At 66.3% G+C, this 112,635-nt stretch carries 110 protein-coding genes, 4 tRNA genes and 2 pseudogenes (2 of these 116 cut by a window edge); 23 read left to right on the top strand and 93 right to left on the bottom strand.

The genetic code is table 11. From position 1 onward, the window contains the following. From rpmD to ACOGXD_RS07240, 20 genes are all read right to left on the bottom strand, one after another. Window positions 1–123, bottom strand: the 5' portion of a protein-coding gene (gene rpmD / locus ACOGXD_RS07335; RefSeq protein WP_419917200.1) for a 50S ribosomal protein L30. The gene continues 120 nt to the left of window position 1, outside the view; 123 of the gene's 243 nt are visible here — the first part of the coding sequence; it begins with the start codon at window positions 121–123; the stop codon falls past the left edge of the window. Further along, window positions 120–872, bottom strand: coding sequence for a 30S ribosomal protein S5 (gene rpsE / locus ACOGXD_RS07330; RefSeq protein ID WP_419917199.1), 753 nt, complete (start codon window positions 870–872; stop codon window positions 120–122). The genes rpmD and rpsE overlap by 4 nt, the downstream gene beginning before the upstream one ends. Then, complete coding sequence (rplR, locus tag ACOGXD_RS07325; RefSeq protein WP_419917198.1) at window positions 841–1,194, bottom strand: 50S ribosomal protein L18; 354 nt, start codon at window positions 1,192–1,194, stop codon at window positions 841–843. Before rplR ends, rpsE begins: the two co-directional genes overlap by 32 nt. After that, window positions 1,191–1,772, bottom strand: a complete 582-nt coding sequence (rplF, locus tag ACOGXD_RS07320; RefSeq protein WP_419854740.1) for a 50S ribosomal protein L6 — start codon at window positions 1,770–1,772, stop codon at window positions 1,191–1,193. The genes rplR and rplF overlap by 4 nt, the downstream gene beginning before the upstream one ends. 9 nt (window positions 1,773–1,781) lie before the next feature. Beyond that, window positions 1,782–2,186 (bottom strand): 30S ribosomal protein S8, encoded by a 405-nt coding sequence (gene rpsH, locus ACOGXD_RS07315; RefSeq protein WP_419854741.1) that lies wholly within the window; start codon window positions 2,184–2,186, stop codon window positions 1,782–1,784. Window positions 2,187–2,199: 13 nt separating this feature from the next. Further along, the gene (locus ACOGXD_RS07310) at window positions 2,200–2,385 is read right to left on the bottom strand and encodes a type Z 30S ribosomal protein S14 (protein WP_323671042.1); all 186 of its coding nucleotides are present in this window, start codon (window positions 2,383–2,385) and stop codon (window positions 2,200–2,202) included. A 45-nt stretch (window positions 2,386–2,430) separates the two neighbouring features. Continuing rightward, entirely contained in the window at window positions 2,431–3,054 is a 624-nt protein-coding gene (gene rplE, locus ACOGXD_RS07305; RefSeq protein ID WP_419917197.1) for a 50S ribosomal protein L5, read from the bottom strand. Further along, on the bottom strand, window positions 3,051–3,359 hold the full coding sequence (gene rplX, locus ACOGXD_RS07300) for a 50S ribosomal protein L24 (protein ID WP_419917371.1): 309 nt from the start codon (window positions 3,357–3,359) through the stop codon (window positions 3,051–3,053). The genes rplE and rplX overlap by 4 nt, the downstream gene beginning before the upstream one ends. A gap of 43 nt (window positions 3,360–3,402) precedes the next feature. Continuing rightward, window positions 3,403–3,771 carry a 50S ribosomal protein L14 gene (rplN, locus tag ACOGXD_RS07295; RefSeq protein WP_323671044.1) on the bottom strand — a complete coding sequence of 123 codons (369 nt, stop codon included), beginning with the start codon at window positions 3,769–3,771 and terminating at the stop codon, window positions 3,403–3,405. A gap of 18 nt (window positions 3,772–3,789) precedes the next feature. Next, entirely contained in the window at window positions 3,790–4,068 is a 279-nt protein-coding gene (gene rpsQ, locus ACOGXD_RS07290) for a 30S ribosomal protein S17 (RefSeq protein WP_419917196.1), read from the bottom strand. After that, window positions 4,065–4,376, bottom strand: a complete 312-nt coding sequence (gene rpmC, locus ACOGXD_RS07285; protein ID WP_419917195.1) for a 50S ribosomal protein L29 — start codon at window positions 4,374–4,376, stop codon at window positions 4,065–4,067. Before rpmC ends, rpsQ begins: the two co-directional genes overlap by 4 nt. Beyond that, on the bottom strand, window positions 4,376–4,792 hold the full coding sequence (gene rplP, locus ACOGXD_RS07280; protein WP_323671046.1) for a 50S ribosomal protein L16: 417 nt from the start codon (window positions 4,790–4,792) through the stop codon (window positions 4,376–4,378). The genes rpmC and rplP overlap by 1 nt, the downstream gene beginning before the upstream one ends. Further along, the gene (rpsC, locus tag ACOGXD_RS07275; RefSeq protein WP_419854745.1) at window positions 4,792–5,679 is read right to left on the bottom strand and encodes a 30S ribosomal protein S3; all 888 of its coding nucleotides are present in this window, start codon (window positions 5,677–5,679) and stop codon (window positions 4,792–4,794) included. Before rpsC ends, rplP begins: the two co-directional genes overlap by 1 nt. A 2-nt stretch (window positions 5,680–5,681) precedes the next feature. Further along, window positions 5,682–6,380: a 50S ribosomal protein L22 gene (rplV, locus tag ACOGXD_RS07270; RefSeq protein WP_419917194.1), complete on the bottom strand. Its 699-nt coding sequence runs from the start codon at window positions 6,378–6,380 to the stop codon at window positions 5,682–5,684. 61 nt (window positions 6,381–6,441) lie between these two features. Continuing rightward, complete coding sequence (rpsS, locus tag ACOGXD_RS07265) at window positions 6,442–6,720, bottom strand: 30S ribosomal protein S19 (RefSeq protein ID WP_323671047.1); 279 nt, start codon at window positions 6,718–6,720, stop codon at window positions 6,442–6,444. Between the two features lie 4 nt (window positions 6,721–6,724). Next, window positions 6,725–7,561, bottom strand: a complete 837-nt coding sequence (gene rplB, locus ACOGXD_RS07260; RefSeq protein ID WP_419917193.1) for a 50S ribosomal protein L2 — start codon at window positions 7,559–7,561, stop codon at window positions 6,725–6,727. A 10-nt stretch (window positions 7,562–7,571) separates the two neighbouring features. Next, window positions 7,572–7,862, bottom strand: a complete 291-nt coding sequence (gene rplW / locus ACOGXD_RS07255) for a 50S ribosomal protein L23 (protein ID WP_419909894.1) — start codon at window positions 7,860–7,862, stop codon at window positions 7,572–7,574. After that, a complete protein-coding gene (rplD, locus tag ACOGXD_RS07250; RefSeq protein WP_323671050.1) occupies window positions 7,859–8,521 on the bottom strand; it encodes a 50S ribosomal protein L4 in 663 nt (220 codons plus the stop codon). Before rplD ends, rplW begins: the two co-directional genes overlap by 4 nt. Beyond that, window positions 8,521–9,168, bottom strand: a complete 648-nt coding sequence (gene rplC, locus ACOGXD_RS07245) for a 50S ribosomal protein L3 (protein ID WP_419917192.1) — start codon at window positions 9,166–9,168, stop codon at window positions 8,521–8,523. Before rplC ends, rplD begins: the two co-directional genes overlap by 1 nt. A 312-nt stretch (window positions 9,169–9,480) precedes the next feature. Continuing rightward, window positions 9,481–10,506: an NADP-dependent oxidoreductase gene (locus ACOGXD_RS07240; protein WP_419917191.1), complete on the bottom strand. Its 1,026-nt coding sequence runs from the start codon at window positions 10,504–10,506 to the stop codon at window positions 9,481–9,483. Window positions 10,507–10,767: 261 nt separating this feature from the next. Here ACOGXD_RS07240 and ACOGXD_RS07235 point away from each other — a divergent pair, with 261 nt between their 5' ends. The 5 genes from ACOGXD_RS07235 to ACOGXD_RS07215 are packed head-to-tail and all read left to right on the top strand — an operon-like array spanning window position 10,768 to window position 15,652. Next, window positions 10,768–11,646: an FAD binding domain-containing protein gene (locus tag ACOGXD_RS07235; protein WP_419917190.1), complete on the top strand. Its 879-nt coding sequence runs from the start codon at window positions 10,768–10,770 to the stop codon at window positions 11,644–11,646. Then, on the top strand, window positions 11,646–12,125 hold the full coding sequence (locus tag ACOGXD_RS07230; protein ID WP_323671058.1) for a (2Fe-2S)-binding protein: 480 nt from the start codon (window positions 11,646–11,648) through the stop codon (window positions 12,123–12,125). The genes ACOGXD_RS07235 and ACOGXD_RS07230 overlap by 1 nt, the downstream gene beginning before the upstream one ends. A gap of 51 nt (window positions 12,126–12,176) precedes the next feature. After that, complete coding sequence (locus ACOGXD_RS07225) at window positions 12,177–14,450, top strand: xanthine dehydrogenase family protein molybdopterin-binding subunit (protein WP_419917189.1); 2,274 nt, start codon at window positions 12,177–12,179, stop codon at window positions 14,448–14,450. A gap of 42 nt (window positions 14,451–14,492) precedes the next feature. Beyond that, window positions 14,493–14,744 carry a MoaD/ThiS family protein gene (locus ACOGXD_RS07220; RefSeq protein WP_419917188.1) on the top strand — a complete coding sequence of 84 codons (252 nt, stop codon included), beginning with the start codon at window positions 14,493–14,495 and terminating at the stop codon, window positions 14,742–14,744. 11 nt (window positions 14,745–14,755) lie between these two features. After that, window positions 14,756–15,652, top strand: a complete 897-nt coding sequence (locus tag ACOGXD_RS07215) for an HNH endonuclease (protein ID WP_419917187.1) — start codon at window positions 14,756–14,758, stop codon at window positions 15,650–15,652. 112 nt (window positions 15,653–15,764) lie between these two features. Here ACOGXD_RS07215 and ACOGXD_RS07210 read toward each other — a convergent pair whose 3' ends face one another. Next, window positions 15,765–17,204 (bottom strand): type I restriction-modification system subunit M, encoded by a 1,440-nt coding sequence (locus ACOGXD_RS07210; protein ID WP_419917186.1) that lies wholly within the window; start codon window positions 17,202–17,204, stop codon window positions 15,765–15,767. A 259-nt stretch (window positions 17,205–17,463) separates the two neighbouring features. Between ACOGXD_RS07210 and ACOGXD_RS07205 the strand changes: the two genes are divergently transcribed. From ACOGXD_RS07205 to ACOGXD_RS07195, 3 genes are all read left to right on the top strand, one after another. Then, window positions 17,464–18,558, top strand: a complete 1,095-nt coding sequence (locus tag ACOGXD_RS07205; protein WP_419917185.1) for a DNA cytosine methyltransferase — start codon at window positions 17,464–17,466, stop codon at window positions 18,556–18,558. Continuing rightward, window positions 18,551–20,494 carry an ATP-binding protein gene (locus tag ACOGXD_RS07200; protein WP_419917184.1) on the top strand — a complete coding sequence of 648 codons (1,944 nt, stop codon included), beginning with the start codon at window positions 18,551–18,553 and terminating at the stop codon, window positions 20,492–20,494. The genes ACOGXD_RS07205 and ACOGXD_RS07200 overlap by 8 nt, the downstream gene beginning before the upstream one ends. Window positions 20,495–20,681: 187 nt before the next feature. After that, the gene (locus tag ACOGXD_RS07195) at window positions 20,682–22,409 is read left to right on the top strand and encodes a hypothetical protein (RefSeq protein ID WP_419917183.1); all 1,728 of its coding nucleotides are present in this window, start codon (window positions 20,682–20,684) and stop codon (window positions 22,407–22,409) included. 64 nt (window positions 22,410–22,473) lie between these two features. On the opposite strand, the gene ACOGXD_RS07190 is transcribed toward ACOGXD_RS07195, so the two are convergent. From ACOGXD_RS07190 to ACOGXD_RS07175, 4 genes are all read right to left on the bottom strand, one after another. Beyond that, on the bottom strand, window positions 22,474–23,412 hold the full coding sequence (locus ACOGXD_RS07190; protein WP_419917182.1) for a hypothetical protein: 939 nt from the start codon (window positions 23,410–23,412) through the stop codon (window positions 22,474–22,476). Window positions 23,413–23,626: 214 nt separating this feature from the next. Then, entirely contained in the window at window positions 23,627–24,271 is a 645-nt protein-coding gene (locus ACOGXD_RS07185; RefSeq protein ID WP_419917181.1) for a hypothetical protein, read from the bottom strand. A 99-nt stretch (window positions 24,272–24,370) separates the two neighbouring features. Beyond that, on the bottom strand, window positions 24,371–25,579 hold the full coding sequence (locus ACOGXD_RS07180) for a restriction endonuclease subunit S (RefSeq protein WP_419917180.1): 1,209 nt from the start codon (window positions 25,577–25,579) through the stop codon (window positions 24,371–24,373). A gap of 35 nt (window positions 25,580–25,614) precedes the next feature. After that, window positions 25,615–28,446: a DEAD/DEAH box helicase family protein gene (locus tag ACOGXD_RS07175; protein WP_419917179.1), complete on the bottom strand. Its 2,832-nt coding sequence runs from the start codon at window positions 28,444–28,446 to the stop codon at window positions 25,615–25,617. Between the two features lie 424 nt (window positions 28,447–28,870). Here ACOGXD_RS07175 and ACOGXD_RS07170 point away from each other — a divergent pair, with 424 nt between their 5' ends. After that, complete coding sequence (locus tag ACOGXD_RS07170; protein ID WP_419917178.1) at window positions 28,871–29,434, top strand: hypothetical protein; 564 nt, start codon at window positions 28,871–28,873, stop codon at window positions 29,432–29,434. Then, the gene (locus tag ACOGXD_RS07165) at window positions 29,434–32,352 is read left to right on the top strand and encodes a hypothetical protein (protein ID WP_419917177.1); all 2,919 of its coding nucleotides are present in this window, start codon (window positions 29,434–29,436) and stop codon (window positions 32,350–32,352) included. Before ACOGXD_RS07170 ends, ACOGXD_RS07165 begins: the two co-directional genes overlap by 1 nt. A gap of 81 nt (window positions 32,353–32,433) precedes the next feature. Here ACOGXD_RS07165 and ACOGXD_RS07160 read toward each other — a convergent pair whose 3' ends face one another. The 18 genes and pseudogenes from ACOGXD_RS07160 to ACOGXD_RS07075 form a co-directional block, all read right to left on the bottom strand. Then, window positions 32,434–32,976 (bottom strand): DUF4190 domain-containing protein, encoded by a 543-nt coding sequence (locus ACOGXD_RS07160; RefSeq protein ID WP_419917176.1) that lies wholly within the window; start codon window positions 32,974–32,976, stop codon window positions 32,434–32,436. A 488-nt stretch (window positions 32,977–33,464) separates the two neighbouring features. Next, entirely contained in the window at window positions 33,465–33,923 is a 459-nt protein-coding gene (locus ACOGXD_RS07155) for a DUF6247 family protein (RefSeq protein WP_419917175.1), read from the bottom strand. Between the two features lie 77 nt (window positions 33,924–34,000). Continuing rightward, entirely contained in the window at window positions 34,001–34,315 is a 315-nt protein-coding gene (gene rpsJ, locus ACOGXD_RS07150; protein WP_323671069.1) for a 30S ribosomal protein S10, read from the bottom strand. Between the two features lie 32 nt (window positions 34,316–34,347). After that, complete coding sequence (gene tuf / locus ACOGXD_RS07145; RefSeq protein WP_419854768.1) at window positions 34,348–35,532, bottom strand: elongation factor Tu; 1,185 nt, start codon at window positions 35,530–35,532, stop codon at window positions 34,348–34,350. Window positions 35,533–35,719: 187 nt separating this feature from the next. Next, window positions 35,720–37,804: an elongation factor G gene (gene fusA / locus ACOGXD_RS07140; protein WP_419917174.1), complete on the bottom strand. Its 2,085-nt coding sequence runs from the start codon at window positions 37,802–37,804 to the stop codon at window positions 35,720–35,722. 67 nt (window positions 37,805–37,871) lie between these two features. Continuing rightward, entirely contained in the window at window positions 37,872–38,342 is a 471-nt protein-coding gene (gene rpsG, locus ACOGXD_RS07135; protein ID WP_323671072.1) for a 30S ribosomal protein S7, read from the bottom strand. A 1-nt stretch (window position 38,343) separates the two neighbouring features. Continuing rightward, window positions 38,344–38,715 (bottom strand): 30S ribosomal protein S12, encoded by a 372-nt coding sequence (gene rpsL, locus ACOGXD_RS07130; RefSeq protein WP_419837519.1) that lies wholly within the window; start codon window positions 38,713–38,715, stop codon window positions 38,344–38,346. Between the two features lie 170 nt (window positions 38,716–38,885). Further along, window positions 38,886–42,814 (bottom strand): annotated as a pseudogene (locus ACOGXD_RS07125) (DNA-directed RNA polymerase subunit beta'). 90 nt (window positions 42,815–42,904) lie between these two features. Then, window positions 42,905–46,567 carry a DNA-directed RNA polymerase subunit beta gene (locus ACOGXD_RS07120; RefSeq protein ID WP_419917173.1) on the bottom strand — a complete coding sequence of 1,221 codons (3,663 nt, stop codon included), beginning with the start codon at window positions 46,565–46,567 and terminating at the stop codon, window positions 42,905–42,907. 253 nt (window positions 46,568–46,820) lie between these two features. Next, window positions 46,821–47,213, bottom strand: coding sequence for a 50S ribosomal protein L7/L12 (gene rplL / locus ACOGXD_RS07115; protein WP_323671076.1), 393 nt, complete (start codon window positions 47,211–47,213; stop codon window positions 46,821–46,823). Then, window positions 47,210–47,902: a 50S ribosomal protein L10 gene (gene rplJ / locus ACOGXD_RS07110; protein ID WP_419917172.1), complete on the bottom strand. Its 693-nt coding sequence runs from the start codon at window positions 47,900–47,902 to the stop codon at window positions 47,210–47,212. Before rplJ ends, rplL begins: the two co-directional genes overlap by 4 nt. 294 nt (window positions 47,903–48,196) lie before the next feature. Beyond that, the gene (gene rplA, locus ACOGXD_RS07105) at window positions 48,197–48,883 is read right to left on the bottom strand and encodes a 50S ribosomal protein L1 (RefSeq protein ID WP_419917171.1); all 687 of its coding nucleotides are present in this window, start codon (window positions 48,881–48,883) and stop codon (window positions 48,197–48,199) included. Window positions 48,884–48,910: 27 nt separating this feature from the next. Beyond that, on the bottom strand, window positions 48,911–49,366 hold the full coding sequence (gene rplK, locus ACOGXD_RS07100; protein WP_419917170.1) for a 50S ribosomal protein L11: 456 nt from the start codon (window positions 49,364–49,366) through the stop codon (window positions 48,911–48,913). Between the two features lie 42 nt (window positions 49,367–49,408). Beyond that, window positions 49,409–50,179 (bottom strand): transcription termination/antitermination protein NusG, encoded by a 771-nt coding sequence (gene nusG, locus ACOGXD_RS07095; RefSeq protein ID WP_419917169.1) that lies wholly within the window; start codon window positions 50,177–50,179, stop codon window positions 49,409–49,411. Between the two features lie 21 nt (window positions 50,180–50,200). Further along, the gene (secE, locus tag ACOGXD_RS07090; RefSeq protein ID WP_323671081.1) at window positions 50,201–50,503 is read right to left on the bottom strand and encodes a preprotein translocase subunit SecE; all 303 of its coding nucleotides are present in this window, start codon (window positions 50,501–50,503) and stop codon (window positions 50,201–50,203) included. A 101-nt stretch (window positions 50,504–50,604) separates the two neighbouring features. Continuing rightward, a tRNA-Trp gene (locus ACOGXD_RS07085) sits at window positions 50,605–50,678 on the bottom strand. A gap of 124 nt (window positions 50,679–50,802) precedes the next feature. Then, window positions 50,803–50,879 (bottom strand) — tRNA-Met (locus ACOGXD_RS07080). Window positions 50,880–50,902: 23 nt separating this feature from the next. After that, a tRNA-Thr gene (locus ACOGXD_RS07075) sits at window positions 50,903–50,975 on the bottom strand. Window positions 50,976–51,060: 85 nt separating this feature from the next. On the opposite strand from ACOGXD_RS07075, the gene ACOGXD_RS07070 reads away from it, so the two are divergent. Continuing rightward, window positions 51,061–51,573, top strand: coding sequence for an N-acetyltransferase family protein (locus ACOGXD_RS07070; protein ID WP_419917168.1), 513 nt, complete (start codon window positions 51,061–51,063; stop codon window positions 51,571–51,573). 29 nt (window positions 51,574–51,602) lie between these two features. Here the strand turns inward: ACOGXD_RS07070 and ACOGXD_RS07065 are convergent, their stop codons facing one another. Further along, window positions 51,603–52,517 (bottom strand): 1,4-dihydroxy-2-naphthoyl-CoA synthase, encoded by a 915-nt coding sequence (locus tag ACOGXD_RS07065; RefSeq protein WP_419917167.1) that lies wholly within the window; start codon window positions 52,515–52,517, stop codon window positions 51,603–51,605. 130 nt (window positions 52,518–52,647) lie between these two features. Here ACOGXD_RS07065 and ACOGXD_RS07060 point away from each other — a divergent pair, with 130 nt between their 5' ends. After that, complete coding sequence (locus tag ACOGXD_RS07060; protein ID WP_419917166.1) at window positions 52,648–53,526, top strand: LLM class F420-dependent oxidoreductase; 879 nt, start codon at window positions 52,648–52,650, stop codon at window positions 53,524–53,526. Here the strand turns inward: ACOGXD_RS07060 and ACOGXD_RS07055 are convergent. The 3 genes from ACOGXD_RS07055 to glnT are packed head-to-tail and all read right to left on the bottom strand — an operon-like array spanning window position 53,523 to window position 56,864. Then, window positions 53,523–54,779, bottom strand: coding sequence for a rhodanese-like domain-containing protein (locus ACOGXD_RS07055; RefSeq protein WP_419917165.1), 1,257 nt, complete (start codon window positions 54,777–54,779; stop codon window positions 53,523–53,525). The two genes, ACOGXD_RS07060 and ACOGXD_RS07055, sit on opposite strands and share 4 nt — an antisense overlap. A gap of 60 nt (window positions 54,780–54,839) precedes the next feature. Then, window positions 54,840–55,472, bottom strand: coding sequence for a cysteine dioxygenase (locus ACOGXD_RS07050; protein WP_419917164.1), 633 nt, complete (start codon window positions 55,470–55,472; stop codon window positions 54,840–54,842). Between the two features lie 12 nt (window positions 55,473–55,484). Beyond that, window positions 55,485–56,864 carry a type III glutamate--ammonia ligase gene (glnT, locus tag ACOGXD_RS07045; protein ID WP_419917163.1) on the bottom strand — a complete coding sequence of 460 codons (1,380 nt, stop codon included), beginning with the start codon at window positions 56,862–56,864 and terminating at the stop codon, window positions 55,485–55,487. A 184-nt stretch (window positions 56,865–57,048) separates the two neighbouring features. Here glnT and ACOGXD_RS07040 point away from each other — a divergent pair, with 184 nt between their 5' ends. From ACOGXD_RS07040 to ACOGXD_RS07025, 4 genes are all read left to right on the top strand, one after another. After that, window positions 57,049–57,948 carry a class II glutamine amidotransferase gene (locus ACOGXD_RS07040; RefSeq protein WP_419917162.1) on the top strand — a complete coding sequence of 300 codons (900 nt, stop codon included), beginning with the start codon at window positions 57,049–57,051 and terminating at the stop codon, window positions 57,946–57,948. Continuing rightward, a complete protein-coding gene (locus tag ACOGXD_RS07035) occupies window positions 57,945–58,676 on the top strand; it encodes a hypothetical protein (protein ID WP_419917161.1) in 732 nt (243 codons plus the stop codon). Before ACOGXD_RS07040 ends, ACOGXD_RS07035 begins: the two co-directional genes overlap by 4 nt. Continuing rightward, complete coding sequence (locus ACOGXD_RS07030) at window positions 58,673–60,046, top strand: FMN-binding glutamate synthase family protein (protein ID WP_419917160.1); 1,374 nt, start codon at window positions 58,673–58,675, stop codon at window positions 60,044–60,046. The genes ACOGXD_RS07035 and ACOGXD_RS07030 overlap by 4 nt, the downstream gene beginning before the upstream one ends. A gap of 146 nt (window positions 60,047–60,192) precedes the next feature. Beyond that, window positions 60,193–60,864: a ScaI family restriction endonuclease gene (locus ACOGXD_RS07025; RefSeq protein ID WP_419917159.1), complete on the top strand. Its 672-nt coding sequence runs from the start codon at window positions 60,193–60,195 to the stop codon at window positions 60,862–60,864. On the opposite strand, the gene ACOGXD_RS07020 is transcribed toward ACOGXD_RS07025, so the two are convergent. Further along, complete coding sequence (locus tag ACOGXD_RS07020) at window positions 60,861–61,706, bottom strand: DNA-methyltransferase (RefSeq protein ID WP_419917158.1); 846 nt, start codon at window positions 61,704–61,706, stop codon at window positions 60,861–60,863. The genes ACOGXD_RS07025 and ACOGXD_RS07020 overlap by 4 nt on opposite strands. A 373-nt stretch (window positions 61,707–62,079) precedes the next feature. Between ACOGXD_RS07020 and ACOGXD_RS07015 the strand changes: the two genes are divergently transcribed. Beyond that, a complete protein-coding gene (locus tag ACOGXD_RS07015; RefSeq protein WP_419917157.1) occupies window positions 62,080–62,283 on the top strand; it encodes a hypothetical protein in 204 nt (67 codons plus the stop codon). A gap of 595 nt (window positions 62,284–62,878) precedes the next feature. Here the strand turns inward: ACOGXD_RS07015 and ACOGXD_RS07010 are convergent. The 3 genes from ACOGXD_RS07010 to ACOGXD_RS07000 form a co-directional block, all read right to left on the bottom strand. Continuing rightward, on the bottom strand, window positions 62,879–64,822 hold the full coding sequence (locus tag ACOGXD_RS07010; RefSeq protein WP_419917156.1) for a hypothetical protein: 1,944 nt from the start codon (window positions 64,820–64,822) through the stop codon (window positions 62,879–62,881). Window positions 64,823–64,876: 54 nt separating this feature from the next. Continuing rightward, a complete protein-coding gene (locus ACOGXD_RS07005) occupies window positions 64,877–65,107 on the bottom strand; it encodes a hypothetical protein (RefSeq protein WP_419917155.1) in 231 nt (76 codons plus the stop codon). A 342-nt stretch (window positions 65,108–65,449) separates the two neighbouring features. After that, window positions 65,450–66,226 carry an enoyl-CoA hydratase-related protein gene (locus tag ACOGXD_RS07000; RefSeq protein ID WP_419917154.1) on the bottom strand — a complete coding sequence of 259 codons (777 nt, stop codon included), beginning with the start codon at window positions 66,224–66,226 and terminating at the stop codon, window positions 65,450–65,452. 59 nt (window positions 66,227–66,285) lie between these two features. On the opposite strand from ACOGXD_RS07000, the gene ACOGXD_RS06995 reads away from it, so the two are divergent. Beyond that, on the top strand, window positions 66,286–67,923 hold the full coding sequence (locus ACOGXD_RS06995; RefSeq protein WP_419917153.1) for a SulP family inorganic anion transporter: 1,638 nt from the start codon (window positions 66,286–66,288) through the stop codon (window positions 67,921–67,923). A gap of 51 nt (window positions 67,924–67,974) precedes the next feature. On the opposite strand, the gene ACOGXD_RS06990 is transcribed toward ACOGXD_RS06995, so the two are convergent. Next, on the bottom strand, window positions 67,975–68,559 hold the full coding sequence (locus ACOGXD_RS06990) for a hypothetical protein (protein ID WP_419917152.1): 585 nt from the start codon (window positions 68,557–68,559) through the stop codon (window positions 67,975–67,977). A 38-nt stretch (window positions 68,560–68,597) separates the two neighbouring features. Next, window positions 68,598–69,431 carry a phytanoyl-CoA dioxygenase family protein gene (locus tag ACOGXD_RS06985; protein ID WP_419917151.1) on the bottom strand — a complete coding sequence of 278 codons (834 nt, stop codon included), beginning with the start codon at window positions 69,429–69,431 and terminating at the stop codon, window positions 68,598–68,600. Between the two features lie 94 nt (window positions 69,432–69,525). Here ACOGXD_RS06985 and ACOGXD_RS06980 point away from each other — a divergent pair, with 94 nt between their 5' ends. Continuing rightward, window positions 69,526–70,038, top strand: a complete 513-nt coding sequence (locus ACOGXD_RS06980) for a MaoC family dehydratase (protein WP_419917150.1) — start codon at window positions 69,526–69,528, stop codon at window positions 70,036–70,038. A gap of 2 nt (window positions 70,039–70,040) precedes the next feature. On the opposite strand, the gene ACOGXD_RS06975 is transcribed toward ACOGXD_RS06980, so the two are convergent. Together ACOGXD_RS06975 and ACOGXD_RS06970 are read right to left on the bottom strand one after the other, a co-directional pair. Beyond that, window positions 70,041–70,445: a type II toxin-antitoxin system VapC family toxin gene (locus ACOGXD_RS06975; protein ID WP_419917149.1), complete on the bottom strand. Its 405-nt coding sequence runs from the start codon at window positions 70,443–70,445 to the stop codon at window positions 70,041–70,043. A gap of 5 nt (window positions 70,446–70,450) precedes the next feature. Beyond that, a complete protein-coding gene (locus ACOGXD_RS06970) occupies window positions 70,451–70,711 on the bottom strand; it encodes a type II toxin-antitoxin system Phd/YefM family antitoxin (RefSeq protein ID WP_419917148.1) in 261 nt (86 codons plus the stop codon). A gap of 277 nt (window positions 70,712–70,988) precedes the next feature. On the opposite strand from ACOGXD_RS06970, the gene ACOGXD_RS06965 reads away from it, so the two are divergent. Continuing rightward, window positions 70,989–71,765: an SDR family NAD(P)-dependent oxidoreductase gene (locus tag ACOGXD_RS06965; protein ID WP_419917147.1), complete on the top strand. Its 777-nt coding sequence runs from the start codon at window positions 70,989–70,991 to the stop codon at window positions 71,763–71,765. 19 nt (window positions 71,766–71,784) lie between these two features. On the opposite strand, the gene ACOGXD_RS06960 is transcribed toward ACOGXD_RS06965, so the two are convergent. After that, window positions 71,785–71,869: transfer RNA gene (locus ACOGXD_RS06960), tRNA-Tyr, on the bottom strand. A 92-nt stretch (window positions 71,870–71,961) separates the two neighbouring features. Here ACOGXD_RS06960 and ACOGXD_RS06955 point away from each other — a divergent pair. Beyond that, window positions 71,962–72,450: a YajQ family cyclic di-GMP-binding protein gene (locus ACOGXD_RS06955; protein ID WP_419917146.1), complete on the top strand. Its 489-nt coding sequence runs from the start codon at window positions 71,962–71,964 to the stop codon at window positions 72,448–72,450. 51 nt (window positions 72,451–72,501) lie between these two features. On the opposite strand, the gene ACOGXD_RS06950 is transcribed toward ACOGXD_RS06955, so the two are convergent. From ACOGXD_RS06950 to ACOGXD_RS06770, 37 genes and pseudogenes are all read right to left on the bottom strand, one after another. Then, entirely contained in the window at window positions 72,502–73,365 is an 864-nt protein-coding gene (locus ACOGXD_RS06950; protein WP_419917370.1) for a zinc metalloprotease HtpX, read from the bottom strand. Between the two features lie 119 nt (window positions 73,366–73,484). Further along, entirely contained in the window at window positions 73,485–74,594 is a 1,110-nt protein-coding gene (locus ACOGXD_RS06945) for a hypothetical protein (protein ID WP_419917145.1), read from the bottom strand. A 38-nt stretch (window positions 74,595–74,632) separates the two neighbouring features. Continuing rightward, window positions 74,633–75,169 carry a hypothetical protein gene (locus tag ACOGXD_RS06940; protein ID WP_419917144.1) on the bottom strand — a complete coding sequence of 179 codons (537 nt, stop codon included), beginning with the start codon at window positions 75,167–75,169 and terminating at the stop codon, window positions 74,633–74,635. Window positions 75,170–75,179: 10 nt separating this feature from the next. After that, window positions 75,180–77,183, bottom strand: a complete 2,004-nt coding sequence (acs, locus tag ACOGXD_RS06935) for an acetate--CoA ligase (protein WP_419917143.1) — start codon at window positions 77,181–77,183, stop codon at window positions 75,180–75,182. A gap of 157 nt (window positions 77,184–77,340) precedes the next feature. After that, entirely contained in the window at window positions 77,341–78,360 is a 1,020-nt protein-coding gene (locus ACOGXD_RS06930; RefSeq protein ID WP_419917142.1) for an SAM-dependent methyltransferase, read from the bottom strand. 109 nt (window positions 78,361–78,469) lie between these two features. Further along, window positions 78,470–80,125 carry an NADH-quinone oxidoreductase subunit N gene (locus ACOGXD_RS06925; protein WP_419917141.1) on the bottom strand — a complete coding sequence of 552 codons (1,656 nt, stop codon included), beginning with the start codon at window positions 80,123–80,125 and terminating at the stop codon, window positions 78,470–78,472. A gap of 2 nt (window positions 80,126–80,127) precedes the next feature. After that, complete coding sequence (locus ACOGXD_RS06920) at window positions 80,128–81,690, bottom strand: complex I subunit 4 family protein (protein ID WP_419917140.1); 1,563 nt, start codon at window positions 81,688–81,690, stop codon at window positions 80,128–80,130. 55 nt (window positions 81,691–81,745) lie between these two features. After that, window positions 81,746–83,989 (bottom strand): NADH-quinone oxidoreductase subunit L, encoded by a 2,244-nt coding sequence (gene nuoL / locus ACOGXD_RS06915; RefSeq protein ID WP_419917139.1) that lies wholly within the window; start codon window positions 83,987–83,989, stop codon window positions 81,746–81,748. Window positions 83,990–83,999: 10 nt separating this feature from the next. Next, the gene (gene nuoK, locus ACOGXD_RS06910; RefSeq protein WP_419854811.1) at window positions 84,000–84,299 is read right to left on the bottom strand and encodes an NADH-quinone oxidoreductase subunit NuoK; all 300 of its coding nucleotides are present in this window, start codon (window positions 84,297–84,299) and stop codon (window positions 84,000–84,002) included. Window positions 84,300–84,315: 16 nt separating this feature from the next. Further along, entirely contained in the window at window positions 84,316–84,810 is a 495-nt protein-coding gene (locus ACOGXD_RS06905; protein WP_419917138.1) for an NADH-quinone oxidoreductase subunit J, read from the bottom strand. Between the two features lie 8 nt (window positions 84,811–84,818). Next, the gene (locus ACOGXD_RS06900) at window positions 84,819–85,439 is read right to left on the bottom strand and encodes a 4Fe-4S binding protein (protein WP_419917137.1); all 621 of its coding nucleotides are present in this window, start codon (window positions 85,437–85,439) and stop codon (window positions 84,819–84,821) included. Next, on the bottom strand, window positions 85,440–86,468 hold the full coding sequence (gene nuoH, locus ACOGXD_RS06895) for an NADH-quinone oxidoreductase subunit NuoH (protein ID WP_419917136.1): 1,029 nt from the start codon (window positions 86,466–86,468) through the stop codon (window positions 85,440–85,442). Continuing rightward, entirely contained in the window at window positions 86,465–87,649 is a 1,185-nt protein-coding gene (locus tag ACOGXD_RS06890; RefSeq protein ID WP_323671381.1) for an NADH-quinone oxidoreductase subunit D 1, read from the bottom strand. The genes nuoH (ACOGXD_RS06895) and ACOGXD_RS06890 overlap by 4 nt, the downstream gene beginning before the upstream one ends. Next, entirely contained in the window at window positions 87,646–88,380 is a 735-nt protein-coding gene (locus ACOGXD_RS06885; RefSeq protein ID WP_419917135.1) for an NADH-quinone oxidoreductase subunit C, read from the bottom strand. Before ACOGXD_RS06885 ends, ACOGXD_RS06890 begins: the two co-directional genes overlap by 4 nt. 2 nt (window positions 88,381–88,382) lie before the next feature. Further along, entirely contained in the window at window positions 88,383–88,919 is a 537-nt protein-coding gene (locus ACOGXD_RS06880) for an NADH-quinone oxidoreductase subunit B (RefSeq protein WP_419917134.1), read from the bottom strand. Between the two features lie 20 nt (window positions 88,920–88,939). Then, window positions 88,940–89,305, bottom strand: a complete 366-nt coding sequence (locus tag ACOGXD_RS06875; RefSeq protein WP_419917133.1) for an NADH-quinone oxidoreductase subunit A — start codon at window positions 89,303–89,305, stop codon at window positions 88,940–88,942. A 61-nt stretch (window positions 89,306–89,366) separates the two neighbouring features. Continuing rightward, window positions 89,367–90,947, bottom strand: a complete 1,581-nt coding sequence (locus tag ACOGXD_RS06870) for an NADH-quinone oxidoreductase subunit N (RefSeq protein ID WP_419917132.1) — start codon at window positions 90,945–90,947, stop codon at window positions 89,367–89,369. Next, window positions 90,947–92,539, bottom strand: a complete 1,593-nt coding sequence (locus ACOGXD_RS06865; protein WP_419917131.1) for a complex I subunit 4 family protein — start codon at window positions 92,537–92,539, stop codon at window positions 90,947–90,949. The genes ACOGXD_RS06870 and ACOGXD_RS06865 overlap by 1 nt, the downstream gene beginning before the upstream one ends. 2 nt (window positions 92,540–92,541) lie before the next feature. Continuing rightward, window positions 92,542–94,464 carry an NADH-quinone oxidoreductase subunit L gene (gene nuoL / locus ACOGXD_RS06860; RefSeq protein ID WP_419917130.1) on the bottom strand — a complete coding sequence of 641 codons (1,923 nt, stop codon included), beginning with the start codon at window positions 94,462–94,464 and terminating at the stop codon, window positions 92,542–92,544. 18 nt (window positions 94,465–94,482) lie between these two features. After that, complete coding sequence (gene nuoK, locus ACOGXD_RS06855) at window positions 94,483–94,749, bottom strand: NADH-quinone oxidoreductase subunit NuoK (RefSeq protein ID WP_416246633.1); 267 nt, start codon at window positions 94,747–94,749, stop codon at window positions 94,483–94,485. 44 nt (window positions 94,750–94,793) lie between these two features. Then, window positions 94,794–95,432 (bottom strand): NADH-quinone oxidoreductase subunit J, encoded by a 639-nt coding sequence (locus ACOGXD_RS06850; RefSeq protein ID WP_419917129.1) that lies wholly within the window; start codon window positions 95,430–95,432, stop codon window positions 94,794–94,796. Further along, complete coding sequence (gene nuoI, locus ACOGXD_RS06845) at window positions 95,432–96,109, bottom strand: NADH-quinone oxidoreductase subunit NuoI (RefSeq protein WP_419917128.1); 678 nt, start codon at window positions 96,107–96,109, stop codon at window positions 95,432–95,434. Before nuoI ends, ACOGXD_RS06850 begins: the two co-directional genes overlap by 1 nt. Next, a complete protein-coding gene (gene nuoH, locus ACOGXD_RS06840; protein ID WP_419917127.1) occupies window positions 96,109–97,386 on the bottom strand; it encodes an NADH-quinone oxidoreductase subunit NuoH in 1,278 nt (425 codons plus the stop codon). Before nuoH (ACOGXD_RS06840) ends, nuoI begins: the two co-directional genes overlap by 1 nt. Next, window positions 97,383–99,872: an NADH-quinone oxidoreductase subunit NuoG gene (nuoG, locus tag ACOGXD_RS06835; RefSeq protein WP_419917126.1), complete on the bottom strand. Its 2,490-nt coding sequence runs from the start codon at window positions 99,870–99,872 to the stop codon at window positions 97,383–97,385. The genes nuoH (ACOGXD_RS06840) and nuoG overlap by 4 nt, the downstream gene beginning before the upstream one ends. After that, entirely contained in the window at window positions 99,865–101,301 is a 1,437-nt protein-coding gene (nuoF, locus tag ACOGXD_RS06830) for an NADH-quinone oxidoreductase subunit NuoF (RefSeq protein ID WP_419917125.1), read from the bottom strand. Before nuoF ends, nuoG begins: the two co-directional genes overlap by 8 nt. A gap of 58 nt (window positions 101,302–101,359) precedes the next feature. Further along, a complete protein-coding gene (gene nuoE, locus ACOGXD_RS06825; protein WP_419917124.1) occupies window positions 101,360–101,989 on the bottom strand; it encodes an NADH-quinone oxidoreductase subunit NuoE in 630 nt (209 codons plus the stop codon). 61 nt (window positions 101,990–102,050) lie between these two features. After that, window positions 102,051–103,340 (bottom strand): NADH-quinone oxidoreductase subunit D, encoded by a 1,290-nt coding sequence (locus ACOGXD_RS06820; protein WP_419917123.1) that lies wholly within the window; start codon window positions 103,338–103,340, stop codon window positions 102,051–102,053. Continuing rightward, entirely contained in the window at window positions 103,337–103,867 is a 531-nt protein-coding gene (locus tag ACOGXD_RS06815; RefSeq protein ID WP_419917122.1) for an NADH-quinone oxidoreductase subunit C, read from the bottom strand. The genes ACOGXD_RS06820 and ACOGXD_RS06815 overlap by 4 nt, the downstream gene beginning before the upstream one ends. Window positions 103,868–103,947: 80 nt before the next feature. Beyond that, window positions 103,948–104,487, bottom strand: a pseudogene (locus ACOGXD_RS06810) (NADH-quinone oxidoreductase subunit B); the annotation flags it as partial. Further along, entirely contained in the window at window positions 104,487–104,999 is a 513-nt protein-coding gene (locus tag ACOGXD_RS06805; protein WP_419917121.1) for an NADH-quinone oxidoreductase subunit A, read from the bottom strand. The pseudogene ACOGXD_RS06810 and the gene ACOGXD_RS06805, both read right to left, overlap by 1 nt. A 69-nt stretch (window positions 105,000–105,068) precedes the next feature. Next, the gene (locus ACOGXD_RS06800; protein ID WP_419917120.1) at window positions 105,069–105,965 is read right to left on the bottom strand and encodes a hypothetical protein; all 897 of its coding nucleotides are present in this window, start codon (window positions 105,963–105,965) and stop codon (window positions 105,069–105,071) included. Continuing rightward, complete coding sequence (locus ACOGXD_RS06795) at window positions 105,962–107,227, bottom strand: c-type cytochrome (RefSeq protein ID WP_419917119.1); 1,266 nt, start codon at window positions 107,225–107,227, stop codon at window positions 105,962–105,964. The genes ACOGXD_RS06800 and ACOGXD_RS06795 overlap by 4 nt, the downstream gene beginning before the upstream one ends. Next, window positions 107,220–108,107 carry a ubiquinol-cytochrome c reductase iron-sulfur subunit gene (locus ACOGXD_RS06790; RefSeq protein ID WP_419917118.1) on the bottom strand — a complete coding sequence of 296 codons (888 nt, stop codon included), beginning with the start codon at window positions 108,105–108,107 and terminating at the stop codon, window positions 107,220–107,222. Before ACOGXD_RS06790 ends, ACOGXD_RS06795 begins: the two co-directional genes overlap by 8 nt. 12 nt (window positions 108,108–108,119) lie before the next feature. Continuing rightward, window positions 108,120–108,887, bottom strand: coding sequence for a menaquinol-cytochrome c reductase cytochrome b subunit (locus ACOGXD_RS06785; RefSeq protein WP_419917117.1), 768 nt, complete (start codon window positions 108,885–108,887; stop codon window positions 108,120–108,122). 27 nt (window positions 108,888–108,914) lie between these two features. Beyond that, on the bottom strand, window positions 108,915–109,631 hold the full coding sequence (gene extP, locus ACOGXD_RS06780; protein ID WP_416246634.1) for a selenite/tellurite reduction operon b-type cytochrome ExtP: 717 nt from the start codon (window positions 109,629–109,631) through the stop codon (window positions 108,915–108,917). A 147-nt stretch (window positions 109,632–109,778) separates the two neighbouring features. Beyond that, a complete protein-coding gene (locus ACOGXD_RS06775; RefSeq protein ID WP_419917116.1) occupies window positions 109,779–110,195 on the bottom strand; it encodes a 4Fe-4S dicluster domain-containing protein in 417 nt (138 codons plus the stop codon). An 11-nt stretch (window positions 110,196–110,206) separates the two neighbouring features. Further along, the gene (locus ACOGXD_RS06770) at window positions 110,207–110,641 is read right to left on the bottom strand and encodes a hypothetical protein (protein WP_323671406.1); all 435 of its coding nucleotides are present in this window, start codon (window positions 110,639–110,641) and stop codon (window positions 110,207–110,209) included. Window positions 110,642–110,985: 344 nt separating this feature from the next. Between ACOGXD_RS06770 and ACOGXD_RS06765 the strand changes: the two genes are divergently transcribed. Both ACOGXD_RS06765 and ACOGXD_RS06760 read left to right on the top strand, forming a co-directional pair. After that, window positions 110,986–111,765, top strand: coding sequence for a c-type cytochrome (locus tag ACOGXD_RS06765; protein WP_419917115.1), 780 nt, complete (start codon window positions 110,986–110,988; stop codon window positions 111,763–111,765). A gap of 9 nt (window positions 111,766–111,774) precedes the next feature. Next, window positions 111,775–112,635 carry the 5' portion of a geranylgeranyl reductase family protein gene (locus ACOGXD_RS06760; protein WP_419917114.1) on the top strand. 405 nt of this gene lie beyond the right edge of the window, so the window shows 861 of its 1,266 coding nt (coding positions 1–861); it begins with the start codon at window positions 111,775–111,777; its stop codon lies beyond the right edge, outside the window.

Raw genomic sequence — 112,635 nt, 5'->3', positions numbered from 1 at the left:
GATCTTGCCCAGCCCAAGCGCCCGCAGCGCGCCGCGTGCCTTGGGCTTGGCCCCGATGGCCGATCGCACCTGGGTCACCACGATCTGGCTGGTGCCGTGCTGATTCGAAACCGGCGCGTTCATGACGGTGCCCCCGCAGATGCGTCGCTCAGCTTGCGCGTGCGCTCTGTCTCCCGGTATGCCTCGAGCAGACCGGCCGGGATGCACTCCTCGGGCGACAGCCCGCGCAGCTTGGCCACCTCGTCAGGACGCTTCAGGGCCGCCAAGCCGGCAATGGTGGCCCTGGCCACGTTGATGTGATTGGAGGAGCCGAGCGACTTGGCCAGCACGTCGCTGATTCCTGCCTCCTCAAGGATCGCCCTGGCGGCGCCGCCGGCAATGACCCCAGTGCCTGGCGCGGCCGGCTGCAGCAGCACCTTGCCGGCGCCCATGACTCCCAGCACGGGGTGGACGATGGTGGAGCCGGCCAGGGGCACCTCAAACAGGCTCTTGCGGGCCTCTTCGGTGCCCTTCTGGATCGCCAACGGCACTTCCTTGGCCTTGCCGTAGCCCAGGCCGACCCGGCCCGCGCCGTCGCCGATCACCACGAGAGCGGAAAACGAGAAGCGGCGGCCGCCCTTGACCACCTTGGCCACGCGGTTGATGTCGATGACCCGCGATTCACGCAGACCGTCGTCGCCGCTGTTGCGGGGGTTGTCAAATTGGCGATCGCGCGGGCGACGGCCACCCCGCTCGCGCTCGTTGCCGCCGCCGCGTTCACTGCCGCCGCCGGCTTCGGGGCCGCTGCGCGGTTGAGAAGGGCCGGCCTGTGAGGTTGGTGCGTCTGTCACGAGTCCTCCCTCAGAACTCCAGGCCGCCCGCACGGGCGGCATCTGCAAGGGCCGCCACGCGGCCGTGGTAGCGGTTCCCGCCCCGGTCGAAGGTGACCGTGGTGGTGCCAGCCGCCCGAGCCCGCTCGGCGATGAGCCGACCGATCTCGCCAGCGGCTGTGATGTTGCCGCCACCGGTCACGCCGGCCTCGCGCGACGACGCAGCAGCCACTGTGCGGCCGGTTTCGTCGTCGATGAGCTGGGCGCTGATATGCCGGTTGGACCGGTGCACCGCCAGGCGCGGGCGCGCTGCGGTGCCGGTGATCTTCTTGCGGACGCGACGGCGGCGCCGATCACGCCGGGCCGCCCTCGTGGGAGCACTCACTTCGCCGCCTTTCCGGCTTTGCGCAGCACGCGCTCGTCGACGTAACGGATGCCCTTGCCCTTGTAGGGCTCGGGCTTGCGCAGCGCACGGATATTGGCCGCGACCTGCCCGACGAGCTGCTTGTCGATGCCCTTCACGATGATGGACGTCTGGCTCGGCACCTCGAAGCTGATGCCGTCGGGTGCCGTCACCGGCACGGTGTGACTGAATCCCAGCGACAGCTCAAGCGCCGATGATCCGCGGGCTGCTGCGCGGTATCCCACGCCGACAATCTGCAGTTCCTTGGAGAAGCCCTGCGACACGCCCTGCACCATGTTGGCGACCAGCGCCCGGCTCAGGCCGTGCAGCGACCGCTGCGAGCGGCTGTCATCGGCGCGCTCCACGACGACCTGGCTGCCGCCTTCCCCGTCGTCGACGCGCGCACGGATGCCCGCGGCCAGCTCGCGCTGGAGCTCGCCTCCAGGACCGCTGACGGTCACCACATCGCCAGCCACGGAACCGGCGACATCGGGGGCTGGTTCGGCCGTCACCGTCACCCCGTCGGGAATCGAGATGGGCGTTTTGCCCACGCGTGACATCGCCGCCTCCTACCAGACGTAACAGAGGATCTCGCCGCCCATGCGGTTACGGCGAGCTTCGCGGTCGGTCATCAGGCCCCGGCTCGTTGACAGCACGGCAATGCCGAGGCCGCCGAGCACGCGGGGAACTTTGTCGGACTTGGTGTACACCCGCAGCCCGGGCTTGGAGATGCGCTGCAGCCCCGAGATGGTGCGGTCCCGGTCACCGGTGTACTTCAGGTTGATGGTGAGCGTCGGGGCGGGGCCGTCGGTGCCGTCGCTCACCTGGTAGTCGCTCACGTAGCCCTCGCGCTTGAGGATCGCCGCCAGGCGCTCCTTCTGCTTGGAGGACGGCATGGCCACCTCGTCTTTGAACACCATGTTGGCGTTGCGGATGCGGGTGAGCATGTCCGCGATGGGGTCGGTCATCGACATGTGCGCACCTCCCTCACCAGCTGGCCTTCGTCACGCCGGGCACCTCGCCGGCATGGACCATCTCTCGCAAACACACTCGGCACAGCCCGAACTTGCGGTATACCGACCGCGGTCGGCCGCACACGCGGCAGCGCGTGTAGGCGCGCACCTTGAATTTGGGGGTGCGCTGCTGCTTGTTGACGAGTGCCTTCTTGGCCATCGGTACTGCCTTTGCTGAATCGGGGCCTGGTGAAATAGCCGGGCGCTAGGTCGTTGGGTTTTGACGGAATGGAAAGCCGAGCGCAACCAGCAGGGCACGTCCGCCCTCGTCGTCGACGGCTGACGTCACGAGGGTGATGTCCATGCCGCGGATCTGGTTGACGCTGTCGTAGTCGATCTCGGGAAAGACCAGCTGCTCGGTGAGGCCGAACGTGTAGTTGCCGTGGCCGTCGAAGCTGCGCGGCGACAGACCCCGGAAGTCGCGGATACGAGGGATGGCCAACGACACGAGACGGTCGTAGAACTCCCACATCCGGTCACGGCGCATAGTGACGCGGGCGCCGATCGCGTTGCCCTCGCGCAGCTTGAACCCTGCGATGGACTGCTTCGCCCGGGTGATCGCCGGCCGCTGACCGCAGATGCGGCTGAGGTCGTCGATGGCGCCCTCGAGCAGGCCCCGGTTCGTCAGCGCAGCGCCGACGCCCATGTTCACGCTGATCTTCGTCAGCGTGGGCACCTGCATCACGTTCGCGAGCCCGAGCTCGTCGAGCAGTTGCGCGCGGACGGTGTCGCGGTAGAGCACCTTCATACGGGGCTCAGGCCGCTCGCTGCCGCCGGTGTCGGACGAAGCGAGGGAGGGGGCGTCGGTCTGGGCGTCGGTCACGCTCATGGCAGTTCCTCCCCCGAGACTCGGTGGTAACGCACCTTGCGGCCGCCCTCGAAGCGGAAACCGACGCGGCCTGGCTGGCCTGTGCGCGGGCACACCACTGCCACGTTCGACACGTCGATCGGCAGCAGGTAGTCGATGATCTGGCCCTCCTGGTTCTGCTGGGAGGGCTTCTGGTGCTTGTGCCCCACGTTCACGCCTTCCACCGTGAGGCGGCGGCGCGCCAGATCCACCGACACGACTTCGCCTTCCCGGCCCTTGTCAGGGCCCGAGATCACGCGCACGGTGTCGCCTTTGCGGACTCGCAGCCGCGGCAGCTGGTTGCGCTGGCGTGCCATCACGTCACCCCCATCACAGAACTTCCGGGGCGAGCGACACGATGCGCATGAAGCGCTTGTCGCGCAGCTCGCGGCCGACGGGGCCGAAGATGCGGGTGCCACGCGGCTGGCGGTTGTCGTCGACGAGCACGGCGGCGTTCTCGTCGAAGCGGATATAGCTGCCGTCCGGGCGCCTGCGCTGCTTGCGCGTGCGCACCACGACGCAGCGCACCACTTCGCCCTTGCGCACGGCTGCACCCGGGATGGCGTCCTTCACAGTGGCGATGAACACGTCGCCGATCGAGGCGTAGCGCCGACCCGTGCCGCCGAGCACGCGAATGCACAGCACCTCGCGGGCGCCGGAATTGTCGGCGACTTTGAGTCGGGACTCTTGCTGGATCATGACCTCGCTGCCTTCACCTCATCGGGCCCGTTCGATGATCTCCACCAGGCGCCAGCGCTTGGTCTTCGAGATCGGCCGGGTTTCCATGACGCGCACCCGGTCGCCCGGACGCGTGTCTCCAGCGGGGTCGTGGACGTAGAGCTTCTTGGTGCGCTGAACGGTCTTGAAGTAGCGGGGGTGGCGCACACGCTCGGTCACCGAGACGACCGCCGTGCGGTCCATCTTGGTGGAGGTGACGATGCCCTCGCGCACCTTGCGCCGGTTGCGCTCGACGGCCTCGGCAGTCTCGGTGCTCATGACGGATCTCCTGTGGAATCTGCGCTGTCCGCGGCCGAGCCCTGCGAGGCGCCGGCCAGACCAGCGGCCGAGCCCTGCACTGGGCCACCCGATGGGTCCAACAGCACATCGGCCGCTGCGATCTCACGCTCGCGCAGCACTGTGTGAATGCGGGCGATGTCGCGCTTGGTGGCAGCCACCTGCGCCGAGTTGTCGAGCTGCCCTGTCGCGAACGCGAAGCGCAGGTTGAACAGCTCCTTCTTCGCGCTGTCCAGCTCGTCGAGCAGCTGATCATCCGACAGGGTCCGGAGCGTCACGGCCTTTGCCATCAGATGGCCTCCTCTCGGGAGATCACCCGTGCCCGGATGGGCAGCTTCTGGATGGCGCGCTCCATGGCGCCACGGGCCAGCTCGGCGTTCACGCCGCCCAGTTCGAACATCACACGGCCGGGCTTCACCACGGCCACCCACTTCTCCGGATTTCCCTTGCCCGAGCCCATGCGGGTCTCCGCAGGCTTGGCGGTCACCGGCTTGTCGGGGAAGATGTTGATCCAGACCTTGCCGCCGCGCTTGACGTGTCGGGTCATGGCGATACGGGCCGCCTCGATCTGGCGGGCCGTGATCCAGCCAGGCTCCAGCGCCTGGATGCCGTAGTCGCCGAAGTGCACGGCCGTGCCGCCCTTGGTGCGGCCCTTCATGCGACCGCGATGCGCCTTGCGGTGCTTCACCTTGCGAGGCATCAGCATCAGTCGTCTCCCGGCCGGAAGTTGGGCGTCTGGGATTGGTCGCGTGTGGCCCGCTCGATCTGCTCTTCCTCTTCGAGCAGGCGCTCGAATTCGGGATCGGCCTCGCGCAGCAGCGGGACGGGCTCTTCGGGGATGTCCTCGAGATCACCTTTGCGCCCGGCCGATGACACCACGCCCCCTGGGGGTGCGCCGTCACCCGACGTCTGGCCAGTGGCCATGGCCGCCTCGCGGTGAATGCGCTCGTCGGAGGACACCTTGTAGGGAAGGATGTCGCCCTTGTAGAGCCACACCTTCACGCCGATGCGACCCGCCGTGGTGCGGGCTTCGCGGAAGCCGTAGTCGATGTCGGCGCGCAGCGTGTGCAGCGGCACCCGGCCTTCGCGGTACCACTCGGTTCGGGCCATCTCCGAGCCGCCGAGCCGGCCTGAGCACTGCACCCGGATGCCGAGCGCGCCGGCCTTCTGGGCGTTCTGCACGGCACGCTTCATGGCCCGCCGGAAGGCGACGCGGCCGGCGAGCTGATCCGCAACGCCCTGTGCGATGAGCGCTGCCTCGAGCTCGGGCTGCTTGATCTCCTGGATGTTCAGCTGGACCTTCGGGTTGCCCGAGATCTTGCCGAGCTTCGTGCGCAGCCGATCGGCCTCGCTGCCCCGGCGGCCGATGACGATGCCCGGCCGGGCCGTGTGCACGTCGACGCGCAGGCGATCCCGGGTTCGCTCCACCTCGATGCGGCTGATCGCGGCATGCGGCAGCTCCGTCCGCAGGAAGTCGCGGATCTTCCAATCCTCGATGAGATAGTCCTGGTACTCCTTGTCGGCGTACCAACGGGACTTCCAGTCGGTGGTGATTCCCAAGCGGAAACCGTACGGGTTGACCTTCTGACCCATGATCAGTTCCGTTCTTCTGGGTTGGCAGCTTCAGGGTCGGCAGCATCGTCCCCGCTGGCTTCGCCGTTCTCATCGGCTGCTTCGATCTCGTCCGTCGCAGCAGCCGTAGTCTCTCCGGTCTCGTCGGCTGGTTCGGTTGCTTCCTCTGCGCCGGCGGCCGCGGTATCGTCTGTCGCGGTCTCGTCAACTACTGCGTCGATGTCATCGGGCGCAGCCTCTTCGGCCTCGTCGGTGTCGGGAGTTGCGCGGCTGGCGGCCACGCGGGCCGCACGCGCAGCCGCGGCGGTCTGAGAGCCCGAGGCGGCCAATCGGGCCTCGCGCATCTCGAGCTCCTCGGGGCTGAGCTGCGCCACGATCACCGTGATGTGGCTGGTCTGCTTGAAGATGCGCGTGGCGCGGCCCCGTGCCCTCGGGCGCCAGCGCTTGAGCACCGGACCCTCGTCGGCCCAGCACTCGGCCACATACAGCTCGTCGGCGTCGAGCTGCTCGTTGTTGGTGGCATTGGCCACTGCACTCTCGAGCACCTTGGACACCACCTCGGCGGCGCCGCGCTCGCAGAAGCGCAGGCGGTCGCGGGCAAGCGCCAAGTCTTCGTCGCGGATGAGGTTGAGCACCACCCGCGCCTTCGACGCGGACAGGCGCGCGTACTTGTGCGTCGCCTTCGCGCCGGCGATGACGTCGAGGTCAATCAACCCGCTCATCGCCTGCTGCCTTGCTCTCGTCCGGCGCGGGGCTTGAACGTCTGCGTTGGCGTGCACCCGCTCATCGCCTGCCTCCACGTTCCTGGCCGGCGTGGAACTTGAACGTCCGCGTCGGGGCGAACTCGCCGAGCTTGTGACCCACCATCGACTCGGTCACGTACACCGGCAGGTGCTTGCGCCCATCGTGAACCGCGATGGTGTGACCGATCATCTCGGGGATGATCGTGGAGCGCCGGCTCCACGTCTTGATGACCTTGCGCTCGCCGCTCTCGTTGAGTTCGTCCACCTTCGAGAGCAGGTGGTCGTCGACGAACGGGCCCTTCTTGAGACTGCGCGGCATCGCTCTACCTCCGGGACCCGCGCGTCCGGCGGCGGCGGACAATGAGGTCGTTGGACTTGCGGTTCTTGGAGCGGGTGCGGCCTTCGGGCTTGCCCCACGGCGACACCGGGTGACGCCCGCCCGACGACTTGCCCTCACCGCCACCGAGGGGATGGTCGACCGGGTTCATGGCCACGCCACGGGTCTGGGGCCGGACGCCCTTGTAACGGTTCCGGCCGGCCTTGCCGATCTTGATGAGGTCGGCCTCGGCGTTGCCCACCGAGCCGATAGTGGCGCGGCAGTCGATCGGCACCCGGCGCATCTCGGTGGACGGCAGGCGCAAGGTGGCGTACGCACCCTCCTTGGCCACGAGCTGCACGCTGGCGCCGGCCGAACGGGCCATGCGGCCGCCGGCGCCCGGCTTGAGTTCCACGTTGTGCACGGTGGTGCCGACCGGCACGTACCGCAGCGGCATGGCGTTGCCGACACGCACCTCCGCCTGGGCTCCGTTAGCGAGCTTGTCGCCCACCTCCAGCCCCGCCGGCGCCAGGATGTAGCGCTTCTCGCCGTCGTGATAGTGCAGCAACGCGATGCGCGCGTTGCGATTGGGGTCGTACTCGATGGTGGCGACCGTGGCGGGCACACCGTCCTTGTTGCGCCGGAAGTCGATCACCCGGTAGCGCTGCTTGTGACCGCCGCCACGGTGGCGAGAGGTCTTGCGGCCGTGGTTGTTGCGGCCGCCGGTGGAGTGCTGCTTGGCGATGAGCGACCGCTCGGGCTTGGTCGCGGTGATGTCGGCAAAGTCCGAGACCGTCTGGAACCTTCGGCCGGGACTGGTCGGCTTGCGTACTCGAATGCCCATGACGCCCCGCCTAGGAATTGAAGATCTGGATCGAGTCGCCCTCGACGAGGGTGACGATGGCCCGCTTGGTGTCCGGCCGCTTGCCGATGGTGTTGTTGCGCCGATTGCGCCGCTTCTTGCCCTTGCGATTGAGCGTGTTGACCTTGGCGACCTTGACGTCGAAAATCTCCTCGACCGCTTGTCGGATCTCCGGCTTGCTTGCGGACGGGTGGACGCGGAACACGTAGATGCCCTCTTCGAGGAAGTCATACGACTTCTCCGAGATGACGGGAGCGATCAGCACATCGCGGGGATCCTTCACTGGTCATCCCCCTCGCTCGCTGCCCCGTTCGTGGCTGGCCCAGTGCTCGTGGGAAGCGTGTCGCGGGTGAAGACCAGCCAGTCCGAGCGCAGGATGTCGTAGGCGTTCAGCTCGGCCGCGCTGACCGAGTGCACCGACGGGAGGTTGCGGAAACTGCGATCGGCCGTCTGGTGTGCTGTGCTGTCGCCCAGAACCAGCAGAACCTGTCCGGAGAGGGACAGGTTCTCGAGCACTGCGATGGCGTCCTTCGTGCGCGGCTGGGCAAAGTTCCATTCGTCGATGACCATGACGCGTTCGCTGCGAGCCCGGTCGCTGAGGGCGGAGCGCAGTGCCAGTCGCACGGTCTTGCGGTTCACCTTCTGGCGGTAGTCGCGCGGCTTGGGTCCGTGCGCCACGCCACCGCCGACCCACTGCGGCGAGCGGATCGACCCGTGGCGAGCCCGACCGGTGCCCTTCTGCCGCCACGGCTTCGCGCCGCCGCCGCGTACTTCGGCCCGGGTGAGGGTGCTGTGAGAGCCGCTCCGGCGGGCAGCTCGCTGGGCCGTGACGGCCTGATGCAGCGCCGCCATGTTCGGCTCGATGCCAAAGATGGCCTCGTCGAGCTCCACGGTGCCGGCGGTGCCGCCGTCGGGGGTGCGAACGTCAAGCGTGAGCGGCATCAGACTTCAGCCGGCGCTTTGACTGCGTTGCGGACGACGACGGTGCCGCCCTTGGGCCCGGGGACCGAGCCCCGCACCAGCAGCAGGCCCCGCTCGGCATCGGCCTCGACGACTGCGAGGTTGAGCGTGGTGACCTTCTCACCGCCCATGCGCCCGGCCATGCGGGTGCCCTTGAACACCCGTGAGGGCGTAGCGCAGGCGCCAATGGCGCCGGGGGCCCGGTGCACCCGGTGCGCGCCATGGCTGGCGCGCTGGCCCGAGAAGTTGTGTCGCTTCATGGTGCCGGCGAAACCCTTGCCCTTGGAGGTGGCTGTCACATCGACGAGCTCTCCAGGACTGAAAAGGTCGGCACCCAATTCGGTGCCGACCGGTACTTCGCTCACATCGTCGAGCCGCAGCTCTACGAGCTGTACGCCGGGGTCGATCCCGGCGCGCTCGTAGTGGCCATTGATGGGCTTGTTGACCTTGCGGGCCTCGCGGTGGCCGTAGGTGACCTGCACCGCGGTGTAGCCGTCTTGCTCGTTGGTGCGCACCTGAGTGACGCGGCAGTCATCGACGCGCAGCACAGTGACCGGGACGACGCGATTGTCGTCGTCCCAGAGCTGTGTCATGCCGACCTTGGTGGCGACGAGCGCCCTGTTGGCCATGTGCGCGTCTCTCTCGTGCTTTCGCCCTGCATCTCACTGCCCGCACAGCGGGCAGTTGTCCCTTCGGCCGCCCGCTCAGCGGGCCGCTGTCTCTATGGCTGCCCGCCTAGCGGGCCGCCATGCGAACGCTCCGCACGGCTGCGCCGGCGGAGCGGTTCTGAGGTTGTGCCGACCGGTTCCGAACACCCGACCCGTAGCGGGGAGGCATCCGGCCTTGCCGGACGTCAGTTCGACGCAGGAAGTCCGCGCCGCGAATGAAGCAGGTTACCGACCCCCCACGACCGCCCCAACCTCGTGGTCAGGCCATATCGCTCAGTCGCCGAGGCGGACGATGGTGGTGCCGACGGTGCGTCCGCCGAGCAGGTCGACGAAGGCACCACCCGCAGTATCGAGCCCGTCGTAGGTGACATGGCGGGGCACGAGCGACCCGGCATCGATCCACTCGCGCATCTGGCTGCGGGCCTCGTCATAGCGATCGGCGTAGGAGAACACGATGAAGCCCTGCATGCGCACCTGGTTGTTCACCAGCAGACCCGGGATGCCTCGCGGGCTGGGATCGGGGCTCGCAGTGTCGTAGGCCGAGACCGCTCCGCAGCAGACGATGCGGCCGAACGTGGCCATGCGGAAGAGCGCGGAGCCGAGGATCTCGCCGCCCGTGTTGTCGAAGTACACGTTGATGCGGTCGGGCGTGGCCGCCCGGAATTCGGCCCGGAAGTCGGGCGAGTGCCGGTTGATCGCCACGTCGAAGCCCAGCTCGTCGACCAGCAGCGAGCACTTCTCATCCGAGCCGGCCACGCCGACCACCCGGCAACCCTGCGCCTTGGCGATCTGCCCGGCAATGTGGCCCACCGATCCCGCCGCCGCGGACACCACCACGGTCTCGCCCGCTTCTGGGCGCCCGACATCGAGCAGGCCGAAGTAGGCGGTGAGCCCGTTGGTGCCGAGCACACCGAGGTGCAGGGCGGGATCGAGTGCGCCGTCCGCGACACGCAGCTCGTCGGCGGCCATCACCGCGTGGCGGCGCCAGCCGGTCCAGCCCACGACGGTGTCGCCGACGCTGATGCCGTCGGCATTCGACGCCTCCACGATGCCGGCACCCGTGCCTCGCATGACCACACCCGCTTCCGGGGCGCCCGCGTAGCTGGCACTGCCCTGCAGGCCGGCTCGCTGTCCCGCGCCGATCGTGATCGCCTGAACCCGCACGAGCACCTCGCCCGGTCCGGGTTCGGGTACATCTTCGGGCTGCAACGCGAAGTGCTCGGCGCTGAGCGGTCCGTCGGGGACCTCGGCAAGCACCACGCAGTCCGACACCCGCGCCGTGTTCGTTTCTCCAGCCATGACCCGCTCCTCGGTTCGCCCGCGGACGCCGCCGCGGCTCCACATGATTGCCGCTCGTCAACGACGGTTCTTGGCTCGTTTGCGACAGGAAGCCACGGTGCGGGCGGTCGCCGGCGACGGTTGATGCGACGAGCACGGCTCAGCGCAACTAACGTCCGCTGCCGTGCGCGCCGTCGCCCGCAGGCGGCGCGAGCGACGCAACCGCCGGGAGACGGTGCGTCGACACATGACGCAACACCCAACGGATCGGGAGCTATCCGCATGAAATATGCCGCGCCGACCACCATTGACGAGGCGAGGACACTGCTGGCCGGCGACGCCGATGCCATCGTGTTCGCAGGCGCAACCGACGTCGTGCCGCAGATGCGCGCCGGGCGGCCTGAGCCGTCGATGGTGATCGACCTCAAGAAGATCGACCGTCTCATGTCGGTGAGCCTCGACGGCGACACCTGGCAGGTGGGTGCTGCGGCCCCCAGCTCGGCGCTGACGTCCAACGCCGCCTTTGCTGCCGACTTCCCAGGCCTGACCGAGGCTGCAGGACTCATCGGGTCCGACCAGATCCAGAACCGCTCCAGCCTCGGCGGGAACCTCTGCAACGCCTCCCCCGCTGCCGACTCCGTGCCTGCCCTAGTGGTGAACGATGCGGTGGCCGTGATCGCAGGCGCGGACGGCGAGCGGCGGGTGCCCGTCGCCGACGTGGTGACCGGGCCCGGCCAGACATCGCTGGCGCATGACGAGATCGTGGTGTGCTTCGAGCTCGCCCGGCCAGCCGGCGGCACCTCCGACGCCTACCTGCGACTCATCCCTCGCACCGAGATGGACATCGCCGTGGTGGGTGCCGGGGTGCGACTCACGCTGGACGACAGCGGCAATGTGAGCGCGGCCTCGGTCGCGCTCGGCGCGGTGGCGCCCACCGTCGTGCGGGTGCCTGCCGCAGAGGCGGCGCTCGTGGGCAGCAGCCTCGACGACGCAGCGTTGGCCGCCGCAGCCGCAGCCGCCAGCGATGCCTGCAACCCCATCGACGACAAGCGGGGCACGATCAACTACCGGCGCCAGGTCGCCGGCGTGCTCACCCGTCGAGCCGCCGGCATTGCCGCCGACCGGATTCGCACACGCAACGGACAGAACGGAGCGTCCTGATGAGCCGCACACATGTGAACTGCGAGGTCAACGGCGACGCCGTTGATTTTCTGACCGAAGACGGCGAATCGCTGCTCAATGCCCTGCGGGACGAGCTGGGATTGATCGGGGCCAAGGAAGGCTGCGGCACCGGTGACTGCGGCGCCTGCTCGGTCATCATGAACGGGCGCCTGCAGTGTGCCTGCCTGATCTTCGCCCCCGAGGCCGACGGCGCCGCCATCACTACCTGCGAAGGTCTCGCCAGCGCAGATGAACTGCACCCGCTGCAGCAGTGCTTCCTCGAAGGAGCTGCGCTGCAATGCGGCATCTGCACACCCGGGTTCCTCATCGCCGCCAAGGCGCTCCTCGACGAGAACCCCGACCCCACTGAGACCGAAGTGCGCTACGCGCTCGCCGGCAACCTGTGCCGCTGCACCGGCTACGACAAGATCGTGCGCTCGGTGCTCGAGGCCGCCGTCCAGATCCGTACCCCAGCCTGATTGACATCGGCTGGCTGAGACTCACCCGACACCGCAGAAGGACACCAGAACATGAGCACTACTGAAGCTGCTGCAAGCACCGGAACCAACGGCAACGGAGCCAGCGGCTACCGCTGGGTCGGCACCCGCCCCGTCCGCCATGACGGGCTCGACAAGGTCGCCGGCAAGGCCCGCTACGCGGCCGATCTGAACCTGCCGGGAATGCTGTACGGGCACATCCTGCGCTCGCCGCATCCCCACGCACGGATCGTCTCGATCGACACCTCAGCAGCCGAGGCGATGCCCGGCGTGAAAGCGGTGGTCACCGGGGCCGATTTCCCCGAAGCACCGCCCAAGGGCGCGACGCGCAACCTGATGTGCACGGTCATCGCCCGCGACACGGTGCTGTACAGCGGCCACGCCGTGGCTGCGGTAGCGGCGTCCACCCGGCGCGAGGCCAAGGCAGCGGCGGAGGCCATCGAGGTCACCTACGAGCTGCTCCCCCACGTGCTGAACATCTCCGACGCGATGGCCGACGACGCGCCAGTGCTGCACGACAACCTGTTCACGCGCGGTGTCGAGCCGCGGCCCACCGAGCCGTCGAACATCGCGGCCCGCACGGTGTACGAGCGCGGCGATGTCGAGCAAGGTTTCGCCGAGGCCGACATCGTGATCGAGCGGGAGTTCTCGACCCAGGCGGTGCACCAGGGCTACATCGAGCCGCACGCCTGTGTGGTCGACTGCGACCAGGAAGGCAAGGCGGTCATCTGGGCCTCCTCCCAGGGCCACTTCATGGTGCGCTCGTCGACAGCCACGGTGCTGGGCTGGGATACCTCGCGCATCAAGGTGATCCCGGCCGAGATCGGCGGCGGCTTCGGCGGCAAGACGACGATCTACATCGAGCCGGTGGCGGCGCTGCTGTCGACGAAGGCCGGCCGCCCGGTCAAGATCGTGATGAGCCGTGAGGACGTGTTCCGGGCAACCGGCCCGGCACCCGGGGCCATCATCAAGATGAAGGTCGGCGCCCGCGACGACGGCACCATCACCACGGCGAAGGCCTGGCTGGCATACGAGAACGGGGCCTTCCAGGGCATCGCGGCGATGCTCGGCTGCATGTGCGTCGTGTCGGCCTACACCCTCGATCACCTCTATGTGGAGGGCTTCGACGTGGTGCTCAACCGGCCGGTCAACGTGGCCTACCGGGCCCCCTCGGCGCCTGCAGCAGCATTCGCGATGGACTCGGTGGTCGACGAGATCGCGGCGCGTGTCGGCATGGACCCGCTCGACCTCCGCATCCAGAACTGCCCCTCGCAGGGCGACCCGACGCCGTACGGGCCCAAGTGGCCGATGATCGGCCTGCGCGAGTGCCTCGAAGCGATCCGCGACAGCGACCACTACCAGTCGGAGCTGCCCGAAGGGCAGGGCCGCGGTGTGGCCAGCGGTTTCTGGTTCAACATCGGCGAGGCGTCGAGCGCGACGGTCAACCTGAACGAGAACGGCACCGCCACGGTGATCACCGGCAGCCCCGACATCGGCGGCAGCCGGGCGTCGATGGCGCTGATGGCCGCCGAGGAGCTGGGCCTCGACGTGCACCTGATCCAGCCAGTCGTGGGCGACACCGAGGTAGTCGGCTTCACCGACGTGACCGAGGGCAGCCGCGCCACGTTCGCGACGGGCATGGCGGTCGTGGAGGCCTGCCGGGATCTCAAGGAGCAGCTGCGCAAGCGTGCGGCCAAGACCTGGGATTGCGATGTGGAAGAGGTCGAATGGGTGGACGGCTCGGCCGTGCACGGACCTGGCGAGCAGGAACCGCTGACGCTGGCCGCCATCACCGGCAACGCCAAACGCACCGGCGGCCCGCTGGGCGCCACTGCGTCGCTGAATGCCCGGGGTGCCGGCCCGGCCTTCTCGGTCCAGGTCGCCGACGTGTCAGTTGACCAGGAGACCGGGCGGGTGACCGTCGAGCGCTACACCACCGCGCAAGACGCTGGCACGGCGATCCACCCGAGCTACGTGGAAGGCCAGATGCAGGGCGGCGTGGTGCAGGGCATTGGCTGGGCGCTCAATGAGGAGTACATCTACTCCGACGACGGCAACCTCGAGAACCCGGGATTCCTCGACTACCGCATCCCGGTGGCATCGGACCTGCCGATGATCGAGACCTGCATCGTGGAGGTGCCGAACCCGTCGCATCCCTACGGCGTGCGCGGCGTCGGCGAGGTGGGCATCGTGCCGCCGCTGCCGGTGATGGCCAACGCCGTGGCCGATGCCACCGGCGTGCGCATCAGCGATCTGCCGCTCTCGCCACCGCGAGTGCTGGAAGCGCTGACGGCCGCCGAGAGCTGATCGCAGCCCGAGCTCGCTGAGCCGATTCATCGAGGCGACTCGATGGCGGTCGTTCATTTCTCGACCGACCAGCGCCAGCACACCGGCGGCACATCTGAGGTCACCATCGACGCTGCGAATGTGCGCGACCTGGTGCGTCAGCTCGCAGAGCTCTACCCGTCGCTCAACGCACACCTCGTCGAGACGTCCTCGACGGCAGTCGCCATCGACGGCGAGATCATCCCCGACCCCTGGCTCGAAGCCCTCACTCCAACGTCAGAGGTGCACTTAGTCCGCCCGCTCGCGGGCGGATAAGAGTGGTTGACGTGGCCGCGGAAGGTGGACGGTTGCGCCGAGCTAGAGCCTGGGTCGTTCGCGCCGGGGAGAATGGCGAGTACGTCGAGCACAATCTGCGAAACGGCGTTGCGACCTTTGCATGGGATCAGCTTCCGGATCTCGGCACCTACGCGAACATTGAAGAACTCAAAGATGACATCGATGTTCTCACTCCCGGACTGGAGGCCAACCGACGCAAGATTGGCAACCACGCCGGGCAACTGTGGAGGTTCCGAACCGAGATCAAGCTAGGTGACATCGTCGTTCTGCCCCTCAATGACCGCAGCGGAAATCAGCACGTCGCTATCGGGACGGTTACGGGCCTATATCAGTTCGACGCCGCCCAGGAACCGGGAACACTGCATCGAATCCCTGTCGAATGGCTCGACACCAAGATCCACATATGCGCCTTGGACGACGAGCTCCGAGAATGGATTCGGAAGAAGACCCGGGGCACCGTGCGTCAAATCGGAGCAATTGGTGCCGCGGACCGTCTGGCCGCTACGGCCGTCCCTCCGCTCTCGGGTGATGAGGCCGGGGCGCGAGCGGCCGATGGCCTAACGGTGCCGGAGGGGTCGACGAAGCGCGTGGAGGTGAACCGCTACGAGCGCAACAGCTGGGCTCGTTCGGTCTGCCTTGAGCACTACGGCCACCGCTGCCAAGTCTGTGATGTTGACTTCGAGGAACGCTACGGCGAACTCGGCCGCGGCTACATGCACGTTCACCACGTCATTCCGTTGCATCAAGTCGCGAAAATTCCCAACTATCGCGTCGACCCCATCAAAGATTTGCGGCCGGTGTGCCCCAACTGTCACGCCATGCTCCATCGACGCAAGCACCGAACCCTCACTGTGGAAGAGCTACGCGAACTCCTACCGCCGGAGTGATGGAACAACGGTTGAGGCACAAGTTGCCCATGCATCGTCTCACCGGACGCGTGCCACCCACCGTCCTTGACTCATCGATCGGGTTCGAGAAAGCAGGAGCGGAGCGCGTCGCTCACTCAGGATTGGTCGAGGTGGCGAGGCTTTCCGAGAGGGCTTGGATTTCGGCGAGGGCGGCTTCGAGGTCCTCGGCGATCTCGGCGGCGAGGACATCGGGGGGTGGCAGGTTGTCAGCGTCTTCGAGGCTCTCGTCTCGGAGCCAGAACAGGTCGAGGCTGACTTTGTCGCGGGCGATCAGCTCGTCGTATGTGTAACGCTTGAACCGTTCGGACTCGGTGCGCTTGTGGCGGGCGTCGGGTCGGTAGCAGGAGACGAAGTCATCCAGATCGGCTCTGGCGAGCGGGTTCTGCTTGAGCGTGAAGTGCTTGTTAGTGCGCAGGTCATACACCCACAGCTGACGGGTCCAAGGATCCTCCGCGCCCTCGCGGCGGCGGAAGAACAGCACGTTGGCCTTCACGCCCTGGGCATAGAAGATCCCCGTCGGCAGTCGCAGCAGCGTGTGGACCTCGCAGTCGTGCAGCAGTCGGCGGCGGATCGTCTCGCCGGCACCAGCCTCGAACAACACGTTGTCGGGCACCACCACGGCAGCGTCGCCACCGATGCGCAGCAGGCTCACGACGTGCTGGACGAAGTTGAGCTGCTTGTTGCGGGTGGTCGCCCAGAAGTCTTCCCGCTCGTAGCTGTCCGACGACGACCGGCCGAACGGCGGGTTGGTCAGCACCATGTCGAACGGCCTGCCCGGTGATTCCCGCAGCGCGTCGTCCACGACGATCGGTGAGTCCGACTCGGGGCTCTCGATGCCGTGCAGCAGCATGTTCATCGCACAGAGTCGGGCAGGCAGGTCAGCGATCTCCCAACCGGTGAACGCACCCGAGCGCAAGTGCTCGGCCTGGTCGGGCTCCAGTGGCGAGTGCCGCTCGACGATCGACCGGTACACGCCAAGAAAGAACCCGCCCGTGCCGCATGCAGGGTCGCAGATGCGGTGGCCGGGTTCGGGCTGCATCACGTCGACGATGGCGTTGATGAGCGCTCGGGGCGTGAAGTACTGGCCTGCCCCCCTGGCACCTTCCTGAGCGGTCTTCTCGATCAGGCCTTCGTACGCGTCGCCCTTGAGGTCCGCGTCGTAGCTCATCCACTCGTGCTGATCGATGAACTCTTTGATGAGCTGTTCGAGCTTCGCGGGCGTCTGGATGCGGTTCCGGGCCTTGTGGAACACCACGCCGAGCATGTCCCCGCCGGTGCCCAGCGCGGCCAGCGCATCGCTGTAATGGTCTTCGAGCTCCGAACCCGAACGGCTCAGCAACGACTGCCAGTCGTGCTCGACCGGCACGATGCGGTCGCCTCCGAGCAACACGTACTGCTCATCGGCCATCTTCAGGAACAGCAAGTACGTGAGCTGCTCCAGGTAGTCGCCGTAGGACAAGCCGTCGTCGCGCAGCACGTCGCAGAAGTCCCACAGCTTCTGCACCAACGCCCTCGGATCCTGTGCAGGCACCGGTTCACGCTACGCCGGATCACCCACGGACCCTGTGTTGGTGGAGCAGCCCAGAGACGGCGCAGACTGGCTTCGCCAACCGCGCTGGCCAAGAAGGCCACTGCCCGCCGCAAGTAACACCACGGTTCGTCCGCTCTCTCTCGTCTGGCTGGTTGTGCCGGACGTGCCAGGCCCTCTGCTGTCAGGCCCCTCCTGTGATCTGACGCAACGTTTCGAAAACCAGATGAGCGAACAAAGACCGCAGCGCTAGCTTGACGACGTGCTTGGCGAGGCGAGCATCCCTGTGGCCGAAGACGCCGAACTCACCGCCGTCGACCTATTTGCGGGAGCGGGCGGTTCGACCCAAGGGCTAGGCGATGCGGGATTCCGCGTCGTCGGCGCGATTGAGAATGACGAGACAGCGGCAAGCACATTCTCGGAGAATCACCCGTGTGTGCCGGTCTTGATCGACGACATTTCGAACGTGGACCCGGCGGAGTTTCTGAGACAGCTCCGGCTCGGTCGGTCTGAGTTGTCCCTGCTGACGGCGTGCCCGCCGTGCCAAGGGTTCTCGTCGCTGGGCTCACGTGACAGCGCTGATGAGCGGAACGATCTGATCACGGAGGTATGGCGCTTCGCGGCGGAGATGCAGCCGGCGGCGATTCTGATTGAGAACGTGCCCGGTCTCGCCCGCGATCCGCGATGGGAGGACCTCCGGGAGCAGGCGGTTGAACACGGCTACCGCTTCAGTTCTTGGATCGTTGACGCCTTGGACTTCGGTGTCCCTCAGCGACGGCGACGGCTGATCGGCATTGCGATTCGCGACCGAGCCATTGGGTTTCCCGGGACGTTGCAAGAACTACTGCCGACATCCTTCTCGCTCGACGTGCCGCACGCGAGCCAAGTCATCGCCCAGGCTGGCGATATCGCAGACACAGCAGACCCTTGGCACCGCGCTCGCACACCTACGCCGCAGGTACTCGAACGGCTTCGTGAGATTCCCGCTGGCGGCGATCATTTCGACCTGCCGGACGAACTTCAGCTGGATTGCCACAAGCGCCTCAAGTCCGCCGGACGCACGGCATCAACGGGGCCGTACAGCCGCATCCCACTGGAGGGGCCCGCTCCCACCATGACGACGCGGTGTACTACCGCTGCCTGTGGCCGCTTCGTACATCCAACCGAGGACCGTGCGCTGAGTCTCCGTGAAGCGGCGCTGCTGCAGACGTTCCCGGCCGGGTATCAGTTCTGCGGAACATATGAGTCCATGGAACGGCAGATCGGCAATGCGGTGCCTGTGAGGCTCGCTCACGCGCTCGGACTGGCCGTACGTCGACTGCTCGGACCCGCAGAGAAGGCCGCCGAGCATGACTAGTGCCGAACGAGAGCCCCTGAAGCTCCGATTCTTGGGATCGTTGGTCGAGCAGCTTGGCGCACAGCTGTACCCGGGCGCGACGGCAACCATTGCCGAACTCATCTCCAACGCCTGGGATGCGGACGCCAGCACGGTCTGGATTGAGCTGCCGCTCGGCACTGGGTGGGTCGAAGATCATCAGATCGTGGTCACGGACAATGGCGTCGGAATGTCGTACGAGGACGCCGAGAACCGCTACCTCCTAGTAGGGCGCAAGCGTCGGGCCGAGCTGGACAAGGACACCTCCGATGGCGGCAGGCCGCTTCACGGCCGAAAAGGCATCGGCAAGCTCGCAGCGTTTGGCACCGCGAAGGTGCTGGAATGCCTGACGGTCGCTCAGGATGGCGAAACCACCAGCTTCCGCCTCGACTACGACGCAATACGCAGCCTCGACCCAACGCAGGACTACGAGGTTGAGGGCGCTACAGGCAACACACTGCTCTGCGGCCCCGACGGCAATCCGCTCACAAGCGGCACACGCATCACCTTGTCGTCGCTGCGCCCGCGTCGAGCACTCAACGAGGAACAATTCCGGCAGTCTCTGGCCCGCCGCTTCGCGCTCGACACCAGCCAGATGAGGATCATCGTCAATGGCCACGACATCGGGCGCTTCGATCTCAACTTGGACATGCGCTTCCCCACCGACGGGCACCTGTTGGACGACGTCGTCGAGCGCCAAGTCGGATGGGCCGATTCAGAGGTCGACGGCAGGCCCGTGCGCTGGTGGATCGGATTCACGGCCAAGCCGCTCCAAGAAAAGGAACTCCAAGGCATCTCGGTGCTGGCCCGCGGCAAGCTCGTCCAGCGTCCGTTCTTCTTCCAGCGCACTGCAGGCACGCAGGGCCAACTCGGCCAGGAGTACCTCGTCGGCGAGGTTCAGGCGGACTGGCTCGATGAAGGTTTCGACATCGAAACCGATCTCATTCAAGCGAACCGCGATCAATTGCAGCTGGAGGACGAGCGCCTCGACGGCTTCGTCGAGTGGGGTCAGAAACTGCTGCACCAAGCACTGCGGGAATGGAGCAGCATCCGACAGCAGCGGGTCAGCGACCAACTCGACATCGAAGAATTCGACGACCTCCTAGAACGGCTCACACCTGAAGAACGCAAACGGATAACCCGTGTCGCGCGGGCGGTCGCCAAGATTCCGGCGATCGACCCCGACGAGGCACGAGCACTCGTCGAATCTGTCGTGGATGCCCACCAGGACACCATCGTCAGGCAGCTCCTCGAGCAACTCGACGCCAGCGAGCCCGACTTCCAGACCCACATCTGGGAAGTCATCAATGAATTCGGGCTCATTGACGCTCGCCGCAACCAGACGGTCATCGATGCGCGGCTCAGGGCCATTGCCGAGCTTCGTCAATTTGTGGACACGGGCGCGCTTGAAGTTCCTACGATCCATGAGCACATCAAGCGGCACCCGTGGCTCCTCGACCCGCGCTGGTACCTGCTCGACGACGAGGTCCGCCTCTCAGACATCGGTATCACTCCCGACGAGGGCGAAAGCGACGGCCGGATGGACTACCTATTCGCCCTCGGCCCTTCGGCTCCCTACACACACGACGAACTACTGGTGGTGGAGATCAAACGCGGCACAACTGCCGATGGTCGACCGAGATCCGCCAACACTGACGAGATCGCTCGATTCCACGGCTATGTACTGGCAGCTCACGAGAGCCAACGGCTGAGCAGCGAACCCCTACGAGTGACTGGCCTCATGATTGCTCAGCGATACACCCAAGACGCTGACCGCCAACGCAAGAGCCTGCAAACGGTCGGGGACGTTCGACTCGTGTTTCGGACTTGGGACCGCGTCCTCAAGGAGACCGAACGTCTGCACCAAGGCTGGCTAGCCGTGACGAATCGGCGCGCGCTCGATAACGGCAGCACCTGAGCCCGCGCCGCCTACGGCGTGGCCTGTCACCTCTGACGCAGGGGCGTTCCTGAACCTCACCACTCTTGGAACCGCCTTCGTGGTCGTCATCGTCAGTTGAGGCCGTGATCAGCGAGACTGATGTTGGACGGCCACCGTCGCGCGGGCAAGATCGTCTCGGAGGACCGAGTCGAGGAGGCACGCAGAAATGGCGACGGATTCCCGGCACGATCAGCACCCGGGCCACGACCCTGAGGTCGATGATGCTGCGTCCTTCATCATCGCCTACTACTTCTTGCCGCTGGAGCGACCGCTGTCGATCGACGACAAGTCGGTGATCCGAGCTGGCGGGAAGCCTCCAATCCATGAGCGAGGCTACGAGGACGACTACCTAGACATCGACTGGGATGACGAGCGGGGGCTGGTGGGCTGTCGTATCAGTTGCTGCCTACACCAGATTTCGTGTGCGGCCATCGACACAAGCCAAGTCGCTGCACAACGAGCTGCAAGCATCGCATTCCCGTACCGCGTACGCACCGACGAGTCGCCGCCGCCTCCCATCACCCTGACGATGGACAACGGAGAGCACGCTGTCGTCGGCAATGAAGCCAATGACCCGGCGATGCCGCCGATTACCACAGTGACGGTCGCCGAAGTCGCGGTACGCGTGCCGAGCGACGGTGTAGCTGCGGTGAATGAAGGTCTTGATGTAGCCGTGGCATTCGTCGCGGACCTTCAGCGGGTGTACGGCGCCATGGCTCGCCAGCCGATGCCGACGATGACGCGCTCTCGGCTCCCGTGGGTACTGCCGTATGCGATTCGAATCGTGGCGCCCAACGAAACCGAGCCACAGTGGCCGACCGGCGATGACCTTCGTTACGTGTTGCCACAGACGCTCGATGAGCGCCGATTCATGCCCATGCCGGGCGACGAGTACCCAGCCCGCTGGACTACTGAAGATCTCGGTCGCGCCATGACACCAGTTCTGGAGGGTCCGTTCCGCCCCGTTCACGAAACGTGGCGGAACGCGAGCGTCACTCTCCAGCAAGACGACCTCGTCGTCGCTGCCATCCTGCTCGGCGTCACCTGCGAGCAGTACATCCGCGCACTGCTGCTGTGCTTGATCTGGGAAGACGACACACCTCCCGACAGCGCCGCCGAATTGATGTACAACCAGAATGGCAATACCAAGAACGCGTCGGACCTACTGACTCAGTTGCGAGCCCGACTGTCCGTATCCCCAAGCAGCGACGAGACGGCCGCGTCCAACGCCCGGAGTGTCCTCGACTTGCGCAATCGTGTCTTGCATCGAGCCCACGAACCGGGGGCCGCCGAAGTGCCGGCAGCAGCGGACGCGTGCGACAAGTTCACCACGTGGACACGCGACGGATTGCTTGCCCGCCTTGAGCGCTACCCCGCGACCTGTGAGCTGATGCTGACTCCCGATGTCGCCGACGCATCGCAGGCAGAGCAGCTCAATACCGTGTTCACCACGACGTTGCGGCCCACACGACCCCACGAGAACCTCAGGAACTATCAAATCGAGATCGACCGCAACTTGCCAGGCAACGAGGCGATGCGCGAGCGCAAGGCACGACCCAACCAGGCGGTCGGTTGGGTGCTGCAATCCCTGACGTATCCGAATGGAGCTATTCGCTGGTTCGGATTGGATGAGTCAAACTGGCTGGCCTTCCTCGCGAAGCCACCCGACGGCCTCCGCGAACCGCACCGGCAAGCGCTTCGCGACAGCGTGGAACAGGCGCAGATCGAGAGCGACGAATTCGGTCACCAGAACACCATCGTGATCCGTTGGATCGACGTCGATCCCGAACCGCAAGCCGCCACACCACAGCTCCACTCATGGTTCAAGATCTGTCCTCTCGACCGCGCGGAACGCTACGCGAGCTGCCCCACGCCGTACATCACGCCCGGCTGACGACGAAACTGGTGTTACGTGCAGCGCCAGCCGAACGAACTGGTGCTGCTGCCGCATTGATGAGTCAGATGCGTTCGTTCCACCACCTGCGCTCCCATTGTCGCCAGCCATCTCGATCGAATTGCCATATCGGCATGGAGTAGCCATGGATCTCCATGGAGCGCGCCGTGAAGAGGTCGGTCGCGACCCAAATGCTGTCCAAGCCCTGCAGATCGACCTCGCGCGGCGCTTCAGGCCCGTCCGCTCCGGTGCGAAGGGCGAGGCTGGCAGATTCGCTGACCCCCGTGCCGGCCGGCAGCCACAGAAACAAATGAGCCTCTTGGGCACCATTCGCCTTCGCCGCCATGAGCTTGGCTCGGTTCTGCGGCAGGTGCAGGTCGATGGCGTCGGCGATCGCTTCGGGGTTTGACGAGTTCGCGGCAGACGCTTCATTGATCCAGATGGCGGCGTCCTGCGCTAGTTCGCCCCGCCACGCATAGCTGACTCCGAGGGTTCGCAGCGCGTGAATCAGCGAGTGTTCTTCGTCCGTGCCGAATCGGTAGTCGAGGGACCTCAGCTGACTAGAGATGCCCTCCTGCTCAGCTTGCTCCAAGAGCGCTGCCAAGCACTCCTTGAGTGTCTCGAACTGCCGACGCACCGCCCTTGTGTCGTGAGGATCGCTGCCTGCCAGCCGGACCCCAACGGCCCAGTTCCACTTGAGCGTGGGAGCCGTGATCGGGCAGCCGCGGTCCCGCAAGGAGTGGAAGGCCTTAGATCTGCCCGCTGTGTGGGTAGTCACCTCCACGGCAAAGCGAACTCCGTCCGGGAATTCCAGGTCGAAGTCGTGCATCCCGGCGACAGAACCGTCGTCATACACACGCCAACGTGATGCCCCGAGCATCGGCCACAGCAGTTCACCCGCCCATCGCTCGTACGGATCAGCTGACGCGCATGCCTGCTGCGCTTGCATCTCCGGCTTGACATCCGGGTGGTCCATCAAGCTGTCGCCTGTTTCATCTGACATTGCCACGCCGTTTCGTTGCTCATCTGTACACAGACTCCGACCGTTGCAACCGCTGGAATGCCTCTCTGCACCGTCAGAGGCCGAACGTCGGGGATACCTCGGCGTTCACTCAGTTTGGGTCCCCAAGATCTCACACTGAGGTAGTCGCGAACGGTGTCTTCATGGGTTCGTTCCGTGCCGCAGGCGGTGGCAGCGTCCGACGCCCAAGCGAGGCTCAGGACTCACTGTCGTCCGATGACGCAGCCAGCCCGTGAGGCAACGCGTCGATCGATCGTCGAATATTGTCGAGTTCCTTCTGCTGCGCCTTGACAGCTTTCGTCAACTCCCCGAGAGGCGTTGCCGTTTCGTCGCGAAGCGAACTCTGCGCTCCAGAGCCGCCGAAGCGCATTTGGGACCGCCGCCTTCGAAGACCCCAGGTGCTCTCGTGGGACACCTCAAATCTGATGGCGTCCAGTGCTTTTGCTGTTCGCGGCGACGGAGTTCCGACGATGACCACGTAGCGCTGGTCCGGGGCCATGTCGCCGAAATCTTCGACCGGGCCGAATTGATCTCGCTTGGTCGCGACGCCGGTCTCGCTCCACGGGATCGGCGGTTCGCACGTGATCCGTACCTGCTTCGCGACTCGGTTTCCGGTGTTCCTCAGCTCCAGATAAAGGCCACCACTATGCAACAAACGCAGAGTCACCCGCGGACGACTTCGGTAGGCCCAGTACCAGAGCGCTCCCAGTGCGGCAAGAGCTTGGACGACGGCCTCACTCCATTCGTGCCCCACGCCCCACACGAGCCACACGGCAGCTGTGACGACCAATGCCGCCACCAGCCACCACCCGATGCGTCGCGCCCTCGACTTTGTCTCCATCGGTGTCTCTTCGTCTCGTCGGCTTTGAATCACTCAGTCAAGAGTTAGCAGGCGGCACAACTGGTGCCGAGGCGACCAGGTTCGCCTCCCGCCGGAGTCTCAGTCCGTGAGGACCATCGCCGGCTCGTCATCTGTGCTCCGCGCGACGAGCTGGCCATCGAATGCTCTTGTCAGGATCGAACGGCGGAGAGCGTGCACCCGCTCATGCGCTTGACGAATCGCGGCCTCGCAGTCTGACGACTGCTGGAATTTCTCTTCGAGCCCGGTGACGATGCGTTCTTGCTCAACCTTGGGGGCGACAGGGATAGGAAATCGTGCGAGGCCTTGCTTACCGAGATGCCTGATGTTGACGCCGCGACCTGCCTCGCCGAAGCGTCCCGTCAAGGCCGCCATGTAGCAGTACCAATACAGGTATGCCGGATTGATGTCGCGGGCTTGGAGGCGCAGCAGCGTGTTCTGGAAGCAGCAGTTCTCGATCTCTCCGTTCCACAATGCCGGCTTGCCGACCTCGTTCGGGCTGCCCGATGCCTCGTTCAAAAGGAGGTCACCGGGCCAAAGGCGGTAGGTCTCGAAATCGCCCTCGTCAAAATTCATCTGCTTGACGTCGTCCAAACTGAGACCAGCCCAAGTGACATTGGCAGCACGAAGGTACGGCCGCATCTGCGGGCCGGCATGATGTTGCGGTGATCGCTGGCGGCCGAGTTGCACCTTCGCAACTTCCTCGATCTCCGTTCGTTGCCAATTGTGAGGGAGCGTTCCGTTCACCTTGAAGGCATCCGTCAAGAGCGACCGTCTGAAGGCAGCGACAGACCTCAGCCCACCCTCCAACGTCGACTGAACGGCGTCGAGGCGGGAGAAGTGCTCTTCGATGACGGCGACGATGCGGTCCTGTTCCATGGGTGGGGCCACAGGAATGGGCCAAGCCTTGAGAATCGTCTGGCTGATGTTGCGCTGCGTCGCACCCTTGCCGGCTTCCGCTAGTTGGCTGCGCTGGGCGAGCAAGAAATAGAAGAGGTACTGGCTGCTGATGCGAGGGACTGCCGAAGCAATCGCTTGATTGGTGGCCATAGGCATCCCGGCGATGCCCAACTTGCCGATTGACCCGTACATCGCGATCAAGATTGTTCCTGGGCGAACGATCTTGCAGCTGCTGTTGCTCAGCCCCTCATGGGTGATTGAACCCTTGCACTGGGAAACGACCTCATCGTTCAGGTCGCCGATGACGGCCCAAGGAATGTCTCCGCCGTAGTAGCTCTCCTCTGTGCGCCGCGGGGTTCCACCGCTGCTCCAGTCGGCAATCTCACCCAAAGTTGTCCTCACCCAGCCTGGGGGTAGGTCTGTTGTCACGCGGCGAGCACCATGGTTAGTTCGCTGAGCAGGGCGTCGAGTTCGTCGCCGAAGAGTTGGTGGGCTTTACCGAGGCCGCCTTGGGTGCTGAAGGGTGGGGCCATCAGTTCTTTGGGCTCGATGCCGAGGTTGGTGGCGATGCGGTCTTTGATCAGCTCCAGGAAGGCTGCCTGCTCTTGGGAGAACGTCCGGCCGGCGTTCGCCTGTAGCAGCAGCCACGCTTGGAAGCGATCGTCCACGAGATCGGGGTAAGCGATCAGTTCGTCGGACGCGCCGAGCGTGTAGCGGACGAGGCTCACCAGGTCGGTACTGACGCGATGGCCTGAACCGTGAACTTTGGAGGCGTCGAGTGTCTCGTAGGCCTCCCAGAGATCGGCGGGGGTCCAGCGATGGGGTGGGCGTGCGATTGCGTTTGCCAGTTCCTTGATGTCTTCGTAGCTCAGCCCCCCGCCGTAGGGCTGGCCGTAGAGGACCTGCAGGGCGGTGATCTCGTTCTTGTTGTCTTCGATGAATTGGCGCCACGACTCGACTTGGACCCTTGCCCGGTCCGCCGCCTCCTTGGAGAACTCGCCGGATATCACTTTGTCCTTCGAAGCGGTGTCGATCACCTGCTCGTAGCTGCGCCGAACATCGACCAGCTTCTCGCGCAATGCTGCATTGCCGGCCAGCGGCTGTACGGCTTCCTTGATCATCTGTGTGCCGGCTGCTTCGACCTGTTCGGTCGTGGGCTCATCGCCACCCGCTGCGGCGGCGGCTGCCTCGTATTGCCGGTCGACATCCAGCGCGTTCACCATGCTGCGGACCAGGTCGCTCAACTCGAGGCCAGCCACCTTCTCTACTTCGGCTCGGTCCTCGGCAGTCATGCGTCGGTTCAACCGGGTGAGTCGAGACGCCAGCGACGACACCACATCGGGGTTGGTCGAGCCGAGCCCGATGTCATGTAGCAGCCTGTCGAAGCTCACTGTGCGCTGGCGTTCCATCGGCACCGTGTCGTGCAGTTCGGCTTCGGTGACGCCGACGGCGTCCACGATCACGAAGCGGTCCTTGACCGTGGCATCCGGCGTGACCGCGCGCAGTTGGTCGCTGTCGATCACCCGCACACCGCGCCCCTTCATCTGCTCGAAGAAGTTGCGGCTTCGCACCATGCGCATGAACACCACGCACTCGATCGGCTTCACATCGGTGCCGGTCGCGATCATGTCCACGGTCACCGCGATACGCGTTTGGTAGCTGGTGCGGAACTGGGCCAGCAGTTCCTCGGGCTTGTTGCCCGCATCGCCGGAGCGGTAGGTGATCTTCACCGCACCTTCGTTGCCGAGCCCGAACTCCTGGCGGACAACCTGAACGATGTCGTCGGCGTGGCTGTCGTCCTTGGCGAAGATCAGCGTCTTGGGGACATGCGCGAGCAGGCCATCGTCCCGGCGCTCTCGGTCGGGGAAGATCTCAGGCAGCGAGTCACGCAGCGTGCGCACCACGGTGCGGATCTGGTCGGGTGCCACCACCCGCTTGTCCAGTTCGTTGGCGTCGTAGTCGATGTCCTCGTCAATCTTCTCGAACCGGACTTCGCGGGTATCGCGGTCGCGGAAGTCCGTGACGAAATCAGCGGGGACAGTGCCGCCGGACTCGGTGATCTCGGTGCGGATGCGGAACACGTCGAAGTCCACGTTGACCCGGTCGGCCACCGCTTGGGCGTGCCCGTACTCCATCACGAGGTTCTGGTCGAAGAACCCGAATGTCTGAATGCCGGGGGTAGCCGTCAAGCCCACCAAGAACGCGTCGAAGTACTCGAGCACCTGACGCCACACTCCATAGATGGAGCGGTGGCATTCGTCGACGATGATCACGTCGTAGGACTCGATCGGCACCGCCGGGTTGTAGGCAACCTCGACCGGCGCTGCCGGTGCCGCCTCGAAGCTGCTCAGCTCGTCGAGGCTCTCGTCGAAGTCGTCGGCCTCGTCGCCTCGCAAGATCGAATGCAGCCGCTGGATGGTGCAGATGTGCACCTTGGTGGCGGCCTCGCCGGCCATAGCCAGCCGTGACGACGTGAGGTGACGGACGTTGTACAGCTCGCTGAACTTGCGGCTGTCGTCGGGAGTGGTGAAGCCTTGGAACTCCCGGAGAGCTTGGCGACCCAGATTCGCCCGGTCGACGAGGAACAGGATTCGCTCAGCTCCAGCGTGGAGCAGCAGCCGGTAGCAGACGTTGGCGGCGGTGAAGGTCTTGCCTGAGCCTGTTGCCATCTGGATGAGTGCCCGGGGCCGGTTCTCCTGCAGGGACTGCTCAAGGTTGCGGATCGCCTCGGCCTGGGCGGGCCACAAGTGTGATGCACCTGCTGCGACGTCGAGCTCAGGCAGCAGCGGGATGCCAGTACGCAGACCGGCACCACGGCCATTGACAAAGTCCTCGTGCCACTGGGCCAAGGTCTCAGGCCGATGGAACGTGTACACCCGACGACTGACCGGCACAGGGTCCAACTCGCTCGTGAATCGCGTCTCAGCACCTGTGGACTCGTAACAGAAGGGCAGCGCCCCATCGACCTCGAACGCCGGCAGCTCGTCCGGATACGCGGAGCCGTACTTGCGAGTCTGATACTCAACCCCAGTCAGCGTGCTGCCGACCTTCTTCGCCTCAATGACGCCGACAGCTTGGCCATCCACATAGAGCACATAGTCAGCCGGACCCGCCGCGGTCTGAACCTCACGAACGGCGACACCTTGCGCCGCAGCCACCGCCGCGCCCTTGTAGTCCTGCACCACCCAGCCGCAAGCCTCCAACTGCTCATCAATGTCACGACGAGCGCGCTGCTCGGGCGTCAGACTTTCCGACACCGAGAGCCTCTACACGCCACATCAACAACCCGCACAGCCCGCGATGGTAGGGCTGGCACGCCTGCTTTCGAGGTGCTGAACGACAGCGGCGGGATGAGGCTCGATCCCGCGAGCGTCGACATGTGCAGCGCGCAAAGGCGGGGACCCTTCGGAATCACCGTCGCACGAATCCGCGCATACTGACGCCGCCGCGACGAAGCGGGTGTCCATCCGGAGAAACCGCCGTGGCGCGCTGGACTGCCGAGGGCATCATGTGAGCGTGTTCGATTGCGGACCACCCGATGACGGGCCCAGCGCCGACCATGGGCCTGCGGTGCCCCGCGGAGCGACTGAGGAGTGGTGGAACTCCGAGCGCGCAGGGCTACAAGAATGGCTGGACCGAAAGGCACGGCATCTCACCCCGCTGTACCTGGGGGCGCTGCGAATGGCGATGGATGAGGGTTTCCCAGGCAGGGTTCACTTCATCGCGCATGCGATTCGTGAGATCAGGAACCGTCTACCCGACGCGCTCGATGGAACGCTTGAGCTTCCTAAGTCGAAATATCCGAAGTACGTGGGGAAGCTGCATGAGCGATGGGTTGACGAGGGATTCCCAACAGATGGATCCGGGCCTTCGATAGAAGAACACGCGGGGGCGAACTCAGCATCGAGTGGCTGCGTGGTGTCGCATGAGTTCATCGCTGCGGTGGCAAGTCTGGTCGCACATCACACCGGACTCGAAGCGGACCGGGATGCGCTCAGGACGCCCCGTTTTGAAGCGCTCGCCGGTTCAGGTCCCCATCCGCAACACGTGTGGAAGAACTGGCGAGACGCATCTCGTTCCGCCGAGCAGTTTGCACACGCCCGAAACAAGACGCTGCCCCCGAGTGCGGACGGCGAATGGACAGCCAATTTCTTGGCGTTCGAGCGGTTCTTGATAGTGATCTCGAAGCGTGCTCAGGAGAACATCGCAGACCTCGACGAACTGCTTCGTGAGGCGAACAGCTGATGAGTGCGTGGACTCCGCCCAACGAAGACCAGCTGGACCTGCTGCAGGCACAGGCCGCTCGCCAAGAGAACCGCGCGTATTTCTTCGACCGGCTGGAGAACCCTGAGTGGGTTGCGCCTTTGGCGGACCGCGGGTACTTCGCTGCGCCGCCAGGTGCGATGCACAACCGAGAGCAGGGCACTGTTCGGTTCGTGCCGTGGCCGGAGGGGCGCTACCTCGAGCGCATGGCGCCGCTCGCTCCCGATGCTGTGCTGACGGTTCTTGAGGCGTTGCCGTCGTCGGACAATCCTGTCGCTACGCAGATCGCGCTGAGGATCGTAGGAGCTCTGCCCAACGGCCATTTCGGTCGGCTGGCCTCGAAGGTCTTGGAGTGGCTGGGAGAGCGGTTGGGCGCTCGGTTCGGGGACCAATTCGCAGATGAGGCGGCGGCGACAATCTCGCGTCTCGCGCGCATCGGCGAAATCGACATGAGCCTGCGGATCACGAAGGCGCTGTTGCGGCTTGAACCGCAGCTAGATGGGGAAGCAACCGATGACCTCGACGAAGCGGCCTCGTTGCTGCGACCAGAGCCTGTCAGTCAACTGTCCCACTGGGCATACGGCGAAGCAGTCGGGCAGGTCCTGCCCGACCTCGTGGATGCGGGGGGCCTCGATGCCGTGCGGGCGTTCTCGGCGTTGCTCAACGATGCGTTGAGGCTGAGCGCATATGTAGGCGAGTCGGCCGACGAGGCCAATCACTCCTATATCTGGCGGCCGGCGGTCGAAGACCACGCTCAGAACTCCGACCGTGACATTGCCAGCGTTCTTGTCTCGGCGGTGAGAGACGCAGCGGTTCGCTTCGCGGGCACCTCGGCGGACGCGCTCGAAGCAGCGGTGGTTCAGCTTGAGAAGGCGACGTCCCTGCACCGTCGCATTGCTCTGCACGTGCTGGCGCACGCCGACGGCGGCGAAGCACTGGTCACCGAGCGCGTTTCGGACAGGGGCTTGTTCGACGACTACCGGCTGCGCCACGAGTACGCAGCCTTGTTGCGTTGCCGCTTCGGTGACGCGTCTGACGAAGCGCGTCGGCGCTTTCTCGAATGGGTCCATAACGGACCTGACCTCGAGAGATTCCGTCAATGGCGAACTGCGTCCGATGGCACGGCCCCTGCCGAGGGAGAAGGGTCTCGCTATGTCGCTTACTGGCAGCGCGACTGGCTGAGCTATGTGGTGGATCATCTGCCCGACCGCGCAGCGGCGCTCTACCAGAGTCACGTTGAGCGCTACGGCGACGCCGAGCATCCCGACTTCCTGAGCTGGACTTCGGTTGATTCGGGCCCGGACAGCCCGGTGTCCAAAGACGAGATGGACAGCTGGCCGCCTACCAAGGTCATCGACTACCTCAGAGCCTGGCAACCAGACACCGAGCGGCCCCACTTCAGCGCCTCGATGGAGGACCTCGGACGCGTTGTCGAAGAATCGGTCGCGGAACGCGCACCCGAGTTCATCGCAGTCATCGACAGCCTCGCGACATTAGATCCCACCTACGTTCGCCACTGCCTCGGCGGCTTCCAAACCGCAATCAAAGGCGGCGCGCAGATCGACTGGGAGCCCGTGCTGCGTCTGATGTCCTCGGTCGTCGGGCATCCCTTCGAGGAGGACAGCGACGAACCTGGCTGGGACCGCGACCCGGGGTGGCGATGGGCACGGGGCAAAGCCGCCTCGCTGATCGAGACAGGCATCGGCGACGGCGGCAACCGCATCCCCTTCCGATTCCGCGAAAGGGTCTGGCACATCCTCGCGATGCTCATGCACGACCCGAACCCGTCGCCTGCACACGAAGCTCGCGACATCCGCAGCATGGGTCCCCACACCCTCTCGATGAACACCAACCGGGGCGAGGCCATGCACTCAGTGATGTCCTATGCGCTTTGGTGCCGACGCGAACTCAGCGCGAACGACGTCGGCACCAAGACCGGATTCGACGCGATGCCCGAAGTCCGGACCGTCCTTGAAGAACACTTGGACCCAGTGACAGACCCGTCGGTCGCGGTCCGGGCGGTCTATGGCGCATACCTGCCCTGGCTGGCCCTTATCGACGAAGGATGGGTCGTCGCGCATCTCGGTGACATCTTCCCCGCGGCATCCGAGCAATCCGAATTGCGAGACGCCGCATGGAACACGTACGTCTGCTGGTGCCGGCCTTATGACCCGATGTTGGACATACTGCGGACCGAGTACGAGGCCGCTATCGAGCGAGTTCCGTCCAGCGGCAGCAGGGACCTGTCGGACTCCCATGAGGTAGATCAGGACCTCGGCGAGCACCTCGTCACCTTCTACTGGCGCGGTTTAGCGCCGATGCCCATACTCGAACGTTGGTTCGAAATGGCCGACGACGAACTCGCCGCCCACAGCATGAGCTTCATCGGGCAAGCGCTTGGAAACACGAGTGGCGACGTTGCGGCCGTGGTCTTGCAGCGCATCCGAGAGCTGTGGGAATGGAGGCTTGCGGCCATCGAAGCAAACCCCCAACGACACTCACATGAGGCCAGTGCCTTCGCCCCCACGTTCTTGTCGTCGAAGCTCGACGAAGACTGGTCACTTGCCGCACTCGAGACCACCCTCGCCGCCGGAGGCCCCAGATGGCATGGCCGCGAAGTGATCGAGCGCCTCGCCGAGATATCAACATCCAAACCAGCAGCTGCAGCGAGAATCACCGAGCAAATCCTCAAGACCGCCGAAAACGATTGGGACCACGCCACGTGGAGAAACCAAGTCCGTGAACTCCTGAACGCAACCAGTGATGCCCCCGACGACGAGACGCACGAGCACCGGTCAGCGATCATCGACCACTACGTCACCCGCGGCTATTACGACTTCAAGAGCCTCGCCCAGCAACCAATCACCTCGACCTCAGAGAGCCCGCTCGCGAGCGGCTAGATGCGCGAGGGCTGGACTTTGAACTCGGTCTCTACGCCAACAGGCAGGTCAAGACGCTGGAGCGAGTCGAAATCGGAGCTATCAAGGAGTCGCTATCGCGAATGCAATGATCAGCGCTACCAGGGACGCCGAGACGATCCCACACACCAGTCCAGCCTTGCGCATCCCCTCACCGAGTCGCTGGCCACTGCGTGTCTCATCTCGGGCTGCAACGGCTAGGGCTATTCCCACAATTCCGGACACGCCCCATGTGATGAAGCCGCAGATGCCGCAGCACATTGCGGCAATCGCCTTGCCGGAATAGCGGTCTGGTTGAGCGCGACGCTGTCCTCTCGGTGGAAATCGACGTTCAGCGGCGATCCGGCGCTCAACGCTCACGATTTCTCCGAGTGTCTCGACATCCCCATCAGAGCCATGCGGTGACGTGACTTGCAAGCTTGCGAATTGCGCGGCAGCGTCCTGTTGCCCCGTATCAGCAAGCCAATCATCAAGCAGGCGAGCCGCAGCGCCTACCAAGGCCGGATGCCACGTGCTGTGGCCTCGGTTGTCGGCATCAGCGGCGAACCTTCGCTGCGCTTCAAGGATGTCGAGGGCACTCAGTTCGTCGGCATCGGCATCTTGCATGGTCGGGCATCGTACAGACGCGCAATTGCGCCTCCAGCGAATGGAGTCACGCGCGCTACTGGGTGCCGTCGACGACGTTCGCCTCCGAGCGGCTTCAGTATCGAACGCGACCCGAGAAACCCCGGCTACTCGGTGGCTTTGGGATGACCGGTGCCCGCGTGGGTCATCCAGATCGTTCGCTTGGCGTCGTCGATGCCGTACCAGATGCGGCCGCCGGAAGTGACTTCGTACTGCCACTGCTCCATCTCTACGCCGCTGACCAGACACTGCCGACGAGGTCCTCTCAGCGGATGCTGGCGCGTGTTCCGCCGACGCGGATCACTGACGATCGCGTCCCAAGCAGTCCATGCGTTGGACGGAACATCTCTGCACAACCGATCCCATCCATTTGCCGCGGCGTTGTTCGCGAACCGGAAGTCCCAGCCATCCGGGCGCGGCGGCGGCGCGACGCGTTCTCGACGCTTCGGCATGCCGTGGTGCGGAGGCCCTCAGCCTGAGGGACGCGGTACGCGGCCGCCGTGAGTGATCTCGTGCGGCCCGGCCAGCCGACGAGCCAACTCTGGATCGGCATGAACCTCGGCTGTGGCCTTCCACTCGTGCAAGAACTGGGCTACGGCCTTGAAGTCGCCGATCGATGCCGCCGCCGCAAGCTCTTGGGCGAACTCCTCAAGGAATTGCTCACGTTCGTCGTCAGGCAGATACTTCGTCCACGGGTATGCCTCACTCAAGGACTTCCCGACCGCGGCCGGGTAGTGAAGAGACAGGTGTCGAAGCACACGAGTGATGCCGCTGAACGCTTCTGACCGCGCATTCTCTCGATCAGCATGGCGCAGGTGAAGCGCCGGCGCGCTCCGGCGGCGCAGCACCACATCACTGTTGTCGAGCTCAGCCACGACCTCCTTGGGGTGGCGCAAGAACTCCGAAAAGGTCCGCTCGATCACCTGCATGGCGTCACCTTATCTGAATTAGTTCAGAAGTCAGGCGCAGCCGCGTTAACAGCGCCCGCTTGCAGGCGGATAGCGCGCTAGGGCTGGACTTTGAGCTCGATCTCGACACCGGCAGGCAGGTCGAGACGCTGGAGCGAGTCGACCGTCTTGTCGGTGGGATCGATCACGTCGATCAGGCGCTTGTGGATCCGCATCTCGAAGTGCTCGCGCGAGTCCTTGTCCTTATGGGGAGACCGCACGACCGTGTAGCGATGCTTCTCGGTGGGCAGCGGCACCGGGCCCCGCACCTTGGCATTGGTGCGCAGCACCGTCTCGGTGATCTTCTGCGCCGACTGGTCCACGATCTCGTGGTCGTAGGCCTTGAGCCGCATCCGGATCCGAGGTGCTGCCATCTGAGTGCCTGACTGTTCGCCGGAAACCCGGGTTACTGGACGATCTTGGTGACCCGGCCGGCGCCCACAGTGCGCCCGCCCTCACGGATGGCGAAGCGCAAGCCTTCGTCCATCGCGATCGGGTTGATCAGCTCGACGGTCATCTCGGTGTTGTCGCCCGGCATGCACATCTCGGTGCCCGACGGCAGCTCGACCACACCGGTGATGTCGGTGGTGCGGAAATAGAACTGCGGGCGGTAGTTCGAGAAGAACGGCTTGTGCCGCCCTCCCTCGTCCTTGGTGAGCACGTATACCTGCGCCTCGAACTTGGTGTGCGGGGTGATCGCGCCCTTGCGGGTGCAGACCTGGCCGCGCTCCACCTCGTCCTTGCCGGTGCCGCGCAGCAGCAGGCCGACGTTGTCGCCAGCCTGGCCCTGATCGAGGATCTTGCGGAACATCTCGACGCCGGTCACCGTGGTGGTCTGCGTCTCGCGGATGCCCACGATCTCGACCTCGTCACCGGAGTTGATGATGCCCTGCTCGATCTTGCCGGTCACCACGGTGCCGCGGCCAGTGATCGAGAAGACGTCCTCGATCGGCATCAGGAACGGGCGCTCGGTGTCGCGCTCGGGCTCGGGTACGTACTCGTCGACCGCGTTCATCAGCTCGACGACCTGCTCGGCGGCAGCCGCGTCGCCCTCCAGTGCGTTCAGCGCGGAGACGCGGACCACCGGCACGTCGTCGCCGGGGAACTCGTACTCGCTGAGCAGCTCGCGTACCTCGAGCTCGACCAGCTCGAGCAGCTCCTCGTCGTCGACCATGTCGACCTTGTTCAGCGCGACCACGATGTAGGGCACGCCGACCTGGCGGGCCAGCAGCACGTGCTCACGCGTCTGGGGCATCGGGCCGTCAGCGGCGGACACCACCAGGATGGCGCCGTCCACCTGGGCGGCGCCGGTGATCATGTTCTTGATGTAGTCGGCGTGACCGGGCATGTCGACGTGCGCGTAATGCCGGTTGGCCGTCTCGTACTCGACGTGCGCGATCGAGATCGTGATGCCGCGCTCACGCTCCTCGGGTGCCTTGTCGATCTCGTCGAAGGCCGTGGCCTGGCCGCCGACCTGTTCGGACAGCACGCGCGTGATGGCAGCCGTCAGTGTCGTCTTGCCATGGTCGATGTGGCCCATCGTGCCCACGTTGACGTGAGGCTTGGTCCGCTCGAAACGCTCTTTTGCCATGTCGTACCCGCCTTTCGGGGTTCTGCTCGCCTATCGGGGGTGAGTGAGGTGCAGGGATGTCGTTTTTCTTTGTTTCTTCACCGTTCTGAACGGTGTGAGGCTAGGGATGCCGTGGCCCAGTTCCAATAGGCCCCCAGCCACAAAAGTCGGCCCGGAGACGACTGCGGCCCTCCAGCAGCCAGCTAGGTCATTCGCCGCGGATGCGCTTGATGATCTCCTCGGCGATGGTGCGCGGCACCTGCTCGTAGTTGTCGAATTGCATGCTGTAGGTCGCGCGGCCCTGGGTGCGGGACCGGAGGTCGTTGGCGTAGCCGAACATCTCCGACAGCGGCACCTTGGCGTCGATCACCTGGTTCACGCCGCGCAGCTCCATCTGCCCGACCCGGCCGCGCCGTGAGTTGAGGTCGCCGATGACGTCGCCCATGTAGTGCTCGGGCGTGACGACCTCCACCGACATGACCGGCTCGAGCAGGACCGGCCGTGCCAGCCTCGCTGCATCGCGCATGGCCATCGTGCCGGCGATCTTGAATGCCATCTCCGAGGAGTCAACGTCGTGATGGTTGCCGTCGATCAGATCGACGGCCACGTCCACCAGCGGGAAGCCCGCGAGCGGGCCGTTCTCCAGCGACGACTGCAAGCCCGCATCGACCGACGAGATGTACTCGCGCGGGATCACACCGCCGCGGATGCTGTCCTCGAAGACGTACCCCTCGCCGGGCTCCGACGGGCGCAGGTTGATGACCACCACTGCGTACTGGCCTGAGCCGCCGGTCTGCTTGATGTGGCGGTACTCGAACTTGTCGACCGGCGCCGTGATCGTCTCGCGGTAGGCCACCTGCGGCTTGCCGATCGAGGCGTCCACCTTGAACTCGCGCAGCATCCGGTCGACCAGCACCTCAAGGTGCAGTTCGCCCATGCCCGAGATCACGGTCTGGCCGGTCTCGTCGTCGGTCTTGACCTGGAAGGTGGGATCTTCCTCGCTCAGCGCTGTGAGCGCCTTGCCCAGCTTGTCCTGGTCGCCCTTCGACTTGGGCTCGACGGCCACGTGCACGACCGGGTCGGGGAAGTCGAGCTGTTCGAGCACGATCGGCTTGGACGAATCGCACAGCGTGTCGCCCGTGCGAGTGTTCTTCAGGCCGATGCCCGCAACGATGTCGCCGGTGCCGATGTCGTCGCGGTCTTCGCGGTTGTTGGCGTGCATCTGCAGGATGCGCCCGATGCGCTCGCGATTGCCCGTGGTGGTGTTGAGCACCTGGCCGCCGCGCTCGAACTTGCCGCTGTACACCCGGAAATAGGTGAGCTTGCCGACGTGAGGGTCGGTCATGATCTTGAACGCCAGCGCCGAGAACGGCTCTTCGTCGCTGGGAGTGCGCTCCAGATCTTCCTTGCCGTTCGTCGAGCGGCCCGCGATTGCCGGGATGTCGACCGGCGCGGGCAGATACATCGTGACTGCGTCGAGCAGCGGCTGCACGCCCTTGTTCTTGAACGCGCTGCCGGTGAGCACCGGCACGATCTGGCCGTCGACCGTGCCCTGCCGGATCGCCCGCCGGATTGTGTCGGCATCGACCTCCTCGCCTTCGAGGTAGGCCAGCATGATGTCCTCGTCGACATCGGCGAGCCGTTCGAGCAGCTTGCTGCGGTACTCGGACGCCTGATCGGCCAGATCGGCAGGAATGTCGACGATGTCGTAGGTGGCGCCAAGATCGTCGCCTTTCCACACCACAGCGTTCATCTCGACGAGGTCCACCACGCCTTCGAAGTCGGCCTCGAGGCCGATCGGCAGCTGCAGGACAGCCGTGTTGGGGGTGAGCCGGTCCTCGATGCTGGCCAACGAGCCGAAGAACGAGGCACCCGTGCGGTCCAGCTTGTTGATGAAGCACATCCGCGGCACGCCGTACCGGTCGGCCTGCCGCCAGACGGTCTCGGTCTGCGGCTCAACGCCTGCGACGCCGTCGAACACTGCCACGGCGCCGTCGAGCACCCGCAGCGACCGCTCCACCTCGACGGTGAAGTCGACGTGGCCCGGCGTGTCGATGATGTTGATGACGTGATCGTTCCAGTGGCAGGTGGTGGCGGCGGAGGTGATGGTGATGCCCCGCTCTTGCTCCTGCTCCATCCAGTCCATCGTGGCGGCGCCATCGTGGACCTCGCCGATCTTGTAGTTGACGCCGGTGTAGTAGAGGATCCGCTCCGTCACCGTGGTCTTGCCCGCGTCGATGTGGGCCATGATCCCGATGTTGCGGACGCGGTCGAGAGGTTGCGTTCGAGCCATTTCAGCGTTGTCCCAATTGACCAGACATCTCGATCAGATCGCCAGCGAACTGCTCACCAGCGGACTGTTACCAGCGGTAATGGGCGAAGGCCTTGTTGGCCTCTGCCATGCGGTGCGTGTCTTCGCGCCGCTTGGCAGCCGAGCCGGTGCCGTTGGAGGCATCCATCAGCTCGTTCGCGAGTCGTTCCGACATGGTGCGCTCGCGGCGCTCGCGGGCGAAGCCCACGATCCAGCGAATCGCCAGCGCGGTGGCGCGGCGAGGGCGCACCTCGACGGGCACCTGGTACGTGGCACCGCCGACGCGACGGCTCTTCACTTCGACTTGCGGCCGGGTGTTGTCCACCGCCCGCTTCAGAATCTCGAGCGGCTCGCCACCTGTCCGCTCGCCGACGAGATCCATCGCTTGGTACACGATGCTCTCGGCCAGCGAGCGCTTGCCGCGCCGCAGCACCTTGTTGATGAACTGGGTGACCAGCGCGGAGTCGTAGACGGGGTCGGGAGCGATGTCGCGGCGGGGCGCTGCACCTCGGCGGGGCACGTCAGGACTCCCGCTTGGCGCCGTAGCGCGAGCGTGCCTGCTGACGGGCATTCACACCCGAAGCATCCAGCGCACCGCGGATGATCTTGTAGCGGACGCCGGGCAGGTCTTTCACCCGGCCGCCGCGCACCAGCACGATGCTGTGCTCCTGAAGGTTGTGGCCCTCGCCCGGGATGTACGCGGTCACTTCGACACCGCTGGTGAGGCGCACACGGGCAACCTTGCGCAGGGCCGAGTTCGGCTTCTTCGGCGTGTGCGTGTACACGCGGGTGCAGACCCCGCGCCGCTGCGGCGAGCCCTTCAACGCAGGCGTGCGCACCTTCGTCGGCTTGGACTTTCGGCCCTTGCGGACCAGCTGCTGGATCGTGGGCACCAGAACCTCGGTGAGTTGGGAGACCCCTGCAAGTCGGGGCTGTCAGCGGGACAGATTGCTAGCGGACAGGTCGACAGGCAGGAGTCGGGCAGATCTGCGCAATGCCCCACCCGGCAGCGCGCCGAAACCGGCTATGAAGGCTAGGCAGCGCGCCCCAGCACGACAACCGCTCAGCCGGCGTCGGTGAACGAGGCGACGCCCTCTTCGAGACCTGCCTCGTCGGCATCGGGATCGCCGCCGATCGACGCCAGCCACGCAGCCGGGTCTTGGGCATCCTCGGACGACCAGAACTCCATCGGCTCGTACTCGGGGGCAATCGTGTCGATGTTGCGGTACACGTCCTGACCGGTGCCGGCCGGAATCAGCTTGCCGATGATGATGTTCTCCTTGAGGCCCTTCAGGCTGTCGCGACGCGACTCGATGGCCGCCTCGGTCAGCACGCGGGTCGTCTCCTGGAAGGAGGCAGCCGAGAGCCACGACTCGGTCGCCAGCGATGCCTTCGTGATGCCCATGATGATCGGGCGTCCCTCGGCGGGGCGACGGCTCTGAGCCACCAGCTCGCGGTTGGCTTCGCGGTAGTTCCGCTGGTCGACCTGTTCGCCGGGCAGGAACGGCGAATCGCCCTGCTCGCCGACGAGCACCCGCCTGGTCATCTGGCGGATGATCAGCTCGATGTGCTTGTCATGGATCGACACGCCCTGCTCGCGGTACACCTTCTGCACCTCGGAGACCAGGTACTGCTGGGTCTCGCGCACGCCGCGGATCTCGATGAGCTCCTTGGGGTCGCGCGGACCGTCCACGAGCGGGTCGCCGGCGCGGATGTCCTGACCGTCGGTCACGGCGAGCCGCGACATGGACGGAACCGTGTAGGTGTCCTCGGAGCCGTCATCGCCGATGACGTCGATCTGGCGTCCCCGACCGTCGTCCTCGCCGATGCGCACCACACCTGAGCGGCGGGCCAGCACGGCCTTGCCGCGCGGGGTGCGGGCTTCGAACAGCTCGACCACCCGGGGCAGACCGCCGGCGATGTTCTCGCCGCCGATGACGCCGCCGGTGTGGAACGTCCTCATGGTCAGCTGCGTGCCCGGCTCGCCGATGGACTGGGCAGCAATCACGCCGACCGCCTCACCCACCTCGATGAGCTTGCCGGTCGCCAGCGATCCGCCGTAGGCCATCGCCGACACGCCGAATTCGGAATCGTCAGTAAGCGGGGACAGCACACGGACTCGCGTGACGTCAGGGTCGTCGCGCAGCGCGATCAACTCGTCCTCGCCGACCAGCCGTCCGGCCTCGAGCACGGTGCCGTCGCTGAGCGTCACTTCCGCCGCAAGGCAGCGGCTGAACAGCCTCGTGTCGAGATGGGTGCGCTTGTCCGGTCCGTCCGGCGCGACGTCCTCGATCCACAGCCCGTTCACCGGACCGGGCCGGTCGAAGGGATTCTCGCTGTTGATGATGAGCTCTTGGGCGACATCGACGAGCCGGCGGGTCAGGTAGCCCGAGTCGGCCGTGCGCAGCGCCGTGTCGACCAAGCCCTTGCGGGCGCCTGGCGTGGAGATGAAGTACTCCAGCGTGGCCAAGCCCTCTCGATACGACGACTTGATGGGGCGCGGGATGATGTCGCCGCGGGGGTTGGCAACCAGCCCGCGGATGGCGGCAATCTGGCGCACCTGCATCATGTTCCCGCGTGCGCCGGAGCCGACCATCATGCCGATCGGGTTGAACGTGGTGCGAGACATCTCGCCTTCAAGCGAGCGACGCACCTCGTCGGTGGCGTCGGTCCAGATCTCCACTTCCTTCTGACGCCGCTCGCCGTCGGTGATGATGCCGCGCCGGAACTGGGTCTCGACTCGCTCCGCCTCGCCCTCGTGGCGTTCGAGGATCTCGGCCTTGTCGGGAGGCGTGCTCACGTCGTCGACCGAGATCGTCAAGCCCGAGCGGCTGGCGTACTCGTAGCAGAGGTCCTTGATGTGGTCGAGGCTGACGGCAATCTCGCTCGTGGAGTAGTTGTCGGACAGGGCGCGCACGATGCGACCCATGTCGCCCTTGCGGACGGGCCGGTTCACGTACTCGAAGTCGTCCGGGAGCGTGGCGTTGAACAGCGCACGGCCTGGCGTCGTGGGCGTGTAGCTGCCGTTTCCGTCGCTGAGCTGCGCAATGCGCCACTCGATGGGCTGGTGCAGCTTGAGGTGGCCGAGGTCGAGCGCCTGCTCGATCTGGTGCAGGTGGCGGAAAACCGGCACCTCGGCACTGTCATCGCTGTCGGCGCCGGTTGCCTCCGTCAGGTAGTAGCTGCCGATGAGCATGTCCAGGTTGGGCACGGTCATCGGCCGGCCGTCGGCGGGGCTCAGGAGGTTGTTGGCCGACAGCATCAGCACCCGTGCCTCTGCCTGCGCCTCTGAGGACAGCGGCAGGTGCACAGCCATCTGGTCGCCGTCGAAGTCGGCGTTGAAGGCAGCGCACACCAGCGGGTGGATCTGGATCGCCTTGCCTTCCACCAGCAGCGGCTCGAAGGCCTGGATGCCCAGCCGGTGCAGCGTGGGCGCCCGGTTCAGCAGCACTGGGTGCTCCTTGATGACGTCCTCGAGCACGTCCCAGACGTCGGCGCGGCGCCGCTCGACCATCCGCTTGGCCGATTTGATGTTCTGCGCGATCTCCGAGTCGACGAGCCGCTTCATGACGAACGGCTTGAACAGCTCGAGCGCCATCAGCTTGGGCAGCCCGCACTGGTGCAGGCGCAGCGTGGGCCCCGCGACGATGACCGAGCGGCCCGAGTAGTCACGCGCTTGCCGAGCAGGTTCTGGCGGAAGCGACCCTGCTTGCCCTTGAGCATGTCCGACAGCGACTTCAGCGCCCGATTGCCGGGGCCTGTCACAGGACGGCCCCTTCGGCCGTTGTCGAACAGCGCATCCACCGCTTCTTGCAGCATGCGCTTCTCGTTGTTGACGATGATCTCGGGTGCCCGCAGGTCGAGCAGGCGCTTCAGCCGGTTGTTGCGGTTGATGACACGTCGGTAGAGATCATTCAGGTCAGAGGTCGCGAAGCGTCCGCCGTCGAGCTGCACCATCGGGCGCAGGTCGGGCGGGATGCACGGCACCGCGTCGAGAATCATCGCCCGCGGGTCGTTGATGCGGCGCCCGTGCTCGTCTCGCCGGTTGAACGCGCTCAGGATCTTGAGGCGCTTGATCGCCTTCTGCTTGCGCTGGGCCGACAGTGGCCGGCGCCCGTCGGACGCCTCGATGGCGGCACGCAGTTCGGCCTCCTCGACGTCGAAGTCCATGTTGGCCATGAGCTGCGCGATGGCCTCGGCGCCCATGCCGCCCTCGAAGTACTGGCCGTAGCGATCCTCCAGCTCGCGCCAGAGATCCTCGTCGTCGACGATCATCCGCTCGTGCAGGTCGCGCAGCGCCGCGAAGGCGCGCTCCACGAGGTCTTTCTCCTCGTTGGCTTCTTCGTCGATGGCCTCGAGGTCGCGCTCGGATTCGCGCTGAGCCGACCGCAGCTCGCGTTCCTTGGCGTCGTCGGCCTCCAAGGAAGCGAGTTCGCTCTCGAGCTCGGCGAGCCGCTCCGCCCGGCGCTCGGCGAGCTCCTCGTCGATGACGTCGAGCTCCTCGGCCTTCTCGGCTTCGAGCCGCGGCAGGTCGGCGTGCAGCTTCTCGCTGTCGACCTTGGTGACCAGGTTCGCAGCGAAGTAGATGACGCGCTCCAGCGCCTTGGCCTTCAGCTCCTGGCGGGGGTCGAGGCCAGTCAAGAAGTACGCCAGCCATGAGCGGGTGCCCCGCAAGTACCAGATGTGCACCACCGGGGCCGCCAGCTCGATGTGGCCCATGCGCTCGCGGCGCACCTTGGAACGGGTGACTTCCACGCCGCAGCGCTCGCAGATGATGCCCTTGAACCGGACACGCTTGTACTTGCCGCAGCCGCACTCCCAGTCCTTGGTGGGACCGAAGATCTTCTCGCAGAACAAGCCGTCCTTCTCGGGCTTGAGCGTGCGGTAGTTGATGGTCTCCGGCTTGCGGACCTCGCCGTTGGACCATGTGCGGATGGCGTCAGCGGTCGCCAAGCCGATCCGGATGTCAGAGAAGTCGTTGACGTCGATCATGCGTTATGTCCGGCCCTGTGTCTGTATCGGTGGTGCGAGTTCTTGATGTTTCGGTTGCGCTGTATCGGCTGTGCGGTGTCGCTGCGTTGATCACATGCGCTGCTGGCGGCGCAGCTCGTCTTCTTCGTCGGTGCCGCGCTCGGGCCGGCTGATGTCGATGCCCAGCGATTCCTCGGCACGGAAGACGTCTTCGTCGAGACCCTGGATGTCGATCTGCTGCCCGGCTGTCGACATGACCTCGACGTTGAGGCAGAGCGCCTGCATTTCCTTGATGAGCACCTTGAAGCTCTCAGGGATGCCGGGCTCGGGGATGTTCTCGCCCTTGACGATCGCCTCGTACACGCGCACCCGGCCCAGCACGTCGTCGGACTTGATGGTGAGCAGCTCCTGCAGGCAGTAGGCAGCGCCGTACGCCTCGAGGGCCCACACCTCCATCTCGCCGAAGCGCTGGCCGCCGAACTGCGCCTTGCCGCCCAGCGGCTGCTGGGTGATCATCGAGTACGGCCCCGTCGAGCGAGCGTGGATCTTGTCGTCGACCAGGTGTGCCAGCTTCAGGATGTAGCTGTAGCCGACCATGATCGGCTCGTCGTAGGCCTCGCCGGTGCGCCCGTTGAAGAGCACCGTCTTGCCCGAGCGGGTCATCAGGCGTTCGCCGGTCACCGATTCGGGCCGCAGGTTCTCGAGCGTCTGCTGGATGGTGGGATGCCGCCCGGCGGCCTCCTCCTCGTCCCAGCGCGCCCCGTCGAACACCGGCGTGGCAATGAATACCGACGGCTCGGTGGTGGGGCGGGTCTTGCGGGCAGTGTTGCTGACCGGCTCCTTGCCGATCATCTCTTCCTTGCCGCCCCCGTCGGTGGCCTTCCAGCCCCAGCGTGCTGCGTAGCCCAAGTGGGCTTCGAGCACCTGGCCGACGTTCATGCGGCTCGGCACCCCCAGCGGGCTCAGGATGATGTCGACCGGTGTGCCGTCGGCCAGGTACGGCATGTCCTCGGTGGGGAGGATCTTCGAGATCACGCCCTTGTTGCCGTGACGTCCGGCGAGCTTGTCGCCCACGCTGATCTTGCGCTTCTGGGCCACGTACACGCGCACGAGCTGGTTCACGCCAGGCGGCAGCTCGTCGTCGGCGTCGCGGCTGAACACCCGGATGTCGGTAACCACGCCGTTCTCGCCGTGGGGCACCTTGAGCGAGGTGTCGCGCACCTCGCGGGCCTTCTCGCCGAAGATGGCACGCAGCAGCCGTTCCTCGGGCGTGAGCTCGGTCTCGCCCTTGGGAGTGACCTTGCCCACCAGCACCGCGCCCGGCTCGACTTCGGCACCGATGCGCACGATGCCCTGCTCGTCGAGGTCGGCGAGGATGTCGTCGGCCAGGTTCGGGATGTCCCGGGTGATCTCCTCGGGACCCAGCTTGGTGTCGCGGGCGTCGATCTCGTACTCGTGAATATGGATCGACGTGAGCACGTCGTCCTTCACCAGACGCTCCGACAGGATGATGGCGTCCTCGTAGTTGTAGCCCTCCCAGGCCATATAGGCGACCAAGAGGTTCTTGCCCAGCGCCAGCTCGCCGTGATCGGTAGACGGCCCGTCTGCGATGACGGCCTGAGGCTCCACGCGATCGCCGACGCGAACGAGCGCCCGCTGGTTGATGCAGGTGTCCTGATTGGAGCGCCGGAACTTGAGCAGCGGGAATTCGTGCCGCTTGCCGTCATCTCCGTCGATGACGATGCAGTCGCCGGCAACTTCGGCGACTTCGCCGCCGACGCCCTGACGCTCGCCCTTGTCGTCTTCGATTTCCGCAAGCACCATCTCGGCAGCGTCGGCCATGGCGAGGCCTTCGATGCCGGTGCCGATGTAGGGGGCCTCGGCCCGCAGCAGCGGCACCGCCTGGCGCTGCATGTTGGCGCCCATGAGCGCCCGGTTGGCGTCGTCGTGCTCGAGGAACGGGATCAGCGCGGTGGCCACCGACACGATCTGCTTCGGCGATACGTCCATGAGCTGGACTTCCGATGCCGGCACGTAGCTGATCTCGGTGGTCGCGGCGAAGTAAGTGTCGCGCTCCATCTGCAGCCGCAGATCTTCCAGGCTGGCGCCCTGGGGGCTCTTGCGCACGAGCACGCGGGGGTTGCGGAACGATCCGTCGGGGTTGAGCGGCGCGTTGGCCTGCGCGACCACGAACTCCTCTTCCTCATCCGCCGTCAGGTAACGCACTTCGGTGGTGGCCTTGCCGTCCTTGATCACCCGGTAGGGCGACTCGATGAAGCCGAACTCGTTGACGCGGGCGAAGGTGGCCAGCGCCCCGATCAGGCCGATGTTCGGACCCTCCGGCGTCTCGATGGGGCACATGCGGCCGTAGTGGCTGAAGTGGACATCGCGCACCTCGAAGCCGGCGCGTTCCCGCGACAGGCCGCCGGGGCCGAGCGCGGACAGGCGGCGGCGGTGGGTGAGGCCCGACAGCGGGTTCACCTGATCCATGAACTGGCTGAGCTGGCTGGTGCCGAAGAACTCCTTGGTGGCCGCCACGACCGGGCGGATGTTGATCAGCGTCTGCGGCGTGATGGCCTCGACGTCCTGGGTGGTCATGCGCTCGCGCACCACCCGCTCCATGCGGCTGAGGCCGATCCGCACCTGGTTCTGGATCAGCTCGCCGACGGAGCGGATGCGGCGGTTGGCGAAGTGATCCTGGTCGTCCAGGCGGTAGCCGGGCTCGGCGTTCGCCAGATGCAGCAGGTAGCTCGCCGTGGCGAGGACTTCGCTGCGGGTGAGCACCGTGGAATCGGGGTCGGGGCGGATCAGTTCGGGGTGCTCGAGCGCGTCGGGATCATCGGCGTCGATGAAGTCGAGGCCGAACAGCTCGGACACGCGGTCGAGCTCGGGCCCCAGCTTGCGGTTCAGCTTGTAGCGACCGACCTTGGACAGCGAGTACCGGCGCTCGTCGAAGAACGCATTCTGGAAGTAGTTGGACGCGGCATCCGGGGTTGCCACCTCACCGGGGCGCACCCGCTTGTACAGCTCGAGGAGCGAATCCTGCTGGTTGGGCGCAACGTCTCGATCCTTCTCCCACTGGGGCTCCAGGAAGTCGAAGTGCTCGACGAAGCGCTCGAGCAGGCCGGGATGGCGGTCTTCGCCGTAACCCAGTGCTCGCAGCAGCGAGAAGATGCTGAGGCGGCGCTTGCGGGCCACCCGGCTGCCGGCGGTGGGATCCTTGCCCGGCTTGTGCTCGACGTCGAACTCGATCCATTCGCCGCGGTAGGGGTGAACGGTTGCCGTCACCAGCTGGTGCTTCGACATATTGCGGAGCCGGTAGCGCTCGCCGGGCTGGAAGATGACGCCGGGCGAGCGCACGAGCTGACTCACCACCACCCGCTCGGTGCCGTTGATGATGAATGTGCCCTTGGGGGTCATCATCGGGAAGTCGCCCATGAACACGGTCTGGGCCTTGACCTCGCCGGTGTGAGCGTTCTTGAACTCGGCGCGCACGAAGATCGGCGCCGAGTAGGTCATGTCGCGTTCCTTGCACTCCTCCACGGAGAACTTGGGCGGCGGGCGCAGATCCTCGTCGTAAGGGTCGAAGGAGAAGACGAGCTGGAGATGCCCGCCGAAGTCGCTGATGGGGCTGATGTCTGAGAAGGTCTCAGCGAGCCCGACATCGAGGAATCGTTGGAAGGAATCCTTCTGGATCGACACGAGGTCCGGGAGCTCCAGGACTTCGTCGAGGTTGCCGAACGAATAGCGTTCGCGGCCGACACGAGACGACAACGGACTCTCCTAGTGGTTCAGTTGTTCGGGATGGGTCACCGGCGACTGCCCGCGGCAGGCGACGGGGGGCTGGAAGCGCGCGCAGTCGCAGGCGTCCGCAGCAAACAGGGAGCCCACCGCTGGGCCTCGGTGCTGGGGACTGGTGGGTGCGCGAATGGGGAGGCCACCTGTGCCACGGCCTTGGCAACGCTATCCAGCGATGCTGGGCGCCACAACCGCGACACGCGGCGTGCGGTGAGAAATGCGCTCGCGTCTAGGACAGTTCGACGCTGGCGCCGACTGCCTCGAGGGCTTCCTTGGCCTTGTCGGCGTCGGCCTTCGGCACGCCTTCGAGCACGGGCTTCGGGGCGGCCTCCACCAGGTCCTTGGCCTCCTTGAGTCCCAGGCTGGTGAGCGAGCGCACCTCCTTGATGACCTGCACCTTCTTGTCGCCGATCGCGGTCAGCGTGACGGTGACCTCATCGGCAGCCTCCTCGGCGGCCTCGCCGTCGGTGTCACCGCCAGCAGCAGCGGCAGCCACCATCATCGGGGCGGCGGCAGCAGCGGTGACGTCGAAGCGCTCTTCAAACGCCTTCTTCAGCTCGACCAGCTCGAGCACCGTCATGTTGCCGATGGCGTCGAGGATCTCTTCGGTGGACGTGCTCATTGGTTGTTCTCCGTATTTGTTGGGTCGTTTGTTGGATCGTCAGGTGAATCGCTGTCTGGGCCGTCTGCTTCGACGTCGGCCGCGTCAAGAGCGGCATCGGCTTGGTCGGCTTGAGCCGGTGCCTCGTCGTCGGGAGCCGGGTTGTCCGGTGTCTTGTCGATCAGCGCCTGAACGAGGCCCGACACCTCCCCGATCAAGTTGTTCATCATCGAAGCCAGCGCATTGAGCGGCGCAGCGAACGCTCCCAGCATCTGCGCCATCAGCTCATCGCGCGACGGCAGGTCGGCGAGCTCGCGCACTTGGGCGTCACTGAGCAACGTGCCCGCCAGCACGCCGCCCTTGATGATCAGCGCGTCGTGCTCCGCTGCGAACGTGCGCAGCGCCTGAGCGGCCGCCGACGGATCCTTGCCGCAGAAGGCGAGCGCCGTGGGCCCCAAGAGCAGGTCAAGCGTGCCGGCCGGCGCATCAACAGACAGTGCCCGGCGGACGAGCGTGTTCTTGTAGATCTTGTAACGGCAGTCGGCATCGATGAGGCGGCCGCGCAGGTCGGCCATCTCTGCCACGTCCAAGCCCCGGTACTCGGTGAACAGCACCGCATCGGCCTCGGCGAATCGCTGGCGGACCTCGTCTACCACTGCCACCTTGTCGGCCCGCGGCACGCGCCCCTCAGCCGTAGTTGCTGTCGCCATGGTGGAGACCTCCTGTGCTGCGGGGTGTGCGGTGATCGGGCGGGTGGATCGCTCCCGGCCCCAGAACGGGCACCGGTCCGCAGACCAGACAGAACCGCATCCCGACGTACACGCGCACAGGAAGACCGTCCGCCTCATCAGGCTCGACCCGTGCGACTCACCCGAGGCGGGCGAGCCCCTGAACATGGTTCAGACGGGGCCGATTTCAGGCCGGAGCCACCGGAGTTCTACGGCGAGCAAGTTGTGAAGTGCCGAACGCTACCGGTCGCGCCCGGCCATTCAACTGCGGGAGGGCTAGTTGAACGTGGTGGGGTCGATGCGGACTCCTGGGCCCATGGTCGAGGACACCACCATCTTGCGCACGTAGCGGCCCTTGGCACCGGCCGGCTTCGCCCGTGCCAGCTCGTCCATGACCGCTGCCAGATTGGCGTTCAGGTCCTCAGCGGTGAAGCTCACCTTGCCGATCGCCAGATGCACGTTGCCGTACCGGTCGGTGCGGTACTCGACCTTGCCGCCCTTGAACTCGCCGACAGCCTTGCCCACATCGGGGGTCACCGTGCCGGACTTGGGGTTCGGCATAAGGCCACGTGGGCCGAGCACCTTGCCCAGCCGGCCCACGACGCCCATCATGTCCGGCGTCGCGATCGCCACGTCGAAATCGGTGAATCCGGCCTCGACGCGCTCGGCCAGATCGGCGCCGCCCACGACATCGGCCCCCGCTTCGGAGGCTTCGCCCGCAGCGTCACCCTGCGCGAAGACCGCAACGCGCACGTCGCCGCCGGTGCCCGACGGAAGCGCGACGGTGCCACGCACCATCTGGTCGGCCTTGCGGGGGTCCACGCCGAGCCGCACCGACAGATCGACCGATTCGTCGAACTTGGCCGGTGCCAGCGTGCGCACCATGTCGATGGCCTGGGCAGGCTCGTGCATCATCTGCCGGTCGTACCGTCGGGTCGCCTCGGCGTACTTCTTCCCTGACATCTGTGTTCTCCTGCGCTGCGCGGCGACTCAGCCGGCGACTTCGATGCCCATCGAGCGAGCGGTGCCGATCACCTGCAGCTTGGCGTTCTCAAGATCGCGTGCATTGAGATCCGGCATCTTCGTAGCAGCGATCTCGGCCACCTGGGCCTCGGTGACATGCGCCACGGTCTCGCGGCCGGGATTGTTGGCCGCCTTCTCGAGCCCCGCCGCTTGGCGCAGCAGCACCGACGTCGGCGGCGTCTTCGTGATGAATGTGAACGACCGGTCTTCGAAGATCGTGATCTCCGCTGGCACGATCGTGCCGCGCTGGCTCTCGGTCTTGGCGTTGTACTCCTTGCAGAAGTCCATGATCGCCACGCCGTGCGGGCCGAGCGCCGTGCCCACCGGCGGCGCGGGCGAGGCCTGCCCAGCGGGGATCTGGATCTTCACCACCGCGCTCACCCGCTTGCGGCCCGCCGCGGGTCGTGCCGGATTGTCTGCCATGAGGTGCTCCTTGAGTCTGTGCTTCTCGGCCCTCGCAGGGGCTCAGATCTTTGCGACTTGGACGAAGTCGAGCTCGACGGGGGTCTCACGGCCGAAGATGTTTACCAGCACCTTCACCTTCAGCTGCTCCTCATTGATCTCGATGACCTGACCCTGGAAGTCGGAGAACGGGCCCTCCTTGATGCGCACGCCCTCGTCGATCTCGAAGATCATCGACGGCTTGGTGCGGCGCGGCATCTCGGGACCGTCATCGGGCTCAGCCAGGAATGCCTCCACCTCCCTGCGGCGCAGGGGCGAGGGCTTGCCGCCCGGACCCGCATAGCCAGTGACTCCCGGCGTGCTGCGGATCATGTGGTGGGCCTCGTCGCTGGGACGGCAGCGGATCAGCAGGTAGCCCGGGAAGACCTTCTTCTTGGCGACGACTTTGCGGCCGCCCTTGAACTCGATCACGTCCTCCATCGGGATGGCGACTTCGAGAATCCGGTCCTCCATGTCGAACGTGCCGATCCGGGCTTCGAGGTTCTGCTTCACCTTCTTCTCGTAGCCCGACTGCGTGTGCACGACGAACCAGCGACCCGGCCGGTCGTACGGCGAGACCCGCTTGGTCTCCGGCTCGTCGACAGCGAGCAGCTCGTCCTCGGTGAGCACGTCGACGGCGCCGGTTTCATCGGCGGCACCTGCCGTGTCAGTCGCCTCGGCTGTCTCGGCGCCCGGACCCATCAGGGTGGTCGCCGTCTGGGAGCTCAGCAACCGGCGTGCGGTCGCCATCGGGTCGGTTTCGGGCTCTGCGGGAGTGTCGGTCAGATCGCTCATGTTCGTCAGCTCAGATGCTTGTCAGTTCACGTCGAAGAGGCGGAGGACGCCTTCACCCAGAATCCAGTCGAATCCGGCGATCATCGCCGTCAGGATCACGATGGTGATGAACACGACGACCGAGTAGTTGACGATCTCGGCGCGGGTCGGCCAGATCACCTTCTTCAGCTCGGAGCGGACCTCGCCCACGAACTGCGCCGGCCCGGCTCGCTCGGTGGTCGGGGATGCCGGAGCTGCCTGGCGCCGTTCGCGCCGTCCCGCGGGCGCGCCGTCAGCCCCCATCTCGCCCTGACGCTGCAGGTGACGGCGTGTGCGTCGGTTCATGGCCATCGGAAGTGTCTCCGGCCTCGATTACTCAGGGACTTGTTGTCAGGGGTTCGGGCATGGTCAGTCCGCCGGGCTGGCGGTCCAAACCGGCGGAATCGCAGGGCAGGAGGGACTCGAACCCGCAACCGCCGGTTTTGGAGACCGGTGCTCTACCAAATTGAGCTACTGCCCTCAGCGTCGGCGCATCGCGTGCGATACGCGGGTGACACTCAGTGCGGGCCTTCTTGGCGAATGTCCGCCGCAACAGGCTACCGGCAGCGATCTAGGTCGCGTCCAGAGGCGCCTGGAGCGGAGTCTGGTAGCGGGACTGGGACTCGAACCCAGGACCTCACGATTATGAGCCGTGCGCTCTGACCAACTGAGCTATCCCGCCTTGCGGGCCGCAGGGTAGCGGCGAGCCCCGTGCCGGAATCGAACCGGCGACACCAGCCTTACCATGGCTGTGCTCTGCCTACTGAGCTAACGGGGCGACGCTCGGGCGCCATCGCCAGCGATGTGCGCCGAACATTGTGGGGTCCGGAGTGTATCTGCGGCCCTTCGGTAGCTTCGCTGCCATGCGAACCCGGCTGGCCACGATGGCCGATGCCGATGCGATCGCGGAGATCTACAACCGCGAGGTCACCGACGGCACAGCGACATTCGACATGGTGCCGCGCACGCCGACAGAGCAGGCCGCCTGGATGGGTGACCACTCGGGCGCCTACCCGTGCATCGTGGCCGTGCCAGACAACGCTGACGCCGAGGCCAGCGGCACGGTGCTGGGCTGGGCCTGCCTGTCGCCGTACCGCACCCGGCCGGCGTACTCGACCAGCGTCGAGGACTCCATCTACGTGCATCGCGACCACCAGGGGCGCGGCGTGGGCAGCCTGTTGCTCGGCGACCTGGTGGCGCTCGCCGATGAGCACGGCTTTCACGCGGTCTTCGCCCGGATCGCCGACGCCGGTGCTGCGTCGGTGGCGCTGCACGCCAAGCACGGTTTCGAACTGGTCGGTGTGGAACGGGAAGTGGGGCGCAAGTTCGGGCGCTGGCTCGACGTGACGCTGATGCAGCGCCTGCGCCCCGCCTGAATCGCTCGGTCAGCGGCGCTGTCGGCGAGCTAGAAGTGCCAGGGGAACTGCTCGTATTCGGGATTGCGCTTTTCCAGGAACGCGTCACGGCCCTCCGCGGCCTCGTCGGTGCCGTAGGCCAGGCGGGTGGCCTCGCCCGCGAAAACCTGCTGGCCCACCAGGCCGTCGTCGATGAGGTTGAACGCGAACTTGGCCATGCGCTGTGCCGTGGGTGAACGCGACACGATCTCGGCCGCCCATTCCAGCGCCACCGACTCCAACTCGGCGTGGGGCACCACGGCGTTGACGTCGCCCATCTCGAACCGTTCCTGCGCGGTGTAGGCGCGGCCGAGGAAGAAGATCTCGCGGGCCTTCTTCTGGCCGATCTGGCGGGCCAGGTAGGCCGAGCCGAAACCGCCGTCGAAGCTGGCCACGTTGGTGTCGGTCTGGCGGAAGCGGGCGTGCTCAGCCGAGGCGATCGTCAGGTCGGACACCACATGCAGGCTGTGCCCGCCGCCTGCCGCCCAGCCGTTCGCTACGCAAACCACCACTTTGGGCATCATGCGGATCAGCCGCTGGCACTCGAGGATGTGCAGCCGCCCGGTGCGGGCCGGGTCGATGTCGGCAGCGGTCTCGCCGTCGGCGTAGCGGTAGCCGTCCTTGCCGCGGATGCGCTGGTCGCCGCCCGAGCAGAACGCCCAGCCGCCGTCGGCGGGTGCGGGGCCGTTGCCGGTCAGCAGGATGCAGCCCACGTCGGGAGTCTGGCGAGCATGGTCCAGCGCCCGGTACAGCTCGTCGACGGTGTGCGGGCGGAACGCGTTGCGCACATCAGGCCGGTCGAACGCGATGCGAACCGTTCCGTGCTCGTTGCTGCGGTGGTAGGTGATGTCGGTGAAGTCGAACCCGTCAATGTCGCTCCAGCGCGATGGATCGAAGATGTCTGAGACATGTGGCAAGAACGGCATGGATGCTCCAGGACCGGTGGCGTGAGGGCACGGTATTGGATCAAGGCACCGCACCGGTCGCTGGGTGGTGCCGCGCGCGAGACTGCGGGCTCGGCGCCAACCCACGGGGCCTCAACGAACGGACAGCGACATGAAGTTTGGGCTCAGGTATTGCAACACCGGCAAGTTCGCCATGGACACAGCGCTTGCGACCGAGTTGGTGCAGGCGGGCGAGGCGGCCGGCTTCGAGTCGGCATGGACGGTGGAGCACACGGTCATCCCGTCGGGCTACCAGTCGCAATACCCCTACAGCCCCGACGGGAAGATGGCCGGCGGCGTCGAAGACCTGCTGCTGCCCGACCCGCTGATGTGGATGGCCTATATGGCAGGCGTCACGTCCACCATCAACTTCGGCACCGGCATCCTGATCGTGCCCCAGCACAGCCCGGTGGTGTGCGCCAAGCAGATCGCCACGCTCGATCACATGTCCGGCGGCCGGGTACTGCTGGGCATCGGCGTGGGCTGGATGCGTGAGGAGTTCGAGGCCATCGGTGTCGGCGACCACTTCGACGATCGCGGTCCCCGCACCGACGAGTACGTGGCGGCGATGCGGGAGCTGTGGTCTGCCGACCGCCCGACGTTCCACGGCGAGTTCGTCAGCTTCGACGCCGCGTACTGCCGGCCCCAGCCGGTAAACGGCTCGGTGCCGATCATCGTGGGCGGCGACTCCAAGGTTGCGGCACGGCGGGCAGGTCGGCTCGGCGACGGCTACTTCCCCGCTCGCGGCGCGCCGTGGGACCTCATCGAGCTCGCTCGTCAGACTGCCGCCGAGCACGGCCGGGATCCCGACGCACTGGAGATCACCGTGCAGCTGCCCGCCGACCTCGACGAGATTCCCGAGCTGGCCCGCCGCGGCGTCAGCCGGATTGCAGTACCCGTGTCGCCGATGGCCGGGCTGCAGACCGTCATCTCCACACCGGACGATGCCAGCGCCTGGGCCGAAGCCATCGAGCGCTTCGCCGACCTCTAGCAGAACTGGAATTCGACCAGTCCGTCGCGGGCGTACTGGTCGGGTAGTGCGATCTCCCAGTCCAGATATCCCTGCATGGCAGCGCGCGCGACGTCGGCGTCTTCGGGGTCGTAAGGCAGCGGCGGCTGACGTGAGCGCAGCGCTGCTTCGGCCGCGTCATTGCCGCCAACGAGCAAGTCCGGCCCGTCTGCACTGTCGAGCCAACCCGGTTCCAGCACGCAGGCATCCCAGCCCATCTGGATGAGCCACGACGCGGTCATGGTGGCGCCGATGCCGTCGCCGTCGGCGAGCACGACCCGCGCTCCTCGCGTCGCCAGGTACTCGTCTGTGGCCTGCACCAACTGGCCGCCAGGAGCGCCGGTCGCCTCGCGCAAGTGTCCGGCGGCGAATTCTTCGGGTGTGCGCACGTCCATGAAGTAGGTGGTGCGCGTGGCGTCGGCCAGCCAGTCGTCGAGCTGGGACCGGTCGACGGTGCCAACCCCGCAGCGTTCAGCCACCTCCAGTGCGGCCGCCGTGGCCTGGGCCCTGCCGGCTTCGCTCGGTTCGGGGGCCAGCTCGTCGCGGCCGTGCTCCAGCTCGAGCCCGGCCAGCTCCCAGCCCATCGTTCCGTCTTTCAGCGCCACAACCCGGTCCAGCCCGGCCGAGCGCAGCGACTGCGCGCCCATGATGCTGCGGGTTCGCCCGGCGCAGTTGACGACCACCGTGGTGCCGTCATCGATCAGGTCGCCCACCCGCCGAACCAGCTCGCCGCCGGGGCACGACCGGCCGGTCGGGATGCTCATGCGGTTGAACTCCCGGCGGGTACGCGAGTCCACCACCAGCAGGTCCCGGCCTTCGGCCAGCCAACGCGCCAGCTCCGTCGCTGTGACATGCGGCGTGCCGAAGTGCTCCTCGACCAGTTCGCCGAACAGCTTGGACGGCACGTTGATGCCCGAGTACAGCTCGCCGCCCGCCGCTGCCCACGCGTCGATGCCGCCGTCGAGCACCGCCGTGTCGGTGTAGCCGAGCACGGTCAGCTCCAAGGCGACGGCTGCCGCCTGTCCCCCGCCGTCATCGCACACCACCACCGGCGTGCCCAACCGCGGGATGCGTGCGGCCACTTCAAGGCCCACATGACTCAGCGGCAGGTTCGCGGCATACAGCAGGTGGCGCCGGGTGAACTCGGCGGGCAAGCGGGCATCGATCAGCGCCAGCTCGCCGCCGTCGCCGCGCAGCAGCCCGCGATGCCGTTCCATCAACTCGGTCGCCGTCACGGCCCGAACCTCAGCCATCACCGGCCCTTCGAAGCCTCGACCCGGCGCACCGGTAGCGGTTCAGGCAGCGGCGGTGGTCGGATAGCCCGGGCGGGCCTCGACGACGCTGCTCGTGTCGGTGAAGACCCGCCACTCGCCTTCTTCGGCGTTCCAGTAGCGGCGACCGGTCATGTTCTCCATCGCCAACCCATAGCAGTGGAAGTTGGTCGACGCGCCCTCGATGTGGATCGAATGCACGTCGTGCCCCAGCATCGCGACGCCGGCGCCGCGCTCGACCGTCTCTTCGCGTTCGACGTGCGGCTCGCCCTCGCCGGCACAGCAGTCGTAGAAGCGGTTCAGCTCCTGGCCGCGCATGCCCACGATGACTGCCCAGGTGAGGTGCTCATGCGGCGGCGCCGAGGTGCCCTCGCTCACGCTCTGGACATAGAGCGCCAGCGTGCCGTCGTCGTTCTGGGCGAGCCGGTAGTTGTGCGAGCCGCGCTCGCCGTCGGGCGGCGGGAAGTCCTCGTTTGGGAATAGGTGCTCGTGGGTGGCGAGCTCCAGCAGCCGTTCCTTGATGCGGGCGATGCCGGCCCGGTCGATGCCGCCGTGCTCGCGGCCATGCGCGTCGATCTTCGCGATGTCGTCCATCGCGTCCGCTACCGCCGCCGCTCGCTCTGAAGCCCTCTTCTCCGCGACGTCCGATGCACTCATGGGCTCATCCTCTCAGAACAGCGTGAGGTACTGGTCGACCTCGCCGGCGGTGACGACGCTGTGGTGGGCCAGGAATTCTGCTTTCTTGGTTTGCACGAAGTAGTCGCGGTAGGGACCCTCGGCGGTGTCGCCCAGTCCCGCGCCGAGAACGTCGCACCCGGCCATTTCCTCGGCGGCGTGCAGCAGCGTGGGCGGCAGCACGGCAATCCCCTTTGCGGCCACGTCCTCGGCAGACATGGCGTGCAGGTTGTCCATGTTGGGCTCGCCCGGATCGATGTCGTTGTCGATGCCGTCGAGTCCGCAGGCCAAGTACGCAGCGAACATCAGGTACGGGTTGGCGGCCCCGTCGCCCAGGCGGACCTCGATCCGGTCGGGCTCGGGAATGCGGATCATCTGGGTGCGGTTGTTGCCGCCGTAGGCCGCATATGCCGGCGCCCAGGTGGCTCCCGAGGTGGGAGCGCCCACGCCCATGCGCTTGTAGGAGTTGACGATCGGGCACACCACCGCCACCAGCGAGCGGGCGTGGCGCAAGAGCCCGCCCACGAACTTGTACGCCATGTCGCTCAGGCCCAAGCCCTTGGTGTCGGCGCCGCCGGCGGTACCGCCGATGAACAGCGGATCGTCGGTGTCAGCAGTCCACAGGCTCAAGTGGGTGTGCAGCCCGTTGCCGGTCTTGTCGGCGAACGGCTTGGGCATGAATGTGGCGTAGCGGCCGTCGCGCTGGGCCAGCGTATGCACCATCAGCCGGAACAGGATCAGCCGGTCGGCGGTGGTCAGAGCGTCTGAGTACAGCCAGTTCTGCTCGTACTGGCCGTTGGCGTCCTCGTGATCGTTGGCGTAGTTGCCCCAACCCATGGCGTCGAGGTTCTTCGACACGGCCTCGAGGTGCGGCAGCATGCGGGTGAGCCCGCGAGCGTCGTAGCACGGCAGGGTCAGGTTGTCGCGGTCGTCCGCCACGGCCAGGGAGCCGTCCTCGTTGCGCACCACCAGCGAGTACTCGGCCTCCACGCCGCACTTGAGCACCAGGTTGCGCTCGGCCGCTGCCTCCAGCGCCCGGCGCAGGATCACCCGCGGTGCATAGGGCCACAGATCGCCCTCCACGGTGGGGTCGCACTGCATGGCAGCCACGTTCGGCTGCCACGGAAGTTGGGTGTACGAGGCGGGATCGGGCAGGGCCAGGATGTCGGGGCTGGAAGGGTCTTGACCCATCGGGCCTGCGGCGAAACCGGCAAAACCGGCCCCATCGCTCATCAAGCCCTCCAGCGCGCTGACCGGCACCAGCTTGGCGCACGGCTTTCCGTGCATCTCCACGAACATGGCGTAGATGAACTCCACGCCGTCGGCTTCAGTCTTGGCTCGGATCTCTTCGAGTGCGTCGGTCGCGCTGCTCATGATTCGCCCCCCGGCATGTTCGGATTGAGGCCGTCAGATCATCGGCCATGCCCCGCGCGCACAGTAGTCAACGAAACCGATCAGCCCGGATGGACCGCCAACGAGAACGGCCGCAGAAGGCGAAGCGCTACGGTGCGGGAGGCCCGACGGACAGACGCAAGGACTGCGGGGCTGGGGGTGCGCCATGTGCGGGATCGTGGGCCTGTTCTGCAAGACCGAGACGCACCGGCACGAACTGGGACGGCTGACCGAAGTCATGCTCGCCGAGATGGGCGACCGCGGCCCTGACAGTGCCGGGTTTGCCGTGTACGACGCCGGTGTCCCGGGCCGCACCCGCATCACCGTGCTGGCCGAGGGGCTCGAGGTGGACTGGGGGCCCGTGGCCGCAGCCCTCGAAGCGACCCTGGGCGCGGAGGTGACCGTCGCGGCGGTGCACGACCACGCTGTGTTCTCCACCGACGGCGACGGCCGGATCGCCCGCCAGTGGATCATCGACAACGTGGCGGGCGCGACCGTGTTGGCCCAGGGCAACAAGATCGAGATGTTCAAGGCCGTGGGCTACCCAGACCTCGTCGCCGAGCGCTACGACCTGGCGTCGCGCACCGGCACCCATGCGCTGGCACACACCCGCATGGCCACCGAATCGGCGGTCACCACCAACGGCTCTCACCCGTTCTCCACCGGCTCGGACACCTGCCTGGTGCACAACGGCTCGCTGTCGAATCACAACCGGCTGCGCCGCCAGCTCGAAGGCCAGGGCGAGTCGTTCCAGACCGAGAACGACTCCGAGGTGGCCGCCGGTTACCTGGCCTGGCGGATGCGCTCGGGCGACACCATCTCGGAGGCCTTGGAAGGCGCGCTCGGCGACCTCGACGGCTTCTACACCTTCGCCATCGGCGTGGCCGACGGGTTCGCCATCCTGCGCGACCCGATTGCCTGCAAGCCCGCTGTGGTGGCCGAGACCGACGACTGGGTCGCCATGTCGTCCGAGTACCGCGCCATCGCCCGCCTGCCCGGTGCGCTGGACGCCGAGGTCTGGGAACCCGAGCCGGCCCGCATCTACACTTGGAGCCTCGCGGCGTGAGCACGGCAGTGCGGACGTTCGACCTCGCCGAATCGGCCCGGCGCAAGCTCAACCAGGCACTGCACGAAGCCGCCGCCGGCGAGTCGTTCGAAGTCATCAATCCCCGCGGCGCCCACGCAGTGGCCTGCGGCATCACCGCCGACATCGATGTGGTGGTGCGGGGTTCGGTGGGCTACTACGGCGCCGGGATGCACCAGCGGGGACGGGTGCTGATCGAGGGCAACGCCAGCACCGGACTGGCCGAGAACATCATGTCGGGCGAGGTGCGCATCACCGGCAACGCCACCATGTCGGCGGGCGCCACGGGCTGCGGCGGCCTGCTGGTGGTGGGCGGCAACGCGGGTGCCCGCTGCGGCATCTCGATGAAGGGCGTCGACATCGTGGTCGGCGGCAACGTGGGCCACATGAGCGCGTTCATGGCCCAGGCGGGGAACCTGGTGGTCTGCGGCGACGCCGCGGCCGACCTGGGCGACTCGATCTACGAGGCGCAGATCTTCGTGCGGGGCGAGGTGGAGTCGCTCGGAGCCGACTGCGTCCGCAAGGAGATGCGTCCCGAGCACGTCGAGATCGTGGCGGGTCTGCTGGCCGCCGCCGGCGAAGCGGCACATGGGGCCGACCCCGGCGAATTCCGCCGGTACGGCTCGGCCCGCCGCCTCTACAACTTCACGATCGACGACGTGGACGCCGCGCAGGCAGCGGCGCAAGCCGCAGGCGGTGACGGTCGATGAGCGCGACACCGAACGGGAGGCCCGCAGGCGACCTCGACCCGCTCGCCGCCGACGACCCGCACAACTGGCACCTGCGCGAGTCCTACACGTTCGACCGCAACGTGATCGCCGAGATCCGCCGGGCCGCCAACACCGGCATCTACCGCATCCGCGGCTGGGGCGCCAAGCGCCGGATGCCCACGCTCGACGACCTGGTGTTCCTCGGCGCGTCCATGTCGCGCTATCCCCTGGAGGGATATCGAGAGGCGTGCGGCACCGATGTCGTGATCGGCGAGGATCGCGCTTCCCGGCCAGTGCGCCTGCAGATCCCGGTGACCATCGCCGGGATGAGCTTCGGCTCGCTGTCGGCGCAAGCCAAGGAAGCGCTCGGCCGGGGGGCATCGGCCGCCGGCACGTCGACCACCACCGGCGACGGCGGCATGACGATGGAGGAACGCGAGCACTCGTCGGTGCTGGTGTACCAGTACCTGCCGTCGCGCTACGGCATGAACCCCGACCATCTGCGGATGGCCGACGCCATCGAGGTGGTCGTGGGCCAGGGTGCCAAGCCCGGCGGCGGCGGGATGTTGCTGGGCCAGAAGATCACCGAGCGCGTGGCCGAGATGCGCACGCTGCCCACCGGCATCGACCAGCGCTCGGCGTGCCGCCACCCTGACTGGACCGGCCCCGACGACCTCGAGATCAAGATCGGCGAGCTGCGCGAGGTCACCGACTGGCGGGTGCCGATCTATGTGAAGGTGGGCGCTGCCCGCCCGTACTACGACACCGCGCTGGCGGTGAAGGCCGGCGCCGACGCCGTGGTGGTGGACGGCATGCAGGGCGGCACCGCAGCCACCCAGGACGTGTTCATCGAGCACGTCGGCATCCCGACGATCGCGGCGATTCCCGAAGCGGTGCGGGCGCTGCGGGAACTCGGCGTGCACCGCCGCGAGGTGAAGCTGATCGCCGCAGGCGGCATCCGCTCTGGAGCGGACGTGGCCAAAGCGCTGGCCCTCGGCGCCGACGCGGCCTCGATCGGCACCGCCGCGTTGATCGCCATCGGCGACAACGACCCCGCGTATGAGGCCGAGTACCGCGAGCTGGGCACCTCGGCCGGCTTCTGGGAGGACTTTCAAGCCGGCACCGATCCCGCCGGCATCACCACGCAAGACCCTGAGCTGTCAGCGCGGCTCGACCCCGAGCTGGCGGGCCGGCGCCTGGCCAACTACCTGCAGGTGCTCACCATCGAGACCCAGATCCTGGCCCGCGCCAACGGCAAGTCGCATGTGCTGAACCTCGAACCCGAAGACTTGGCCGCGCTCACGGTCGAGGCCGCGGCCATGGCCAAGGTGCCGCTGGCCGGCACCAACTGGGTGCCCGGCGCAGACTGATCCTTCGACCGCCCCTGCCAGGTTTCAAGGTCCGGGCCTTGGGCCGTGCTCAAGCAGCCGGTTTTCTCTACGCTCTCGGCGCATCGGGCGAAGCTGGACTGCGTACCTGATCGGAGCCCGCTGAAGCGAACCCTTAGGAGGTCAGATTGGAGTCGCAACCACAGCCGGGCCAACGGAGAGTTACCAGGCAGTCGCGCCAACCCCGTACGAAGCCACGTGCCTCCCCCTACTTCGGGCTTGATCAGAACGCGTGGGCTGCGAAGACTCTGGAGTTGATTGAACATCATCCGGCGAACCTCGATGACTTAGTCGCTGTCGTGCTCAGCTCGTGGGCCTCGATTTTTCAATCCTCTCTCGGCAGTGGGTTCAGAATCGGTACACACATCTTTCCGAGACCGCAGATACTCGGGTTCCTACTCCACGAACTAGTGCCGCTCGAGTTCGAGCACCGCTTCCCTGGATTGTGGCGTCGAGATGCGAGTGCCGACGAGAAGGACCTCGTCTACGTGACTAACGACTCGATGTCAGTTGAACTGAAGACGAGTTCGAGTTCAAACCAAATTTTTGCAAATCGCAGTTACGGACAGCAGAACCACACGCGCGTCAAAAAAGACAAATCTGGCTACTACCTCGCGGTGAACTTCGAGCGGTGGGATGATGCTGACGGCCTGCCCAGTATCCGGCTCATCCGTTTTGGTTGGCTCGATCACTCCGACTGGCACTCGCAAGAGGAGGCATCAGGCCAGCAGGCATCCCTCCCACCCATCGTCGAGAACTTGCAGCTTCTCACCGTCTACGAAGAACGTCGGAGTATCTAGAACAACTCCAGCGAGAGCTTGGTTCCGGCGGATTGTGACTGCTCGATGCGCGACACCGCGATGTCCAGATAATCACTCCGAACATCAAAGCCCACCGCTAACCGATCTAGGCGATGGGCCACGAGCGTCAGAGTGCCACTACCAACGAAGGGATCAAGAATTAGGTCGCCAGGATTGCTAGAACCCTTCACGACGCGCTCGATGACTGCCTCGGGAAACTGTGCCGGGTGCGGTGTCCGCTCCGTGCTACTGCGGTTACGTCCAGAAGTGACCTTGGGAATGGACCACACATCGGTTGGGTTCTTCCCGAGAGGATTGCACTTGAGCTTCCCGTTCTTCTTCTGATTGGGATACTTCACATTGGGATCGCGGATGGCATCCAGATTGAACGTGTAATTTGAGGGGTCTTTTACGTACCAGAGAAACTTCTCGTTTCGAGGCGACAATGATCGGCGTGCAGAGACACCGGCGCCATAGTGCCAAACGACCTCTTGGAGGAAGAAGAACGGGGAGGCATTCCAGAGCAAGTAAGGGAGGGGGACCGCCTTGCCTCGGCCCTCCACCGGCACGTATCCGAGGTTCAGCCAAAACGCGCCTGTCGTTCGCGTGACCGAATAAACCTCGGCCATCCACTTGCCGCACCATTCGAGATAGTCCTCCAGTGCGAGAGGCCGCTCGTACTCCTTCCCGATGTTGTAGGGCGGCGACGTCACCGTCAGGTCAATGCTCTCGTCAGGCAGCGCGGCAAGAAGATCTATGCAGTCGCCCTGATACAACAAGATCCCGTCCGTCTCGTAGTAGGGCTCACCGAGGGCGGAGCGAACGGCGCTTGCATCTGTCATCGGCTGGCTTCCCCTTCCCTCATCGGTGTCGTTACTGAAGGTAACCCGCGGGTGTGACAAGAGGCGGACACCTCCGACCGGAAACTGGCTGCGTTGCGGTTCGGTGTGACCCTCGGGTGGAGGCCGAACGGCCCGGGTGGAGACCGAACGGCCATAACTGTTCGTGGGCCAAGAGCCCTGCTACGAGTCTCAAGTAGCCGGATACCAAGGGAGCGTGGACGCCTAGGCTGGTGCATGTCGGAACCTCCATTCCAGGTTCGGGCCAGGCCCCAGGGTGTTGGCGCACCGCTGGGGCCGCTTAAGCCATCTTGTGTATACAAGCATAGGCTAGCATCGTCACCGCAAGCATGTCAACACTTATAGGCTCGCGGCGATGGCGAACCGTGTCGTCGATCTTGCCGAACTCATCGACGCGCGAGGGGTCGCCGATCTACTGGGCCTCGCGCAGCCGAACACTGTGTCGCTGTATCAGCGCCGGTACCCGGACATGCCTAGACCGGTCGTCGATCTCGGACGCGGCCGATGCAAGATGTGGCTTCGCAACGAGATCAAGGTTTGGCAACAACATCGCACCTAGGTCACTCGGCACAGGACACCGATCAAGAAAACCCACACGAACTGGACTCAACCAAGACGAACTTGCTCCGTGTGGGCGCCGCGGCGGCGAGCTGCCCACTGCCGCGAAGTGAAGAAGATCGCCGCGGTCGAACGGCAAGTCGCACGTGCCGAATCTGGAACCCGCAGACCCGGCCGCCGTCACGGTGGAAGCCGCGGCGATGGTAACGCACCTAGGTCACTCGGCACAGGACACCGATCAAGAAAACCCACACGAACTGGACTCAACCAAGACGAACTTGCTCCGTGTGGGCGCCGCGGCGGCGAGCTGCCCACTGCCGCGAAGTGAAGAAGATCGCCGCGGTCGAACGGCAAGTCGCACGTGCCGAATCTGGAACCCGCAGACCCGGCCGCCGTCACGGTGGAAGCCGCGGCGATGGTACGCCGGCGCCCGGCGCACGGTGCCGCTGGCCGGCACCGCCCGGGGGCACGGCTAGGACTGAGTTGTCTCAGTGGAACGAGTCTCGGGCGCATCAGCACGTTGACGCGTCGGTGCTTCAGCAGCACGCGCTAGTGGCACCGCCGCTGGGCGGATGCCTATGGCGTACTCCCCGGTCCTACCTCTCCTTCAGGTATTGCGACTTCTCCTTCAGATAGTCATAGGGCAACTTGAGCAGCTGGCAGCAGAACTCGATGGGATCCATGCCTGCGACCTGCTCGAACTGTTCGCCGTGGACACGCCAGAACGGCTTGTGACTCTCCACCAAGTCCGTTGTGCTGTAGTCGCCTCGGAAGAACTTGCATAGCGTCAGTGCGACATCCGGGAGATCTTCGAGGAGCCGGTCACCCTCAGGTCTCTCATGGCCCAGCAGCATCAAGACGTCGAAGATCGTCTCGCCGTGCTCGTCCATTGACGGCCGCGGCAACATCGTGAATGAATCGTGCATCGCCAACTGGTAAGCGGTTTCGAGTGCATGAATCAGGTGGTCGTAATCGCCGGTGTCATCTACCAGCACCTCGTCGAGCTGAACGGACGTGCTCACGGGATCCTGTTCAAGATGCGAGCCTTCGGCAACGCTGGCGCGGGCAACTCGAATGCGCATGCACAGCGTTTCTGCCTTGCCCGTGTCGATACCGCGGTCGGCAAGCAAATCAGGCAAGTGGTTCAAGACCACTTCTGCCACATCGCCTGCGCCCTCATCGCAGATCCACGCAATGCGCGAACGAACCTCCGCTCTCGTGTGCACGAATGCAAGGCGACGTCGTGGACCGCTCCCACTCGCCCCCTTCCGGTACCAATGCGTGATCTCGGGCTTGACGCCTCCTGACCAGTTGGCGCCCCGCGGCTCACCACTCTTCGGGCCGGATTCATGAAGCTGCTCGTCCTGAAAAAAGGGGCGGTAGACGCACAAGCCAGCAGTGTGCTCGACAATGACATGGTCTCGAAAGGCGACATCGAAGTAAACGCGGCCTGAGAGCGCACGGGCTACCGACGAAGCCGTGACATCCGGCACTTCGATACCGTCAGCCAGCAGATTCGTGTGCTCATAGCCGCTGTCAGGAGCGGTCCACAGGAGTTCAGCGTGAGGTTCTGGAATGTTCCAGCGCCTCGCCAAGTACGGGCTGAATCTGCCGTCATCATCCGGGCCCGCGAATCGGAGTTCATCGATCGCCGTGGGATTGATCAGCACCTGGCCGTGCTGTGCGAACTCCATATGGAGTCTGTTGACCTCGTCGACGACAGCGCTCCACTCGCCTAACGAGGTCGGAAGATCGTTCATCGCCTTGTTCATGCGACGTACTTCCGAGATTCTGTGAGAAAGGTACGTGCGCGGCACGGCCACTGGCTTCGTCAGATGCTCAAAGGCGGCACGCGAATGCTTGATGCCAAATACCGTGAAGTCCGCGGCGAGTTCGCGGGCGATGGATTCAGCTTGAAGAATCTCGTGCTGACGCCACGACACCAAGTGCATCAACGCGCTCTCAAGCGCTTCCAGGCGTGCGCGCTTCTTCGCCAATGCAGTCTCGTCGGCTCCGTAGTGAAGTCCGCGCAGCCGAGCTGCTCTGCTATCGATCGCATTATCTCTGTAGATGTCGTCGTCACCCTGCAAGCGTGCCAGCATGTCGTAGATATCGTCGATCAGGATGACGACACCGGTGACATCGCAGCCTTCGCTCTGGATGATTTCTTGAACATGACTCACAGAAACCGGCGAGAAGAACTCGCTCGTTGAGGGTTGATACCAACTCAGATGCATGACGAGCAACCGAGCTGATGCGCCAGCCTCACGCGCGCACCCTCGTAAGCTTGACGCGAAGGACTCCTTCCAGGCCTCATAGAGCTCTTCGCGCGGTCGCCGTACGACATGCCACATCGTCGGAAGCTCATCGGACTGCAGTCCTAACTCGACATGGCTCTGATGCCCGCGATAGGACTCACAGAGTTCCGATTCGAGATCTCGTACCGCACCTGGGTGCTGAGGATCGCGCATTTGCTGAGCGATCGCGGAGAGCCTCGATCCGGACGCCGCGCACACGATGACCACTCCGGGTCGCTCCATAGGGACTGGAGGCTCCAGTGACTGCGCTGCGACGCGGTTGCGGACCGTTTCCTGCTAGTTCACCCGTTGGCAGGCCCAAGCGGTGATTTCCTTGCTGCCGATCCCAACGATCCCATCCGAGTAGAAGACGGGCTGCGGCAGTGTCCGGTCCGAAGAGAACAGGTGTGGTACGAACCGATCGTTCAGATCTCTGCGCAGTCGCTGGGTCTCCTCATGTTCCGGGTTGCCGACAAGCACGCCACGAGTGGTGTTGAAGTAGGCGTGACGCGATTGGTCGTCGGCCATGACTCGCTCGTAGATCGAGGCTCGCTGCGAACCTTCATCTGGCGGCCGGATCATCGGGTCCGGCAGTAGTTCCATTTCGCTATGCACCGACGAACCTCCTGCGGGTCTGCGACAGGGTCCTTAAATCTCACCCTTGTCATTTGAACATGATGGTCGCACAACTGCGGAAACGACGCGCGGATGGCGTCATGCGCCACTTCGTCCGGTGAGAATTCTCGTGGTCGAAGCCGACGTTTCGGTCGCCCGCGGGAGAACCCGAACCGATCCCGACGTGCAGACTCAGGAACGTAACGCGGTGCCCTTGCTCGTTCGCAGTGACTTTTCTTGCACAGCACGGGCGAGCTAGCGGCCCTGCCATTGGGGCGGGCGCTTCTCGGAGAATGCCCGCGGGCCTTCGATGTAGTCGGCGCTGTTGTTCATGGCGCGCACTGCCTCGTAGCGACCTTCATGTGCAGCCTGAACGCTGGCCTCGTTGAGACCAGCCATGGCGGCCTGCTTGGTGGCCCGGATCGACATCGGCGAGCACTCCAGCACCATTTCGGCCCAGCGGCGAGCACATGCGAGCGCCTCGCCCTGGGGGACCACCTCGGCCGCGATGCCCATCTCCTTGGCTTCGGCAGCGGGCACGTGGCGGCCGGTCAGCATCATGCTCATCGCGCGCTTCAACCCGATGTGGCGCGGCAGGCGATGGACGCCGCCCGCCAGCGCGGCGAGCCCCACCTTGGGCTCAGGCAGCGCGAGCAGCGCATTCTCCGATGCCACGATGATGTCGCAGGCCAACGCGATCTCGAATCCGCCGCCCATCGCCACGCCGTTCACCGCCGCTATGACGGGCTTGTCGAGATCCCAGCGTGACGTCAGGCCGCCAAAGCCTGACGACGGCATCGCCGACCGATCGCCGCCCTCGGCCTGGTACCGCAGGTCGTTGCCCGCCGAGAAGGCACGGTCGCCTTCTCCGGTCACGATCGCGACCCATAGCTCCGGATCGTTCTGGAATTCGTCGAACAGGTCCGACATCTCGGCATTGCCCGGCGGGTGCAGCGCATTCATCCGCTCCGGCCGGTTGATCGTCACGACAAACAGGTGCCCGTCGCGTTCCGCATAACAAAACTCACCCATGCCGGCCGAACCTAGTGGTCAGGCCGCTGTTTCGCTTAGTGTCCTGCGGGGGGCGGCTGATGCAATCTCAGCGATACGACCTTCATACGCTGCGCGGCGACATCTTCGGCGGGGTCACCACCGCCGTGGTGGGCCTGCCCGTCGCGCTGGCCTTCGGCGTGGCATCCGGGCTCGGGGCCATGGCGGGTTTGTACGGCGCGATCGCACTGGGGTTCTTCGCAGCGGTCTTCGGCGGCACGCGTTCGCAGATCTCCGGTCCCACCGGACCGATGGCCGTGGCCATGGCGGTCGTCATCACCGACCATGCATCGACGCTCCAGGAGGCGCTCACGGTGGTGGTGATGGCCGGGGTCATCCAAGCGCTGCTCGGCGTTCTGCGATTCGGCCGTTTCGTCTCCTACACGCCCTACTCAGTGATCTCGGGGTTCATGTCGGGCGTGGGAATCATCATCATCATCCTGCAGACGCTTCCCGCACTGGGCGTCGAAGCATCTGGCGGTGGACCGCTCGATGTGATGCGCGCCTGGCCCGACGCCATCTTGAACCTGAATGCGAGTGCGGTGGCGATTGCCGCAGTGAGCCTGGGGGTCTGCATCTTCTGGCCGGCCCGGCTGCATCGCTGGTTCCCGGCGACGCTCGCCGCGCTCGCCGTCGGGACCCTGATGGGGGTGCTGTTCTTGGGCGACGCCCCCGACATCGGCGAGGTGCCCACCGGGCTGCCCGGCTTCGAAGAGCCCGTCCTGTCGCTCGGAGTCCTGGCCGGCGCTGTGCAGCCCGCCATCACGCTGGCCCTCTTGGGAGCGGTCGACAGCCTGCTCACCTCGCTGATCGCCGACTCGATGACCCGGACGAGGCACAACCCGAACCAGGAGCTCATCGGCCAGGGACTGGGCAATATCGCCGCTGGCCTGGTGGGCGGGCTGCCCGGCGCTGGGGCCACCGTGGGCACGGTGGTGAACATCCGCGCCGGCGGCAGCACCCGGGTTTCAGGTGCGCTGCGCGCGCTGGTGCTGCTGGCTTTGGTGCTGGGCGCGGGGAGCTATGTGGAGGCAGTGCCGCTCGCGGCGCTGGCCGGAATCCTGCTGAAGGTCGGCTGGGACATCGTGGATTGGCGCTTCTTGAAGCGGATGCACCGGGTGCAACGCGAGCACCTGATGATCATGGGCATCACGATGGTGCTGACGGTGGTGCTCGACCTCATCACCGCGGTAGCGATCGGCTTGATCGTGGCGGCCATGTCTGCAGCGCGCCAGTTCGAACGACTGCAGCTCGACAGCGTGGTGTCGGTGCCGCTGCTCGACCAGAGCTTCCTCGCCGAAGGGGCAGACGGGGCCGATGCTGGCGGTTTCTCTGCACGGGTCGGCTTGGTGGCATTGCGAGGCACCTTCACCGTGGCCTCGTCGAAGAGCCTTATCGACATCTTGGGCGCGGACATCGCCGAGCACGAAGTTGTCATCATCGACTTCACCGACACCGTGCACATGGACGACAGCGCAGCGCTCGTGGTCGAGAACCTGCTCGAGACAGCCGCCGACAGCGACACCGAGGTCATCCTGCTCGGACTCGAAGGCGCCCCCGCTACGAGCCTGCAGGCGCTCGACGTGCTGGATCGCGTGCCGCGGGACCGGATGGTGGACTCGCTCGATCAGGCCCGGGAGCTGGCCCGTGAACTGCTGGGGACGTCAGATCCTTCGTAAGCAGTCAGCCAAGTTGCAGCGGTCGGGCCGGCGCGCGAGACCGGAGCGTGCTCAGTCGGCCGGCGAGTAGATGGGGTGCGCGCCGAACTGGTTCTTCGTGACTGGCGTGCCGGTTTCCGCGTAGTAGCCGGTGCCGCGTACCACCGAGTCGAGATATGACGGCAGCGGTCGGCGGATCATGTGCTCGGCGTAGTGCTCCCGCTCGGCCGCAGGCACATCGTCGCGCAGCAGCGCGACCACCTTGATGCTGAAGTCGCTGCCACCGGCGTCGGTGTCCTGGGGGGTGATGCGCCAGCGCACCAGCGCCGTGCGAGCCCCCGGCGGGCCGAGCACCAGGTCGTAGCCCGTGCCGTCGAACCAATCGCAGAACTCCCGCTGGTAGTGGACGCCGCTGAAGTAGTAGACGTGGTCGCGGCTGCGGGCGCCGTCCCACACGTTCACCTCGTTGCGTTCGCAGAACGGATGGATATCGGTGAGATTGCCGGCCGGGCTGATGGCCGCCCAGACATCGTCCGACGGGGCTGCCACGGCGACCCTGCCGATGATTGGCTCCATCATCTCGTAGCCGTCGCCGGCGTGCCGGCGTACCAGCGCTTCGTCAGATGGTGTCAATGCGCTGCTCGTGGCTTCGTCCATGCGGCCATTGTGACCGACGGCCGCCGAGACCGCATGGCTCAGGCTGAGCGGGGCCAGACCACCGGGTAGCGGTCCAGTTCCATGGTCGAGCCTGCCTCGAGCTCGTCCACGTGCAGCGCTTGGGCGGTGCCGATGCGAGGGTCGTAGCGGACGTCGGTGCCGATGTAGCGGGCGGCGTAGCCGCGCCGCGCCCGGCCCCGGTTCGCGTTGCCCTGCGAGCCGTGCAGGATCATCGCCCAGAACGCGACAGCGTCACCCGGTTCGAGATCGAACGAGATGATGTCGTAGCTGTCCCGGTCGGCCTCGATGTCGGGCATGAGCTCGTAGTCGGGATTGCGTTCGTAGTCGTGGGCGTTGGTCGGGGCGAAGGTGCGCGGCTGGAACCAGCGGTCCCAGGCGTGCGAGCCACGGACGTACTCGACCCTGCCGTTGGTGGCGTCGACGGTGTCGAGCGCGATCCAGAACGACATCACCTGACGGCCCGAGATCGGCCAGTACGGCTGGTCGTTGTGCCACGGCACCGGCTGGCTGGAACCGGGCTCCTTGACGAACAGCTGGTCGTAGTACATGCGCACGACGGGCGAGCCGAACATGGCGGCCGCCAGCTCGCCGAGCCGGGACTGCGTGACGAACTCTTCGAACAGCGGGTGGAAGCGCCACAGATCCAGCGAGCCGAAGAATCCGGTGGATTCGTAGTTGTGCGCGGTGGGGCTCGGGTTGGCCATCTCGTCGGCGACGCCGCCGCGCAGCCGCTCCACCCACTCGTCGTCGACGACGTTGCGCAATGCGACGACGCCATCAGCACGGAATCGCTCGATCGTCTCGTCGTCGACGATGTCGTGTGCCGGCCGGTCCAGAACTGTGTCGCTCATCGCCGTCCCCTGTCGCCAACGTCGCCTGAACAGTGTCAAGTCAACACGATGGGAGCGCTGCATTGCCAGAGGCCGCACTGCCAGACTGCACGACATGAGCGACGATCACAGCGACGGCGGCGATTCGGGTGTCATTCCGGCGCTGCCGCCCCGGCCGCACCGGGGCTGGACGTTCGACGAGCAGCCGGTCGGCAAGCGCTGGAGCACGAGCCGGCGGACCATCACCGAGACAGACCTGGTGGTGTACGCCACCCAGTTCGGCTTCGGCGAGGGCCTGTTCCTGGATGCCACTGCGGCCGAGCGCGCCGGCTACAGCGGGCGGCTGGTGCCGGGCAGCCTCGTGATGTCGCTGGCCGAGGGGCTGGTGATCAGCGGTGGTGCCATCGCCGGTACCGGAGTGGCCTACCTCGGCGCGACCGTCGAGGTGAAGGGCCCGACGTTCGTCGGCGACACGCTCCAAGTGGTGGCCGAGGTGACCGCAGCCCGCCTCACGTCACGCGGTGACCGCGGCATCGTGACCACCCGCAACGAGGTGTTCAACCAGCACGGCAGCCTCGTGATGGTCTACTCCCCCACCCGCATGATCCTCAGCAGCCACGCCGACTAGCGCTAGCTGAACGGATCAAGCACGGGCACGTCAAACAATTCGAAGTCGCGCACGTTCCTCGTCACGACAGTCAACCTGTGCACTCTCGCGATGGCGGCGATCATTGCATCCTGCAGCAGCGTGTCTGAACGGCGATGCATCAGCCGGGCCCACTCGCGCCAGGCGCTGGCATCCAACGACAGAATGTCGAAGCCGCCGAGCACTCGCTCCTCCAGCCAAGCTTCGAGTTCATCGGCCTTTGCCGGATCCTGCTCGCGGGTGATTTCGATGCCGGCCTGGATCTCACCGATGGTGACCGCTGACAAGAACATCTCTTCAGAACGAATCCCCTGAACCCATTCGACAACCGACGGGTGCGGACGCGTCCGGCGCAGTTCGGAGACGACGTTCGTGTCGAGCAGATACATGAGCGTCAGCTCAGGCTCGGTGGCTGCCGCCGCCGCAAGTCTCGCCGAACCGGTGTCAAATCGTCCGTGCGAGCATGAGGCGCCAGCAGCCAGTCCTTGAGGTTCGGGCGAGCGCTCCGCCGCAGTCGTTCCCACTCCTCGATCGGCACCAGCACAGCGGTTGGTACTCCACGCAAAGTCACAATCTGCGGCCCGTCACTCAGGCTGCGCTGAAGGAATTCACTGAACCGGGCCTTCGCCTCCTGCACTTGCCAGATTTCGGTCATGACGTCCTCCCACCTGGACTGTTCTGATAACAGACTAGTCTGCTGACTAGATATATACGCCACATCAACCTCCAGTCAGGTGTCTTCCGGCATTTGCTCGAATTACTGCGCCATGACGAGCATAAAGTTAATCCGATAAATTTCAATATTTTCCAATGATTTTTATTTCCAGAAGTAGTCGTGTTGGGTGGGCACGGCGGGCTGTGGGGAAAGTACGGTCAGCGGCTGGTGCGGCTGGCTGGCTCTTGGGTCGTCGGCCGGAATTGCGGGAGGGCTGATGAACAGGTTTACGGGGCGGGTGGCGATTGTGACCGGTGCGGCCGGCGGGATCGGGTTGGCTGCGTGCGAGCGGTTCGCGTCCGAGGGGGCGACAGTGGTGGCGGTGGATCTGGCCACGACTGATTTGGGCGCAGCGGTGGCGGCGGCCGAATCGGCAGGCGGCACAGCGCTGGCGGTCGGTGCTGATGTGACGAAATCGGACGAGGTCGCCGGCTACGTGCAGGCAGCCATGGACAACTTCGGCCGCGTCGATGTGCTGTTCAACAACGCCGGCATCGAAGGCACCTACTACCCGATGGTCGACTACCCCGAAGCAGACTTCGACCGGGTCATTGCGGTCAACGTGCGCGGCGTGTGGCTGGGCATCAAGTACGCCGTCCCGGCCATGATCGCCGGGGGCGGCGGGGCCATCGTGAACACGGCATCGGTTGCCGGGCTGTTCGGATCTCGCGGCATCTCGCCGTACTCGGCCAGCAAGCACGCCGTAGCCGGGCTCACCAAGTCCGCGGCCCTGGAACTGGCGACGTCGGGCGTGCGAGTGAACGCCGTCTGCCCGGCGCCGATCGAGACGCGCATGATGCGCTCACTCGAGACATTCATCGGCGGCGAGAACGCCGACGACATCCGCAAGACGCTCGCCGAGCGCCTGCCGGCCCAGCGCTATGGCGAACCCCACGAGGTGGCCGCGCTGGCGGCGTTCCTGGCCTCCGACGAGGCCAGCTACATCACCGGCAGCCTCTACCCCATCGACGGCGGCTACTCCGCCGGCCGTTGAGGGGCAGTGTGCTGCGCGCTGGTGGGCCGGGGAGGATTCGAACCTCCGTAGGCGTAGCCGACGGGTTTACAGCCCGCTCCCTTTGTCCGCTCGGGCACCGACCCAGATGAGCAGCAAAGCCTAAAGCGCTACGCCATCGCAGCAACCTGGCCACGCTGACAACGACAATTTCGCGGCTCCTCGCTAGGTTGCGGTCATGGCTTCATTTGACGTTGTCTCCAAGGTGGACATGCAGGAGATCCGCAACGCGGTGGATCAGGCGTCCCGTGAGATCGCCAACCGCTATGACTTCCGCAACACGGGCAGTGCTGTGGAGCTGGGCGAGGGTGCGATCAACATGCGGTCGAGCACCGAGGATCGGCTCACCGCGATGCGCCAGGTGCTGGAGGAGAAGCTGGTGCGCCGCCAGGTCAGCCTGAAGGCCGTCCACTACGGCAACGTCGAGGAGGCCTCGGGCGGTTCAGTGCGCCAGGCGGCTGCCCTGCAGGCCGGCATCTCGTCGGACCGGGCCCGCGAGCTCAACAAGTTCATCAAGGGTCTCGGCATCAAGGGCGTGCAATCGCAAACCCAGGGCGATCAGCTTCGGGTGATGTCGAAGAAGCGTGACGACTTGCAGGCCGTCATCGCCGAGCTCAAGGAAGGCGACTTCGACGTTCCCCTGCAGTTCGAGAACTTCCGCGACTGACACCGGCCTGTCGCACCGGCGGGCCGGCCAGCGCTTGGCGGCCTCGCTGGGCTAGATCGATTCCTGCCAGGAGCCGTCCCGCAGGCGGCGGATGCGCTCCTCCATCGGCGGGTGCGTCGTGAACAGCCCCTTGAAGCCCATCCGGCGGCTGGCCAGCGGGTTTGCGATGTACATCTGGGCTTGATTCGGATCGGCCAGGCTCGGCACGGTCTTGGAGGCCACGTCGAGCTTCTCGAGCGCCCGGGCAAGCGGCTCGCCGTCGCCGATCAGGCGGGCAGCAGTGCGGTCTGCCTGGTACTCGCGACTGCGGCTGATGGCCATCTGCAGCAGCAACGCGGCGATCGGCGCCAGGATGATGAGCAGGATCTCGCCGAACGGGTTCCGGTCGCCGTCACCTCTGCCGCCGCCGAAGATCAAGGCGAACTGTGCCATGCGGGCTGCGAACGTGATGATCGTGGCCACCGCGGCAGCTACCGAGCCGATGAGGATGTCACGGTTGCGGATGTGTGCCATCTCGTGGGCCAGCACGCCACGGATCTCGTACCAGCTGAGGTTGCGGATGAGCCCCTCGGTGACACAGACGGCGGCGTTGCGAGGATTGCGGCCGGTGGCGAAGGCGTTGGGCTGCGGGTCGGGCGAGACGTACAGCCGGGGCATCGGCAGATTCGACAGCGTGGTCAGCTCCTGCATGATTCGCCAGTAGTCGGGAAGCTGGTGCGGCTGTACCTCTTGAGCTCGGGCCGAACGGATCGCGAGCTTGTCGCTGAACCAGTAACTGCCGCCCACCACGGCCAAGCCGAAGACGACGGCGATCGTGAGGCCGCCTTGGCCCCAGAAGCTGCCGATCCACAGGATCAGGCCAGCGAGGCCAGCCAGAAGAACGGTGGTCTTGGCCGTGTTGCGCACGTTGTGCAGCACCTCATTTCGGACGCTGTGCGGTCGGCGTTCAGGCTAGTGACGCAGGTCCGCTGGCCGGACGCGGGGTCGGCGTCGCGGCGACGGTGCCAGGGCTGGCTGAGGCAGCGACAGCGTGGTCAGTTTTTGGCGTCGACCAGGCGCCAGTCGTCTGAGCCGGGGCTGTAGCGGCCCCGGAAGTCGGGATCGTAGGCCGCGGCCAACTCGGCGGCTTTGCCGATGGAGGACCGGTACGCCTCGATGATGGCGTCCTCGGCGTCGTAGTCGAAGGGGTCCTGCATGCGCCGCTCCTTCGTGCTGCCGCGCCGGACCGGGTTGTCGTACAGGTAACGGGCCGTCATGCCGACAGCCTCGACCACGCCGACCTTGTCGCGGTAGCCGAGCTCGGCGATCATCAGGTCGGGCGACATCGTCCGGTGCAGCGAGTTCTCCTCGCCGAGGAATGGGCGGGCCGGCGTCGCGAGCTCCTCGGGGAGGCTCACGATGTCGAGTTCGACGTCGAGCGCAGCCGCGATGACCTCGATGGTCTGGCGGGCTGTCAGCGTGTGCTCGTCGCTGATGTTGTACGCCTTGCCGGCAGCCATCTCAGGATGATCCGCTGCCAGCGTGAGGGCGTGGCCGGCATTGGGGCCGTAGGCCGCAGCGCGCAGCGTCAACCCGCCGTCGGCCACGATGACCCGGCGGCGGCCGTCGATGATGCGCCGAACGATCAGCCACTCGCGGGGGTTGATCTGGCCGGGCCCGTAGATGAGCGGGTAGCGGAAGATAGTGGCGTTCGGGTGGTGTTCGAACAGCACGTCCTCGGTGGCAACGATCTTGGCCACCTTGTCGTTGGCGTCGTTCACCGCTCGGTCGGCCGACTCGCGCAGCGGGGTGAGCAGGCCGCGTGGCCAGTTCTGCGCCGGACGTGCGTAGCCCTTGTAAACGGGGATCCCGCCGACGGCGATGAACTGCCCGCAGCGGCCCACGAAGAACGGCGCCAGGTCGCGCAGCCGGCCGTACATGGCATAGACGACATCGAACGTGGCGTTGCCGAGGGCCTCTTCCACCTCTGCGATGCGGAACGGGTTGGTGTGGATGTGCGGCACTTCGGACTCGGGCGGGAGGGTGTCGACCTCGTGGCGCCCGGTGTGCAGGACCGTGACGTCGTACCCGCGCTCGAACAGCCCGTTCACCACACCGGGCCCCGTCGGCCCCGTGCCCCCGATCACCAGCGCTGTGCGAGTCACCGGCTCATGCTGTCAGGTCCGGAGTCATCACGGCGGGGCTAGTGGGGGTGGTAGCCGCTGTCGATGTAGAGCGTGGGCAGGTCGAGGTCGCGGTACATGCGGACATTGCGCATGTCGTCGTCGATGGCAAGGCGCGGCGTGTAGCCGCACTGCAGCAACGCTTGGGTCTGCTCGCCCTTGAACAGCGGCGACGGCTGGAAGTCGCCCATCGGGCGCATGATGAGCAGGTCCCAGCGGACCTTGTGCTTGACGAGCCAGTCGAGGGTGGCGCCCGACACCCACGTCGGCCGTGAGGTGAGCGCCACCACCACCAGCTCGGGATTCAGCAGAACGAGCAGCTCGAAGACCTCGTCGAGCACGTCGTCGTCGCCCACGTCGGCGAAGAACGAGTCCCAGTCGCGCCACGGGCCGTCGAGGTGATGCTGGCGGTGAGCGGCATCGGCCAGCACGCCATCGATGTCGACGATTACACAGTCGCCCGGCGGCACCGGCCCATCCCGCCACCACCAGTACGCCGGCCAGTCGCCCTCGGAAACCGACGCGGCAAAGGCTCGCCTGTGCCTCGGACCGTTCACCATTTCCAGCTCAGTCTTCGCTGGGGGCTTCGGCTGCGCGGGTGCGGATCTCCTCCACCACGCCGGCGTCGGCCAGTGTGGTGGTGTCGCCGAGCTGGCGTCCTTCGGCCACGTCGCGCAGCAGGCGGCGCATGATCTTGCCTGAGCGGGTCTTGGGCAGGTCCGGCACCAGCACCACCGCTTTGGGCCGTGCGATAGCGCCGAGCTTGGTCGCGACGTGCTGGCGCACTTCGGCGCGCAGCTCGTCGGTGGCGTCGTGGCCGCCGCGCAGGATCACGTAGCCCACGATGGCCTGGCCGGTGGTGGCGTCGGTGGCGCCCACCACCGCTGCCTCGGCTACCGACGGGTGGTCGACCAGCGCCGACTCCACCTCGGTGGTGGAGATGCGGTGGCCCGACACGTTCATCACGTCGTCGACCCGGCCGAGCAGCCACAGGTAGCCGTCGTCGTCGAGCTTGGCGCCGTCGCCGGCGAAGTAGCGGCCTTCGTACGTGCTCCAGTAGGTCTCGCGGTAGCGCTCGGGATCGCCCCAGATGCCGCGCAGCATCGACGGCCATGGCTCGGTGATGGTCAGGTAGCCGCCGCCCCGCTCGACTGGGTTGCCGGCGTCGTCCACCAGCTCCACCGTGATGCCCGGCAGCGCATGGGTGGCCGAGCCGGGCTTGGTGGTGGTGACGCCCGGCAGCGGGGTGATCATGTGGCCGCCGGTCTCGGTCTGCCACCACGTGTCCACGATGGGGCAGGTGCCCCCGCCGATGTGGGTGTGGTACCACATCCAGGCCTCGGGGTTGATGGGCTCGCCGACCGTGCCGAGCACCCGCAGGCTGGACAGGTCGTGCCGCTCGACCTCGCCCGCACCCCATTTCATGAACGTGCGGATGGCAGTGGGGGCGGTGTAGAGCTGGGTCACGCCGTAGCGCTCGATGATGTCCCACAGCCGGTCCTTGGGCCAGCTCGCCCGGTCGCCGTCGCGGAATTCGGGGCGCGGGGTGTCGGGCGTGCCCTCGTACATCACCGACGAGGCGCCGTTGGCGAGCGGTCCGTACACGATGTAACTGTGGCCGGTCACCCAGCCGATGTCGGCCGCACACCAGAAGACGTCAACGTCGGGCTTGAGGTCGAACACGTAGCGGTGCGTGAAGGCCACCTGGGTGAGGTAGCCGCCGGTGGTGTGCATGATGCCCTTGGGCTTGGCCGTGGTGCCCGAGGTGTACAGCAGGTACAGCAGATCTTCAGAGTCCATGTGCTCAGGCGGGCAGTCAGCCGACGCGCCGTCCATCAGGTCGTGGTACCAGTGATCGACGCTGTCGTTCCAGGCGACGTCCTGGCCGGTTCGCCGCACGACCACCACGTTCTCGATGGTGGAGGTTGCCTCGACTGAGGCGTCGGCGGTGTCCTTCAGACCGAACGGCTCGCCGCGCCGGTAGCCGCCGTCGGCGGTGATGAGCAGCTTGGCGGATGCGTCGTCGATGCGGTCCGACAGCGAGTCGGCCGAGAACCCGCCGAACACCACCGAGTGGGCCGCGCCGATGCGGGCACACGCCAGCATCGCCACCGGCAGCTCGGGGATCATCGGCATGTAGATGCACACGCGGTCGCCCCGCTGCACGCCAAGGCCTTTCAGCACGTTGGCGAACTGGCACACCTCGTCGAGCAGGTCGGCGTAGGTGATGGTGCGGGTGTCGCCGGGCTCGCCCTCCCACCAGTAGGCCACCTTGTCGCCGCGGCCGGCCTCGACGTGACGGTCGAGGCAGTTGTACGACACGTTGAGCGTGCCACCCAGGAACCACCTCGCGAACGGCAGGTCCCATTCGAGCACGGTGTGGAAGTCGGTGAACCAGGTGACGTGCTCGCGGGCCTGGCGAGCCCAGAACGCCAGCCGGTCGGCGGCTGCTTCATCGTACAGCGACCGGTCTGAGGTCAGCGCCGCCGAGCGGAAGTTCTCCGCGGGCTCGAAGACACGGTCTTCGACGTAGTAATCCTCGATCGTCGCCTCGGTGCTCGTGTCAGCCATCGGTGCCCCTGTCTCGTCGTGCTGCCGGTGTGCGAGTACGGATCGTGCCAGCGTCGCGTGCGAGGCCCGATCCTGCCCAGCCAGATTCGCAGAGTAGTGGGCGACCGCTCAGCGTCCCGCTGGCGTGCCGGCTCGGGAGCAATGCCGCTGCCAGCCCTCAGCCGGCGTGCCATTCGGCCGCCCAGAAGGCGCCCATGCCGTCGGGGTCGGTGAGCGCGGCTGCTTCGTCGAGCAGCGCCCGGGCTGCAAGCGCCTCAGCCGTCGGTTTGGATCGCTTCCGCTGCCAAAGTGCCCGCGCGTCCGCCGTGAACGAATCGACGCCGGCGGCGGCAAGCCATTCGGCCTGAGTGCTCAACGTGGCACCCGGCGGCATCTGGTCGAACGCAACATCACAGGTGATGTCCGCCGTGCCTGGGGCGTCGAGCGGGTCATGCCCTCGGCGTTGGGACCGGTAGGTGCGCAGCCACTCGCTCTGCGGACGCTGTGCCAGCTCGGCCGTGCGGCTCACGCCGTAGTCGAACGTCAGCAGCCGACCGCGTTCAAGCGAACGCAGAGCCCGGCGGACCCAGACGGCAGCTTTCAACTGCAGCGGCACACGCGCACCCGGTGCGGCGTCAGGGGCCATCACCTCAGCCATCGCCGCCGCATCGGCCGGCCCATCCCACAGCACTTCGACCGCGCCTTCGGGCGCAACATGCACTTCCTGCCAACCGGTCTCCGAGCGTTCCAGCAGGCGGAATGGCAGGTTGTCGAGCAGCTCGTTGGCGAGCACGACGCCCACGAGCGGGCCAGCGGGGAGATCCGACGCTGCACGGACGCGTTCCGACTCACCGGCATCGGCGATCCGGGCGAGCGCGTCGTCTCGCTGCCAGTCCACTCGCTCGACCATCACGTACCGCACGGCATCGCGGCATGCCACAACATGCGCGAGCACATCGCGGCACAGCGTCCCGCAGCCGGCGCCGCCCTCGATCACTACGAACTGGTCGGGCTGGCCCAGCTCATCCCACGTGCGGTCCAGGTAGCCGGCGACGCACCGAGCGAACAGCGTGCCCAGCTCGGGCGAAGTCGCAAAATCACCGCCCCGAGCCGCCGGTCGTCCCCCGCGCACGTAGAAACCCGAAGCGCCATACAGCGCCTCCTCCATGAACTCGTCAAAACGGCGGACCTTAGGCACGCTTCTCGCCGCCTCGATCACGTCGCTGCGGCCAGCGATTCAACAGGTCGCTTGCCGATGGACCTGAACCGCTCACACTGAATGCCGGGACCATGCGCCCGGCCAGTGCTCAGCCGCCGAAGTGGAATGTTGCGACTTCGCCGAAGTGACTCACCAGGCCCGGGAGGACGCCGAACGCCACGCTGGCGATTGCAGTGATCGCCAGCGCTGCGGCCAGTGCTCCGGTCATGGGGATCTTGCCCGGGGTGAAGCGCACCATGGTGGCCTGCCGAGTCTCGGTGGCCAACCATGCGTCGCCGTGCTCGTCCTGCTCGGCGGTCGCAGCGGCGGCATCGAGCTCGTCGCCGTCGTCGCCCCCAGAGTCGACGCCCAGTGTGACCATCTCGGGCACCGGCTGGAACCACATCTGCACCAGCACCCGGGCGTAGTAGCCGAACGCGATCACCGCGTTGACGGCCACGATGACGGCGAGCACCCAACCGGCGGGCGTACCCGCACCGGCGAGGGCCCAGAAGACAACGAGTTTGGCGAACCAACCACTCGCCGGCGGTATGCCGGCCAGCGCCGCCAGGAACAGCGTCATCAGCACTGCCATTCCCGGCGCGTAGCTGAACAGCCCGCCGTAGCTCGAGATCTCGCCTGAGCGGGTCCGCCGCGACACTGCCAGCACCACGCTGAACGCGCCCAGGTTCATGAAGGCATAGATGACGGCATACACGACAATCGCGAAGTAGGGCGTCGTGGTGATGTCGGTGCCAGGAATGTTCCAGGCGGCGTCCTCGAAGGCCACGGCGAAGGGCGCCAGCATGAAGCCGCCCTGCGCCACACCCGAGTAGGCCAGCATCCTCACGATGTTCGTCTGGCGCAGCGCGATCAAGTTGCCGACGGTCATCGTCACTGCGGCCAGCACCCAGAAGAACGGCTGCACCACATCGGCAGCCCCCTCGAAGGCCACGAACACCAGCCCCAGCAGCGCCACAAAACCCGCTGCCTTCGACGCCACCGACAGGAACGCCGTCACCGGCGTCGGGGCACCCTCGTAGGTGTCGGGCGCCCACGTGTGGAACGGCACGGCCGACACCTTGAAGGCAAAGCCGATCAGCACGAACAGGATCGCCACGATGACGATCGGGCTCGCGCCCTCCCCCGTCAGCGCAGCGGCAATGGTGCCGAAATCGGTGTCGCCGGCCACGCCGAACACCAGCGACATGCCGTAGAGCATCACCGCCGAGGCGAACACCCCCATCAGGTAGTACTTCAAGCCCGCTTCGTTGGAACGAGGCCCGCCCTTGCGCCAGGCGGCCAGCATGTACGCCGGGATCGACAGCAGCTCCAGCGCCACGAACACGCTCACGAGGTCGCGCGAGCTGGCCATCATCACCATGCCCAGCAGCGAGGTCAGCAGCAGCGTGTAGTACTCGTTCTCGTAATAGTCGCCCTCGCGCACGTAGTCGACCGACATGAGCACGACCACGTAGCCGACCAGGATGAACAGCGCCTTGAGCACCAGCGAGAAGTCGTCCACCACGTAGGCCCCGCCGAACATGGGCCGCTCGGCGCCGTCCACCGCCAGCGTCAGGATCGGCACCAGCGTGACCAGCAAACCGATGCCGGTCAGCGTCGGCATTATCCGCTTGGCCTTGTCGTCGAGAGCGATGTCGGCGACGGTCACCAACGTGCCCACTGCCAGCAGGGTCAATTCGGGCGCGAGCGCGTGCCAGTCGAGATCCGGCCGCACAAACGCGAGAAGAGCCCCGAGGTTCATGCTCAGCCCCCGCCCACAGCTGTGCTGATGCTCTCGGCGATACCGATGGATACGTCATCGACCACGCCGAAGATCAGCCCGGGGACCCAGCCGAAGAGCACCATCGCGATGATGAGCGGCGTCCACGCGGCCCACTCGTAGCGGTTCACATCGGCGATCGTGTGGCCTTCCCATTCGGGCTTGGGCTCGCCGAACGCGCTGCGCTGGAACAGCCACAGCAGGTAGCCCGCAGCGAACACCGTGCCCACCGCGGCGATCACCATGTAGGTGCGGAAGGTCTCCTCGGACAGGCCTGCGCCGGGGCTGTAGGCCGACAGGATCGCCGGGAACTCGCCCCAGAAGCCCGCCAGACCCGGCAGGCCCAGCGACGCCATCGCAGAGATCGCCAGGATCCAGCCCATGCGCGGCGCCGACTTCAGCAGGCCGCCCAGCCGGCTGATCTCGAGCGTGTGGTAGCGCTCCTTCACCGAGCCGGCCAGGAAGAACAGCATCCCGGTGATGATCCCGTGGGCCACCATGCCGAACACGGCGGCATTGATGCCGATCGGGGTCAGCGTGGCGATGCCCAGCATCACGAAGCCCATGTGCGCCACCGAGCTGAAGGCGATGAGGCGTTTCATGTCGGTCTGCGCCAGGCAGCCCAAGGCGCCGTAGATGATGCCGATCACCGCCAGCAGGCCGATCCACGGCGCCCACGCCGCAGCGCCTTCGGGCAGGAACGGCAGGGCGATCCGCACGAAGCCGTAGGTGCCGAGCTTCAGCAGGATGGCCGCCAGGATCACCGAGCCCACGGTGGGCGCCTCGGTGTGCGCGTCGGGCAGCCACGTATGGAACGGGAACATCGGCACCTTGATGCCGAAGCCCATGAAGAGGCCGGCGAAGATGATCGCCTGGGTGCCCCGGGCCAGATCGCCGCCGGCGGCGTCTTTGAGGACCTGCATGTCGAACGTGTTCAACGCGGTCCCGGCTTTGTTCGTGGCCACGAAGTACAGCGCCACGAAGCTGACGATCATCAGCGCCGAGCCGAACAGCGTGAACAGGAAGAACTTCAGCGAGGCGTAGCGACGGTTCTCGCCGCCCCACACGCCGATCATGAAGTACATCGGCAGCAGCACGACTTCGAAGAAGACGAAGAACAAGATGAGGTCCTGCGCCACGAAGGTGCCGTTCATGCCCGATGCCAGGATCAGCATCAGGATCAGGAAGGCCTTGGCGTTGCCCGGCTCGGGGATGTGCTCCCACGAATAGATCACGCACAGCGGGATGATCACCATCGACAGGATCAGCAGCGGCAGCGACAGCCCGTCGAGTCCCAGGATGTAGTCGGCGTTGATCGCGTCGATCCAGCCCTTGTGCACGCCGAACTGCAGCTCGCCCGCCCTGCCATAGTCGAAGGCGAACAGCAGGTACACGCCGACCGCGAGCGACGCCAGCGAGGCACCCAGCGCGATCGTCTTCAGCTCGAGTTCGCGAGCGCGCGGTACCGCCATCATCACGAGCGCGCCGACGGCCGGCAGGAACACCGCGAGCGTCAGCGCCCAAGCGTCGAATCCAGTTGCGTCCACTAGGAAGCTCCCTCTCGGTTACGACTCTGTCTGTTTGCCTGCGTCATCTCACTGCTCACAGCACGATCACGAACACGATGGCGACCACGGCCGCGGTGCCGAACAGCAACGAGCCGTAGTTCTGGACCTTGCCGGTCTGCATCACCCGCAGACCCTGACCGCCGGCATCGGCACCGCTGCCGAGCGCATTGACGGTGTTGTCGATGGTGCCCTGGTCGATCCAGCGGTACACCCAGCGGCCGCTGTCGCGTGCCCCCTCGCCGGCACGGTTGACCACCAAGTCGATCACGTTGTCGTTGAACCAGTTCGCGGCCCGGGCGATGGGCCTCTTGATCGAGCCCACCACGATGTCGGTGTAGAGGTGGTCGAGGTAGTACTTCTGCTCGAGGAAGGTGTACCCCGCCTTGGCGTAGCGGTTCCGCTCGGTGAGCCCGTGCGGCCCGGCGTTGCGCCAGAAGTACATGAACGTGACGGCGATGCCGGTCAGTGCCAGCCCGAGGCCCACGAGCGCCAGCCAGAACGACGGGTCGGGGTGCGACAGCCCGACCGCATTCAGGTAGTGGGTGGGCTCGGCGTAGGTCTGCACCAGATGAGCGAGGCCTTCGAGACCGAAGATCTCCATCACCGGCGTCGGCAGGTTGAACACACCGGCCACCACTGCCATGACCGCCAGGATCCACAGCGGCACGGTCATCACCTTGGGCGACTCGTGCGGGTGGCCGTGGCCCCGGTACTCGCCCCAGAACGTGTACCAGATCACCCGGGTCATATACGCGGCGGTGAGCAGCGCCACCACGCAGCCGAACACCAGCATGAGCGGGTACTTGCCGAGGAACAGGAACGAGCCGGCACCGTCCTGGCCCGCGTGTGCCCCGAGCAGGATCTCGTCCTTCGACCAGAAACCGGCGAAGGGGAAAATGCCGGCCAGCGCCAGCGTCGAGATCACGAACGTCTTGTACGTGTGCGGCATGTGCTTGCGCAGGCCGCCCATCTCCCGCATGTCGAAGGTGTGATGTGCGGCGTGGCTGACCGAGCCGGCCCCCAGGAAGAGGCAGGCCTTGAAGAAGGCGTGCGTGAACAGGTGGAACATGGCGGCGGTCCAAGCGCCCACGCCCAGCGCCATCACCATGTAGCCGAGCTGGCTGACCGTGCTGTAGGCCAGCACTTTCTTGATGTCCCACTGGGCGAAGGCCAGCCCGGCGCCGATCAGCGCAGTGAAGCCGCCGATGAACGCCATCAGGTTGATCGACGAGGTGCCGATGGAGAATCCCTCGAAGAAGACCGGGTACAGCCGGCCGATCATGAACACGCCCGCCACGACCATCGTCGCTGCATGGATCAGCGCGGAGACCGGGGTGGGCCCGGCCATCGCGTCGGGCAGCCAGGTGTGCAGCGGGAACTGGCCCGACTTGGAGCACACTGCCGCCATCAGCGCGATCGACGCGATGAGCATGGCGAAGTGGACTTCGCTGCCCATCTCGCCGACCATCCGGTTGATGGTGTCGATGTCGAACGTCTTGAAGGTGCCGAACAGGATGATGACCCCGACCAGCAGGCCGATGTCGCCGACGCGGTTCGTCAGGAAGGCCTTCACCGCCGCGTCGGTGTTGGGGCGTTCCTCCCACCAGTGCCCGATGAGCACGAAGCTGCACACGCCCACCAACTCCCAGCCCACGATCATCTGGACCAGGTTCTGGGCCATGACGAAGAAGAGCATCGAGGCGGTGAACAGGCTCAGGAAGGCGTAGTAGTGGACGAATCGCCGGTCGCCCTTCACGTACTCGCTGGAATAGATGTGTACGAGCAACGAGATCGACGTGACCACGATCAGCAGCAGCACCGTCTGGCCGTCCACCAGCGTTCCCACGGCGAAGTCGACGCCGCTGCTCGACCACCAGCCGTCGACCTCGGAGATGACCGGCTCGGTGGTGGCGTAGCCGCCCCCGTCGCCGCCGTGGCCGTCGTCTTCGGCGGCGAGATACAGCTCGCCGTCGAGCCCTCCGGCGCTTGAAGCGCTCAGCCCCTCGTTGACGGCTATCTGGGCGTGCTCGGCGTCGTCGTACTTCGACGACGTGCTGTCTTCCACCCGGGTGATCCACGACACTGCCGCGATCATCGAGAGCACCCACACGATGCCCACCGCGGTGATGCCCACCTTGTGGACCCGCTCGGCGCCGATGACGCTGCGTCCGAACAGCAGGATGACGAGGAACGAGACCGCCGGGATCAGCGGGATGAGGAACGCGTTGCGCAGGTACGACTCAAGGTCGAAGACGTTGTCGAGGATCCAAGTCCACATACGCGCGCGCTCAGCCCTTCATCAGGTCGAACTCGTCGACCGCGATCGACTTGCGGTTCCGATACAGCAGCAGCACGATGGCCAGGCCCACGCCGACCTCGGCCGCTGCGACCGCGATGATGAACAGGGCGAAGACCTGCCCCGACACCACGTCGTGCTGCAGCCCGAACGCCACCAGGTTGAGGTTGACGGCGTTCAGCATCAGCTCGATCGACATCAGCACCATCACGCCGTTGCGGCGCGCCAGCACGCCATAGACGCCGACTGCAAACAGCAGCGCACCGAGCAGCAGAAACTGGTTCAGCAACATGAACTCAACCCCCGCCTCAGTCCCTGCGCGCCAGCACGACGGCGCCGATCAGTGCGGCCAGCAGCAGCACCGAGACGGCTTCGAACGGGATGATGTATTGGGAGAAGACCGAGTCGGACACGTCAGCCGTGCGGAACACCGTGTTGTCGGTGGCCAGCGAGTCGGTGCCGAAGCGGTCGATGAGGGCATACACGGTGATGCCGCCCAAGGCCAGCGCCGACAGCGCGGCTACCGGCCAGGTGGCCCCGGTCATCTGGGGTATTCGCCCGATCGGCGCCCGGGTGAGCATGATGCCGAACAGGAACAGCACCATCACGGCGCCGATGTAGACGAGCACTTGCGTGGTGGCAATGAACTCGGCGGTGAGCAGCACGTAGTTGGCTGCGAGGCCGCCCAGCACGGCCACCAGGAACAGGGCTGCGTGCACGATGTTGCGCGTCGTCACCATCCCGAGCGCGGCCGCCACGGTGATGGCCGCGATGATGCCGAAGGCGATGTTCTGCGCAACCATCGGGCGTCCTAGCTCCCCGCTCCGAGCTTCTGCGCGGGCGCTGCGTCGTCGGCTTCGAGCTTCCGCGCCGGCGCGAAGTCGTCAGTGCCGAAGTCGGGAACCTTGCGCACCTTCTGCTCCGAGCCAGGCTCGTACTCGAGAAATTCCGGCACGGTCTCCATCCACTCGCTGAGCCGGATCCGGTCGTGCAGAAGATCGGCGATGTGGGGTTCGGAGTACTCGTACTCGGGCGACCAGAACAGCGCGTCGAACGGGCACACCTCCACGCAGATGCCGCAGTACATGCACAGCGCGTAGTCGATGTCGAACCGGTCGACCACATTGACCGAGCGGACCGCACCGCCGGCGCGCCGGGGCGGGGCCTTCACCTTGTGGCCCTCGATGTAGATGCACCAGTCGGGGCAGGAGCGAGAGCACAGCATGCAGGCCGTGCAGTTCTCCTCGTGCAGGGCGATCACGCCCCGGGCGCGGTCGGGCGGGGCTTCCTTCTCGTGCGGGTACTGCACGGTCACCGAGCCCTGCTGGGGAGCAGGGATAAGCGTGCGGATGCCCCGCTTGGGGAACAGCGTGCGCATCGCGGTGCGCGCCGTCACGCCGAGGCCTTTCAGCAGTCCGGGAAGTTGTGGCATCTACAGCACCACCTTGAAGATTCCGGTCACGACGATGTTCGCGAGCGACAGCGGGATGAGCACCTTCCAGGCGAACTTCTGGAGCTGGTCTTCGCGCAGGCGGGGGTAGGTGAAGCGGATCCAGAAGATGATGAAGGCCACCACCAGGATCTTCACGAGCATCACGACCGGGCCGAGCACGTTGAGCACCGGCGCGTTGAAGTCGAAGCCGGGGATCCACCAGCCGCCCAGGAACATCACGGTGGCGAGTGCCGAGAAGGCGAACGCCGTGGCCACTTCGGCCATGAAGAACAGCAGGAAGCGGAAGCCCGTGTATTCCACGTGGAAGCCGCCCACGAGCTCGGTCTCAGCCACGGGCATGTCGAACGGCGTCTGGGTCAGCTCGGCTTGGGCGGAGATCATGAAGATCAGAAAGCCGATGAACTGCGTCAGGATGAACGGGTTGCCGATGAGGCCGAAGCCGAAGATCTCGCCTTCGGCCTGCGCCCGCACGATCTCCTGCAAGTTGAGCGAGTCGGCCTGGATGACCACGCCCATGACGGCGAGGATCAGCGGCAACTCGTATGCGATGAGCTGGCCAGCCGCGCGCAGGCCGCCGAGCAAGGCGTACTTGTTGGCCGACGCCCAGCCCGCCATCAGCACGCCCAGCACCGACAGCGACGAGACCGCCATCGCGTAGAAGATCCCCGTGTCGAGGTTCTCCACCACCGCGTCGGGGCCGGTGGGCAGCACCACGAAGAGCAGGAACGACGAGGCCAGCACCACCACCGGGGCTGCCCGGAAGACTCGCCGGTCGGCGGCGGCGGGGTGGATGTCTTCCTTCTGCAGGAACTTCACCGCGTCGGCGATGAGCTGCAGCGTGCCGTAGGGGCCGACGTCCTGGGGGCCGAGCCGGCTCTGCATGAACGCCATCATCTTGAGCAGGAACAGGTAGCCCAGCATGAGCGCGGCCGTGGGGATGACGATGAGCGCCACGCCCAGCTTGATGCTGGTCTCGGCCCAGTACGCCAGGCCCAGTGCCGCGCTCACCGGTCGATGTCCCCGAGGATGAAGTACAGCGAGCCGAGGATGGTGATGATGTCGGGCACGTACGTGCCCCGCATCACCCACGGCACCACCGAGATGTTGCTGAAGCTGGGCGTGCGGATCTTCACCCGGAATGGCCCCAGACCGCCCTTGGACACCACGTAGTAGCCCATCTCGCCCAGCGGGTTCTCGGTGGAGACGTACGCCTCGCCGGCGGGCACCTTGATGATGCGCGGCACCTTGGCCATGATCGGGCCGGAGGGGATGCCGTCGAGCAGCTGGTCGACGATCTTGGTGGCCTCGCGGGTCTCCTGCAGGCGCACCCAGTAGCGGGCGAACGAGTCGCCGTCGGGATGGGTCCAGACCCGCCAGTCGACCTGGTCCCAGGCGAGGCCCGGGTTGGCATCGCGGCGCAGGTCCCAGTCGACCCCGCTGGCGCGGAGGTTGGCGCCCGACAGGCCGTAGCTGAGCGCCACGTCGCCCGGGATCACGCCCACGCTGCGACAGCGAGTCTGGAAGATCTCGTTGCCCATGAGCAGGTCTTCCATCTCGTCGCAGAAGCCGCGCATCTTGGCCATGACGGCGTGCGTCTCGGCGATCCAGCCGCGGGGGATGTCGTCTTTCAGGCCGCCGATGCGGTCGAAGTTGGGGTGGAATCGGCCGCCGGTGACTTCCTCGATCTGGTTGAGCACCCGCTCGCGGTCGCGGAAGGCGAAGAACACCGGGGTCAGCGCGCCCACCTGCACGCCCATGTCGCCGAGGAACAGCGACACGTTCGCGATGCGGCTCAGCTCGAACAGGATGGTGCGGATCCACTGCGCACGGGGCGGGGCCTCCACGCCCATCAGCTGCTCGGCCGCCAGGATGAACGGCACCTCGTTGGCGAAGCTGCCCAGCCAGTCGATGCGGTTGATCAGCGTGGTGCACTGGGGGTAGGTGCGGACCTCGCAGAGCTTCTCGTAGCCGCGGTGCATGTAGCCCATGAGGGGCTCGGCGGAGATGACCTGCTCGCCGTCGAGCTGGCAGGCGATGCGCAGCGTGCCGTGGGTGGCAGGGTGCTGCGGGCCGATGTTGAGCGTCATGTCGCCGGTGTCGAGCTCGACATTGACGCGGGCGTCGGCGGCCTGCGCCGCCACGTAGGCCTGCTGCTCCCGCAGCGCCGATGCCGTCGGCGGGGGGCTCATGCGCCCGCTCCCGACGCTTCGAATTCGGCCATCACCTCAGCCTCGAGCTGGGCTTCGAGCTCGGGCGGGATCTCCTCGATGTCGACCACGCCGGGCCACGGCTTGACCGCACGAGCCAGCAAGGGGAAGTCCTTGCGCAGCGGGTGGCCCTCAAACTCGGTGGGCAGGTAGATGTGCTCCAGGTTCGGATGGCCGTCGAAGACGAGGCCGAACATCTCGTGGGCCTCTCGCTCGTGCCAGTCGGCCCCGGAGAAGATGTCGATGATCGACGGCACCGATGCGGGAGCGCCGTCGGCCTCGGGCACGTCAGCCTTGATGAGCACGGCGGCGTGTCGGGCCGGCGAATGCAGTTGCGCAAGCAATTGGAAGCGGGTCTCGCCGCCCCCGAGCCGCACGGTCTCCTCGGCCGTGGCGCTGGATGCTTCGTCGTCTTCCTCGCCGACGCCGGCAGCATCGAATTCGGTGTCCTCGTAGCGGCCCTCGGGCGCATCGGTCCAGTCGATGGCCGACAGGAAGCCGAAGTAGGCGAAGCCTGCATCGCGCAGCGCTGCCATCGCGGCATGCCACTGCTCGATGTCGATGCGCAGCCAGAGGTTCTGGCCGGCTTCCACGTGGGATTCGACCACCGCATCGCCGAGCAGCTCGGACAGTTCGGCGGCGAGCGCTTCACGCGCCTCGTCGCCGGGCGCTGCTGCGTCGTCTGTCTGCTCGTCGCCGGTGCCGTCGGCCATGGCTACGCCTGCGCCGATCCCGCGGGTGCTGCCGGCGCCGCCGGCACCACTATCGGCTCGCCGCGCCAGCGTTCTTGCATGTCCTCGCGCTGGATGCGCTCCTGCAGCAGCACGATGCCTTCCAGCAGCGCCTCGGGCCGCGGTGGGCAGCCGGGCACGTACACATCGACCGGGATGACCTGGTCGACGCCCTTGGTCACCGAGTAGCTGTCCCAATACGGCCCGCCGCAGTTGGCGCACGAGCCCATCGAAATGACGTACTTGGGCTCGGGCATCTGCTCGTACAGGCGGCGGATGACCGGCGCCATCTTGTCGGTGACGGTGCCGGAGATCACCACGAGATCGGCTTGGCGCGGGCTGGCCGGGAACGGGATGACGCCCAGACGCATCACGTCATAGCGGGGCGAACCGAATGCGGCGCCCATCTCGATGGCGCAGCACGCCAAGCCCCACTGGTACACCCACAGCGAGCGTGCCCGGCCGAAATTCAGCAACCAGCTCAGCGGCTTGGGCAGTTTGACCTTGTCGACCAGTGCCATCGCGGGATTCCCTCAGCCCCTCACACCCAGCGCAGGACGCCCTTGCGCCATGCGTAGAACAGGCCCAGCACGAGGATGAAGATGAAGATCGCCATCTCGACCAGGCCGAACAGGGCGTACACCTCGAGTCGCGTCGCCCAAGGAAAGATGAATACGGCCTCCACGTCGAACAGCACAAACAGCACCGCAAAGACGTAGTAACGGATCTGGCTCTGGGTCCAGTCGCTGCCGACCGGATCGACGCCGCTCTCGTATGCGATGAGCTTCTGGGGCGTCGGTCGCTGCGGCCGCAGGACCCGTGCGACTCCGAACATCGTGAAGGCCATCAGGACTGCCGCTGCGCCGAAGATTGCGACGGTCAGATAGCTCCGCAAGAGGTCGGACACGGACCGCAACGCTAGCGACTTCGCGCCACCCTGCGCCGAATCTGCGATGCCGGAAACTCGGCTACGGGATGATCGACAAGACGGCCTGCTGGCTCCATTCGAGGAGCGTCTGCGGGAAGACGCCCACGACGACCGTTACGGCGACCGCGAGGCTGATGGCGAACACCGAGGTCAGGGGCAGGCCGCCCCAGCGTGGCCGGCCCCGTCGGGCTGCGGGAGCCCTGTCGTCGCCGTCGGCCGACTCCTCCGGGGCGTACATGGCCAGTACGACCCGCAGGTAGGCGAAGGCGCTCACCACGGCCGTGACCATGGCCACTGCGGCCAAGACGTAGCCCTCGGCGTCGATGGACGCCAGGATGACCTCGAACTTGGCCACAAAGCCGGCCGTGAACGGCACGCCGGCCTGCGCCAGCAGCAGCACGGTGAACGCAAGTGCCAGAACAGGGCGGCGACGTGCGAGCCCGCCGTAGCGGCTGTATGCGTGGGCGCTCGCATCGGCTTCCGACGATCGAAGCTCGGCACCGACTACCGACAGCACCGCGAAACTGCCCAGCGCCATGAACGAGTAAGTAATCAGATAGAAGACCGACGACGACACAGCGTCACCGCCGCCCTCCTCAGCCCACTGCACCAGTCCGCTGGCCGCCGGGACCGCGGAGAGGCCGACCAGCACGAAGCCTGCGTGGCTGATCGAGCTGTAGGCCAGCATCCGCTTCACATCGTTCTGGCAGATGGCCATGACTGCGCCCACGGCGAGCGTCGCGAACGCCAGCGCCACCAAGATCGGCGTCCACGCAGTGCTCTGCTCGAACACCGCCACGTACAGCACCCGCGCCAGCGCAGCGAAGCCGGCCGCCTTGGCGATCGACGCCAGGTAGCCGGTGACCGGGCTGGGCGCGCCCTCGTACACATCGGGTGCCCAGAAATGGAACGGGACAGCGGCCACCTTGAAGCCCAAGCCGACCAGCAGCAACGCAATGCCGGCAAGCAGCAGGTAGTCGGTTTCCCTGATCGATCCGAACAGGAAACCGCCGATCCCGCTGAGGTTCGTGCTGCCGGTGGACCCGTACACCAGCGCGATGCCGTAGAGGAAGAACGCCGAGCTGAATGCCCCCAGCACGAAGTACTTCATGGCCGACTCGCGTGCCGACGCCCGCCGCCCCGCCAGTGCGATCAGCACGTACAGCGCGATCGACAGCGACTCAAGACCGAGGAACAGCACGATGAGGTCGTTCGCACCGGCCATGACGACCGCACCCGCGGCAGAGGCGAGCAGCAGCGCCGCGAACTCCGGCGGCGCCATGTCATAGCGGTCGAGGGCCGAATGCGCGACCAGCGCTGTCATGACCACTCCGGCGCCTACCAGCACGGTGAGCAGCAGGCTGAAGCCGTCGCTCACGAAGGCCCCGTTCAGGGTGGGCCGCGGTGCGAGGTCCCAGGCAGCCCACTGAACAGCGGCCACGATGGCCGCCGCTGCGCCGGTGGCGATCGTGACGATCGTCGACACCCAGTCCGGCAGCGCACGAGGCGCCAGCGAGGCCACCAGCAGCAGTCCGAGCGCTGCGCCGACGAGGATGATCTGCGGGGTGAGCACCCACCAATCGACGGCCGGGGCCTCGAACGCGATCTCGACCTGGGCCATCAGTGGCCGTCCTCGTCGTGCTCACCGCCGCTGTCGCCGTGGTCCACCACCACGGGGTCGCCGGGTTCGGGCACCTCGAAGCCGCTGTGTTCCTCGAAGTGCTCCAGCAGCTTGTCGGCAGCCGGCTCCACTGCGTCGAGCAGGGGCTTCGGGTACACACCGAGCGCCACCGCGGCGATGACGAATGGCGCCAGCGTCAGCAGCTCGCCGCGGCGCAGGTCGGCCGTCTGCCGGTCGGCCGCTGCAGGAGGCCCGTGGAACACCCGCTGGTAGGCCCACAGCAGGTACAGCGCTGCCAGGATCACCCCGGAAGCGGCGATGACCGTCCACCAACGCCGCGTCTCGAACGAGCCGATCAGGATCAGGAACTCGCCCACGAACCCGTTCAGGCCCGGCACGCCCACCGACGACAGCATGATCAGCGTGAACACCCCGGCATAGACCGGCGCTGCGGACTGGATGCCGGCGAGCTCGTCGATCTGGCGGGTGTGCCGCCGCTCGTACAGCATCCCCACCAGCAGGAACAAGGCGCCGGTGCTGATGCCATGGTTGACCATCTGGATCACGCCGCCGCCGACTGCCTGGGCGGTGAAGGCGAATATGCCCAGCACGATGAAGCCCATGTGGGCCACCGAGGAGTACGCCACGAGACGCTTGAGATCGCGCTGCATGGCGGCGGTGATCGCACCCCAGATGACGCCCACCACGCCGACGGTCACCAGCACGGGCGCGGCCCAGTCGGACGCCTCGGGGAACAGGTACAGCCCGAAGCGCAGCAGGCCATAGGTGCCCAGCTTCAACAACACAGCCGCCAGCACCACCGAACCCGCTGTGGGCGCTTCGGTGTGCGCATCGGGCAGCCAGGTGTGCAACGGCACCACGGGCACCTTCACCAGGAACGCGATCGCGAACGCGACGAAGCAGAGACGTGCGGTGTTCTCGCCCAGCAGCTGCCCTTCGGCGAGCGTCTGGAGGTCGAACGTGATGCCGCTGTCGGGCGAGCCGAGCACGGCCGTGGCCACGATCGCCACGAGCAGCAGTGCCGAGCCCGCCATCGTGTAGATGAAGAACTTTGTGGCGGCGTAGCGGCGTCCCTCGTAGCCCCATCCCGCGATCAGCAGGTACATGGGCACCAACACCACTTCGAACATCACAAAGAACACGAATAGGTCGAGCGCGACGAAAGCGCCCACCGAGCCAGCCTGCAACAGCAGCATCCATGCCGTGTAGGGCTTGGGATCGTGGTGCGGGTCGACGCCGGCCAGCACGATCGGCACCACCACGCTGGTCAGCACCACCAGCCACAGCGAGATGCCGTCAACACCGACCTGCCACGAGATGCCGAGCGCCGGGATCCACGACTGCTGGCTGACGAACTGGAAGCCAGCATCGGCAGCTTCGAATTGCCACGCCAGCGCCAGCGCCAGCGCACCGCCGATGGCCGCGAACAGCGTGCCCAACGGGCGGGCCAGATCCGGGCGGCTGCGCGGCAGCAGCGCGACGATCAGCGCACCCACCGCGGGCACGAAGATCAGTGCGTTCAGCAGCGGGAAATCGCCGGCGGAGCCCGAGGCGGCGAGCAGGGAGCCCATGGCTATGAGACGCCCTGAAGCGCGAGCCAGATGACGAGGATGATTGCACCGACGGCGACGCCCGATGCGTAGTGCCGCAGGTAGCCCGACTGCAGCGGCCGCACGGCTTCGCCGAGCATCCGGACGAGCTTCGCCACGCCGTTGACGGCACCGTCGACGAAGCGCCGGTCAGCCGTGGCGGCGGCCTCGAACGCCTTGGTGCCCGGCCCGCCGACGAAGTTGGAGATGGTCGAGTCGACGTAGAAGACGTTCTCGAGCAGCGCCGGTTCGAGCCGGTTGCCGGGAAGGCGCGAACGCAGCCATGTCGCTGCGGCGACGGTGATGCCGATCAGCGCCGCAAGCACTGCGACGAATGCGAGCAGCAGCTTCTCCCAAGTCTGCGAGGAGAAGCGATGCTCATGAGCCAAGGCGGGCTCCAAGAAATGCTCGAGCACCAACCAGTCGCCCACCAGCGGCAGATTCATGATCCCGCCGATGGCGGCCGCCCCGGCCAGCACCACCAGCGGCAGCGTCATGGTGGCGGGCGACTCGTGCGGGTGAGCGCTGTCATCCCAACGCTGGCCGCCGAAGAACACCAGGAAGGTTTGGCGGCTCATGTAATAGGCGGTCAGCAGCGCCGTGACCAGTCCCACGGCCCATAGCACATGTCCAACGCGCAGCCAGCCGAGAGTGACGTAGGAGTGTTCCCAGGCGGCCAGCAGGATCTCGTCCTTCGACCAGAAGCCCGACAGCGGCGGCACACCGGCAATCGCCAGCCATCCGACGATGAACGTGACGGCGGTGACGGGCATGACCGCGCGCAGCGCACCCATCCTGCGCATGTCCTGCTCGTCGCCGAGACCGTGGATGACCGAGCCGGAGCCCAGGAACAGCAGACCCTTGAAGAACGCGTGGGTGACGACGTGGAAGATCGCCGCCACGTATGCGCCCGAGCCAATCGCCAGGAACATGTAGCCGAGCTGGCTGACCGTGGAGTACGCCAGGACCTTCTTGATGTCGTGCTGTGCCACTGCCGCCAGCGCCGCGAACAGCGCGGTAGCTGCGCCCACGATCGCAATGATGAGCAGCGCCGTGTCAGTGAGCACCGGGTTGAGCCGAACCAGCAGATATACGCCGGCCGTCACCATCGTGGCGGCGTGCACCATGGCCGAGACCGGGGTGGGGCCCTCCATGGCGTCGGGCAGCCAGACGTACAGCGGCAGCTGGGCTGATTTGCCCGCGGCGGCGAGCAGCAGCAAGAGCGAGACAGCGGTGGCGGTGCCGGTGGCCAGCGCCGGCGCCCCTGCCGCGATGCCTGCGTAGGACACCGTGCCGAGCGTCGTCCACAGCAGGAACGTGGCGATCATGAAGCCGAAGTCGCCGATGCGGTTGGTGACGAACGCCTTCTTGCCGGCGGTGGCAGCGGTGGGCCGCTCGTGCCAGAACGAGATGAGCAGGTAGGAGCAGGTGCCGACGCCCTCCCAGCCCAGGAACGTGACCACGAGGTTCTCGCCCAGCACCAGCATGAGCATCGAGAACAGGAACAGGTTGAGATACAGGAAGAACTTGGAGTACTTCGGGTCGCCGTGCATGTAGCCGACCGAGTACAGGTGGATGAGCGTGCCGACACCGGTCACGAACAGCGCCATCGTCATCGACAGCGGGTCAACCAGCAGGGCAGCGTCGACCTCGAGGCCGCCGATCGGCATCCACTCGAACAGCGTCGAGACGAACCAGCGCCCGCCGTGCCCACCGGCACCGCCTTCGTCGGCCGACTCGAGCGCCAGCAGCCCGCCGAACGTGACGAGCGTGAACAGGAATGATCCGGCGCTGGCCGCCGTCGCCAGCCAGCCGGCGCGGGGCTCGCCCAGGCGCGGTCCGGCCAGCAGCAGCACCGCGAACCCGGCGAGGGGCAGCGCGGGGATAAGCCATACGAGCTCGACCATCGACTCAGTCCCCCGGCCTCAGCCCTTCAGGGCCGACAGATCGTCCGCTGTCGCCCGGGGCGAAGCGCGCAGCACCGCCACCACCAGTCCGAGACCCACCACCACCTCGGCCGCCGCAACGACCAGCACGAACAGCACCACCGTGTGCCCGTGCACATCGCCGAAGCGGTCGGCGAAGGCAATGAAGCTGAGATTGACGCCGTTGAGCATCAGCTCGACGCACATGAGCATGATCAGCGGGTTGCGCCGCACCAGCAGGCCCGTGCCGCCGATGAGGAACAGCATCGCTCCGAGCGTCAGGTACCAGCCGGTGGTCACCTCGAGGCCGCTCACTGGCGTGCCTCCTGCGGCGTCGCGCCGCTCTCTGCAGGCGCCGATTCGCCGCCGTGCTGGCCGGCGCGCCGTCCATCGGCGCCGTAACTGCGTCGCGCAAGGATCACCGTGCCGATGACCGCCACGATGAGCAGCAGCGACGTCAACTCGAAGGCGTACACATAGTCGGAGAACAGCGACCGGGCGATGGCGTTGACATCAGTCGCATAGCTCGTGGCGGCTGCGTCAGCTTCGGTTACGACGATGCCTGCTCTCTCCAGCTCGTACGAGCGAGCGCCCTTGAAGATCCGGTCGACTGCGGCGACCAGCCAGACCAGCACGGCGGCACCGCCGAGCCCGAATGCCGCCGCGGTCCACCGCTGGGCCGGCAAGGCGCCCAGCGACAGCTCGGCTGCCCGGTCCACGCCGAGCAGCATGATGACGAACAGGAACAGCACCACGATGGCGCCGGCGTACACGATGACCTGCACGGCGGCGATGAAGTGGGCCTGCAGCGCGACGAACAGCACCGCTATGCCGAACAGCGTCATCACCAGCATGAGCGCTGCGTGCACCGGATTGCGCGACAGCACCACGCCGACCGCGCCGACGAGACATGCGGCACCGGCCACCGCAAACACCACCACTTCGACCATCAGTGATGATCTCCTGCCGCAGACGCGTGGCTGTGCTCGTCGAGGTCGGCTGGCTCGTCGAGATCGGCTGAGGGATCGCCGGCGTCGTAGTCGGCGTGCTGGCCCTGCTCGGGCGCTCGCACGCCGTAGCCCAGCTCGCCGCTCCAGCCGACACGGCCCTCGTAGTCGGGCTGGCCCGACGGCGAGGTGGCCCGCATCCAGCCCGAAGTGTGCTCGTCGTCGCCGTCGTGCCACAGCTCCCATGGCTGCCGCCGGGGCCGTCCGTCGTCGTCGGTGAGCAATTCGTCTTTCGTGTAAATGGCGTCGCGGCGGGTGGGGAAGCTGAACTCGAAGACCTTCGTCTCGGTGATGGCCTCGGTGGGGCAGGCTTCTACGCACAGGTCGCAGTGGATGCAGCGCAGGTAGTTGATCTCGTAGACGTAGCCGAAGCGCTCCCCCGGCGACACCGGGTCATCGGGCGGGTTGTCGGCCCCGCGCACGTAGATGCACCGGGCCGGGCAGACGCCCGCACACAGCTCGCACCCGATGCACTTCTCCATGCCGTCGGGGTAGCGGTTGAGCACATGGCGCCCGTGGAAGCGGGGCGGCTTCGGCCGCTTCTCCTGGGGGTACTCGGTGGTGACCCGCTCGCCGAAGAGCTTGCCGAACGTGACCTTGAAGCCGTCGAGGTAGCCCATCAGCGGTCCCCTCCCGGTCCGGCGTCATCTGGCGATGCACCGACCGGCATCAACTCCTCAGGATCGTGATCACCAAGACCTTCGGAATCCGTGTTGCGCTTGGCTGCCCGCAGTGCCGCCGCCAGCAACGTCCAACCCAGCGCGAGCCCAGCAGCGCTCAGCCCCAGCACCACCACCACTTCTTGCAGTGTGCTCCAGCCCTGATCGACCACCAGCTGCCGCAGGCCCAAGAACATCAGCCAGAACAGCATCACGGGGATGAGCACCTTCCAGCCCAGCGACATCAGCTGGTCATAACGCAGGCGGGGCAGCGTGGCGCGGAACCAGACGAACACGAACAGGAAGGCGAACACCTTGGCCAGGAACCACACGGTCGGCCACAACCACGTCCAGCCGAAGAACACCGGCCCGGCCGTGCCGCCGAAGAACAGCGTCACCATGATCGCCGACATCGTGATCACGTTCATGAACTCGGCCAGGAAGAACAGGGCGAACCGGATCGACGAGTACTCCGTGTGGAAGCCGCCTACGAGTTCCTGCTCGGCTTCGACGAGATCGAACGGGGGACGGTTCAACTCCGCGGTGGCAGAGATCAGGAACACGAGAAACGGAACGAAGCCTGTCGTGATGAGGAGCCACTCATCCACGCCGCCCGCTTGAGCCCTCACGATCTCGTGAGTGGACAGCGTGCCTGCCGTGATCACCACGGCGACAACGGACATGCCCAGCGCGGCTTCATAGGAGATGGCCTGTGCCGAGGCCCGCACCGACCCGATGAGCGGATACTTCGAACCTGAGGACCAGCCCGCCAGCATCACGCCGTAGACAGCGACCGACGACATCGCGAGCAGCAGCAGGATGCCCACCGGCGGATCGGCCACCTGCAGGATGGTCTCCTTGCCGAAGAGCGTGACCGTGCCGCTGCGGCCTGGAGTGTCGGTGAAGACGCCGCCGATCGGCACGATTGCGAAGGCGACGAACGCGGTGACCGCCGAGATATAGGGCGCCAGCCGGAACACGAGGGGGTCGGCATTGGCGGGGCGCAGGTCTTCCTTGAAGAAGAACTTGACGCCGTCGGCGAAGGCCTGCAGCAAGCCCCACGGCCCGGCCACGTTGGGGCCGATGCGGTGCTGCATGTCCGAGATCAGCTTGCGCTCGAACCAGATCATGAACATGGTGGCGACCAGCAGGGCGGCGAACGCCACGAGCACCTTGATGCCCATGATGCCGATGTCGCCCCAGTCGACACCGTCCGCGAACAGCGGGTCGCCGGTCACCGTGACGCCTCGCCGGCGCGGGTCTCGATCCGCACGTCGGTGACTGGTGCCGTCGCGTCGATCAAGGCTCCCACGTCGATGAGGGGCGATGGGAACAGCACCACGACGTTCCCGCGGGCGATGTCGGCGTCGGCCACGATCGGCAGCCGCAGCGCACCGCGGTCGGAGTGCACTTCGACTTCAGTACCCGATTCGACGCCGACACGCTCCAGGTCGACCGGGTGCACGCGCAGCACCGTGTCGGCCGCCAGCGACGCCAGCGCAGGCGTCTGGTCGACCGTCACGCCGCCGTCGTACAGCTTGCGGCTGCAGACCAGGCGGAGGCCGTAGGCGTCTCGCGCCGGTGCGACGTGTTCGGGCGGGAATTCGGGCTCGAAGGCCGCTCCCGACGCCACCACACCATCAGCGGCAAGGTCCGGGCCGATAGCCCCAGCGTGCGTGGCGCACATGGCTGCGATCTCGGCAGTGATCTCATCCACCGACAGGAATCCGAGGTCGCCGCCGCACATCACGGCCAGCTCGGCCGCGATCATCCAGTCGGGGCGGGCTGAGCCGGGTGCGGTCACCAGCTCGCCGACGGCTGAGACGCGTCCCTCCAGGTTGGTCGTGGTGCCCGACTTCTCCCCGAACACGGCGGCAGGCAGCACGATGTCGGCCTCCGCCGCCGACTGGCTCACGAACGAGTCCACCGCCACGACCATGCCTGCGCCCGACACGCCGAGGCGCGCCAGCATGCTGTCGGGGAAATCGGTCAAAGGGTCTGCGCCGAGCAGGAAGAGCACGTCGATCTCTCCGGAGGCGGCTGCCGCGAGGATTCCCGTGGCGTCGTGCCCGCGCTCGCCAGGCAGCTCGCCCCACTCCGCTGCAAGCTCTAGCGGCGGGCTGGCACTCAGTGCCCGTCCCGGGAGCATCCCCGGCGCCAAGCCCATGTCGAGCGCGCCGCGGACATTGCCTCTGCGTGCGGCGACGAGGAAGCGGGCGTGGGGGACGCGAGCGCTGATCACCGCGGCCACCTCAGCCGTCGCCTCGGCGGATTCCGACACCGACGAGCGGCCCAGCACCACGACGACCGATCCGGATGCCAGCTCGCCGGCCAGCGGGTCATCGCCGTCGAGCAGGTTCCGCAGCACCGATGCTGCCTCGCCGCCGCGGCATTGCTCGCTGCGAACTGCGTTTCGCGTGAGACCTGTGGTGGTCGGAGCGATCTCGACCAGCCGAGTCGTGCCTGCTCGGGCCGCGCCGCGCAGGCGCAGGTGCAGAACCGGCAGCTCCTCACGGAGGTCCCCGCACACCAGCAGGGTCGTGTCGGCGCTGCACGCCTCGTCGATCGTCGCTGCCGGCAGGCCCACCGCCAGTTCGGCGGGCAGCCCGTCGCCGAGCTGCGCATCCACGTGGTCGGTCTGCAGCACCGTGCGAGCCAGCTTCGACCAGGCGTAAGCGTCCTCGTTGGTGCCGCGGGCACCGCCGAGCACGGCAATCGCGCCCGGTCGAGCCGCCTTCACCGCAGCGGCCACGGCACCGAGGGCACTCGCCCAGTCGGTCGGCTGGAAGCGGCGCAGCGGCTCGGCGTCGGCGATGTCGGAGGTGGTGCCCGACGGTGTGCGGGCCTGCAGCGGCGCCGTCACGCGGTCTGGGCTCGCCACCGAGCCGAAGGCGAAGCGGCCCTTGTCGCACAGCCAGCCGTGGTTGACCGGGTCGATGTCGACGCCGAGGTAGCGCACCAGCTCATTGCGCGACGACTGCACGGCGATGCGGCAGCCCACGGCACATGTCGTGCAGGTGGACTCGGTCTCCACGAGATCCCACGGCCGCGCCTTGAAGCGGTACGGCGATGCGGTGAGCGCACCGACGGGGCAGATCTGCACCGTGTTGCCCGAGAAGTACGACGAGAAGGGCTCGCCGGGGAACGTGAGCACCTGTGTCTCGTTGCCGCGCTCGGTGAAGTCGATGAGCGGATCGCCGGCAACCTCGTCTGCGAAGCGGGTGCAGCGGTCGCACAGGATGCAGCGCTCCCGGTCGAGGTGGACCAGGTCGGAGATGGGGATCGGCTTCTGGAAGTGCCGCTTCTCCTCCACGAACCTGGACTCGCCCGGGCCGTAGGCCATGGTCTGGTCCTGCAGGGGGCACTCGCCGCCCTTGTCGCAGACCGGGCAGTCGAGCGGGTGGTTGATGAGCAGCAGCTCCAGCACGCCTTCCTGCGCCCGCTGCGTGCGCTCGCTGGTGGTGTCCACCACCATCTCCGGCGAGACGGGGACCATGCAGGAGGGCTGCAGCTGCGGCCCCCGCCCGGTGTCGATCTCGACAAGGCACATGCGGCACATGCCCACCGGGCTCATCCGCTCGTGGTAACAGAACCGCGGGATATGCACCCCGGCACGGTCCGCGGCTGCAATGACGAGTTCGCCCGGCTGCGCATCCACGGCGATGCCGTTGATCGTCACCTCCACGGTGCTCGGCGCTGCTTCGGCGGCAGTGGCGTCAGACACGGATGGCCACCTCCGAGATGGAACTCGGGGCGGGTCCGTTGGGCATGCCGGTGTCGAGATGCGCATTCGGCGCGACCCGAGCTTCGAACTCCTCGGGAAACAGCGTCATGGCCGAATGCACCGGGGCGAATGCGGACGGTCCCACAAAGCAGATGGTGGTCATCTGGTACGGGAACGGCTTCGGCTCGAGGCCCCGCTCGGGCACCGCAGCGTGGGGAAAGTCGCCGGGGCAGATCGAGGCGCCCACTTCGAACAGCACGTCGAGGTCACGCGGCGAGCCGGTGCCGTCGCACACCCGCCGCAGCACCCGCTCCAGCCAAGTCGCCCCCTCCCGGCAGGGCACGCACTTGCCGCATGACTCGTGGGCATAGAACTTCGTCAGCGTGAGTGCTGCCGCGGGGATGTCGGTGGTGTCGTCCATCACCATCACCGCGCCGGAACCCAGCATCGACCCCTGCGGCCCCACCTCGGACGCCTCGAACGGCAGGTCGAGCTGGGCGGGCGTGAACCACGGCGCCGAGCCGCCGCCCGGAACGAAGGCCTTGAGCTCACGGCCCGGATGCATGCCGCCGCAGTAGTCCTCGCCGTAGATCAGGTCTCGGAACGTCGTGGTGCCGTTGGTGATCTCGTACACGCCGGGGCGCTGCACGTGCCCGCTCACCGCCACCATGCGCGTGCCGGGCGACGTGGGGGTGCCGATGGCGGTGAACGCCTCGGCCCCGTGCCGCAGAATCCACGGCAGGTTCGCCAGCGTCTCCACGTTGTTGACGATGGTCGGCTGGCCGTACAGGCCGATGGCGGCGGGGAAGTAGGGGGGCTTGAGCCGGGGCATGCCGCGGTTGCCCTCCAGGCTCTCGATGAGCGCTGTTTCCTCGCCCACCACGTATGCGCCGGCGCCCCAGTGCAGCACGATGTCGACCGAGAAGTCGGTGCCGCAGATGTTGCGGCCCACCCAGCCGGCCTCGTAGGCCTCGTTGAGGGCCTGTGCCACACGCTCCTGCGCGACGGCCATCTCGCCGCGGATGTACAGGAAGCACTGCGACAGCCCGACTGCGTAGCAGGCGATGAGGCACCCCTCGATGAGCTGGTGCGGGTCGAGCTCCATCAGCAGGCGGTCCTTGTAGGTGCCGGGCTCTGACTCGTCGCCGTTCACCACGAGGTAGCGGGGCCACACACCGGGCGGGCAGAAGCCCCATTTCACCCCGGCGGGAAAGCCGGCGCCGCCGCGCCCGAGCAGGGTTGCGCTGCGAACCTCGCCGTGGACCTCTTCGGGCGTGCGCTTCAGGGCGGCACGCAGACCCTCGTAGCCGCCGGTGGCCAGGTAGCGCTCGAGCGTGTAGCTGTCGGGATGGTCGAATCGCTCAGTGACGATGCGGGGCGCATCGTTGGCCACGAAGCCGGGCGCGTGGGGGATCGTGTACGACGCCATCAGTGGAGCCTTCCGCCGTCGGACGCGGACCGCACGCCAACGCGGCGGCTGGGGGCCCTCACGCCGAACCTGCCCCATTGCTGGCGGGTGCTGCCATCCAGACCGGCGGCTCGTTGACCGCTTCGGGAGGCACGGCGCCGACTGCTCGGTCGGCCGGGATGTGCTGGCGCACGCGGGCAGTGACCCCATGCGGCGGGATCTCGTCGTCGAGGGCACCGGTAGCGAGATCGTCAACGAGCTGGTCGAACCCGTCGGTGTCGACCCGGTAGCGGTAGCGGTAGTTCACCTGCAGGCAGGGCGCCTCGGTGCACGCCGCCTGGCATTCCGCGGATGCCAGCGTGAACAGGCCGTCGGCGGTGGTGCCGCCGGCGCGCACGCCGAGCCGCTCCTCGGCGTGCTCCATGAGCTCAGCGGCGCCGGCCAGCGCGCACGACATGGTGGCGCAGATGTTCACGAGATACTTGCCAACGGGCTCTCGCTTGAACATCTCGTAGAACGAGCAGGTGCCGAGCACCTCGGCGGGCGTGGTGTCGACGAGCTCGGCGATCTCCACCATCGCGTCTTCAGTGACCCAGCCGGCCTGCGCCTGTGCGACGTGCAGCAGCGGGATCATCGCTGACCGGCGCTTCGGGTAGCGGCCGATGATCTCGCGCGCCAGCGTCCGGTTTTCCTCAGTGAAAAAGCTCACTACCGGCTGCTCCCTTCACCGTCGGACGCGGAGCAGGCAAGAACGCGGCGTTCGCGAATGCTCATCTGTCGACTTCCCCCATGATCGGGTCGACTGAGGAGATGATGGCAATGGCGTCGGCCAGCAGGCCGCCGTACATCAGATGCGGCAGGCTCTGCAGGTTCACGAACGAGGGCGCCCGGATGTGCACCCGCTGCGGCTTGGGCCCGCCGTCGGAGACCAGGTAGCAGCCCAGCTCGCCGCGGGGTGACTCGACCGCCACGTACGTCTCGCCGGACGGCACCCGGAAGCCCTCGGTGAAGATCTTGAAGTGATGGATCAGCGCTTCCATCGACTCGTCGATGCGAGCCCGCGGAGGCGGCGTGACCTTGCGGTCCTCGGTGCGGTAGGGGCCCTTCGGCATCTTGTCGAGACACTGGGCGACGATGCGCATGGACTCACGGATCTCGTTCAGGCGGATGGAGTACCGATCGAACGTGTCGCCGTAGGCGCCGACGACGACGTCGAAGTCGACCTCGTCATACGCCAGGTACGGCATGGTGCGGCGCAAGTCCCACGCCTCGCCGGTGCTGCGCAGCAGCGGCCCCGTGGCCGACATGGCGATGGCCTCGTCGGAGGTGATGACACCGACGCCCTGGGTGCGGTCTCTCCAGATCGGCTGGCCGGTCATCAAGGTGTCGAACTGCTCGAGCCGGTCGGGCAGCACCGTCAGAATGTGCTCCACGTCGTCCTGCCAACCGTCGGGCAGGTCGGCTGCCACGCCGCCTGGGCGTATGTAGTTGTGGTTCATCCGCAAGCCGGTGACGCTCTCGAAGAACCGCAGGATCTCCTCGCGTTCCTTCCACCCGTAGAGCATCATCCCGACTGCGCCGAGGTCCATGCCATTGGTCGCGAGAAACAGCAGGTGGGAGCTCATCCGGTTCAGCTCGCACATCAGCATGCGGATCCACGTGGCTCGCGGCGGGATTTCCGTTCCCAGCAGATCCTCGACCGCGAGGCAGAACACCAGCTCGGTGAACAGCGGCGAGGCGTAGTCCATTCGGGTGACGTTCGTGGGCCCCTGCAGGAATGTGAGGTCTTCGGCGGTCTTCTCCATCCCGGTGTGCAGGTAGCCGATGATCGGCTTGGAGCGCAGCACCGTCTCGCCTTGGAGCTCCATCGCGATGCGCAGCACGCCGTGGGTGGACGGGTGCTGCGGGCCCATGTTGATGAGCATCGGCCCGTCGCCAGGTTCTGGTGTGACGGCCTCCATGTCATCTTCGACAACGGCAGCTTCCAGCGCAGCCTCTTCGGAGATGCGCAGCACGGCGTCCGTCGGTCGGCGGATGGCGGCGGCCGTTGCAGTGCTCATCGGCCTTCCACCGCCTTGAACTGCACCGGGATGGCACCGATGGCGTAGTCCTTGCGCAGCGGGTGGCCTTCCCAGTCGGGTGGCATGAGAATGCGGCTCGGATCGGGATGATCGCTGAAGCTGATGCCGAACAGGTCGGCCGCCTCCCGCTCGGGTGCCTCGGCGCCCGGGTACAGCCCGACCGCGGAGGGCACCTGCGGATCGTCGGCCGGTACTTGGGTGCGGATGCGCAGCCGTCGCCGGCCACGGAGATCCAGCAGGTTCACCACCACTTCGAAGCGTTCCGGCTCGATGCCGGGCGCCACGGCACGGCCGCGATTGGTGAGCCCGTCCACCGCACACACATCGACGCACAGCTCGAAACCATCGGCAGCGGCCATGCCGAGCACATCGAGGTACTCGTCGCGGCTCGGATGCAGCACCTGCTGGCCACGCTCGTCGGTGCACGGCACGCCGAACATGGTCGGCTGCTCAGCGATCTCTGTCGCTGGCGCGGCGTCGTCGGCTGCTGCGCCCTCGTCTGCCATCAGCGCGCCGCCGTGCTGGATTGCGGCACACCATGTGCCGCCGTGCCCGATTGCGGCACACCATGCGCCGCCAGATCCACCGCAGCGCCGCCGCCGCGCTCGGCCCGGCGCTGGGTCAGCTCGCCGGTGCGGATCTGCTCGTGCAGCGCAAGGATCGCATGCAGCAGCGTCTCGGGTCCCGGCGGGCAGCCGGGTGCGTACATGTCGACCGGCACAACTTGGTCGACGCCCTGCACGATGGCGTAGTTGTTGAACATGCCGCCGCTGGACGCGCACACACCCATCGACAGCACCCACTTGGGCTCCATCATCTGGTCGTAGATCTGGCGCAATACGGGTGCCATTTTCTGGCTGACGCGGCCCGCCACGATCATCAGATCGGCTTGACGAGGCGATGCGCGGAACGTCTCCATGCCGAAGCGGGCCAGGTCGTAGTGGGCCGTGCCTGTCGCCATCATCTCGATGGCGCAGCAGGCGAGTCCGAAGGTGGCCGGCATCAGGCTGCGCCGGCGTGCCCACTTCACCAGCTCCTCCACCGGTGCGGTGAAGACGTTGTGACCGAGCCCGGCGAGACCGTCGTCGATGCCGAGTCGCGACTTGAGATCGTCGATGCCCGCCATCAGCCTGCCGCCGTGCCGCTGCTGGGCTGCTGTGCGCCGCTCCACGCTGCGTCGGGGACGTGCTCGCGGCCGGTCAGCCCTACCGTGCGCACGCCAGTGATGCCGCTGCGGCTGGCAGGCGGCAGCGGGAGGACGCGGCGCTTGCGCGGGCCCCACTCCAGCCCGCCCATGGCCAGCTCATAGACGAACGACAGGAAGAAGATCACGACGAAGATCAGCATCGCCATGAATCCGAAGAGGCCGAGCTGGCTGTTCGCGACCGCCCACGGGTACAGGAAGACGATCTCGATGTCGAACATGATGAACAGCATCGCCACGAGGTAGAAGCGCACCGGGAATCGCTCGGGAATGGCGGCCTGGTCGACGATGCCGCACTCGTACGACGCCAGCTTGGCATTCGTGCTGCGCTGGGGTGCCAGCAGCCGCGATGCGATGATGCTCACCAGCACGAACAGCACAGCAAGCACGCCGAGAACCAACACCGGCAGGTATTCCGCCAAGCCATTGTTCATGCCCCGGACCCCCTCGGCGCGTCGGTGATCAGATGCCGGCCCCAGTCTGGCCCAAAACAGGCCAGCCGGTCACTGGCCCGCAGCTTCGCGCACCGCCCAGATCGCCTGATCCCGTCGATGCAGGTGGTAGCAGCCCAAGCCGAACAGCAGGGCAGAGAAGATCGTGAGCAGGGCCGGGCGGAGCCGCACGCTGCCGTGGTCACGCACCAGCACCACCGAGTACACCGGCTCGTTCTCGTCGATCTGGGGCTGAGGCACCACGATCTTGCCGTCGTCGCCGAACACGTTCGGATCGATCTCGACCCTCGGCTGGTACGGCTGGATCTGCACGACGGCGTAGTGCGGCCTGCCCCTGCTCGGCAGGAAGTACTGCGTGACAGCGTTGTCGGGAATGCTCAACGGCCGGTACCGCTCGCCGCCCCGGATCAGCACCCGGTACGTCTTGTATTCGTCCGCGGCCGAGAACAAACACGAATTCACAGCCAGCAGCCGGCGCGGGTCTGCACCGTCGCAGACGACATGTCCATCGGCCGCCGAGCGGGCGTCAGCCGCAAACGCCTGAGCTTCGACAATCTCGGGATCGGTGACCTCTTCGGCGTCGTCGTCGGACTTCTCCTTGATCACGATCTCGATCCAGCCGGGGGGCGGTTGATCGATGGGGATGCCCTCGAGCTGCTGCACCTCGTCGACCAGCACCGTTGCGGGATTGGAGGTCACCTGCAACACGTTCCATCCCGGCTGGCTGCCGATCCATCCGATGCCGAACACCCACCACACGATGGACATCAGCAGCATCCAGCCCCACAGCCCGGTCCACGCAACCAGGAAGCCAAGACGCACCCCGAGGTTGGTGGCCAGCAGCAAGTACACCGATCCGCACAGCACGGCGATGCCGATGATCACGGCCAAGTATCCGGTGAGTACCGGATCCCAGCTGACAATGCCGAGAAGGTGCGAGGCGGTCATTCGTCGTCTCCCGCTTCGTGCAACAGATCGAAGCCGACCGAGGCCTGGCGCTGCGGGTCGAGGCTTCGTTCGTACTCGACGATCTTCCGGATGTCGTCTTCGGTCAGCACCCGCTTGAAGCCGGGCATGCCGTAGTTGCCGAGGCGTGCAAACTGGCCGTACGCCACATTGTTCGCAGCGCCCTCCTCGACGAACTTGATGTGATCTTCGATGTCAGGGAACAGCCGCTCGAGGCTCACGCTGTTGAGCGCGGGTCCGTAGCGGCCGGCGCCGTCGGGTCCGGGAAGCACTTCCACCGTTCCGCCGTTGTTGGGCAACTGCGCGAGGCCGCGACCCGGCCAGCGCGGCGTATGGCAGCGGGCGCAATGCAGATCGAACAAGATCTTCCCGTCCGAGGCTCCCGCATACACATCTGACGCTCTGGCAGCCTCGAACCGCGCCGTGGCCCGAGCGTGGGCCTCCTCGTTGAGCGGGTTGTCCTCCAAGGCACCTGCTGCTTCGTCGACCAAGAGCTCGGCGATCTCATCGTCTCCTACTGCGGACGCGACGATCTCGCGGAGGATCTCGTCGTCCGCGGCATCTGCTGCGTCTTGGTCTGCGCCGATCCGGTTGGCCCACAGCCATGCCACGAGGTCGTCGATCTGCTGATCGTTGTACGGACCGCCGCCCTCGAGGCCCCACGCCGGCATGACGCCTCGGCCGTACACCAGGATCTGCCGCACCTCGGTGACCTCGTCGAGGGTCTCGGCATCGGTGTCGAAACGCGTGAACACGTCGTCGAGAGACGGCGCCTCCCACGTCGTGTTGATGACGAACGACTCCTTGTCGGAGAACTGGTGTCCGATGTCGAGCACCACCGGGGCGAAACGCGCGCCGCCGAGATCGGCGCCGTGGCAGTCGAAGCACTCCGCTGCGGTTGCGACGGCCTCGCCCCGACTCACGGCAGCTTCAGAGAACGACGTTTCCGCACCTGAACGGCGCCCGCCTTCGAGCATCCAGTAGACGGGCAGCACGAGCGCCATGATCAGCAGCATCAGCACGCCGAAGGCCTGAACCTTCTCCAGCCGGCGGCCTTCGAGTTCCTCGTCGTCGGGCAGGTTGCCGCGGTTGGGCGCCAACTCGATCTCGCTGCCGGCCTCGGACTTCGCCTGGCGGATGTTGACGAATACGTAGATCGCCCAGCCGACCACGACGACCGCTAGGAGCACGATCGCGATCGAACGCTCCGTGCTGACGGCCAGCATGTGGCTGAGCTCAGGCACAGTGCGGCCCCTCGAGGCCCTGGCCCGTGCTGTCGGTGCCGATCGCCGGTCCCTGCGACACCTTGCCGGTGTCGACGAAGACGTTGCCGCCCTCGATGGTCACCGGGAAGCGGTCCATCCCACGGGGTGCCGGCCCGGACTTCTTCTCGCCGACGCGGTTGTACTTCGAGCCGTGGCACGGGCACTCGAACCACTGCGAGCTGCCGCACACCGGCACCTTGCAGCCCAAGTGCGGGCAGACCTGCCACAGCGCGACGTATCCCAGCCGCATGCCTTCGAGCACCGCACCGCCGTACACCGTCTCTGCGTTGGACAGCGTCGCCGAATCGGTCGGGTACGGCTGGATGTAGCTCTGCGCCTCGGAGAAGTACGAGAAGTTCTCGGCCGGAGTGGACGACGAGATCGCCTCGTCAACCGAAGCCACCGTGCCGATCTTGATCTTCGAGCCGAATCCGCCTGTCGGGCGCGGCCAGAGGAAAGCGAGCATGGCCGCGTTGAAGGTGCCGAGACCCGTCGCCATCAGCAACACCGAGGACCGGTTCAGGAACTGCCGGCGGGTGACACCCACCTCGTCGGATGGCGGCGGCGCCCAGTCCTGCGGCAGCTCGGGCTCCGCGGTGGCGACGGGCGACGGGCGGCGCTCGGCGGCCACCGAGCGCTCCAGCTCTTGTGCTTGCGCGCTGACGCCGAATGCACCGGTGTCGTCACCAGCAGCAGCGTCGTCGCCGGCGCTCGCTGCCAGCTCGTCGCGTCGGCGGGTCTCGCGTGACAGGTGGCCCAAGCCGGTGGCGTCGCGACGGCGCAAGGAGACGAACGCGACCACGGCACCCAGCACGACGATGACCGGGATGGCAATCGCGAGAATGGTTCCGGTGGACATGCCGACGTGCTCCTACAGGTGGAAGATGCCGTGCAGACCGGTGTCCCACGGGTAGGTGAAGTTGAAGCCCTGCCCCCGGAAGAACGAGCCGATGATCACCAGCACTGCCCAGAACATGAGGTGGATCGTCTGGACCGAGATGGCGAACTTGCGGTCTTCGGGGCGCAGAGACGGGTTCTTGTCGACATAGGGGGCGAAGGCCAGCAGTATCAGCGCAACGCCCGGGATCGTCACGCCGGCGATCATCGGGTCGAACATCGTGAGCAGTTCCTGCAGGCCCAGGAAGTACCACGGCGCCTTGGACGGGTTGGGCGTCTCGTTGTGGTTGGCGAGCTCGAGCAGCGGTGCGTTGATGAACAGCGAGAACACCAGCGTGAAGGCCGTGATGAACAGCGCTGCGGTGAATTCGGCAGCCAGCAAGTGCGGCCAGACGTGGACCTTGTCGCCCGGGCTGGCCTTGACGTCCTGGATCGAGCCCGACTTGACGACCGTCAGCAGCCGGTGAGTATTGCCTGCGGGTCCGCCCATCAGCGGCGGCAGTGAGGTGGCCACCCCTCCGCCCGCAGCGGCGGGACCCCCAGGCGCCGCCATGCCGGCAACCGCAGGTGCGCCACCTGGCTGCTGGCTGGCTTCCAGCAGCGAACGAGGGATCGTGACACCGTCGTCGTCGCCGGGCTGCGCGGCGGCCGGCGCCTCGCCCTCGCCGGCCGCGGGCGCGCCGGTTGCGCGGGCTCTGGCTTCGGCACTGCGGCGCAGGAGGTGTTCGGGGATCTCAGTCATGCTGATGGCTCGGGACGTTCAGGCTTCCTACAGCGGCCCCGAAATGCCTCCGTCCTTTCTCACTCGCCAGAAATGGATCGCCATGAAGATGACGATGACAAAGGGGAGCATCAAGACGTGCAGCACGTACCAGCGCAATAACGTCTCTGCTCCGATCTGCTGGCCGCCTAGTAGTACGAACCGGACTTGCTCGCCGAATACCGGCGTGAAGCCCATCATGTTCGTGCCCACCGTGACCGCCCACAGCGCGAGCTGATCCCACGGCAGCAGGTAGCCGGTGAAGGCGAGCAGCAAGGTGAGCTGCAGCAGCATGACGCCGACGACCCAGTTGAACTCTCGCGGTGCCTTGTAGGCCCCGTGATAGAAGACGCGGGCCATGTGCAGGAACACGGTGATCACCATGAGGTGAGCGGCCCATCGGTGCATGTTGCGCACGAGCAGGCCGAACGCCACCTGCGTGTGGAGGCTCTCGATGTCGGCCCAGGCGGCCGTGTCGGTCGGCCGGTAGAAGAACATCAGGAAGATGCCCGTGATCGTCAGCAGGATGAACAGGAAAAAGCTCAGGCCGCCCAGGCACAGCGTGTAGCTCACCTTCACGGCGTGCCGCTTCACCTTCACCGGGTGAAGGTGGTACAGGACGCTGTTCATGATGACGTAGGACCTGTTCCGGGGGCTGTCGGTGTAGCCCTTGCGGAAGATCGAACCGGGCCGGAAGATCGACGTCCAGAACTGGCTGTCCTGCATCCAATCGGCCGCCTGCTGCTGCGCGTTCTGGAGACGCTGCGGCAGCTTCGGCTTGGTATCGGGGGACTCGAGCGTGTTCGCCATATCTCTTCGGTCTAGGTGGACCGGGTCCTTCGCAGTCTCAGCAGTACGAGCATTCCGGCCGGCCTACAGGCGCATTCCGTAGGCGTAGCCGTGGGTGTGGGTGCGGCCGTGGACGTCGCCCGCCGGCGGGGGGTTGTTGCTGACCCGCCCCAGCGTGATCACGCCGGTCGGGCAGCGGTCGACGCACAGCGCGCAGCGGGTGCACACGTCGTCGTCGATGATGAAGATGGCGTTGTCGGTGGGATCGAGCCCCGGCAGATCCACGCCGACGGCTTCGTCGACCGCCTCGGTGGACACGTACCAGATGCACTTCCACGGGCAGATGTCCACACAGCCCTCGCACTGGATGCACTCGGACTGGTCGATGTTGATGAACTGCTTGGGCTTGACGGCCGCATCGAGGTACGAGGCGTCGACCTGCTGCAGCAGGTAGTCATCCCGGAACTTGGGCATCGGCGGGTTCGCGTCGTTGGCAGCCATTCGTCTTGCCCTCAGTTGCCCTTGACCAGTGGACGGCCGTAATCGGAGATCGGCTCGGCGGCGGGTTGGGCCTTGTCGCGCTTCTGCCACCACATCGCCAGCACCGGCAGTCCGATGAACGCGATCAGGTGCTCGATGACGACCACGATGTCGCTGACCTTCTTGAGGTCGATGCGCGTCGGCGGGAACAGGATCGGCGACTCCATGAACTGGCCTTCGGTGACCAGGAAGCGCTCCACCGACCAGCCCCACTCGTTGTCGGTCAGGCGAATCCAGCGGTCGGGCACGATGCCGAACACCAGCAGCATCAGCATGAAGACGTAGGCGGCCCCGAGCATGGCTTCGCCCCAGGTAGTGGGACGGTCGGTCGGGCGGCGCTTGCCGTACCACACCAGCAGGTAGACCATCAGCGCGGTGACGAGGATCGATGTGACGAGTGCAACCACTCGGTGTTCCTCCCGCGTTCTCCCGTCGGCGTGTCAGGACTGTTGCGAACTGGCCCAATCGATAGTGCATCGAGTGCGTCAGCCGCAGCGAGACCGGGGCAAAGATTACCGGCGCCCCGGCCATGGCGCGTGATGTTCTAGCACGACAGCCAGCACTCGCCACAATTCGGGCTGACCCATTCGGACGGCCTCATCGGATGGCCCAATTGGGCGTGACAGTCTGCGCCATCAGCGTGGCTGCATGGCAGACTTGCGCCTCGGTGCGTTCGGGCGCGTATCGTGCCCTGCGAACTTGGCACTGCCGCTGTGCCAGAACCCCTGGGGGCGACCCCGCGGAGGATCCCGTGACCGAAGTTCCCGAGTACCTGTTGGAGCGCTCGCGACAGCGTCGCATCGCGCTGGGGGTGCTCGAAGACGACGGCAGCAGTGGCGGCGGTGATGCGGGCGCAGCGGCGCCCGCAGCCGGAGCAACTGCGGCCGCTGGGCCTACCCAAGCCGAGATGATTGCTGCCGCGCGCGAGGCGGCACAGCTCGAAGTGGAACCTGAAGCTCCGCCTGATCCGTCATGGGTGATCGCGGCCCAGACGCGGCATCGGATACCGATCTGGGTGCTGCCCGTGTTGTTCTGCCTGCCGCTGTGGGCGTTCGTGTACGTGAAGCTCACCGAGCCACCCCCCGAACCGATCACCGCCATCAACGAGGGAGCAACCACCTACGCAGTGAGGTGCTCGAGCTGTCACGGCGGTGACGGCGCTGGTTCCGACGGGGGCTTGGTAGGGCGCCCGCTGTGGGACGGCGAGGTGCTGCTGACATTCCCGAGCCTGGACGACTCGTTCATCGAGTGGATCTCGGTGGGCTCCGAAGGCCTCGGGCTCGGGCAGGTCTACGGCGATCCCAACCGGCCCGGCGGCGCGCACATCTCCGGCGGCAGCGACAACGCAGCCGCCATGCCCGCGTTTGGCGATGTGCTCAACGAGCATCAGCTCTATTCAGTTGCGCGCTATGTACGCGAGGTGATCGGCGGTGAAGCGATCAGCGACGAAGTGGCAGCCGAGCGCGATGCCGAGTGGGAGCATCTCGGCGGCGGCGCCCTGTCCGGCGGCGGGGGTGGCGGCGGCCATTAGCGCCATGCCTTGAGTGAGACACTCGATTGCGATGTGCTCGTCGTCGGTGGCGGGCCAGCGGGCAGCGCTGCCGCGTACTGGTTGGCGGAGGCAGGACGCGATGTGCTGCTCATCGAGCGCTCGACCCATCCGCGCGAACGCGTCTGCGGCGATGCGCTCACACCCGTCGCGGTGGGCGAGCTCATCGACATGGGCTGTGATCCGGATGCTGCGCGCTGGCACCGGCATCACGGGCTGCGGATCACCGCCCACGGGCAGAGCCTTGAGGTTTCATGGCCCCAGGGCGAGCAGTGGCCCGGCTACGGCGTGGTGGTGCGCCGGTCGCGCCTCGACGCGCTGACGTTCGCCCGAGCACAGTCGGCGGGGGCGCGCGTGCTCACCGGCACGGAGGTCACAGCGCCGCTGATCACCGATGGTCACCTGCGTGGCTGCATCGCTCGGGGCGCCAGCGGTGCGCTGCACGAGCACGTGGTTGCGCGGGCTCGCTATGTCGTCATCGCCGACGGTCCGCGTTCGAACTTCGGCCGGGCGCTCGGCACCGTGCGCACCCGGACCTACGCGCAGGGATTGGCGATGCGCGCCTACTACCCCACGCCGCGCCACGCCGAGCCATGGATCGAGTCGGTCTTTGCGTTGGCTGATCGCGCCGGGAGCCAACTGCCGGGTTATGGCTGGGTATTCCCGGTAGGCGACGGCACGGCCAATGTGGGAGTGGGCCTGCTCAGCCACCACTACGGGAACGAGGCCATATCCCTGGAGCACCTCTTTGAACAGTGGACCCAGCAGGTCCCCGAGCACTGGGAGATCGATCCTGCCGGGCCTCGCAGCGAACCGGCCGGCGGCCGATTGCCGATGGGAGGATCGGTGCGC

Source organism: Candidatus Poriferisodalis sp., assembly GCF_965204125.1.
GTDB lineage: Bacteria > Actinomycetota > Acidimicrobiia > Acidimicrobiales > Poriferisodalaceae > Poriferisodalis.
The sequence above is the reverse complement of the archived record's forward strand: the minus strand, read 5'-3'. Positions and strand labels throughout refer to the sequence as shown.

Bases quoted from the DNA above. Each gene is read 5' to 3' on its own strand.
- rpsE (WP_419917199.1), bottom strand. From the start codon at position 872: ATGCCGCCCGTGCGGGCGGCCTGGAGTTCTGAGGGAGGACTCGTGACA.
- rplF (WP_419854740.1), bottom strand. From the start codon at position 1,772: ATGTCACGCGTGGGCAAAACGCCCATCTCGATTCCCGACGGGGTGACG.
- rpsH (WP_419854741.1), bottom strand. From the start codon at position 2,186: ATGTCGATGACCGACCCCATCGCGGACATGCTCACCCGCATCCGCAAC.
- ACOGXD_RS07310 (WP_323671042.1), bottom strand. From the start codon at position 2,385: ATGGCCAAGAAGGCACTCGTCAACAAGCAGCAGCGCACCCCCAAATTC.
- rplE (WP_419917197.1), bottom strand. From the start codon at position 3,054: ATGAGCGTGACCGACGCCCAGACCGACGCCCCCTCCCTCGCTTCGTCC.
- rplN (WP_323671044.1), bottom strand. From the start codon at position 3,771: ATGATCCAGCAAGAGTCCCGACTCAAAGTCGCCGACAATTCCGGCGCC.
- rpsQ (WP_419917196.1), bottom strand. From the start codon at position 4,068: ATGAGCACCGAGACTGCCGAGGCCGTCGAGCGCAACCGGCGCAAGGTG.
- rpmC (WP_419917195.1), bottom strand. From the start codon at position 4,376: ATGGCAAAGGCCGTGACGCTCCGGACCCTGTCGGATGATCAGCTGCTC.
- rplP (WP_323671046.1), bottom strand. From the start codon at position 4,792: ATGCTGATGCCTCGCAAGGTGAAGCACCGCAAGGCGCATCGCGGTCGC.
- rpsC (WP_419854745.1), bottom strand. From the start codon at position 5,679: ATGGGTCAGAAGGTCAACCCGTACGGTTTCCGCTTGGGAATCACCACC.
- rplV (WP_419917194.1), bottom strand. From the start codon at position 6,380: ATGAGCGGGTTGATTGACCTCGACGTCATCGCCGGCGCGAAGGCGACG.
- rpsS (WP_323671047.1), bottom strand. From the start codon at position 6,720: ATGCCGCGCAGTCTCAAGAAGGGCCCGTTCGTCGACGACCACCTGCTC.
- rplB (WP_419917193.1), bottom strand. From the start codon at position 7,561: ATGGGCATTCGAGTACGCAAGCCGACCAGTCCCGGCCGAAGGTTCCAG.
- rplD (WP_323671050.1), bottom strand. From the start codon at position 8,521: ATGCCGCTCACGCTTGACGTTCGCACCCCCGACGGCGGCACCGCCGGC.
- rplC (WP_419917192.1), bottom strand. From the start codon at position 9,168: ATGGCCAACAGGGCGCTCGTCGCCACCAAGGTCGGCATGACACAGCTC.
- ACOGXD_RS07240 (WP_419917191.1), bottom strand. From the start codon at position 10,506: ATGGCTGGAGAAACGAACACGGCGCGGGTGTCGGACTGCGTGGTGCTT.
- ACOGXD_RS07235 (WP_419917190.1), top strand. From the start codon at position 10,768: ATGAAATATGCCGCGCCGACCACCATTGACGAGGCGAGGACACTGCTG.
- ACOGXD_RS07230 (WP_323671058.1), top strand. From the start codon at position 11,646: ATGAGCCGCACACATGTGAACTGCGAGGTCAACGGCGACGCCGTTGAT.
- ACOGXD_RS07225 (WP_419917189.1), top strand. From the start codon at position 12,177: ATGAGCACTACTGAAGCTGCTGCAAGCACCGGAACCAACGGCAACGGA.
- ACOGXD_RS07220 (WP_419917188.1), top strand. From the start codon at position 14,493: ATGGCGGTCGTTCATTTCTCGACCGACCAGCGCCAGCACACCGGCGGC.
- ACOGXD_RS07200 (WP_419917184.1), top strand. From the start codon at position 18,551: ATGACTAGTGCCGAACGAGAGCCCCTGAAGCTCCGATTCTTGGGATCG.
- ACOGXD_RS07195 (WP_419917183.1), top strand. From the start codon at position 20,682: ATGGCGACGGATTCCCGGCACGATCAGCACCCGGGCCACGACCCTGAG.
- ACOGXD_RS07190 (WP_419917182.1), bottom strand. From the start codon at position 23,412: ATGTCAGATGAAACAGGCGACAGCTTGATGGACCACCCGGATGTCAAG.
- ACOGXD_RS07185 (WP_419917181.1), bottom strand. From the start codon at position 24,271: ATGGAGACAAAGTCGAGGGCGCGACGCATCGGGTGGTGGCTGGTGGCG.
- ACOGXD_RS07170 (WP_419917178.1), top strand. From the start codon at position 28,871: ATGGCGATGGATGAGGGTTTCCCAGGCAGGGTTCACTTCATCGCGCAT.
- ACOGXD_RS07165 (WP_419917177.1), top strand. From the start codon at position 29,434: ATGAGTGCGTGGACTCCGCCCAACGAAGACCAGCTGGACCTGCTGCAG.
- ACOGXD_RS07160 (WP_419917176.1), bottom strand. From the start codon at position 32,976: ATGCAAGATGCCGATGCCGACGAACTGAGTGCCCTCGACATCCTTGAA.
- ACOGXD_RS07155 (WP_419917175.1), bottom strand. From the start codon at position 33,923: ATGCAGGTGATCGAGCGGACCTTTTCGGAGTTCTTGCGCCACCCCAAG.
- rpsJ (WP_323671069.1), bottom strand. From the start codon at position 34,315: ATGGCAGCACCTCGGATCCGGATGCGGCTCAAGGCCTACGACCACGAG.
- tuf (WP_419854768.1), bottom strand. From the start codon at position 35,532: ATGGCAAAAGAGCGTTTCGAGCGGACCAAGCCTCACGTCAACGTGGGC.
- fusA (WP_419917174.1), bottom strand. From the start codon at position 37,804: ATGGCTCGAACGCAACCTCTCGACCGCGTCCGCAACATCGGGATCATG.
- rplL (WP_323671076.1), bottom strand. From the start codon at position 47,213: ATGAGCACGTCCACCGAAGAGATCCTCGACGCCATCGGCAACATGACG.
- rplJ (WP_419917172.1), bottom strand. From the start codon at position 47,902: ATGGCGACAGCAACTACGGCTGAGGGGCGCGTGCCGCGGGCCGACAAG.
- rplA (WP_419917171.1), bottom strand. From the start codon at position 48,883: ATGTCAGGGAAGAAGTACGCCGAGGCGACCCGACGGTACGACCGGCAG.
- rplK (WP_419917170.1), bottom strand. From the start codon at position 49,366: ATGGCAGACAATCCGGCACGACCCGCGGCGGGCCGCAAGCGGGTGAGC.
- nusG (WP_419917169.1), bottom strand. From the start codon at position 50,179: ATGAGCGATCTGACCGACACTCCCGCAGAGCCCGAAACCGACCCGATG.
- secE (WP_323671081.1), bottom strand. From the start codon at position 50,503: ATGAACCGACGCACACGCCGTCACCTGCAGCGTCAGGGCGAGATGGGG.
- ACOGXD_RS07070 (WP_419917168.1), top strand. From the start codon at position 51,061: ATGCGAACCCGGCTGGCCACGATGGCCGATGCCGATGCGATCGCGGAG.
- ACOGXD_RS07065 (WP_419917167.1), bottom strand. From the start codon at position 52,517: ATGCCGTTCTTGCCACATGTCTCAGACATCTTCGATCCATCGCGCTGG.
- ACOGXD_RS07060 (WP_419917166.1), top strand. From the start codon at position 52,648: ATGAAGTTTGGGCTCAGGTATTGCAACACCGGCAAGTTCGCCATGGAC.
- ACOGXD_RS07050 (WP_419917164.1), bottom strand. From the start codon at position 55,472: ATGAGTGCATCGGACGTCGCGGAGAAGAGGGCTTCAGAGCGAGCGGCG.
- glnT (WP_419917163.1), bottom strand. From the start codon at position 56,864: ATGAGCAGCGCGACCGACGCACTCGAAGAGATCCGAGCCAAGACTGAA.
- ACOGXD_RS07040 (WP_419917162.1), top strand. From the start codon at position 57,049: ATGTGCGGGATCGTGGGCCTGTTCTGCAAGACCGAGACGCACCGGCAC.
- ACOGXD_RS07030 (WP_419917160.1), top strand. From the start codon at position 58,673: ATGAGCGCGACACCGAACGGGAGGCCCGCAGGCGACCTCGACCCGCTC.
- ACOGXD_RS07020 (WP_419917158.1), bottom strand. From the start codon at position 61,706: ATGACAGATGCAAGCGCCGTTCGCTCCGCCCTCGGTGAGCCCTACTAC.
- ACOGXD_RS07015 (WP_419917157.1), top strand. From the start codon at position 62,080: ATGGCGAACCGTGTCGTCGATCTTGCCGAACTCATCGACGCGCGAGGG.
- ACOGXD_RS07010 (WP_419917156.1), bottom strand. From the start codon at position 64,822: ATGGAGCGACCCGGAGTGGTCATCGTGTGCGCGGCGTCCGGATCGAGG.
- ACOGXD_RS07005 (WP_419917155.1), bottom strand. From the start codon at position 65,107: ATGGCCGACGACCAATCGCGTCACGCCTACTTCAACACCACTCGTGGC.
- ACOGXD_RS07000 (WP_419917154.1), bottom strand. From the start codon at position 66,226: ATGGGTGAGTTTTGTTATGCGGAACGCGACGGGCACCTGTTTGTCGTG.
- ACOGXD_RS06995 (WP_419917153.1), top strand. From the start codon at position 66,286: ATGCAATCTCAGCGATACGACCTTCATACGCTGCGCGGCGACATCTTC.
- ACOGXD_RS06990 (WP_419917152.1), bottom strand. From the start codon at position 68,559: ATGGACGAAGCCACGAGCAGCGCATTGACACCATCTGACGAAGCGCTG.
- ACOGXD_RS06985 (WP_419917151.1), bottom strand. From the start codon at position 69,431: ATGAGCGACACAGTTCTGGACCGGCCGGCACACGACATCGTCGACGAC.
- ACOGXD_RS06980 (WP_419917150.1), top strand. From the start codon at position 69,526: ATGAGCGACGATCACAGCGACGGCGGCGATTCGGGTGTCATTCCGGCG.
- ACOGXD_RS06975 (WP_419917149.1), bottom strand. From the start codon at position 70,445: ATGTATCTGCTCGACACGAACGTCGTCTCCGAACTGCGCCGGACGCGT.
- ACOGXD_RS06970 (WP_419917148.1), bottom strand. From the start codon at position 70,711: ATGACCGAAATCTGGCAAGTGCAGGAGGCGAAGGCCCGGTTCAGTGAA.
- ACOGXD_RS06965 (WP_419917147.1), top strand. From the start codon at position 70,989: ATGAACAGGTTTACGGGGCGGGTGGCGATTGTGACCGGTGCGGCCGGC.
- ACOGXD_RS06955 (WP_419917146.1), top strand. From the start codon at position 71,962: ATGGCTTCATTTGACGTTGTCTCCAAGGTGGACATGCAGGAGATCCGC.
- acs (WP_419917143.1), bottom strand. From the start codon at position 77,183: ATGGCTGACACGAGCACCGAGGCGACGATCGAGGATTACTACGTCGAA.
- ACOGXD_RS06925 (WP_419917141.1), bottom strand. From the start codon at position 80,125: ATGAACCTCGGGGCTCTTCTCGCGTTTGTGCGGCCGGATCTCGACTGG.
- nuoL (WP_419917139.1), bottom strand. From the start codon at position 83,989: ATGTGGACTTGGATCCTCGACAACGTCTTCGACCTTGAGTCGTACCTG.
- nuoK (WP_419854811.1), bottom strand. From the start codon at position 84,299: ATGTTGCTGAACCAGTTTCTGCTGCTCGGTGCGCTGCTGTTTGCAGTC.
- ACOGXD_RS06905 (WP_419917138.1), bottom strand. From the start codon at position 84,810: ATGGTTGCGCAGAACATCGCCTTCGGCATCATCGCGGCCATCACCGTG.
- ACOGXD_RS06900 (WP_419917137.1), bottom strand. From the start codon at position 85,439: ATGCCACAACTTCCCGGACTGCTGAAAGGCCTCGGCGTGACGGCGCGC.
- ACOGXD_RS06890 (WP_323671381.1), bottom strand. From the start codon at position 87,649: ATGAGCCCCCCGCCGACGGCATCGGCGCTGCGGGAGCAGCAGGCCTAC.
- ACOGXD_RS06885 (WP_419917135.1), bottom strand. From the start codon at position 88,380: ATGGCCGACGGCACCGGCGACGAGCAGACAGACGACGCAGCAGCGCCC.
- ACOGXD_RS06880 (WP_419917134.1), bottom strand. From the start codon at position 88,919: ATGGCACTGGTCGACAAGGTCAAACTGCCCAAGCCGCTGAGCTGGTTG.
- ACOGXD_RS06870 (WP_419917132.1), bottom strand. From the start codon at position 90,947: ATGGCCCAGGTCGAGATCGCGTTCGAGGCCCCGGCCGTCGATTGGTGG.
- ACOGXD_RS06865 (WP_419917131.1), bottom strand. From the start codon at position 92,539: ATGGGCTCCCTGCTCGCCGCCTCGGGCTCCGCCGGCGATTTCCCGCTG.
- nuoL (WP_419917130.1), bottom strand. From the start codon at position 94,464: ATGGTCGAGCTCGTATGGCTTATCCCCGCGCTGCCCCTCGCCGGGTTC.
- nuoK (WP_416246633.1), bottom strand. From the start codon at position 94,749: ATGCTGTTCCTCATCGGCGGCACGGGCCTGCTGGTGCGGCGCAACCCG.
- ACOGXD_RS06850 (WP_419917129.1), bottom strand. From the start codon at position 95,432: ATGGTCGAAGTGGTGGTGTTTGCGGTGGCCGGTGCCGCATGTCTCGTC.
- nuoI (WP_419917128.1), bottom strand. From the start codon at position 96,109: ATGGGCTACCTCGACGGCTTCAAGGTCACGTTCGGCAAGCTCTTCGGC.
- nuoF (WP_419917125.1), bottom strand. From the start codon at position 101,301: ATGGCGTCGTACACGATCCCCCACGCGCCCGGCTTCGTGGCCAACGAT.
- ACOGXD_RS06820 (WP_419917123.1), bottom strand. From the start codon at position 103,340: ATGAGCACTGCAACGGCCGCCGCCATCCGCCGACCGACGGACGCCGTG.
- ACOGXD_RS06815 (WP_419917122.1), bottom strand. From the start codon at position 103,867: ATGGCAGACGAGGGCGCAGCAGCCGACGACGCCGCGCCAGCGACAGAG.
- ACOGXD_RS06805 (WP_419917121.1), bottom strand. From the start codon at position 104,999: ATGAACAATGGCTTGGCGGAATACCTGCCGGTGTTGGTTCTCGGCGTG.
- ACOGXD_RS06800 (WP_419917120.1), bottom strand. From the start codon at position 105,965: ATGACCGCCTCGCACCTTCTCGGCATTGTCAGCTGGGATCCGGTACTC.
- ACOGXD_RS06790 (WP_419917118.1), bottom strand. From the start codon at position 108,107: ATGTCCACCGGAACCATTCTCGCGATTGCCATCCCGGTCATCGTCGTG.
- ACOGXD_RS06785 (WP_419917117.1), bottom strand. From the start codon at position 108,887: ATGACTGAGATCCCCGAACACCTCCTGCGCCGCAGTGCCGAAGCCAGA.
- extP (WP_416246634.1), bottom strand. From the start codon at position 109,631: ATGCAGGACAGCCAGTTCTGGACGTCGATCTTCCGGCCCGGTTCGATC.
- ACOGXD_RS06775 (WP_419917116.1), bottom strand. From the start codon at position 110,195: ATGGCTGCCAACGACGCGAACCCGCCGATGCCCAAGTTCCGGGATGAC.